The organism is Streptomyces sp. NPDC048424, assembly GCF_040651555.1.
GTDB lineage: Bacteria > Actinomycetota > Actinomycetes > Streptomycetales > Streptomycetaceae > Streptomyces.
Window position 1 is genome coordinate 1 of the sequence record NZ_JBEZKE010000018.1, and the last position, 113,974, is coordinate 113,974.

Annotated in this window: 101 protein-coding genes and 2 pseudogenes; 60 read left to right on the forward strand and 43 right to left on the reverse strand. The window is 72.5% G+C overall.

Going from position 1 to position 113,974, the window contains the following annotated elements; genetic code table 11:
- Positions 1-472: 472 nt before the first annotated feature.
- Both AB0D29_RS24370 and AB0D29_RS24375 read right to left on the reverse strand, forming a co-directional pair.
- Entirely contained in the window at positions 473-916 is a 444-nt protein-coding gene (locus AB0D29_RS24370; RefSeq protein WP_362857024.1) for a VOC family protein, read from the reverse strand.
- 89 nt (positions 917-1,005) lie between these two features.
- Positions 1,006-1,326 carry a hypothetical protein gene (locus AB0D29_RS24375; RefSeq protein WP_362857026.1) on the reverse strand — a complete coding sequence of 107 codons (321 nt, stop codon included), beginning with the start codon at positions 1,324-1,326 and terminating at the stop codon, positions 1,006-1,008.
- A 413-nt stretch (positions 1,327-1,739) separates the two neighbouring features.
- Between AB0D29_RS24375 and AB0D29_RS24380 the strand changes: the two genes are divergently transcribed.
- The 9 genes from AB0D29_RS24380 to AB0D29_RS24420 all read left to right on the forward strand — a co-directional run bounded on the left by AB0D29_RS24380 (position 1,740) and on the right by AB0D29_RS24420 (position 10,016).
- Positions 1,740-3,095: an acyltransferase gene (locus AB0D29_RS24380; protein ID WP_362857027.1), complete on the forward strand. Its 1,356-nt coding sequence runs from the start codon at positions 1,740-1,742 to the stop codon at positions 3,093-3,095.
- Positions 3,096-3,246: 151 nt separating this feature from the next.
- Positions 3,247-4,710 (forward strand): MFS transporter, encoded by a 1,464-nt coding sequence (locus AB0D29_RS24385; RefSeq protein WP_362857029.1) that lies wholly within the window; start codon positions 3,247-3,249, stop codon positions 4,708-4,710.
- Between the two features lie 209 nt (positions 4,711-4,919).
- A complete protein-coding gene (locus tag AB0D29_RS24390) occupies positions 4,920-5,972 on the forward strand; it encodes an MBL fold metallo-hydrolase (protein WP_362857030.1) in 1,053 nt (350 codons plus the stop codon).
- A 571-nt stretch (positions 5,973-6,543) separates the two neighbouring features.
- The gene (locus AB0D29_RS24395) at positions 6,544-6,744 is read left to right on the forward strand and encodes a hypothetical protein (RefSeq protein ID WP_362857032.1); all 201 of its coding nucleotides are present in this window, start codon (positions 6,544-6,546) and stop codon (positions 6,742-6,744) included.
- Positions 6,745-6,822: 78 nt separating this feature from the next.
- A complete protein-coding gene (locus tag AB0D29_RS24400; protein WP_362857034.1) occupies positions 6,823-7,068 on the forward strand; it encodes a hypothetical protein in 246 nt (81 codons plus the stop codon).
- A gap of 46 nt (positions 7,069-7,114) precedes the next feature.
- Positions 7,115-7,531: an actin depolymerization factor/cofilin-like domain-containing protein gene (locus AB0D29_RS24405; protein WP_362857035.1), complete on the forward strand. Its 417-nt coding sequence runs from the start codon at positions 7,115-7,117 to the stop codon at positions 7,529-7,531.
- Between the two features lie 41 nt (positions 7,532-7,572).
- Positions 7,573-8,880 (forward strand): cytochrome P450, encoded by a 1,308-nt coding sequence (locus tag AB0D29_RS24410; RefSeq protein WP_362857036.1) that lies wholly within the window; start codon positions 7,573-7,575, stop codon positions 8,878-8,880.
- A 29-nt stretch (positions 8,881-8,909) separates the two neighbouring features.
- Positions 8,910-9,341, forward strand: a complete 432-nt coding sequence (locus tag AB0D29_RS24415; protein ID WP_362857037.1) for a CBS domain-containing protein — start codon at positions 8,910-8,912, stop codon at positions 9,339-9,341.
- Between the two features lie 93 nt (positions 9,342-9,434).
- Positions 9,435-10,016: a DUF2231 domain-containing protein gene (locus AB0D29_RS24420; protein WP_362857038.1), complete on the forward strand. Its 582-nt coding sequence runs from the start codon at positions 9,435-9,437 to the stop codon at positions 10,014-10,016.
- Positions 10,017-10,065: 49 nt separating this feature from the next.
- Here AB0D29_RS24420 and AB0D29_RS24425 read toward each other — a convergent pair whose 3' ends face one another.
- From AB0D29_RS24425 to AB0D29_RS24440, 4 genes are all read right to left on the reverse strand, one after another.
- The gene (locus tag AB0D29_RS24425) at positions 10,066-10,434 is read right to left on the reverse strand and encodes a PRC-barrel domain-containing protein (protein ID WP_362857039.1); all 369 of its coding nucleotides are present in this window, start codon (positions 10,432-10,434) and stop codon (positions 10,066-10,068) included.
- Between the two features lie 93 nt (positions 10,435-10,527).
- Positions 10,528-12,252: a thiamine pyrophosphate-dependent enzyme gene (locus AB0D29_RS24430; protein WP_362857041.1), complete on the reverse strand. Its 1,725-nt coding sequence runs from the start codon at positions 12,250-12,252 to the stop codon at positions 10,528-10,530.
- A 47-nt stretch (positions 12,253-12,299) separates the two neighbouring features.
- Positions 12,300-13,919: an FMN-binding glutamate synthase family protein gene (locus AB0D29_RS24435; protein ID WP_362857043.1), complete on the reverse strand. Its 1,620-nt coding sequence runs from the start codon at positions 13,917-13,919 to the stop codon at positions 12,300-12,302.
- Between the two features lie 53 nt (positions 13,920-13,972).
- Positions 13,973-15,154 (reverse strand): mechanosensitive ion channel domain-containing protein, encoded by a 1,182-nt coding sequence (locus AB0D29_RS24440; protein ID WP_362857044.1) that lies wholly within the window; start codon positions 15,152-15,154, stop codon positions 13,973-13,975.
- Positions 15,155-15,601: 447 nt separating this feature from the next.
- Between AB0D29_RS24440 and AB0D29_RS24445 the strand changes: the two genes are divergently transcribed.
- On the forward strand, positions 15,602-15,967 hold the full coding sequence (locus AB0D29_RS24445) for a PRC-barrel domain containing protein (RefSeq protein WP_362857046.1): 366 nt from the start codon (positions 15,602-15,604) through the stop codon (positions 15,965-15,967).
- Between the two features lie 100 nt (positions 15,968-16,067).
- The gene (locus AB0D29_RS24450; RefSeq protein WP_362857048.1) at positions 16,068-16,241 is read left to right on the forward strand and encodes a CsbD family protein; all 174 of its coding nucleotides are present in this window, start codon (positions 16,068-16,070) and stop codon (positions 16,239-16,241) included.
- A gap of 100 nt (positions 16,242-16,341) precedes the next feature.
- Here the strand turns inward: AB0D29_RS24450 and AB0D29_RS24455 are convergent, their stop codons facing one another.
- Positions 16,342-16,704: a helix-turn-helix domain-containing protein gene (locus tag AB0D29_RS24455; RefSeq protein WP_362857050.1), complete on the reverse strand. Its 363-nt coding sequence runs from the start codon at positions 16,702-16,704 to the stop codon at positions 16,342-16,344.
- 99 nt (positions 16,705-16,803) lie between these two features.
- On the opposite strand from AB0D29_RS24455, the gene AB0D29_RS24460 reads away from it, so the two are divergent.
- A complete protein-coding gene (locus AB0D29_RS24460) occupies positions 16,804-17,106 on the forward strand; it encodes a putative quinol monooxygenase (RefSeq protein ID WP_362857052.1) in 303 nt (100 codons plus the stop codon).
- A 96-nt stretch (positions 17,107-17,202) separates the two neighbouring features.
- On the forward strand, positions 17,203-18,435 hold the full coding sequence (locus AB0D29_RS24465) for an FAD-dependent oxidoreductase (RefSeq protein ID WP_362857054.1): 1,233 nt from the start codon (positions 17,203-17,205) through the stop codon (positions 18,433-18,435).
- 144 nt (positions 18,436-18,579) lie between these two features.
- On the opposite strand, the gene AB0D29_RS24470 is transcribed toward AB0D29_RS24465, so the two are convergent.
- The 6 genes from AB0D29_RS24470 to AB0D29_RS24495 all read right to left on the reverse strand — a co-directional run bounded on the left by AB0D29_RS24470 (position 18,580) and on the right by AB0D29_RS24495 (position 27,444).
- Positions 18,580-21,204: a DUF6777 domain-containing protein gene (locus tag AB0D29_RS24470; RefSeq protein ID WP_362857056.1), complete on the reverse strand. Its 2,625-nt coding sequence runs from the start codon at positions 21,202-21,204 to the stop codon at positions 18,580-18,582.
- A gap of 1,224 nt (positions 21,205-22,428) precedes the next feature.
- Positions 22,429-22,968, reverse strand: coding sequence for a hypothetical protein (locus AB0D29_RS24475; protein ID WP_362857058.1), 540 nt, complete (start codon positions 22,966-22,968; stop codon positions 22,429-22,431).
- Positions 22,969-23,166: 198 nt separating this feature from the next.
- Positions 23,167-23,955, reverse strand: a complete 789-nt coding sequence (locus AB0D29_RS24480) for a sortase (protein WP_362857060.1) — start codon at positions 23,953-23,955, stop codon at positions 23,167-23,169.
- A 149-nt stretch (positions 23,956-24,104) separates the two neighbouring features.
- Positions 24,105-24,623: a hypothetical protein gene (locus tag AB0D29_RS24485; protein ID WP_362857061.1), complete on the reverse strand. Its 519-nt coding sequence runs from the start codon at positions 24,621-24,623 to the stop codon at positions 24,105-24,107.
- A gap of 208 nt (positions 24,624-24,831) precedes the next feature.
- Entirely contained in the window at positions 24,832-25,998 is a 1,167-nt protein-coding gene (locus tag AB0D29_RS24490) for an alanine--tRNA ligase-related protein (RefSeq protein WP_362857063.1), read from the reverse strand.
- Between the two features lie 264 nt (positions 25,999-26,262).
- Positions 26,263-27,444 (reverse strand): PP2C family protein-serine/threonine phosphatase, encoded by a 1,182-nt coding sequence (locus tag AB0D29_RS24495; RefSeq protein WP_362857065.1) that lies wholly within the window; start codon positions 27,442-27,444, stop codon positions 26,263-26,265.
- Positions 27,445-27,853: 409 nt separating this feature from the next.
- Between AB0D29_RS24495 and AB0D29_RS24500 the strand changes: the two genes are divergently transcribed.
- Positions 27,854-29,767: an ATP-binding cassette domain-containing protein gene (locus tag AB0D29_RS24500; RefSeq protein ID WP_362857066.1), complete on the forward strand. Its 1,914-nt coding sequence runs from the start codon at positions 27,854-27,856 to the stop codon at positions 29,765-29,767.
- Positions 29,768-29,837: 70 nt separating this feature from the next.
- Here AB0D29_RS24500 and AB0D29_RS24505 read toward each other — a convergent pair whose 3' ends face one another.
- Positions 29,838-31,055, reverse strand: coding sequence for an FAD-dependent monooxygenase (locus tag AB0D29_RS24505; RefSeq protein WP_362857068.1), 1,218 nt, complete (start codon positions 31,053-31,055; stop codon positions 29,838-29,840).
- 179 nt (positions 31,056-31,234) lie between these two features.
- On the opposite strand from AB0D29_RS24505, the gene AB0D29_RS24510 reads away from it, so the two are divergent.
- From AB0D29_RS24510 to AB0D29_RS24525, 4 genes are all read left to right on the forward strand, one after another.
- Positions 31,235-32,197, forward strand: a complete 963-nt coding sequence (locus tag AB0D29_RS24510; RefSeq protein ID WP_362857070.1) for a TetR/AcrR family transcriptional regulator C-terminal domain-containing protein — start codon at positions 31,235-31,237, stop codon at positions 32,195-32,197.
- Positions 32,198-32,278: 81 nt separating this feature from the next.
- Positions 32,279-33,235, forward strand: a complete 957-nt coding sequence (locus tag AB0D29_RS24515; protein ID WP_362857071.1) for a helix-turn-helix domain-containing protein — start codon at positions 32,279-32,281, stop codon at positions 33,233-33,235.
- Positions 33,236-33,360: 125 nt separating this feature from the next.
- Entirely contained in the window at positions 33,361-34,359 is a 999-nt protein-coding gene (gene gap, locus AB0D29_RS24520; protein WP_362857072.1) for a type I glyceraldehyde-3-phosphate dehydrogenase, read from the forward strand.
- A 1,004-nt stretch (positions 34,360-35,363) separates the two neighbouring features.
- A complete protein-coding gene (locus AB0D29_RS24525; protein WP_362857073.1) occupies positions 35,364-35,819 on the forward strand; it encodes a hypothetical protein in 456 nt (151 codons plus the stop codon).
- A gap of 70 nt (positions 35,820-35,889) precedes the next feature.
- On the opposite strand, the gene AB0D29_RS24530 is transcribed toward AB0D29_RS24525, so the two are convergent.
- The 3 genes from AB0D29_RS24530 to AB0D29_RS24540 form a co-directional block, all read right to left on the reverse strand.
- Positions 35,890-37,482: a glutamate synthase subunit beta gene (locus AB0D29_RS24530; RefSeq protein ID WP_362857074.1), complete on the reverse strand. Its 1,593-nt coding sequence runs from the start codon at positions 37,480-37,482 to the stop codon at positions 35,890-35,892.
- 221 nt (positions 37,483-37,703) lie between these two features.
- Complete coding sequence (locus tag AB0D29_RS24535) at positions 37,704-39,254, reverse strand: oleate hydratase (RefSeq protein ID WP_362857235.1); 1,551 nt, start codon at positions 39,252-39,254, stop codon at positions 37,704-37,706.
- 200 nt (positions 39,255-39,454) lie between these two features.
- A complete protein-coding gene (locus tag AB0D29_RS24540) occupies positions 39,455-39,835 on the reverse strand; it encodes a hypothetical protein (RefSeq protein WP_362857076.1) in 381 nt (126 codons plus the stop codon).
- Between the two features lie 305 nt (positions 39,836-40,140).
- Between AB0D29_RS24540 and AB0D29_RS24545 the strand changes: the two genes are divergently transcribed.
- Positions 40,141-40,683: a type 1 glutamine amidotransferase domain-containing protein gene (locus tag AB0D29_RS24545; RefSeq protein WP_362857078.1), complete on the forward strand. Its 543-nt coding sequence runs from the start codon at positions 40,141-40,143 to the stop codon at positions 40,681-40,683.
- A gap of 20 nt (positions 40,684-40,703) precedes the next feature.
- On the opposite strand, the pseudogene AB0D29_RS24550 reads toward AB0D29_RS24545, so the two are convergent.
- A pseudogene (locus AB0D29_RS24550) lies at positions 40,704-41,398 on the reverse strand (serine hydrolase domain-containing protein); the annotation flags it as partial.
- A 279-nt stretch (positions 41,399-41,677) separates the two neighbouring features.
- Here AB0D29_RS24550 and AB0D29_RS24555 point away from each other — a divergent pair.
- From AB0D29_RS24555 to AB0D29_RS24565, 3 genes are read left to right on the forward strand one after another with little or no spacing between them, the layout of a single operon-like run.
- Positions 41,678-42,556, forward strand: coding sequence for a MetQ/NlpA family ABC transporter substrate-binding protein (locus AB0D29_RS24555; RefSeq protein ID WP_362857080.1), 879 nt, complete (start codon positions 41,678-41,680; stop codon positions 42,554-42,556).
- Positions 42,553-43,569: an ATP-binding cassette domain-containing protein gene (locus AB0D29_RS24560; RefSeq protein ID WP_362857081.1), complete on the forward strand. Its 1,017-nt coding sequence runs from the start codon at positions 42,553-42,555 to the stop codon at positions 43,567-43,569. The genes AB0D29_RS24555 and AB0D29_RS24560 overlap by 4 nt, the downstream gene beginning before the upstream one ends.
- On the forward strand, positions 43,566-44,228 hold the full coding sequence (locus tag AB0D29_RS24565; RefSeq protein WP_351295185.1) for a methionine ABC transporter permease: 663 nt from the start codon (positions 43,566-43,568) through the stop codon (positions 44,226-44,228). The genes AB0D29_RS24560 and AB0D29_RS24565 overlap by 4 nt, the downstream gene beginning before the upstream one ends.
- A gap of 58 nt (positions 44,229-44,286) precedes the next feature.
- Here the strand turns inward: AB0D29_RS24565 and AB0D29_RS24570 are convergent, their stop codons facing one another.
- Entirely contained in the window at positions 44,287-45,312 is a 1,026-nt protein-coding gene (locus AB0D29_RS24570) for a phytase (protein ID WP_362857084.1), read from the reverse strand.
- A gap of 272 nt (positions 45,313-45,584) precedes the next feature.
- On the opposite strand from AB0D29_RS24570, the gene AB0D29_RS24575 reads away from it, so the two are divergent.
- Complete coding sequence (locus tag AB0D29_RS24575; RefSeq protein ID WP_362857086.1) at positions 45,585-45,899, forward strand: glyoxalase/bleomycin resistance/dioxygenase family protein; 315 nt, start codon at positions 45,585-45,587, stop codon at positions 45,897-45,899.
- Positions 45,900-45,983: 84 nt separating this feature from the next.
- On the opposite strand, the gene AB0D29_RS24580 is transcribed toward AB0D29_RS24575, so the two are convergent.
- Entirely contained in the window at positions 45,984-46,754 is a 771-nt protein-coding gene (locus AB0D29_RS24580) for an ABC transporter ATP-binding protein (protein WP_362857088.1), read from the reverse strand.
- 190 nt (positions 46,755-46,944) lie between these two features.
- Between AB0D29_RS24580 and AB0D29_RS24585 the strand changes: the two genes are divergently transcribed.
- From AB0D29_RS24585 to AB0D29_RS24595, 3 genes are read left to right on the forward strand one after another with little or no spacing between them, the layout of a single operon-like run.
- On the forward strand, positions 46,945-50,271 hold the full coding sequence (locus AB0D29_RS24585; protein WP_362857090.1) for an ABC transporter permease: 3,327 nt from the start codon (positions 46,945-46,947) through the stop codon (positions 50,269-50,271).
- Entirely contained in the window at positions 50,268-53,138 is a 2,871-nt protein-coding gene (locus tag AB0D29_RS24590; protein WP_362857092.1) for a hypothetical protein, read from the forward strand. The genes AB0D29_RS24585 and AB0D29_RS24590 overlap by 4 nt, the downstream gene beginning before the upstream one ends.
- A gap of 26 nt (positions 53,139-53,164) precedes the next feature.
- Positions 53,165-54,091, forward strand: coding sequence for an ABC transporter ATP-binding protein (locus AB0D29_RS24595; protein ID WP_362857237.1), 927 nt, complete (start codon positions 53,165-53,167; stop codon positions 54,089-54,091).
- 14 nt (positions 54,092-54,105) lie between these two features.
- On the opposite strand, the gene AB0D29_RS24600 is transcribed toward AB0D29_RS24595, so the two are convergent.
- The 3 genes from AB0D29_RS24600 to AB0D29_RS24610 all read right to left on the reverse strand — a co-directional run bounded on the left by AB0D29_RS24600 (position 54,106) and on the right by AB0D29_RS24610 (position 57,318).
- Positions 54,106-54,660 (reverse strand): YbaK/EbsC family protein, encoded by a 555-nt coding sequence (locus AB0D29_RS24600; RefSeq protein ID WP_362857094.1) that lies wholly within the window; start codon positions 54,658-54,660, stop codon positions 54,106-54,108.
- A 121-nt stretch (positions 54,661-54,781) separates the two neighbouring features.
- Entirely contained in the window at positions 54,782-55,972 is a 1,191-nt protein-coding gene (locus tag AB0D29_RS24605) for an anhydro-N-acetylmuramic acid kinase (RefSeq protein ID WP_362857096.1), read from the reverse strand.
- Complete coding sequence (locus tag AB0D29_RS24610) at positions 55,969-57,318, reverse strand: MFS transporter (protein WP_362857098.1); 1,350 nt, start codon at positions 57,316-57,318, stop codon at positions 55,969-55,971. The genes AB0D29_RS24605 and AB0D29_RS24610 overlap by 4 nt, the downstream gene beginning before the upstream one ends.
- Positions 57,319-57,732: 414 nt before the next feature.
- Here AB0D29_RS24610 and AB0D29_RS24615 point away from each other — a divergent pair, with 414 nt between their 5' ends.
- On the forward strand, positions 57,733-58,143 hold the full coding sequence (locus tag AB0D29_RS24615; RefSeq protein WP_362857239.1) for a C40 family peptidase: 411 nt from the start codon (positions 57,733-57,735) through the stop codon (positions 58,141-58,143).
- A gap of 54 nt (positions 58,144-58,197) precedes the next feature.
- Here AB0D29_RS24615 and AB0D29_RS24620 read toward each other — a convergent pair whose 3' ends face one another.
- Complete coding sequence (locus tag AB0D29_RS24620; RefSeq protein WP_362857099.1) at positions 58,198-58,434, reverse strand: hypothetical protein; 237 nt, start codon at positions 58,432-58,434, stop codon at positions 58,198-58,200.
- A 185-nt stretch (positions 58,435-58,619) separates the two neighbouring features.
- Between AB0D29_RS24620 and AB0D29_RS24625 the strand changes: the two genes are divergently transcribed.
- The 3 genes from AB0D29_RS24625 (at position 58,620) to AB0D29_RS24635 (ending at position 61,163) form a co-directional block, all read left to right on the forward strand.
- Positions 58,620-58,895 carry a DUF6355 family natural product biosynthesis protein gene (locus tag AB0D29_RS24625; protein WP_362857100.1) on the forward strand — a complete coding sequence of 92 codons (276 nt, stop codon included), beginning with the start codon at positions 58,620-58,622 and terminating at the stop codon, positions 58,893-58,895.
- 491 nt (positions 58,896-59,386) lie between these two features.
- Complete coding sequence (locus AB0D29_RS24630) at positions 59,387-59,626, forward strand: hypothetical protein (protein WP_362857101.1); 240 nt, start codon at positions 59,387-59,389, stop codon at positions 59,624-59,626.
- 292 nt (positions 59,627-59,918) lie between these two features.
- Complete coding sequence (locus tag AB0D29_RS24635; protein ID WP_362857102.1) at positions 59,919-61,163, forward strand: PP2C family protein-serine/threonine phosphatase; 1,245 nt, start codon at positions 59,919-59,921, stop codon at positions 61,161-61,163.
- Between the two features lie 30 nt (positions 61,164-61,193).
- Here the strand turns inward: AB0D29_RS24635 and AB0D29_RS24640 are convergent, their stop codons facing one another.
- The 4 genes from AB0D29_RS24640 to AB0D29_RS24655 form a co-directional block, all read right to left on the reverse strand.
- Positions 61,194-62,255, reverse strand: a complete 1,062-nt coding sequence (locus AB0D29_RS24640) for a PhlD (RefSeq protein WP_362857103.1) — start codon at positions 62,253-62,255, stop codon at positions 61,194-61,196.
- Positions 62,256-62,449: 194 nt separating this feature from the next.
- Positions 62,450-63,142: a DUF6882 domain-containing protein gene (locus AB0D29_RS24645; RefSeq protein ID WP_362857105.1), complete on the reverse strand. Its 693-nt coding sequence runs from the start codon at positions 63,140-63,142 to the stop codon at positions 62,450-62,452.
- Between the two features lie 78 nt (positions 63,143-63,220).
- Complete coding sequence (locus AB0D29_RS24650) at positions 63,221-64,117, reverse strand: hypothetical protein (RefSeq protein ID WP_362857106.1); 897 nt, start codon at positions 64,115-64,117, stop codon at positions 63,221-63,223.
- Between the two features lie 193 nt (positions 64,118-64,310).
- Positions 64,311-64,724, reverse strand: a complete 414-nt coding sequence (locus AB0D29_RS24655) for an SgcJ/EcaC family oxidoreductase (protein ID WP_362857241.1) — start codon at positions 64,722-64,724, stop codon at positions 64,311-64,313.
- A 108-nt stretch (positions 64,725-64,832) separates the two neighbouring features.
- On the opposite strand from AB0D29_RS24655, the gene AB0D29_RS24660 reads away from it, so the two are divergent.
- A complete protein-coding gene (locus AB0D29_RS24660) occupies positions 64,833-65,381 on the forward strand; it encodes a flavoprotein (RefSeq protein WP_362857107.1) in 549 nt (182 codons plus the stop codon).
- Positions 65,382-65,406: 25 nt separating this feature from the next.
- On the opposite strand, the gene AB0D29_RS24665 is transcribed toward AB0D29_RS24660, so the two are convergent.
- The 3 genes from AB0D29_RS24665 to AB0D29_RS24675 all read right to left on the reverse strand — a co-directional run bounded on the left by AB0D29_RS24665 (position 65,407) and on the right by AB0D29_RS24675 (position 68,342).
- Positions 65,407-65,913, reverse strand: a complete 507-nt coding sequence (locus AB0D29_RS24665; RefSeq protein ID WP_362857108.1) for a DinB family protein — start codon at positions 65,911-65,913, stop codon at positions 65,407-65,409.
- 90 nt (positions 65,914-66,003) lie between these two features.
- Positions 66,004-67,185 carry an epoxide hydrolase family protein gene (locus tag AB0D29_RS24670; protein ID WP_362857110.1) on the reverse strand — a complete coding sequence of 394 codons (1,182 nt, stop codon included), beginning with the start codon at positions 67,183-67,185 and terminating at the stop codon, positions 66,004-66,006.
- 35 nt (positions 67,186-67,220) lie between these two features.
- Entirely contained in the window at positions 67,221-68,342 is a 1,122-nt protein-coding gene (locus AB0D29_RS24675) for a DUF6183 family protein (RefSeq protein WP_362857111.1), read from the reverse strand.
- Between the two features lie 252 nt (positions 68,343-68,594).
- Between AB0D29_RS24675 and AB0D29_RS24680 the strand changes: the two genes are divergently transcribed.
- Both AB0D29_RS24680 and AB0D29_RS24685 read left to right on the forward strand, forming a co-directional pair.
- Positions 68,595-69,239: a ScbR family autoregulator-binding transcription factor gene (locus AB0D29_RS24680; RefSeq protein WP_362857112.1), complete on the forward strand. Its 645-nt coding sequence runs from the start codon at positions 68,595-68,597 to the stop codon at positions 69,237-69,239.
- Between the two features lie 256 nt (positions 69,240-69,495).
- The gene (locus AB0D29_RS24685; RefSeq protein ID WP_362857113.1) at positions 69,496-69,927 is read left to right on the forward strand and encodes a VOC family protein; all 432 of its coding nucleotides are present in this window, start codon (positions 69,496-69,498) and stop codon (positions 69,925-69,927) included.
- Positions 69,928-69,946: 19 nt separating this feature from the next.
- Here the strand turns inward: AB0D29_RS24685 and AB0D29_RS24690 are convergent, their stop codons facing one another.
- Both AB0D29_RS24690 and AB0D29_RS24695 read right to left on the reverse strand, forming a co-directional pair.
- A complete protein-coding gene (locus AB0D29_RS24690; RefSeq protein ID WP_362857114.1) occupies positions 69,947-70,945 on the reverse strand; it encodes a hypothetical protein in 999 nt (332 codons plus the stop codon).
- Positions 70,946-71,084: 139 nt separating this feature from the next.
- The gene (locus AB0D29_RS24695; protein WP_362857115.1) at positions 71,085-72,494 is read right to left on the reverse strand and encodes a serine hydrolase; all 1,410 of its coding nucleotides are present in this window, start codon (positions 72,492-72,494) and stop codon (positions 71,085-71,087) included.
- A gap of 401 nt (positions 72,495-72,895) precedes the next feature.
- On the opposite strand from AB0D29_RS24695, the gene AB0D29_RS24700 reads away from it, so the two are divergent.
- From AB0D29_RS24700 to argB, 4 genes are all read left to right on the forward strand, one after another.
- Positions 72,896-74,065: an alpha/beta hydrolase gene (locus AB0D29_RS24700; RefSeq protein ID WP_362857117.1), complete on the forward strand. Its 1,170-nt coding sequence runs from the start codon at positions 72,896-72,898 to the stop codon at positions 74,063-74,065.
- Positions 74,066-74,394: 329 nt separating this feature from the next.
- The gene (locus AB0D29_RS24705; RefSeq protein WP_362857119.1) at positions 74,395-74,895 is read left to right on the forward strand and encodes a hypothetical protein; all 501 of its coding nucleotides are present in this window, start codon (positions 74,395-74,397) and stop codon (positions 74,893-74,895) included.
- Between the two features lie 187 nt (positions 74,896-75,082).
- Entirely contained in the window at positions 75,083-75,718 is a 636-nt protein-coding gene (locus AB0D29_RS24710) for an isochorismatase family protein (RefSeq protein ID WP_362857120.1), read from the forward strand.
- A 22-nt stretch (positions 75,719-75,740) separates the two neighbouring features.
- A complete protein-coding gene (gene argB, locus AB0D29_RS24715) occupies positions 75,741-76,646 on the forward strand; it encodes an acetylglutamate kinase (RefSeq protein WP_362857121.1) in 906 nt (301 codons plus the stop codon).
- 48 nt (positions 76,647-76,694) lie between these two features.
- Here the strand turns inward: argB and AB0D29_RS24720 are convergent, their stop codons facing one another.
- Entirely contained in the window at positions 76,695-77,126 is a 432-nt protein-coding gene (locus AB0D29_RS24720; protein WP_362857122.1) for a GNAT family N-acetyltransferase, read from the reverse strand.
- Between the two features lie 124 nt (positions 77,127-77,250).
- Here AB0D29_RS24720 and AB0D29_RS24725 point away from each other — a divergent pair, with 124 nt between their 5' ends.
- Positions 77,251-77,904 (forward strand): GNAT family N-acetyltransferase, encoded by a 654-nt coding sequence (locus AB0D29_RS24725; RefSeq protein ID WP_362857123.1) that lies wholly within the window; start codon positions 77,251-77,253, stop codon positions 77,902-77,904.
- Between the two features lie 157 nt (positions 77,905-78,061).
- Here AB0D29_RS24725 and AB0D29_RS24730 read toward each other — a convergent pair whose 3' ends face one another.
- The gene (locus AB0D29_RS24730; RefSeq protein ID WP_351582874.1) at positions 78,062-78,337 is read right to left on the reverse strand and encodes an isoamylase early set domain-containing protein; all 276 of its coding nucleotides are present in this window, start codon (positions 78,335-78,337) and stop codon (positions 78,062-78,064) included.
- Positions 78,338-78,588: 251 nt separating this feature from the next.
- Between AB0D29_RS24730 and AB0D29_RS24735 the strand changes: the two genes are divergently transcribed.
- On the forward strand, positions 78,589-79,428 hold the full coding sequence (locus AB0D29_RS24735; protein ID WP_362857125.1) for a class II glutamine amidotransferase: 840 nt from the start codon (positions 78,589-78,591) through the stop codon (positions 79,426-79,428).
- 28 nt (positions 79,429-79,456) lie between these two features.
- The gene (locus AB0D29_RS24740) at positions 79,457-80,299 is read left to right on the forward strand and encodes a ribonuclease BN (protein WP_362857127.1); all 843 of its coding nucleotides are present in this window, start codon (positions 79,457-79,459) and stop codon (positions 80,297-80,299) included.
- Between the two features lie 27 nt (positions 80,300-80,326).
- Here AB0D29_RS24740 and AB0D29_RS24745 read toward each other — a convergent pair whose 3' ends face one another.
- From AB0D29_RS24745 to AB0D29_RS24760, 4 genes are all read right to left on the reverse strand, one after another.
- Positions 80,327-80,695, reverse strand: a complete 369-nt coding sequence (locus tag AB0D29_RS24745; RefSeq protein WP_362857129.1) for a hypothetical protein — start codon at positions 80,693-80,695, stop codon at positions 80,327-80,329.
- Positions 80,696-80,954: 259 nt separating this feature from the next.
- Positions 80,955-81,152 (reverse strand): hypothetical protein, encoded by a 198-nt coding sequence (locus AB0D29_RS24750; protein WP_351300711.1) that lies wholly within the window; start codon positions 81,150-81,152, stop codon positions 80,955-80,957.
- Positions 81,153-81,321: 169 nt separating this feature from the next.
- Positions 81,322-83,946, reverse strand: coding sequence for a LuxR C-terminal-related transcriptional regulator (locus tag AB0D29_RS24755; RefSeq protein WP_362857130.1), 2,625 nt, complete (start codon positions 83,944-83,946; stop codon positions 81,322-81,324).
- A 498-nt stretch (positions 83,947-84,444) separates the two neighbouring features.
- Positions 84,445-84,897, reverse strand: coding sequence for a MarR family winged helix-turn-helix transcriptional regulator (locus tag AB0D29_RS24760; protein WP_362857131.1), 453 nt, complete (start codon positions 84,895-84,897; stop codon positions 84,445-84,447).
- Positions 84,898-85,087: 190 nt separating this feature from the next.
- Here AB0D29_RS24760 and AB0D29_RS24765 point away from each other — a divergent pair, with 190 nt between their 5' ends.
- The 10 genes from AB0D29_RS24765 (at position 85,088) to AB0D29_RS24810 (ending at position 100,737) form a co-directional block, all read left to right on the forward strand.
- The gene (locus AB0D29_RS24765) at positions 85,088-86,041 is read left to right on the forward strand and encodes a hypothetical protein (RefSeq protein WP_362857133.1); all 954 of its coding nucleotides are present in this window, start codon (positions 85,088-85,090) and stop codon (positions 86,039-86,041) included.
- 466 nt (positions 86,042-86,507) lie between these two features.
- Positions 86,508-87,287, forward strand: coding sequence for a hypothetical protein (locus AB0D29_RS24770; protein ID WP_362857135.1), 780 nt, complete (start codon positions 86,508-86,510; stop codon positions 87,285-87,287).
- A gap of 156 nt (positions 87,288-87,443) precedes the next feature.
- Positions 87,444-87,965 carry a putative immunity protein gene (locus tag AB0D29_RS24775; RefSeq protein ID WP_362857137.1) on the forward strand — a complete coding sequence of 174 codons (522 nt, stop codon included), beginning with the start codon at positions 87,444-87,446 and terminating at the stop codon, positions 87,963-87,965.
- Positions 87,966-88,313: 348 nt separating this feature from the next.
- Positions 88,314-89,582 carry a phenylacetate--CoA ligase family protein gene (locus tag AB0D29_RS24780; RefSeq protein ID WP_362857138.1) on the forward strand — a complete coding sequence of 423 codons (1,269 nt, stop codon included), beginning with the start codon at positions 88,314-88,316 and terminating at the stop codon, positions 89,580-89,582.
- Positions 89,579-90,964: an MFS transporter gene (locus AB0D29_RS24785; RefSeq protein WP_362857139.1), complete on the forward strand. Its 1,386-nt coding sequence runs from the start codon at positions 89,579-89,581 to the stop codon at positions 90,962-90,964. Before AB0D29_RS24780 ends, AB0D29_RS24785 begins: the two co-directional genes overlap by 4 nt.
- Positions 90,961-92,106, forward strand: a complete 1,146-nt coding sequence (locus AB0D29_RS24790; RefSeq protein WP_362857140.1) for a GNAT family N-acetyltransferase — start codon at positions 90,961-90,963, stop codon at positions 92,104-92,106. Before AB0D29_RS24785 ends, AB0D29_RS24790 begins: the two co-directional genes overlap by 4 nt.
- 59 nt (positions 92,107-92,165) lie before the next feature.
- Positions 92,166-93,314, forward strand: coding sequence for an acyl-protein synthase (locus AB0D29_RS24795; protein WP_362857242.1), 1,149 nt, complete (start codon positions 92,166-92,168; stop codon positions 93,312-93,314).
- On the forward strand, positions 93,311-95,863 hold the full coding sequence (locus AB0D29_RS24800) for an acyl-CoA reductase (RefSeq protein WP_362857141.1): 2,553 nt from the start codon (positions 93,311-93,313) through the stop codon (positions 95,861-95,863). Before AB0D29_RS24795 ends, AB0D29_RS24800 begins: the two co-directional genes overlap by 4 nt.
- Positions 95,864-96,043: 180 nt before the next feature.
- Positions 96,044-97,729 carry a cellulose synthase catalytic subunit gene (locus AB0D29_RS24805; RefSeq protein ID WP_362857142.1) on the forward strand — a complete coding sequence of 562 codons (1,686 nt, stop codon included), beginning with the start codon at positions 96,044-96,046 and terminating at the stop codon, positions 97,727-97,729.
- 14 nt (positions 97,730-97,743) lie between these two features.
- Positions 97,744-100,737 (forward strand): SGNH hydrolase domain-containing protein, encoded by a 2,994-nt coding sequence (locus AB0D29_RS24810; RefSeq protein ID WP_362857144.1) that lies wholly within the window; start codon positions 97,744-97,746, stop codon positions 100,735-100,737.
- 85 nt (positions 100,738-100,822) lie between these two features.
- Here the strand turns inward: AB0D29_RS24810 and AB0D29_RS24815 are convergent, their stop codons facing one another.
- Positions 100,823-101,245: a subtilase-type protease inhibitor gene (locus tag AB0D29_RS24815; protein ID WP_362857145.1), complete on the reverse strand. Its 423-nt coding sequence runs from the start codon at positions 101,243-101,245 to the stop codon at positions 100,823-100,825.
- Between the two features lie 505 nt (positions 101,246-101,750).
- On the opposite strand from AB0D29_RS24815, the gene AB0D29_RS24820 reads away from it, so the two are divergent.
- Positions 101,751-102,236, forward strand: coding sequence for a lamin tail domain-containing protein (locus AB0D29_RS24820; protein WP_362857147.1), 486 nt, complete (start codon positions 101,751-101,753; stop codon positions 102,234-102,236).
- A gap of 150 nt (positions 102,237-102,386) precedes the next feature.
- Here AB0D29_RS24820 and AB0D29_RS24825 read toward each other — a convergent pair whose 3' ends face one another.
- Positions 102,387-103,451, reverse strand: coding sequence for an alkene reductase (locus AB0D29_RS24825; RefSeq protein ID WP_362857148.1), 1,065 nt, complete (start codon positions 103,449-103,451; stop codon positions 102,387-102,389).
- A gap of 157 nt (positions 103,452-103,608) precedes the next feature.
- Between AB0D29_RS24825 and AB0D29_RS24830 the strand changes: the two genes are divergently transcribed.
- The 3 genes from AB0D29_RS24830 (at position 103,609) to AB0D29_RS24840 (ending at position 106,987) form a co-directional block, all read left to right on the forward strand.
- Complete coding sequence (locus AB0D29_RS24830; RefSeq protein WP_362857149.1) at positions 103,609-104,148, forward strand: MarR family winged helix-turn-helix transcriptional regulator; 540 nt, start codon at positions 103,609-103,611, stop codon at positions 104,146-104,148.
- Positions 104,149-104,178: 30 nt separating this feature from the next.
- Positions 104,179-106,143 carry a cytochrome P450 gene (locus AB0D29_RS24835; RefSeq protein ID WP_362857151.1) on the forward strand — a complete coding sequence of 655 codons (1,965 nt, stop codon included), beginning with the start codon at positions 104,179-104,181 and terminating at the stop codon, positions 106,141-106,143.
- Positions 106,144-106,309: 166 nt separating this feature from the next.
- Entirely contained in the window at positions 106,310-106,987 is a 678-nt protein-coding gene (locus AB0D29_RS24840) for a M15 family metallopeptidase (protein WP_362857153.1), read from the forward strand.
- Between the two features lie 21 nt (positions 106,988-107,008).
- Here the strand turns inward: AB0D29_RS24840 and AB0D29_RS24845 are convergent, their stop codons facing one another.
- Complete coding sequence (locus tag AB0D29_RS24845; RefSeq protein WP_362857154.1) at positions 107,009-107,950, reverse strand: aminoglycoside 3'-phosphotransferase/choline kinase family protein; 942 nt, start codon at positions 107,948-107,950, stop codon at positions 107,009-107,011.
- A gap of 209 nt (positions 107,951-108,159) precedes the next feature.
- Here AB0D29_RS24845 and AB0D29_RS24850 point away from each other — a divergent pair, with 209 nt between their 5' ends.
- From AB0D29_RS24850 to AB0D29_RS24870, 5 genes are all read left to right on the forward strand, one after another.
- The gene (locus AB0D29_RS24850) at positions 108,160-108,315 is read left to right on the forward strand and encodes a DUF6131 family protein (protein ID WP_327412036.1); all 156 of its coding nucleotides are present in this window, start codon (positions 108,160-108,162) and stop codon (positions 108,313-108,315) included.
- Between the two features lie 136 nt (positions 108,316-108,451).
- Positions 108,452-109,807 (forward strand): LCP family protein, encoded by a 1,356-nt coding sequence (locus AB0D29_RS24855; RefSeq protein WP_362857155.1) that lies wholly within the window; start codon positions 108,452-108,454, stop codon positions 109,805-109,807.
- Positions 109,808-110,006: 199 nt separating this feature from the next.
- Positions 110,007-112,094, forward strand: a complete 2,088-nt coding sequence (locus tag AB0D29_RS24860) for a SpoIIE family protein phosphatase (RefSeq protein ID WP_362857156.1) — start codon at positions 110,007-110,009, stop codon at positions 112,092-112,094.
- 33 nt (positions 112,095-112,127) lie between these two features.
- Positions 112,128-113,102: a MerR family transcriptional regulator gene (locus AB0D29_RS24865; protein ID WP_362857157.1), complete on the forward strand. Its 975-nt coding sequence runs from the start codon at positions 112,128-112,130 to the stop codon at positions 113,100-113,102.
- Complete coding sequence (locus AB0D29_RS24870; RefSeq protein WP_362857159.1) at positions 113,099-113,428, forward strand: hypothetical protein; 330 nt, start codon at positions 113,099-113,101, stop codon at positions 113,426-113,428. Before AB0D29_RS24865 ends, AB0D29_RS24870 begins: the two co-directional genes overlap by 4 nt.
- A 25-nt stretch (positions 113,429-113,453) precedes the next feature.
- Here the strand turns inward: AB0D29_RS24870 and AB0D29_RS24875 are convergent, their stop codons facing one another.
- Complete coding sequence (locus AB0D29_RS24875) at positions 113,454-113,630, reverse strand: hypothetical protein (protein ID WP_362857160.1); 177 nt, start codon at positions 113,628-113,630, stop codon at positions 113,454-113,456.
- A gap of 95 nt (positions 113,631-113,725) precedes the next feature.
- Between AB0D29_RS24875 and AB0D29_RS24880 the strand changes: the two are divergent.
- Positions 113,726-113,827, forward strand: a pseudogene (locus AB0D29_RS24880) (DUF1398 domain-containing protein); the annotation flags it as partial.
- Positions 113,828-113,974 lie beyond the last annotated feature (147 nt).

Genomic DNA, 113,974 nt, shown 5'->3' on the forward strand with positions numbered 1-113,974 from the left:
TGGACCTTCCGACGGGGACAAGGGCGGTCGCGGCATGCCGGAGCATGCGTGAGCCACTCACACGGTGGAGAGGGGATCCGTCGGCGGCGGGTGAAGCACCCGTGCCGCCCGGCGACTCATCCAGTTCTACCGATGACGTGGTGGGCTGGCAACGACGCCTCTTACTAGCGGGCCTCGCAGCCGGGGCCGCCCGGCCCCCTGCCCCCGTGATCAACGTCAGTGCAGGTGGGGGTGAGTGTGAGGGGGGTGGCGCGGGCGCTTCGCGGCCCACTATCGGCGTTCGTATGTGACCTGGGTCCTGTGGGGCGCCTCACCGCCCAGGGCCCCGAATGTCACCCTCCGCCACTGTTCGTACCCCTTTCGAGGGCGGGCTCGCGGTCCGAGACGGCCCCCGAATCGAAGGAGACGGGTGCGTCGAAGGCAGCTTCCCGAGTCGCCCCTCGCCCCCTCGACGCGTCCCCTTCGGCGGTCTTCAGCTGAGCTGCTCGGCCAGTCCGACGGTGATGCCCTCGGGGCCGCGGATGTAACAGAGGCGATAGCTGTCCTCATAGCGCACCACCTCGCCGACGAGTGCTGCGCCGTGGGTGCGCCCCAGGCGGGCGACGACGTCCTCGATGTCGTCCACGGCGAACATGATGCGCCGCATGCCCAACGTGTTCGCCGGTGCGTCCCTCGGTTCGGAGCTGATCGCCTTCGGCGTGTGGAACTTCGCGAGTTCGATCCGGCCGTGGCCGTCCGGGGTCCGCAGCATGGCGACGTCCTGCCGGACGCCCTCGAGCCCGATGACACGCTCCGCCCACCGTCCCTCGATGGGAGCCTTGCCCTCCAGCTCCATCCCGAGTTCGACGAAGAACGAAACGGCAACGTCGAGGTCGTCGACGACGATGAGGACGTTGTCCATGCGCTGGATGGTCATACCGGCTCTCCTAGGTGTCCGTACGGCCTCAGTGACCGCATGCACCCCTGGGACGGAGCCGCCAGGCCGTTCTCGACGTGTCCAACCCGTCAGCCGCTGCACTGGGTCAGTTCGCCACCCTGCCGGACGCTGTACTGGCCGGGCGGGACGTTCATGACCTGGAAGCCGCCGTTCTCGGCGATGTCGACCGTCCCGCCGAAGCCTGCCGACCCGTACACGTAGGCCGGGCCCGGGGTGAAGCCGCCGCCGGAGAGGTGCACCTTCCCGTTGTCGAGGACACCGGAGGTGGAACAGGTCGCGGCCGGGACGGCGGCGGACGGGGACTGGGCGACCGCGAGGGCGGTCGGGGCAGCGACGAGGGTGATCGCCGCGAGCGGGCTGAGGACGAGGAGGCGTGTGCGACGGTTCATGAGTCTTCCTTACGGAACGAATCGGGAGCCGCGGCCGCACGCCCAGTGCCCCGGGCATGCGCCACCTCGGGCCCGGTGAGCAGTCGCCGGTACCGTCCGGTACCGCCGTCCTCGGCTGCGTACCACGTACCCACGTACCGCGAGTGGGACGACGTCCCTCGCCGGGAATCCGGGCCGCGCCAAGCGGCCAGGGCCGCCTTTCCATCGTCACCCCGCGCCTACCTCGGTGCTACCGGGGCCGCGGCGCCCGCCGTCCGGCAGGCGATCCTCGTCACAGTCGCTTCGGCCCAGGTTGTCGATGATCTTGGAGTGCGCCCACGAGACGATCCGCGAGGGCCGTGGACCAGATCAAGCCACCGCCGCTGCCTGCCCACGGCCGAGGGGCACGCCGGAGGGTCGGCTATCGTCCCTGCGTGAAGTTCATATCCCCCCACTCCCAGCGGACGGCCACCCCACCGGCCGTCGCACCCGGTGCGCGGCTCGGCTGGCTGGATGCGCTCCGTGGCATCGCCGCTCTGATCGTGGCACTGCACCACTTCGACGTGCTCAGGATGCTGCCCTTCGGGGGCGTGGTCTGGCGCAACTTCGACATGGGCCTGTTCGGCGTCATGCTCTTCTTCATCGTCAGCGGCTACATCATCCCGGCCTCGTTGGAGCGACGGGGCGACGTCCGCGCCTTCTGGATCGGCCGGATCTTCCGGATCTACCCGGCCCTGATCGCCGCCTTCGTCCTCTCGATCATGATGCTGCCGGCCGGGGACGGCTCGGTCGCGCTGCTGCGCACCGGCGACGACCTGGCCTCGCTCGTCGCGAACGGCCTGATGCTCCAAGACCTGCTCGGCGTCATCAACGGCATGAACGTCACCTGGACGCTGTGCTACGAGATGGTCTTCTACTTCTTCGTCACCGCGCTGTTCACCCGTGGCCTGCACCGGCACAGTGCGCCGATCGCGGTGGGCCTGGCCGGTGTCGCGCTGGCGGTCGGCACGGCCGTCGGCACGCAGCTCGTGAGCGCGGAGATCGGCTCGGCCCGGCAGCTCGTGCTGATCGTGACGCCGATCGTGCTCGTGGGCCTCGTCGGCGTGCTCAGCGGCAAGCGCGTGCTGACCGGGGCGGGCGCCCTGGTGCTCGCGGGGGTCGGCCTGGTCCTGGTGACGCTGAATGGCCGGGCCCCCGCCTTCGAGACCTGGATGATCTTCGCGACCATGTTCGCCGGTACCGTCGTGTACCGGGCGCAGCACGGACAGCTCGCCCGGGTCCCGGCGCTGCTCTCCTGCGGTTTCGTCGTCGTCGCGGGCGTCGTGGTCGGGTGGCTGTACAACCACGGCGAGGCGCTGGAGCGGACCTGGTCCGCGGGCTGGAAGGCCTGGTCGATCGCCTACTTCGCCGCATGGGTGCTCTTCGGCATCGGTTTCCTCCTCCGGGAGCGCCGCTTCCCCAAGGTGCTGACCTGGCTCGGTGCGATCAGCTTCTCGGTGTACCTGCTGCACATCCCGCTGCTGCGCACCGTCGAACCGCTGGTGGGCATTCCGCCGCAGCCGTCCTCGACGCTCGGCCGGATCGTCTGGACGGCGATCTTCCTCGGCGTCGTCATGGCCGTCAGCTACCTGATGTACCGCCTGGTCGAGATGCCGATGCAGCGACTCGGCCGACGCGTGCAGAAGGCGGCGGACCGCCGCTGGCCGCGAGCCGTACCCACGGTGGCCCCCACCCCTGCGGCTGCTGCCGGAGCCGGGGCCGAGGCCCTGTCCGGTACGTCCCGGGCCTGAGGGCGCGCATCCTGACGGCGCCGCGGTCCGTGGCGCCTCGAAGGCCGGGGCGGGTGTGACCGCCGTCCGCGTGGGTCGTTGCCGGGATGGACGAGGTGCGGCTGTATAGGGTCGTGGCAGCCGTCCTTCCCGGCGAGTCAGGAGTGCTGCCGTGGGACCCGTAGAGCCTGCTTCTGCGCCCGGCGGCCTCGGTTGGAACCGTGAGACGGCGACGCTGGTGCTCCTGTCGTTCGCCATGCTGATCGTCTCGCTCGACCAGTACATCGTGGTCGTGGCGCTCCCCGACATCGCAGCCGACCTGGGCTATTCCGCGCAGACGCTCCAGTCGGTCATCAGCGTCTACGCGGTGGCCTCGGCCGGTTTCCTCCTGTTCGGCGGGCGTGCCGCGGACCTCCTCGGACGACGCCGCATCCTGGCCACCGGCCTCGCGCTCTACGCCGCGGCGGCCTTGGCGGGAGGACTCGCGACCACCCCCGCGGTACTCCTCGCCGCCCGCGCGGTCCAAGGGCTCGGCGGAGCCCTGGTCTTCCCCACCACCCTGGCGATCATCAACACCACGTTCGACGAAGGACGAGCCCGCAACCGCGCCTTGGGGATCTGGGGAGGGTCGGGCGCGGCCGGACTCGTGGTCGGGGTGCTGCTCGGTGGTCTCCTGACGCAGGTGTTCGGCTGGGAAGCGGTCTTCTTCGTCAACGTCGCCCTGGCCGGCCCGGCGCTGCTGCTCGCGTTCGTGGTGATCCCCCGGGACGGTGAACGCGAGAAGGGCCGCAGGTTCGACCTGCCCGGTGCGCTCAGCATTTCTCTCGGTGTCACACTCATCGTGTTCGCCCTCGTGCAGGGCCCCGGATGGGGCTGGCTCTCGCCGGGCATCCTCGTGAGCGCGGCCGCGGGCCTCCTGCTGATCGCCGTCTTCGTCGTCGTCGAACGGCGCAGCTCCGACCCGCTCATGCCGCCCCGGGTGCTCGCCAACCCGAACCTGATCACCGGTGTCGTCATCGCCTTCATGTTCATGGCGACCTTCGGCTCCGTGCTCTACTTCCTGTCGCTCTACTTCCAGGAGGTCCTGGGCTACGACGCCTTGCAGACCGGCGCCGGGTTCCTCGTCCCCACGGCAGTGGTGGTGGCCGGTTCGGCAACCGCGGGCCGGCTCGTCACGCGGTTCGGTCTCAGGCGCACGCTGGCCGCGGCCCTCACCGTCGGCGCGCTGGGTGCGGTCCTACTCGGCCTCGCGATCTCGCCGAACGGTACGTACGTCGGTCTCCTCCCCGGCCTCGTGGCCCTCAGCATCGGCGACGGGGTGGTCTTCACCGCCATGTTCATCGCCGCCGCCACCGGAATCCCCGACCGACAGCAGGGCATCGCCTCGGGCATCGCCTCCACGGGCTCGGGCGTGGGCGCGGCCGTCGGCCTCGCCGTCCTCGTCCTGGTGGCGACCGCCGGTCTCGACGGGCTCTCCGGTGAGCAGCTGCGCATCGGCGTCGCCGACGGGATCCGCACCACGCTGTTCGTCGTGGCGGGCGGAATCGCGTCGACCCTGCTCTTCGCCTTGCGCCGCTGCCCGACACCGTCCGAACCGGTACCGACGCCGGTGCCGTACCAGACCCGTCGCTGCTGACGGCGCCGCCACGGACCGCGCCGGACCTCGGCGCTGCCGGGAGGGGGAGGGCGGCTCGCGGCGGCGGGACACCAGGCCTGGCGCGGCGTACGCTCGTTCGCAGGGGACGCATGATCGACAGGAGACGCGTGGTCGACGAGACGAGAGGTCGACAGCGTCGAGGCGAGCCGGACCGCGCGCCGGATCCGGACGTGACCGCGGGAGGATCCATGACCGCGCTCGGTGACCTGATCGAAATCGACGCGCGGACCGTGCTGGTCCTCGGGCAGGAACTGTCCGTCGAGCGCGATCAGCCGGACGTCGCCAACGCCCTCGTACACCGGGTCGGCGACACCCTGGTGCTGGTCGACACAGGCGTGACGGCGACCTTCCGTGCGGCGCTGCAGGAGGCCACGAACCGGGTCGGGAGCTGGTCCCGGGCCCTGGTGCTGACCACGCACGGCCACCTGGACCACGTCGGCAACAACGACCTGGCCGACGAGTGGGGTGTGCCGGTGGAGCACTACGTACCCGCCCTCGACCTCGACCAGATGCGGGATCCGGCGGCGTACTGGGTGCGGTCCTTCGACCGCATCGTCGGGCTGGCGCCACTGCCCGCGCCGTCCGCGCTGGCCGGCAAGCTGCTGTCGCTGTTCCAGCCGATGCGGCCCTTCGGCGCGACGACCCGCACCTACGAGGAGCGGCCGCTGGAGCGGATTCGTATCGGCTCGATCCGCTTCACCGGCTGGACCTTCGCCGACGGGGCGGTCCGCGTGCTGCGCAGTCAGGGGCACTGCGCCGGACATGTGATCGTGCACCTGCGGGACTCCCGGGTCCTTCACCTGTCCGACGAGGGCAACGGACCCTGCGGTGCGATGGCCGACGCCGACCAGCTCAAGCTCCAGACCGTCCTCGGCGCCGTCGCGCTCCTCTTCGAGGAGGGGGAAGCCGAGGTCCTCACCGACGGGCACACCTTCGCCCTGCGCCGTGGCGCCGAGGTCGTGTCCTACCTGGACGGGCTGCTGGAGCAGGCCACCGCCCTGCAGGCGGCGTCACTCGGGCTGACCGGGGAGAGCGGGCAGGTCCGGCCGAGCGCGTTCACGAGCGGCTTCGCGGAACGTTCCGCCGAACTGGGGGGCGGCGGCGCCAATCCGAACGCGATGTTCACCGCCATGTCGGCGGTCAACCAGCTGCACGAGCTGGGACTACGGCCGGAGTCCGACGGCGTCGACGCGCTCTGGTCCCGGCCCGCGCTCCAGAACCCGAAGCCGGACGCCCCCTGACACGCTCACACCACGTACCGTCAACCGGGGGCGTTTACGAGGGAGTCGACGGGCAACACGCGCAATGACGAAAGCCCGCACCGTGGGGGTGAGGCGCTTTCGCACCGGGCCGCTGCCGCGCGGCACCTCCCCCGATGCCACGCGGCAGCGGCCGGTCGCACGACGGGCTGCCGCCAGGATCCGCACGGCACCCGGATGCCCCGGCCCCCGGCCCCTCCCCCGGCCGGAACGGGGCAGCCGGCGAACCCCCGGCGACGGCGCTTGAGCTGCCGCCCCCGGGCTGCGGGCCCAGACGGCAGCGTGCGGCGGCCCCACCACACTCGTCGCCCGCCCGATAAGTGGCCCGGATCAGGACGCGTACATGGCCGGCGGTACGGCACCGAACGTCACCGACCCGCCGCGCACCGTAGCGCCGCTCGCCGCTGTCATCGAGCGGTCGCTGCCCCGGCGCCCGTACCGGCCCGGGCCGCCGGCCAGTGGCCGTGCGGCTGCGTCGGGGTTTCGCCGGCCGGGGCCCGGGCAGCCGCTACGAAGGGGCCCGAGAGTCTCAGCGAGGAGCAGGAGGACGGCCATGGACGACCAGGGCGGTGCAGGAGGAGTCCCGCTGCACCACGGGCACGCACAGGACCGACACGCGCCGCGCGCCGACCACCGCGATGATGGGAAGACGGCCGCCGCCGACACGGACGAGGCCAGCCGCCTCGACCGCCCGCAGCAGCCCGAGAAGCCGCGCGGGAAGGGCACACGCTGGGTGAGCCCTCGCGACGACTGAGTCCGCGGGACCACGACCGACGCGAGCGGGCCCGCGTACCGCGAGCAGACCGGCCCGGGTGCATCGAGGAGGTGCGACATGAGCCAGCCCGAGCAGCAGCGTCACCGCGCGCCCACCCCGCCGTCGGAGGCCGTCGGCGAAAGCGGGGACCGCGAGGCCCACCAGGCAGCGGAGGAGGCCGTCACCGGCCGTACGGGAGACACCGGCCGCCGGGACGCCGCAGGCCATTCCGCCAAGCGGCAACGCCCGGGGATCGGCCGCGAGGAACAGGTCCGGCAGCATCCGCAGGGAGACGATCGCACCGAGGAGAGCGGGGACCGCTGACCTGGGGCGCACCTCCACACTGCACCCGGAAAGATCGGAGATCGCCGTGAGCGGCTTGAGCGGCTCGGACATCACCGTGGACGACAGCTGCCTGATCGCCTTGCAGGAGCTGAAGAGCAAACGGGAGATCAACACGGTCGTCTACAGGCTGGACGAGCCTTTGCGGACGGTGGTCGTCGAGAGCCAGGCCAATCTCACGCACGAGGAGATGCTGGGGGCGCTGCCGGCCGACGAGCCCAGGTTCGTCGTGTACGACCTGCACTTCGCCGCATCGGACGGGGCCCGCAGGAGCGACCTCGTGATGATCTTCTGGATTCCCGACGGGGCGCTGCCCGCGCACAAGCTCGCCTACTCCGGCGCCGATCGCGTCCTCCAGGACCTCTTCGACGGCATCCAGGTCACCGTCCGGGCCACGGACCTCTCCCAGCTGGCCTACAACGAACTCGCATCCCAGGCGGTCTGACCGTGGCCGTGAACATGAACGTCACCAGGTAGGTGCAGAACATGTCCGCTCTCCTGACCGACAGCACTCTGTCCCTGATGGCCCACGGCTACGCGTGGGGTCCTGACCTTCGTCGGGCCCATCACGGTGCACCGGTGGTCCGCACCCACCTGTTCGGTCGTCCCGCGGCGCTCGTGCACGGCCCCGGGGCCGTCGCCCTGTTCTACGACACCGACCACGTCCAGCGGCACGGTGCCCTCCCCGCGCAGGTGATCGACCCCGTCTTCGGCGAGGGAGCGGTGCACAGCCTGGACGGGCCGCCACACCGGGTGCGCAAGGAACTGTTCGTCTCCCTCCTCATGTCGCCGAGCGCCGTCCGCGCCCTGACCGAGGGCATCGAGCGCGGCTGGCGCGAAGCCGTGACGGGTTGGGAAGGCCGCCGGGTGGTCCTCTTCGACGAGGTGGCCGCACTGCTCACCCGGGCGGTCTGCGACTGGGTGGGCCTGCCGGTCCCGGACGACGCGGCCCGGGAGATCGCCCAGGACTGCGTCACCATGATCGACGGCTCCGCCGGGGCCGGACCCCGGCGGCTGCGGGCCCGGCACGCCCGGCGCCGCCAGGAGCAGGCCCTCGCCGCCGCCGTCATCGACCTGCGCGGAACCGGACCGCACCCGGACGGCATCTTCTCCGCGTCCCGGCACGCGGCGGTGGCCGGGAGCCCGCTGGAGGCGGTCGCGTGGCACCGCGATCAGGACGGCGCCCTGCTCGATCCGCACACGGCGGCCGTCGAGCTGCTGAACATCATCCGTCCCACCGTCGCCATCGCGTGGTTCGCCGTCTTCGCCGCCCACGCCCTCCACCGCCATCCCGGCAGGCGTGACCAGCTGCGGGCCGGTGGGCCCGCGTACGCCCGGGCGTTCGCCCACGAGGTCCGGCGCTTCTACCCCTTCATCCCCTTCATCGGAGGCGTCGCCGTCGACGACCTCACCCTCGAGGGCCACGGGATCCCCGCAGGGACCCACCTCCTCCTCGACGTGTACGGGCACCACCACGACCCGGATCTGTGGGAACGGCCGTACCACTTCGCCCCCGGGCGCTTCCTCGGCCACGAGCCCGACCGCGACATGTTGATCCCCCAGGGCGCAGGCGACGCGCGTACCGGCCACCGCTGCCCCGGCGAGGACATCACCGTTTCCCTGCTCGCCGCGCTCGCCCCGGCCGTGGCCGATCTGGACTTCGCCGTACCTCCCCAGCAGGATCTGTCCATCCCCCTGGGCCGCATTCCTACCCGGCCCCGGAGCGGATTCGTCATGGAGGTCGCACATCAGCCGAGGAGTCAGCGCGCCCGGCGGTTCCAGCGCCAGTCGTGAGCCACCGGCGCCCAGCAGTGGGAGGACCCATGACCCGACGAGTCCGTCGCGTCCACGAGGTGATGACCAAGAATCCGGTGGCCGTCGAGAAGACGACGTCGCTGGCGGAAGTGGCGCGGGTGATGCGGGACGCCGACATCGGGGATGTTCTCGTCGTCGACGAGGGCCGGCTCCGCGGCATCCTGACCGACCGGGATCTGGTCGTGCGCGCCATGGCCGAGAACAGGGATCCCGCGGAGACGACCGTGCAGGCCGTGTGCAGCAGTACGCCGGTGACCGTACGGCCTGACGACGGTGTCGACCACGCCGTCGATCTCATGCGCCGGAACGCGCTGCGGCGCCTGCCCGTGGAGACCGAGGACGGCGACCTCGTCGGAGTCGTCACCCTGGGCGACCTCGCGGTCGAACAGGACCCCGGATCGGCCCTGGCGGCGATCTCGGCCGCGGAGCCCGGCACCTGATGCCCGCCACGGCTGCGCCGTTGGCAGGCCGTCCGTTCGGGTGCAGTCGGGGCCACGGTGGGATGGCCGCGCGGCTCCGGGTAGGCGTCGGGTATGAACTCACACGTACCCGGTACCTCGAAGACGGCCGGGCAGGCCTCGGCACTCGGTGCGGCATCGGCATGTTGGCTGACGGCCCTGGACCGGATCGAGCGGACGACGCTGGCCGATCCGGCGATCAGGGTGATGCAGCGGGGAATCCGCGCGCTCCCGTTGGGCGGCATGCGTGATCTGCTGCGCGGCAGGCCGCTGGGCCACCCCCTGCATCCCGTACTGGTGCAGGTACCGATCGGCTGCTGGCTGTCGGCCGCCGTGCTGGAGGTCGTACCGGGGGCGCAGCGTGCGGCAACCACGCTCACGGGCGTCGGGCTGGTCGGGGTCGCCCCGGCGGCGATGGCCGGCTGGGCGGACTGGGCCGACCTGCCGCCGGAGCAGGCCCGGGTCGGGCTGGCCCACGCGGCCTCCAACGCAGCCGCGGTGGCCTGCTACGCCATGTCCCTGACGGCTCGGCTCCGCGGCCGTTCGGCGAAGGGCCGGCTGTGGTCGCTGGGCGGGCTGGCCGCCGTGGCCGTCACCGGCGCGCTGGGCGGGCACGTGGCCTACCGGCAGGCCGTCGGAGCGCATCCCGCGACCTGACAGGGAGGGGCCCGGACTCGACGAGTCCGGGCCCCTCCCTGCCGGCGGGTCAGGCGAACGGGCCGCCGAACGGGCCGGCGGGACCGTAGTAGAGGCCCAGCTGCTCGCGGTAGTCGGCGTCGCCGAGGTGCTTGTCCCGGTGGAACTCCGGGGAGTCCTTGATCTGCTCCTTGGTGCGCTCCACGTGGATGGTCCGCTGCTCCGGGTCGACCGAGATCACGGTGCTCGCCGGCAGGAGGACCTCCTTGCCGAAGATCCACACCCCGGTGTCCACGACCAGGTAGGCGTCACCGACCTCGTCGGAGTGCTTGTCGACCTTGCCGATGCTGCCGTCGACCGCCTCGACCTTGTAGCCGGTGAGATCGGTACCGGCCAGGTGGCCCGACGTCGACTTGTAACTCCACACATGCTCGGTCACGTGAGAACAACTCCTCCGGTAGTGAAAGGGATCAACCAACCTCTTGAAGGGCGTATGCCCCGGATCTTCCGTTGTGCACGTACGTCTTCCGCTTCAACCGCGGCCCGGCAGGATCTCCTTGGCCTTGGCCACGGCGAAGCCCCAGCCCTGGGCCACGGTCGGTTTACCGGGCACGGCCACTTCCTCCGGGTTGGTGAGCACGTCCAGCAGGACCGGCCCCGGCGTCTCGAAGGCCCGTCGTACGCCCTCGTGGAGGTCGGCCGGGTCGGTGAGCCGGATCCCCGTCAGGCCGAGGGCCGTGGCGACCGCGGCGAAGTCCGGGTTGTCGAGTTCGGTTCCGAATTCGGGCAGACCCGCCTGCTCCTGTTCCAGCTTGACCATGCCCAGGCGGCGGTTGTCGAAGACGACGAGCTTCACCGGCAGCCGGTACGTCCTGATGGTCATGAGGTCGCCGAGCAGCATGCTCAGCCCGCCGTCCCCGCACAGCGCGACGATCTGCCGCTCGGGCGCCCACAATTGGGCGCCGAGGGCCTGGGGCATGGCGTTGGCCATCGAGCCGAGGTTGTACGAGCCGATCAGGCGGCGGTCGCCGCGCATGGTGACGAAGCGGGAGAGCCAGACGGTGGCCATGCCGGTGTCGGAGGTGAAGACGGCGTCCTCGGCGGCGTACTCGTCCACGGCCGCGGCCAGCGCCTCGGGGCGGATGGCGTGCTCACGGTTGTCCAGGGCGGCCCGCAGCTTCCCGGTCCAGCGGTGCTCGTGGGCGGGGTCGGCCAGCCGCTGCTGTCCCTCCTGCCAGTGCAGGAACCGCTCCCTTGCGTCGTCGAGGTGGGCCCGGTCCGGGGCCGCGTTCAGCAGCGGGAGCAGAGCCCGCAGGGTGGCGCCGACGTCTCCGGCCAGGCCCACGTCCACGGGGGTGCGGCGTCCCAGGTGGTCCTCGCGGGCGTCGACCTGGACGACCTTGGCGTCCTTCGGGTACCACTCCCGGTAGGGGAAGTCGGTCCCCAGCATGAGGAGTACGTCCCCGCTGTCGAGCGCGTGGGCGGCCGCGGGGTTGCCGATGAGGCCGGTCTGGCCCACCTGGAAGGCGTTGTCGTCCTCGAACCCCTCCTTCGCCTTCAGCGTGAGCACCATGGGCGCCGCCAGCAGCTCGGCGGTACGCAGGACTTCGGTTCGGGCCTCCCGGGCGCCCTGGCCGACGAGCAGGGTCACCCGGGAGGCGGCGTTCAGCAGCTCGGCGGCGCGGGCGAGGGCCGGGTCGTCGGGGCGGGTGACCGCGCGGTCGAGGGCGAAGCGCGTGGGCCGGTCGTCGCCCAGTTCCTGGTCGCCCAGATCGCCGGGGACGGTCAGGACGGCCACGCCGCCCCGGGTCACGGCGGCGCGTACGGCCGATTCGAGCAGGCGCGGCATCTGGTCCGGGGAGGTGACGGTGGCCCGGTGGACGGCGACGTCGCGGAAGAGCAGGTCGTTGTCGACCTCCTGGAAGTAGTCGCTGCCGATCTCGGCGAGGGGGACCTGGCCGCAGATCGCCAGGACGGGGGTGTGGCTCTTGGCGGCGTCGTAGAGGCCGTTGAGCAGGTGCACGGAGCCGGGTCCCACCGTTCCCATGCACACGCCGAGGGTCCCGGAGAGCTGGGACTGCGCCGAGGCGGCGAAGGCCGCGGCCTCCTCGTGCCGGCAACCGACCCAGTTCAGGCCTGCGGAGGTGCGGATGGCGTCGGTCAGCGGGTTCAAGGCGTCTCCGACGACGCCGAAGACGTGCTGGACGCCGAGTTCCTCGAGTGCGTCGACGATGACGTGGGCGACGGTGCGTGCCACGGGAGTGCCCTTCGTTTGCCGGTTCAGTGGCCGGAGCGATGGCCGGTTCAACGGGTGAAGCGGCCGGGGTCGGCCGCCTTCCAGTCGGCTGCCCAGCTTTCGGGCGGCGATGCGAGCAGTTCTCCGGGGGCGAGCCAGGTCTGGAGTTCGGCGTACGAGCGGACGGTGTGCGGGTCCACTCGCTGGAGCAGCATGTGGGGGCGCAGCCCGCGCGGGTCGTCGACGCCCATGGCCGCCATGATCTGCAGCGCGCTCTTGACGGTCGCCTCCTGGTAGCGCCGTACGCGCTGTGCCTTGTCGCCGACGTCCAGGGCCCGGGCGCGCCGCTGGTCCTGGGTGGCGACCCCGACGGGGCAGGTGTTGGTGTGGCAGCGCTGGGCCTGGATGCAGCCGAGCGCGAACATCATGGCGCGGGCCGAGTTGGTGTAGTCGGCGCCTTGGAGCAGGCGTTTGACGAGGTCGCTGCCGGTGGCGACCTTGCCGGAGGCTCCGATCCGGATGCGGTCGCGCAGCCCGGAGCCGACGAGGGCGTTGTGGACGGTCATCAGGCCGTCGCCGAGCGGCAGGCCGACGTGGTCGGCGAACTCCAGGGGCGCCGCGCCGGTTCCGCCCTCCGCCCCGTCGACGACGATGAAGTCGGGGGTGACGTCCGCTTCGCGCATGGCCTTGCACACGGCGAGGAATTCGCGGCGCGAGCCGACGCACAGCTTGAACCCGACGGGCTTGCCGCCGGCGAGGTCGCGCATGCGGGCCAGGAAGTGCACGAGCTCGCGCGGGGTGGAGTACACGCGGTGGAACGGCGGCGAGATGACGGTCTCCCCCTGCGGCACGCCGCGGACCCGCGCGATCTCGGCGTTCACCTTGGCACCGGGCAGGACGCCGCCGATGCCCGGCTTGGCGCCCTGACTGATCTTCAGCGACACGCACTTGACCCGCGGGTGTGCGGCCTTCTCGGCGAACTGCCGCTCGTCGAAGCCCCCGTCGTCGGTACGGCACCCGAAGTATCCGGTGCCGATCTCCCAGACGAGGTCCCCGCCGGGGCCCAGGTGGTACTCGGACAGGCCGCCCTCGCCGGTGTCGTGGGCGAAACCGCCCAGCCGCGCCCCGGTGTTGAGGGCGAGGACGGCGTTGGCGGAGAGGGAGCCGAAGCTCATCGCCGAGACGTTGAGCAGGGCCATGTCGTACGGCTCGGTGCAGTCCGGGCCGCCGACGGGGATCCGGGGCGGGTCGGCCCGTACCGGGTGCGGGGCCATGGACGGGGTGAGGTATTCGCTGCCGGGCCGGTGGAGGTCGCGCTCGGTGCCGAACGGCTCCTCGGCGTCGGTGCCCTTGGCCCGTTCGTAGACGATGCTGCGGGTGTCGCGGTCGAAGGGGCTGCCGTCGGTGTTCCGCTCGATGAAGTACTGCTGGATCTCCGGCCGCAGCGCCTCCAGGGCGAACCGCAGGTGCCCGAGCAGGGGGTAGTTCCGCAGGACGGAATGCCGGCGCTGCAGGAGATCGTACGAGGCCACCAGGGCGAGCAGCAGCAACGGGCCGGCCACGGCCCACCACCAGGGCGAGACGAGGACGGCGGCCACCGCGGCGAGGGCGGCCGCGGCGGCGGGCAGGATCAGGGTGAGTGTCTTCAGCACGCCCCGCGTGTGTCCCGACCGCCGCGCGCCAAGCATTCCCGGGGCTACTGGTCTCGCCCGGGCGCAGAGGCGTGGTTCGCCCCGCCGGCCTACTTGCGGGCCCGCGCGGCTCCGTTGGCTGCGGTGGCGTCGGGCGCGGGCGTGCGTCCCGGCGCGGACGACGGTCCGGGTACAGGCGTCTGTCCCGGCGCGGGCGTGTGCCCCGGCGCGGGCGTGTGTCCCGGCGCGGGCGTCTGCCCCGGCGCCGCGTCCAGCACGATGCGCGGCAGGGCGTCCGGGTGCTTCTCCACGAGCCAGGCGACCAGTTGCTCCCGTACGGCGCAGCGCAGCGTCCAGAGGTCGTCGGGATCCTTGGCCGTGACGATGACCCGCACCACGATGGTGGAGGGCGTCGTCTCGGTGACGGCGAGGTCCCAGCCGCGGCCGTCCCACTCCTTGCAGGTGTGCAGGATCTCCTCGGCCTTGTCGCGCATGAGGTCCACCGGTGCGCGGTGGTCGCAGTGGAGGAAGACGGTGCCGGTCATCTGGATGCCGCCGCGCGACCAGTTCTCGAAGGGGCGGGTGGTGAAGTACGAGACGGGCATGGTGATGCGGCGTTCGTCCCAGGTGCGTACGGCGAGGAAGGTGAGGGTGATGTCCTCGACGACCCCCCACTCACCCGCGACGACGACCGTGTCGCCGATGCGCACCATGTCGCCGAAGGCGATCTGGAAGCCCGCGAAGAGGTTCCCGAGGGTGGACTGGGCGGCGACGCCGGCCACGATTCCGATGATTCCGGCGGAAGCGAGCACGGAGGTGCCGAGTGCGCGGAAGCTCGGGAAGGTGACGAGCATCGCGGCGAGCGCGACGACGGCCACGAGGACCGTCACCACCCGCATGATCAGGGTCACCTGCGTGCGGACGCGGCGCAGCCGGGCCGGGTCGCGGGTGGAGGTGGCGTAGCGGGCGTACCCCGACTCGACGACGGCGGAGGCCACGGCCACCAGCAGCCAGGCTCCCGCGCCGATCAGGGTGAGGGAGAGGACCCGGCCCACGGCGGCAGCGTGGTCCTGCAGCGGTGGCCAGGCGATCTGCCGGTAGGCACCCCTGAGCAGCGCCGCGAACAGCACGATCAGCAGGGCGTGGCGGCAGCGGCGCAACAGGTTCCACAGGGGCGTTTCGGGGTGACGTGCGTCGGCACGGCGCAGCAGCAGGTCGACGACCCAACCGGCCGCGAGGGTGAGCAGGATCGAGCCGCCCAGGACGGACAGCACACGAAGAGCGCTGTTCATATCTCCTCAACGGATGTAGGTGACATGGACGTTGACGCCCCTGCCCCCTGGGAGGGAGCTGACACAGCACATTCCGATGCGTTCCGAAGCGGTTCCCTTCGGTCCGGGTCCGCGGGCGCCGAGCCATGGCCGGCAGCGAGGGAGAGGAGATGCGGACCTCGGCACGCAGAAGCCCGGCCGCGTGATGGCGGGGGGATGCCACCACGCGGCCCGGGTCCGCTGGGGAATCCGCGCCGCTCACCGTCACGGACTCCCATGACCACCCTTATGGCCGGTCTCCATCGGCTCAAACGGTCGGAGCGCACTTTTTTCTCGGAGTGCGCCGGCGGGCCCGCAGACCGGGGAGTGGAGGCCTGGATCTCTGGGCAGGCGCGCGGTCGACGGTTCCTCCGCACCCGCGTCCACGGCGGTGGAGGGCCACGGTTCCGATCGAAGGAGTTGTTTCGCATGACGGAGAACGTCTGGGCCTACCGCGTCGGCGTCGACTACCTCGCTGCCGACCTCACCGGCTACGGGGTCGAGGCGCTCGACGGCGGCATCGGCAAGGTCGACAAGCACTCCGACGAGGTCACCGACGCCTATCTGGTCGTCGACACCGGCGTGTGGATCCTCGGCAAGGAGGTCCTGCTGCCGGCCGGTCTGGTGACCCGCATCGACCACACGGCGGAGAAGGTCTACGTGGACCGTACGAAGGACCAGATCAAGGCCGCTCCCGAATTCCACCGGGACGAGCACCTCGGGAACGCGGACCATCGCGAGTCCCTGGGCACGCACTACCTCTCCGGCATGCCGTTCGGCGTCCCGCCGGCCTGACAGAAACCCGGCGTGCTCTCGCGGCTCACGTTTGCGGGGCGCGATCGGGGTCAGACGCGGAGAGCAAGGCATTTCCCGCACCCTCAGGGAGTGATCAGCTGTGTCGAGCAACGAGAAGGGCAAGGCCAAGGCCGAGCAGGCCAAGGGCAAGCTCAAGGAGACGGCCGGCCGCATGGTGGGCAACGAGCGACTGACCGCTGAAGGCCGCGCCGAAGGGGCGAAGGGCGATGCCCGCGAGGCCAAGGAAAAGATGAAGGACATCTTCAAGCGGTGACCTGACCGCACCGCGGCCACCACGGATGCCGCGTACGCGCCTCGGTCCCGAACCCGTAGGGGGTTCGGGACCGAGGCATGTCACCTCTCCTCCCCTGAGCTCACTGCGACGACTTGGCCGACTCCGCCGACTCTGCCGACTCCGCCGACTCTGCCGACTCCGCTGCCACGATGCCCAGCAGTCCGGGGAACCGCCGCTCGATGTCGGCCCGGCGCAGGCTGGCCATCCGGCTGTTGCCCCGGTCGACCTGGCGGATCAACCCGGCCTCGCGCAGCGCCCGGAAGTGGTGCGTGACGGTCGCCTTGGAGACCGGCAGCCCGAAGGAGCTGCACGTCCGCGCCGCGCCGTCCGGTTCGGCCGCCAGCTCGCGCACGACACGGCGGCGCAGGGGATCCGCCAGCGCGGAGAGCACCGGGCCGAGCTCGATCTCCTCGACGTCCGGATGGCCTTCACCGTCGGGCATTCGGGACACCTTCCTTGAGGTATGGATTGCATCGTACCTATGAGTTCGATAGGTTCGGAAGGTACGAGATTGATTGTACCTATCGGGGGGAGACCCTGCATGTCCCAGCCGTTCGCACTCGTCGGCACCGCACGCCCCATACCGGAGCGCGCCGAGGAGTTGAAGGAGCTCCTGCTGTCGTTCGTCGAGCCGACCCGGCAGGAGCCCGGGTGCCTGGAGTACCACTTCCACGAAGATCGCGACGAGCCCGGCACCTTCGTCTTCTACGAGGCCTGGCGCTCCCAGGCCGACCTCGACGCCCACCTCGCCCTCCCCCACATGCAGGCCTTCTGGGAGCGGCGCATGGACTACCTGGAGACGGACCTCGACATCCGTTTCCTCACGATGCACAGCCCCTACTAGGACCGGTCAGGCCGGGGTCGCCGTTACCGGCCCCGCCACCCACGGTGCGGTATACCTCCTCTGGGGCTCACCCGGGCCCGTGAAGGGAGTGTTGCCGTGGAGCGCACGACGTGCTGCGTGGTGGGAGGCGGGCCGGCCGGAATGGTGCTGGCGCTGCTGCTGGCCCGGGCCGGTGTGGAGGTGACGGTGCTGGAGAAACACGGCGACTTCCTGCGCGACTTCCGCGGTGACACCGTGCACCCCAGCACCCTGTCGCTCCTGGACGACATCGGCCTCGCCGAACGGTTCGCCCAGTTGCCGCAGCGCCGCGTGACCACCGTGCAGCTGCCCCTCGGACCGGATCGGTCCCTGGTCACCATCGGGAACATCGGGGCGCTGCACGGGAAGTACAACTACATCGCGATGGTGCCCCAGTGGGACCTCCTCGACCTCCTCGCCGACGAAGCGGGCCGGGAACCCTCCTTCCACCTGCGCATGGACACCGAGGCGACCTCCTTCCTCATCGAGCGCGGCCGCGTCACGGGCGTGCGGTACCGCTCCGCGGACGGCAGCACCGGGGAGCTCCGGGCCACTCTGACCGTTGCCTGCGACGGTCGCGGCTCACTGGCGAGGGCGCTGCCCGAGCTCGGCCTGGAACACTTCGCCTGCCCCATGGACGCCTGGTGGTTCCGCCTGCCGCGCCACGAGGACGACCCCAGCGGACTCGTGGGCGGCCTGGGCGACCGCTTCTTCACCGCGCTCATCGACCGCGGCGACTACTGGCAGTGCGCCGCGCTCATCCCCAAGGGGACCGACGCCGAGCGCCGCGCCGAGGGGCTGGAGCGCTTCATGACCCGCTTCACGGACGCCGCCCCGTGGCTGGCCGACCGAAGCCATGCGCTCACCTCGTGGGACGAGGTGAAACTGCTCGACGTACGGCTCGACCGGCTGCGCCGCTGGCACCGCCCCGGGCTGCTGTGCATCGGCGACGCCGCCCACGCGATGTCACCCGTCGGCGGCATCGGCATCAACCTCGCCGTCCAGGACGCGGTGGCCGCCGCCCGCCACCTCGTACGGCCGCTGCGCGAGGGCACCGTGGGACTGCACGACGTGCGGCGCGTCCAACGCCGCCGCTGGCCCACGACGGTGGCGACCCAAGGCCTCCAACGCCTCGCCCACACCCAGGTCATCGAACCGCTGCTGGCCGGCCGCACCGCGTTCGGCGATGCCCGACGGGCCAAGCGGATGACGGAGCTCATCACCGAATCCCGCTGGCTGAACCGGGTCCCGGCCTACTTCATCGCGTACGGGGCCCTGCGCGAGCGCCCGCCGAAGGAATCGCTGCGCTGAGGGCGCCGCCCCTGACGGAGTGCCACGCCCGGCCCCCGACAGCGCTGAACCCCGCGACGCCATCGGGCCGTTGCGCAGCCACCGCGGCATCGGCCTGCGGTGGCCCGGCCGGAGCCTCATCGCCCGGGTGTCCGAACCACCGGATCACCCGGACTGCTCCTCCCCCGGCTCACCGCCGGGGTCTCCGCCTTGCTGCCGCCCCGACTCGTTGCCAGGATCCTGGCCCCTTTCGCTGCCCGACCCCTGGCTCGGCGCGTTCCCCGGAGTGTTGCCGGAGCCAGTGCCGGAACCTTGACCCCCCGGAACCGGGTCCTTGCCCGGCTCGCTCCCGGGCGCCGTTCCGGGATCGTTGCCGGTGCCCTTGTCCGGGGCGTTGCCTGGCGCCTGGCCGGATTCCGGTGCGCTCCCGGGCTCCTGGCCCGGCGCCTGGCCCGGCGCCCGCCCGGACTCTTGACCAGGGTCCTTACCCGTGTCGTGGCCGGACGTTTTGCCGGGCTCGTGACCGGACTCCGGAACCTTCCCGGGAGCCTTGTCCGGGCCATCGCCCGACCCCTTGCCGGGGTCCTGGCCGGGCACCTTCGCCGGATCGTGGGCGGGCCCCTTGTCGGACTCCCGGCCAGGCGCCTTCCCCGACTCCTTGTCCGGCTCCTGACCGGGCACCTTCGTCGGTTCCTGGCCGGACTCCCGACCCGGAACCTTGCCCGAGTCCTTGCCCGGCACCTTCTCCGAGTCCTTGTCCGGGTCCGGCGCCGACTCCTTGCCGGGGTTCTCGCCCGACTCCTGACCGGGCACCTTCGCCGGATCCTTGCCGGGAGCCTTGCCGGGCTCCTTCCCTGGTGCCTTGCCCGGTTCCTTGCCCGGCACCTTCTCCGAGTCCTCGCCCGGGTTCTCCCCCGACTCCTTGCCGGGCTTCTGCTCCGATTCCTTGCCGGGCGTCTTCCTCTGGCCCTCGCCAGGCTCCTGGCCGGACTCCTTACCCGGGTCCTTCACCGAGTCCTTGCCCGGCGACTTTCCGGGATCCTTGCCCGGCACCTTCTCCGAGTCCTCGCCCGGGTTCTCGCCCGACTCCTTGCCGGGCTTCTGCTCCGATTCCTTGCCGGGCGTCTTCCTCGGGCCCTCGCCAGGCTCCTGGCCGGGCTCCTTACCCGGGTCCTTCACCGAGTCCTTGCCCGACGGCTTTCCAGGATCCTTGCCCGGCTCCTCGCTGGGCGCCTTCCCCGGGTCCTGACCCGGCTCCTTGCCAGGCTGTTCGCCCGATTCCCTGCCCGGCGCCTTCGCCGGGTCCTTGCCGGTCTCCTTGCCGGTCTCCTTGTTGGTCTCCTTGCCAGGCTGTTCGCCCGGCTCCTTGCCCGGCGCCTTCGCCGGGTCGTCGTCCGGCGCCCGGCCGGGCTCCTGAGGCGGCTGCTTCACCGATTCCTTGGCAGGACCCGTCCCTGGGGCCTCGCCGGGGTCCTGGCCCTTGCCCGGCGCCTGGCCGGGGGTCTGGTCCGGGTTCTGACCGCGCTCCTTGTCTGCGTCCTGGCCGGGCGTTTTGCCGGGGTCCTCGCCCGGTGCCTTCACCGATTCCTTGCCCGGCGCCTTCCCGGGAGCGTTGCCCGGGTCCTCGCCGGGCGCCTCACCTGGGGCCTTGCCGGGCTCCTGGCCCGGCACCTTCCCCGAATCCTCGCCCGGCTTCTGGCCCGGGGCCAGGGTCGGCGCCTTTCCCGGGGCCTGGTCCGGGACATCGCCCGGGGCGTTGCCCGGCGCCTGGCCGGGGATGTTGCCCGGGTTCTGGCCGGGGGCGGTCCCGGGCGTCTGGTCCGGCACCTGACCGGGGGCGTTGCCCGGGTTCTCGTTCGGCACCTGACCAGGGGCGTTGCCGGGAATCTGGCCCGGCTCCCGACCAGGGGCGTTGCCCGGGATCTCGTTCGGGCCCGCGTCCTGGGGTGTCTGGACGGAGGCCGGGTGGGCCGCCGGGAGGACCGGGTAGGCGGAGCCGGGGGTCTGACCCTTCGGGGGCGGGACCTCGCGGTCGTGCCGGCCCTGCGCCGCCCCGCTCGGGCGCTCGTACCATCCCTTCCGGTTCTGGTCGAAGACCGTGACGGTCTTCACCGGCTTCACGGCCGGCTTGACCGCGACGAGGCCGGAGGACCGGAACGAGGACCACTTATCGCCGCTGTACGCCTGCCTGCCCCTGACCGCGACGGGCGGGTTCAGGGGGTTGCCGCAGGCGCAGCGGACCCGGGGCACGCCACGGCCGTCGACCAGCACGGACGTACCGGCCTGCAGGACCGCCTGGTAGCTGGTGGGCGCGCCGTTCCGGTACCCGTGATTGGTGACCCGGGTGTCCCAGCCCAGCCGGACGGGCGTCAGCGACCGCAGGTACGAGGGAATCTCGGGCTGCCGGATGCCGAGCGAGCCGGAGAACGCCCTGCCCTTGTCCGGGTGCTGCGTGAGGAACCGGATCTGCTTCTCGACGTCACAGCTGGCGACGTTCCGTGTCCCCCCGTACAGGCCCGGATACCCACCGTCGACCTCGAGCGTGCGCGCACCGCCCGCCTTGGCGCTCGCGGCGCGCGCAGTGCTCGCGCCGTCCTTCGCCTTCTCGCCGGCGGTCATGGGCGTGACCTTGGCGACGCTCTCGGCCTGTGTGGCCGTCGACGGAGTGAACGGGTCAGGCCCGGCCTCCGGAGCGGCCTGGAGGAAGACCTCACCGCCCGCCGCGGTGTTCCCGCCCAGCAGGGTGAAACCAAGGACCACCGCGGACACCACGGCAACCGCCGTACTCATGCTCAGCACGGCCCTGCGCGATCGCCACCTGCGCACCCGCCCACCACCCGACGGCGGCGGCGAAGACCCGGCCGAAGAGACCGGAAGGGGCCCCGACGGGGGTCCCGAGGGAGGCGGAGGCCCTGATGGCTGCCGAGGGGGCGGCGGCGGGGGCGGCGGCTCCACATGCGCGTCCTGGCCCGACAACGGGCCGGGCGGCGGGCCGGTGGGGCGCTCGGAGGAGGGAGGCAGGGAACTCATGACACTCGCCCCCGGACACAGGGCAGCGGGTAGATCACGGTGACTCGCATGCGCTCACTCCTTCTGAACCGTCAACGCCTCCACATCTCGGAGGTGGAACCTGGACGTCTCCAGCGACATCGCCATCGCCGTCGCCGTCGACAAGGACCCACCCGGTACGCGTGCGTCCATCTCCTGAGTAAGCCCCCTCCCCCCGGATCACGTCATGCCGCGAGCTTTCGGGACTTGACAAACGAAGGTCCGCGCCCGGTTACGTCAGCGGCAGCCGACGGGACCGGCACGTGCGCGCCGACGGGTCCCGGGCCTCCTCCAGGAGTACGCGCACTCTCGTGAGGCGCTCGGCCGGCTCGGGGCACCCCTCCTGAAGCAGCTTCAGATCGGTGTGCACGTCGAGCTTCTGGGCCACAGCACCCCTCGGCCCAGCTCCAGCGGTTCCAGCGCGTGCGCCGGGTCCGGCTCCGCCATCGCCAGTTGGGCAGCAGCCGCACGGCAACGCCGGCCGCTCGCGCGGCCTCGGCCGAGGCGGTGTGTGCGGCCGTGATCTGGGAGCTCCACCGGGACGCCGCGAGGAGCCGGCGCCAGGCGGTGAGGGTGCTGAGCTCCTCCTCGGCCGCCCTGCGGGCCGTGGCCAAGGCCGCTCGCGCGTCGGAGATGTGGAAGAGGACCCCGGGAAGCGGCCGCCCCGGTCGAACGGCTCCCGGGCCGCCTGGAGTTCCCACGCCGCCTGCTCCCACGTGCGCAGGGCCACCAGCCAGGCGACCGTGCGGTCCTCGACCCCGTCGGCCGTGACCCCGGGCAGCGGCAGTCCCCGTACGCCCGGTTCCGTGATCAGCAGGGCATCGCAGCGCAGGCGGCTGATGTTGACGGCCACGACGGCGCCTTCGCGGCTCGCGGCCGTGAGCGACGCCGCGCGCGGTGGGCGCAGGGGATGGTTTGCCGACTCTGCGGCGGAGCCCCGGGCCGGGGTCCGCCGCAGGGGCCGGGTCAGCGGAACAGCATGGAAGCGTCCCCGACCGGGGTGTTGACGGAGCCCGGGCACAGGAAGCTGCCCGAGGTCTTGGTGGCGGTGAAGGCGCGGTTGATGTACTTCCGGCTCGTCCCGTCGCGGTCCCACACGATGTTCGTGGCCTTGTAGCGGCAGGAGATGAAGCTCTGCCTGCCGGTGATGTCGATCGTGTCGGTCCGCGCCGTGCCGGCGGTGTCGTCGAAGGTGAAGGCGGGGTTGGTGTTGAGGGAGGCGGCGATGCCTCCGCCGCAGGCCAGGTTGCCTCCCGGCGCGTTGATCGTGGTGCGGTCGACGGTGAGGGCGGCCGGGGCTGCGGCGCTGGTGCTCGCGTTGGTCCAGCTGCAACTGTTGCCGGCGACCACGATCACGCCGTCGACCTTCTGGTCGGCGGCCGAGGCGCCGGGGGTGTGCGCGAGGGCGGTGCCGGTGCCGGTGAAGGCCGCTGCGACGACGAGCGTCGCGATCCCGGCGACGCGTGAGATGCGGGTGCCGTGCTTGATGGGCGTGGTGTGCCTCATGTTCGCTCCTCCATGCCACGTACTGGTGGGGGTGGGCGAGGCGCTGGGCCTCTCAGAGGGTGCGGAGTGCGTGCCGGGAGAGTCCCACAGCGACCTTGAACTGTCAGGAGCATGTCAGCGCGATGCCGGTATTTGGCTGGAAACTACCCGTCGGTACGAGACGGCTGCCGGGCGCGCCGGCGGGGACCTCCGGGTGCGTCAGGAGGCGGGCGTGGCCGCGGAGGTCTTGCGCAGGACGCCTATCTTGTCGATGCGGTGCTCGGGGTTGCCCTGGGCGTCGCTCCAGAAGTTGCCCTCCGCGTGGTCCTCGGGCGTGGCGCAGGTCGAGATCGTGATCATGGCCTGGGTGGGGGCCGCACCGGGCGCCCCGGGGACGGCCGCGCGCTGTTCGCCGAGCGAGCTCTCCGACCGGAAGGACGTCTTGCGGGTCGCGACGATCTCGTAGGTGTACTCCACCTTCCCGAGGGTCACGAGGACCGTGTCGCCCTTGTCCACGGAGGGCAGGTCGCGCAGCGGACCGCCCGCCGAGAGTCGGTGTGCGGTGATCAGGAAGTTGCCCACCTGACCGGGTCCGACGCCGCCCAGCTTCCCGTACGGGCTGGCCGCCACGCCGAGGTCCTGGATGCGGGTCCCCGGTACGTCGTCGGTGGTGCCCTCGTACGGCATCACGCGCAGTCCCGAGATGCCCACCGAGGGGATGGACAGCGTCGAGGCCTGGGTCGGGACGCCGGCGCCCGGGCCCACGGGCTGCGCCGCGGTGGGAACGGCGGCCGCGACGGCCGGGGTGACCGCGGGGGACGCTCCGGACGCGGACGGGTGCGCGGTGGGGGCCGCGGACTGCGCGGCCGGGGCCGAGGCGGGTACCGCGGGCGTCTGCGGGCGAGCCGCGGTACCGGCGGCGACGGAGGGCGCGCACGCCGCCAGCAGGACGGCCACGGCGCCGGTCAGTACGGCGGGGACGGCACGGGAAGGGAACGGCAGGGACATGGGCGCTTCCGTGTCGGTCGGTCGTCCGGGTCGTGCGGGGCGTGCGGCAGGCGGGTGACCCGGTTCAGCGGCCAGAGTGACATACGGAGCAAGAGGTCCATAAGGGTCCCGGTCTGTGACCTCCCTCCCCCTGGCCGACCGGACCGTGATCAACGCGAGCGTCGACGCGGTGGCCGGAGACGGCGGGTCGCCGCGTTGCGGACGCGACGGGTGCGTCCGTGCTCGGCGAGCAGGTCGAGGGCCTCGGTCGAGGTGATGATCTGCGCGGCCGAGGCCGTGCGCTGGAACCAGTCGGACGCGCCCGTGACCTCCTCGGCCGTCCACGGCTCGTCCAGGGCGACGGCCCTGAGGAGGGTCCACTCGCGCAGGCGGCGGGACAGGAAGGCCCGGTCCCCGATGACCGCGGCCGTCGTCCGGGCCCAGTCCGGGAAGTGGGCGTCGGTCAGCAACTGGGCGGCCCGGCGCTCCAGGTGGCGGTTCACCGCGGACTCCGCCATCGTCACGCAGTCGTCGCGCAGGACGGCCGCCAGCAGGTCGGCCTCCTCCGCCTCCGGGACGGTTTCCAGGAGCTCCAGATAGTGGGCGTAGCGCCGGTGCTCGGGGGGTTCGTCGTCGTTCTCGGGGTCGGTCTCGGGTTCGGTCTCGGGCTCGGGCTCGGGCTCGGTCATACCGGCATTCCATCGTTTCGCGCGGTCATCCGGTACCGATATTCCGTGTCGTGCCGTCGGTCGGGCCCAGTGACCTCGCGGCCGTTGAGACCTGGAGGACGAGCTCGTCCGCGCGCCGGGCACGCCGAAGGTCGAGGAGGTCGTCGGGACCGAGGGCGACCTCCTCGCCCGGCAGACCTTCGTGCGTCAGCCCGCGCGCCCCGCGTCGTCACTCCTGCCGCAGGCTGCTCACCAGCTCGCGCGGCAGACCGTGGGTGTCGTGGAGGTAGTGGAAGTCCTCCCCGGTCAGCGGGCCCCGGAACCGGGGCCGGGCGAGCACCTGCCGGCCGCGCTCCAGGAGCCGGCCGAACCGGCGTTCCTCCTCGACCAACATCCGGAGCACGTCCTCCGGTCGCATGTCCAGCCGGAAGTGGTCCAGGGTGTGCCGGACCACTTCCTCCGGCAGGTCTCCGAGACCCCGCGAGGGATCGTCACGCCACAGCACGGTGAGCACCCGTCGCACGAGGCGGCGCAGTACGTAGCCCCGTCCCGTGTTGGCGGGGCGCACCCCGTCGCCGAGTACGACGATGGCCGAGCGCAGGTGGTCGCAGACCACCCGCAGCGATGTTTCGTCCAGGGGCCACAGGGTCGGCACGAGGCGGCGCCAGGGATCGAAGACGTCGCACTCGAACACCGACGACTTGCCCTGGAGCAGCGAGGCCAGCCGCTCCAGGCCCAGTCCGGTGTCGACGTTGCGCTGGGGAAGGGGTACGAGGGAACCGTCGTCGAGCCGGCGGTGGCTCATGGTCACGTGGTTCCACACCTCCACCCAGCGGTCGTCGCGGGTGGGGGTCGACCGGGGCGGGCCGTCACCGCTCCACAGGAAGATCTCCGAGTCGGGGCCGCAGGGGCCGACGGGTCCGTTGGACCACCAGTTGTCCTCCACGGTGAGTTCGACGGGGACGCCCCGGTCCTGCCACAGCTGGAGGGAGGCGATGTCCGGGCCGGTCTGGCCGTCGCCGGCGAAGGCGGTGGCGTGCAGCAGGCGGGGATCGACGCCCAGGCCCTCCGTGAGCAGCCCGTATCCCCAGTCGAGGCTGAGCGGACCGTCGTAGTCGCCCAGTGACCAGGTGCCGAGCATCTCGAAGACCGTCAGGTGGGTGGCGTCGCCGACCTCCTCCAGGTCCGTGGTGCGCAGACAGCGCTGTACGTTGACCAGCCGCCTGCCCAGCGGATGGGGGCGGCCCTCCAGGTACGGCGTGAGGGGGTGCATGCCGGAGGTGGTGAAGAGCACTGGGTCGCCGGGTGGCGGGAGCAGGGTCGATCCGACGATGCGGCGGTGGTCGCGCTCTTCGAAGTACTCGACGAACGTGTTGACCAGCTGTTCGGTGTGCATGGGGTGCGTCCTTCGCGTCAGCGTGGGAGAGGCACCGGAGAACGGGACCGTTCAGTCATCCGGCCGGGCACGGAGGCCACGGCACTGCCGACGGACCGTTTTCCGGTCGCCGGGGAGAGGGGGGAAGGTCAGGCGGCGGCAACCGGCGAGCTGGTCGCTCGCGCGGTCGCGGTGGTGCTGGGGCCGTTGACGTTCATGCGGCCGACCATAACGCGGGCCCGACCGCCGCGCACACGAATTTGCCGCCCCGAGCCGCCGCGGAGCCTAGGTCGGGTGGGCCGGGTCGGTGGCCGGCAGGTGCGCCTCGTCCTCGCGGCGGTCGACGAGGATGATCGCCACGTCGTCCGCCAGGCGGCTCTGGGTGTGGCGGAGCAGTGCCTGGTGCAGGCCCTCCAGGAACGCCGACCGTGTGAAGTCGCGCATGCTCACCGTGGCCTCGGGGAGGTCGAAGAAGACGTTGTCGCGGTCGCGGGCCTCGATGACGCCGTCGGTGCAGAGCAGCAGCCGGTCACCGGGTGCGAACGGATAGCGGTCCGTCCGCCCGGGAGGTCCGCTGATGAACTCCTCGAGACCGAGCGGCGGCAGGGGGAGGCTGGGCATCAAGGAGACGACCGTGCCCTTGCTCAGCAGCAGCGGCGGCGGATGGCCCCGGTTGATCACCTCGACGTGGGGGCCGTCGGGGACCTGGGCCACGATCGCGGTGACGAACGCCTCCAGGAGCACGTCCTCACCTTCGGTGGCGCTCTCGCTCGCGCCCGCAATGGCGGCGTCCCGCCGCAGGGCCGCCCCGCAGTGGTTGACGACCTCCACCAGGTCGTCCTCGTAGTGCACCGACTCCCGGAACGCGCCCAGCACGACCGCGGCGGCCCGCACGGCGGGCAGCCCCTTGCCCCGGACGTCCCCGATGATCATCCGGACCCCGTACCGGGTCTGGACCACGTCGTACAGGTCGCCGCCGATCAGCGCGCCCGTCTCGGCCGCCAGGTACATGCTCGCCGCCCGTACGGGGCCCAGCCGGTCCGGGACGGGCCGCAGCAGGGCCTCCTGCGCCGCGACGGCGATCCGGCGGACCTGGTTGAGCTCGCTCTCCCGGCGCGTGCGCGCGGCGCCGCTCGTCATGACGCTCGCCGCCGCGACCAGGGACAGGGCGAGGAAGTTGGTGTAGACCTGCTGGCCACCCCAGGCGTGGTTGTGGGTGGCGGTGGTCACGCTGACGGCGACGGCCACCGCCGTCGCCGCCAGCGTGCCCTTGGGGCCCATCGTCACCGCGGCCAGAGCGGGTGTCGCCACCAGCATCGGGCCGGTGTACACGACGTGCAGCGGCGTGAGCTCGATGAAGAGCACCAGCAGGGCGATCGCGAAGGGCACGCACTCCGCGATCACGAAAAGGACCTGGTGGTGACCGCCGGCTCCCGGTCCCGGGGGCGAGCGCAAGGGCGCTCTCATGAGTACAGCCTGCCTTGCCGGGACACACGGCCGCCACCCGGACGCCGACGCCCTCGCCGCCGGATCGCCCTCGGGCCGCGGGTACTCCGCGCACGCGTGGGCGTCGTCGGAGCCCGCAAGCGATTTCCGATGACCGACCCCCGCACCGGCCGGTTCCAGCCAACCTGACCTCCCCCACGGTCCGGGAGCCCGGCGGTACCCGGACATGATCAGCGGCCGTGCCAAGGGGGCCGCCGCCGCGAGGTCGGCCAGATCCCGCTGCTCCGGCCGCCGGCCTGCGCTCTACTCACTCCCCCAGTTGCAGCGACCCCGCGACAGCCCTTCCGCACACCGCGGACCCGGGCCTCCTCGCCATGCGCGGGTGCAGCCGAACTGGCCTCCACAGCAACCCGGTTGAAGGAGAAAGAGCATGTCCGAGCAGCAGGCCGAGGAAGACAAGACCGCCGCCCCACCCGCTCCACCCGCACCAACCGCCCCACCCGCGCCTCCGGAGTTCACGTACACCTGGGGCCAGCACAACGAGACCATGGAGGCGCTGTCGCTCGGCCAGATGGCCCGCCGCGTCCCCTCCGCGCTCCGGCAGACCGCGCGGCTCGCCCTCGCCGTCAACCGCACCGCCTTCCACGTGCTGGTCGCCGCCCAGATCCTCGGCGGGATCTGTACGGCGGCGGCGCTCGCCGCGATCTCCCAGGCGATGGTCCCGCTCCTGGCCGGCGACGGCGTCCAGGAGCGCATCTCGGCCGCCGCCTGGCCCCTGGTCGTCGCCGGTGCGATGACCGCCCTCGGCGCCCTGGCCTCCATCGCCTCCGGCAGCTCCGCCCGCCGCCTCAACCCCGGCATGGCCACCCTCGCCGACCTCGCCATGGTCGACGCCCACATGGACGTGGAGCTCGCCGCCTACGACGCCCCCGACTTCACCGAGCGCTCGGAGGCCGCCGAGACCGGCTCCGCCCGCTCCGCCATGCTCCTGCAGGACGCCCTCGGCTTTACCGGCGGCATGATCGACATGGTCGCGGTCGCGTCGGTCCTCGCCGTGGTCCACCCCGTACTGCTGCCGCTGCTCCTGCTGTCGGTGGTCCCCCGCGGCCTGGGCTCCGTATACGCCGCCCGCCTCGACTACCGCCTCCACAACCAGACGATCGCCTCCCGGAACATCAAGCACATGATGCGCTGGCACCTGACCACCCCGAAGCTCGCCGACGAGCTGCGCGGCAACAGCATGCGGCCCTACGCCCACCACTGGTACGCGGCCGTCTGCGAGCGCATCGACTCCAAGATGGTCAGCTCCGCGCCCCGCTACCTCGTCGTCTACCTGATCGCCGCCACCGCGTCCGGGGTCTTCGTCATGGCGACGTACGGGGCGCTCGCCGGGCTCGTCATCGGCGGCTACATGGCCATCGCCGCCGCCGGCACGGCCATCGTCGCCATGCGCACCTCCACCGCCGCCCTGTCGCAGCTCGTCGTCTACGGGGCGGCCATGTTCCAGCACGCGCTCTACCTCGGCGACTACACCACCTTCGTCAAGGAGGCCGCCGAGAAGTCCGGCCCGCGCGGCCCGCAGGTGATGGAGAGCGCGCCGGAGAAGATCCGGCTGGAGGAGGCCTCGTACACCTACCCCGGCAAGGACGCCCCCGCCCTCGGCCCCGTCTCCCTGACGCTGGCCCGCGGTGAGGTCGTCGCCGTCATCGGCGAGAACGGCGCCGGCAAGTCCACTCTCATCCGCCTGCTGACCTCCCTGACCGCCCCGACCTCCGGCACCGTCTCCTGGGACGGCGTGCCCACCTCCGACGCGGACCAGCGTTCCGCCTGGGCGCACGTCGGCCTCGTCACCCAGTCGTACGGGTACTGGCCGTTCTCCGCGCGGGAGAACATCACCCTCGGCCAGCCGGACCCCCGCGGCGAGGAGGCCGTGTGGGAGGCGCTGGACGCCGTGGGCATGCGGACGACCGTCGAGGAGTTCCCCGACGGGCTGGACACGCTGCTGGCGCGCTCGGTCTGGGGCGGCCACGAGCCCTCGGGCGGCCAGTGGCAACGCCTGGCCTGCGGCCGCGCCTTCCACCGCAAGCCGGGCCTGCTGGTCATGGACGAACCGACGAGCGCCATGGATCCCCGCGGGGAGCACATGGTCTTCTCCGGCCTGCGGGACATGAAGGAGGACCGGATCACGGTGATCGTCACGCACCGGATGGAGAACTGCCGCCTCGCCGACCGCATTGTCGTCCTCGACGGCGGCCGCATCGTGGAACAAGGCCCCTTCGACCAGCTCGTGTCCCTGAACGGGGGCCGGTTCCGCGAGCTGTACGAACTCTCCCAAGACCGCTGACGAGATGAGGAGCTGCGGAGCCCACCGGTGGCGGTGCGCTCCGTGGCGCCCTGTTGCAGATCGCTGCCGCTCACTCCTGCGTCATGGCGCTCGCGAGGCCGTACTCGGGCAGTGCGATGTTCCCGGCCTTGGCGAACTGCGCCGCGAACACGTTCCGCATCGGCCAGCGGGTCATCGACCGCATCGAGAGGTCGCGCAGCCGGATGCCGAGCCGGCCCGAAGGCGCGTACCCGGCGGCCCCGCCGGGTGGCAGCTGCTGCGCCTGGCTCACGTACGGGCGCATCACCGTGTCGTAGCGGCGGAAGGCGACGGCGTGGCCGCCCCCGGCCGCGGCGAGTTCCCCGGCGAGGACGTAGGCGCCGACCAGGGCGAGGCTGGTCCCGAGGCCGGTCAGCGGCGTCGCGCAGTATCCGGCGTCGCCGAGCAGCGCCACGCGGCCGCGTGACCAGCTGTCGAGGCGGACCTGGCCCATGGAGTCGAGGAAGAAGTCCGAGGCGGTGCGCATCCCGCGCAGCAGGCGCGGGGTTTCCCAGCCGACGTGGGCGAAGCGCCGGGCCACGAGCTCCTGTTGGGCGGCGATGTCGCGGCGGTCGTGGGCGAGCGGCGGCGAGCGGAAGCTGAAGCCGGCCTTGATCTCGCCGGGGAGGCGTCCGGGCCGGGCGGAGACGACCAGGCCGCCGGGCGCATTGTGCATCACGAACCAGCCGTCGAGGTCCAGGTCGTCGAGGACGGTGAACCAGGTGGTGTAGAGGTCGATCGGGTGGACGAACTCCCGCTCCGGGCCGAAGGACAGGGCGCGCACCACGGAGTGGGGCCCGTCCGCGCCGACGACGAGCGCGAACCGGCGCGGTGCGGCCTTCTCGAAGGTGACGGTGACCGCGTCGGCGTCCTGCTCGATCCCGGTGACGGTGTCGTCGAAGAGGTACTCCGTGTCCGGCAGGGTCGCCTCGTACAGCAGACGGGCGAGGTCGCCTCGGAGGATCTCGATCTCGGAGACGATCCCCTCGCCGCCGAAACTGTCGGCGGGCAGTCGGGCGGTGGTCCGGCCGGCGGTGTCGACGAGGGCGAGGCCGCGCTGGTCCACGCACTCGGCCCTGGCCCGGTCCATCAGGCCCATCCGTTCGATCACGATACGGCCGGCGCCGCGCAGATCCACGGTCTGCCCGCCCGGCCGGGGCGCCGGCGCCCGCTCCACGATCGTGACCGCGAAGCCTGCTTTGCGTAGCCAGTACGCGAGGGCGGGTCCTGCGATGCCTGCACCACAGATGAGTATCTCGTTGTTCGGCATGGCACGACGGTACGCCGTACGCAATCGGACATGCAAGCCTGAAACACGCTGTAAGTACCCATGCTTGGGAAGCACTGCACTAGTGCGCAAGGACGGGAGGGATGCCGGTGGGCGGCGATTGCCCGGGGTCGACGGCTAGGATGACGCGCATCCAGGTGCACTAGTGCGGAGGAGTGTCGATGGGCGGACAGGCGGTATCGCGCTACGGCCAGATCGTCGACGAGCTGCGGCGACGGATCGAGTCGGGTGAACTGGCGCCGGGCGATCGCGTGCCCTCGACCCGCGAGATCACCCGGCGGTGGGGCGTCGCCATGGCGACCGCCACCAAGGTGCTCTCCGAACTCCGCCGCGAGGGCATGGTGCACGCCGTCCCGGGCGTGGGGACGGTCGTGACCGCCCCCAGCCGCCCGGTGCGACCCGCCCGGCCCGCCATCACCGCACGCCCGGGCGGGTCGTCCGACGCGTCCTCGGTCCAGGCGGCCCTCACGCTCGGACGGATCGTCGGCGCAGCCGTCACCGTCGCCGACACGGAGGGGCTGGCCGCGCTCTCGATGCGCCGGGTGGCCGCCGAGCTGCAAGTGGCGACCATGTCGCTGTACCGGCACGTGGCCGACAAGGACGACCTGCTGATGCGGATGATGGACGGCGTCATGGCGGGGCACCCGCTGCCCGCCGACGCTCCGGCGGGCTGGCGGGAGGCGATCGAACTGGCGGCCCGGCAGCTCTGGGACGTGTTCCGCCGCCACCCGTGGCTCGCGCCGGCCCTGTCGGTGACCCGCCCGCAGATGATCACCTCGGCACTGCCGTACAGCGAGTGGATGCTCGCCACCCTGCACGCGCGCGGACTCGACCTGCAGTCCGCCTTCACCGCGCACCTCATGCTCTTCAACTACACCCGTGGCGTCGCCGTCAACCTGGAGACGGAGCGGGAGGCGCAGGCGCACAGCGGCCTCGACAGCGAGGAGTGGATGGACACCCAGGAGCCGGCGCTCCTGGCGGTGCTGGGCACCGGCCGGTTCCCGGCGCTCTCCCGTCTGGCCTCGGCCGGCTACGAACTCGACCTCGACGCCCTCTTCGAGTTCGGCCTCCAGCGCCTCCTCGACGGCCTCGCCCCTCTCCTCGACGGCAGTTCCGCCGGCTGACGGGAGGGCCGAAAGGCGCGACCACCGCGAGGGCGGTGGCGGCGCGGGGGTCGCGACCTGGTGCCGCGTACCCTCGAGCCCGTGTCAGCCTCCCGTCTCCACCGTGTCGCCGTCCTCGTCCTCGAGGGCGCGAAGCCGCTCGACGTCGGCATCCCCGCGCAGGTCTTCACGACCCGCGCGAGCATGCCGTACGAGGTGCGGGTGTGCGGGGCGGCGCCCGGGCTCGTGGCCGGCGGGGACGGCCTGGCGTACCACGTGACCCACGGGCTGGAGGCTCTCGCGTGGGCCGACATCGTGTTCGTCCCCGGCTACCGGTTCCCGGACCGCGACGATCCGCCGCGGGCCGTCATCGACGCGCTGATCGCCGCCCACGAGCGGGGCGCCCGGCTCGCCGCCATCTCGACGGGCGCGTTCGCGCTCGCCGCCACGGGCCTGCTCGACGGCAGACGCGCCACGACCCACTGGCACTACGCCCGGGCGCTCGCGGCGAAACATCCGCTGGTCCGGGTCGACGAGAACGTGCTCTTCGTCGACGAGGGCAGCGTGCTGACCTCGGCCGGCGCCGCCTCCGGCATCGACCTGTGCCTGCACATCCTGCGGGGCGACATCGGTGTGTCCGCCTCCAACCATGCGGCCCGACGCCTGGTCGCCGCCCCCTACCGCAGCGGCGGCCAGGCGCAGTACGTGCCGCGCAGCGTCCCCGAGCCGCTCGGCGAGCGGTTCGCCGCCACGCGCGAGTGGGCACTGCACCGGCTCGGCGAGCCCCTCACGCTCGAGGTACTGGCCCGGCACGCCGGGGTTTCGCCCCGCACGTTCTCGCGACGCTTCGCGGAGGACACCGGGTACACGCCGATGCAGTGGGTGATGCGCGCCCGCGTCGACGTGGCGCGTGAGCTGCTCGAACGCTCGCAGCGCGGCATCGAGCAGATCGCCGCCGACGTGGGTCTCGGCACCGGCGCGAACCTGCGCCTGCACTTCCAGCGCATCCTCGGCACCACCCCGACGGAGTACCGGCGCACCTTCACCCAGGGCGAGTAGCGAGCCGACCGGCACTGGGCCCGCAATGCCGCCGTGGCGGGATCCTTTTGAACCATGGCGATCACGCCGCTGTCGCGGGCGCGCTCCTGGCGCGAACCTGATGGCGAACGAAAGGGACATCGCTCATGACTCGCATTGCCATCAACGGATTCGGCCGCATCGGGCGCAACGTGCTGCGCGCGCTCCTCGAACGCGACAGCGACCTCGAGGTCGTGGCCGTGAACGACCTGACGGAGCCCGCCACCCTCGCACGACTGCTCGCGTACGACACCACCTCCGGCCGCCTCGGCCGCCCGGTGACCGTCGACGGGGACGTCCTCGTCGTCGACGGGCGCCGCATCAAGGTGCTCGCCGAGCGGGAACCGGCGCAGCTGCCGTGGGCCGAGCTCGGTGTCGACATCGTGCTCGAGGCCACGGGCCGCTTCACCTCGGCCGAGGCCGCCCGCGCCCACGTCAAGGCGGGCGCGCGGAAGGTGCTCGTCAGCGCGCCGTCCGACGGCGCCGACGTCACCCTGGCGTTCGGGGTCAACTCCGACACCTACGACCCGGCCCTGCACACCATCGTCTCGAACGCCTCGTGCACGACCAACGCGCTCGCGCCGCTGGCCGCCGTACTGGACGACCTCGCCGGCATCGAGCACGGCTTCATGACCACGGTGCACGCCTACACGCAGGAGCAGAACCTGCAGGACGGCCCGCACCGCGACGCGCGGCGCGCCCGCGCCGCCGCCGTCAACATCGTGCCGACGACGACGGGCGCCGCCAAGGCGATCGGCCTCGTGCTGCCGAACCTCGACGGCAAGCTCTCGGGCGACTCGATCCGCGTACCGGTCCCGGTGGGCTCGATCGTCGAGCTCAACACGACCGTGGCCCGTGACGTGACGCGCGAGGAGATCCTGGAGGCGTACCGCGCCGCCGCGGAGGGTCCGCTGGCCGGCGTGCTCGAGTACTCGGACGACCCGCTGGTGTCCTCCGACATCACGGGCAACCCCGCCTCGTCGATCTTCGACTCGGAGCTGACCCGCGTCGACGGCCGCCACGTCAAGGTGGTCGCCTGGTACGACAACGAGTGGGGCTTCTCGAACCGCGTGATCGACACCCTCACCCTCCTCGCGACCCGCTGAGCCGGCCGCACACACCGGAGGAGCTTCGGCCTGCCGGCTCGACTCCGCTCAGGAGACCGTCACTCCCGGAGCGCAGTAGGCGATCGCCTGGACCGTGGCATTCGCGGACTCGGTGGGGTTGAACGCCTGTACCATCCACGCGTTTCCCAGACCCGCGCCGCCCGAATCGGCTCGCTGGGAGACGTTCACCGTCAGGCCGAAGCTCGAAACGAAGCCCCCTGAGACCGCCTTGTGGCCCTCAGGGCACACGGCGGTGCTACCGCTTGCCGTGCCGGGGGCGACTGTCCGCTCCTGGTCGACGACCCGGACGAGTGCGAGAGATGCCCCGGGCGGTCCGGCGGGGCCGACAGAGCCGACGGGCCCCTGTGCTCCCGCGGGGCCGGCGACCCCTGGCGCTCCTGCGGGCCCGGCCGGTCCCGGCGCCCCTGCCGGCCCCGCCGGGCCGGGTGCTCCGGCCGGCCCTGCCGGTCCCGGTGCTCCGGCCGCCCCCTCCGGACCGGGCGGTCCGCCGTGCCCGCTGCCGCATTCGTCCTGGCTCGTCATGACTCCTCGGCCTTCGCCGCACGGGTCCGGATGCCCGGTGTGCAGGGGCGCCGCGGGCCGGGGCTCCCGGGCCTGTGCCTGGGGCGCTGCCCAGCCTACGAGCGCCACGGACGCCAAGGCGCCGGCAAGCGCGCGGGTTCCGAATCGGCGGTCTGTGCCCTGCTCGTTTCGCATGTGAACCTCCTTGTATGCGCGGGCCCTGGAGGGGCTTCGAGCCCCACAATTCGTATCGTGAGACGGCGCGCTTTATGCAGCGGCGGAGGAGTGTCACTCCGTTGCCGTTCGGTCCTGCTCCCCCCTGTCTCCCCCTCCGGCAAGGGTGCGGCGGTGGTTTGCCCCCGTCGGCCGCAGACCGGATCGGCTGGCGTACGTCAAGCCACGGGTTTCAGGGACGTGACCGTGCGGGGCGGGTCGGGGCCTACTGGATGCTCCCCCTCCACACCTCGAACCCGGGAGCTTCCATGACCCACCTCTTCCGCACCCCGCGCTTCTTCGCCCTGGCCGCTTCGACCGCCGTGGTCGTGGGCGGCGTGCTGGTCCCGACCAGCGCGTTCGCCGCCGCCCCGGCGACCCCGCAGGCCGCCGTGGCCGATGACCGCGTCGTGGCCCCCGATGATCAGGGCGGCAGCGACAACAAGGGCAACCTGCTGCTCGTCGAACCCGGCGGGAAGTCCCTCTTCGGCGACGACGACATCGGCACGGGAGCGGGCGCTGACGGGGGCGTGCACTTCGAACCGTCCAAGGGCCATACCTGGGTCTGTTTCGCCGCGCCCTGCGACGACCCGCTGGCCGAGCCCGTCCCGCACGCCCCCGACGTCCCTGACATCCCCGGATTCCCCGGTGTTCCCGGGTTCCCCGGTATCCCCGACATCCCCGGTCTGCCCCATTCCGGCGACCTGACGGTTCCCAACGCGTGATGCCGGCCCGACGGTTCGCCGCGGCGCGGGGCCGCCACCCCATCCGGTGGCGGCCCCGTCCCGCGTGCCCCTAGTACTCTCCGTAGCGCAGGCGCCCCAGGGCCGTCATCGGGCGGTCATGGGCGGCGACCGGAGCCGGGAGACAGGTGGAGCCGGTCAGGTAGCGGTCCACGGCGGCGGCCACCGCCCGGCCCTCGGCTATGGCCCACACCACCAGCGACTGGCCGCGGCCCGCGTCGCCGGCGACGAACACCCCCGGCGCCCGTCCGCCGCCCGCCGCGAAGCCGGCGTCCCGCGCGAAGTTGCCGCGCTCGTCGAGCTCCAGCCCCAGCTGCTCGCGCAGGCCGCCGGCCCGCTCGGGGCCCGAGAAGCCGAGGGCCAGCAGCACCAGTCCGGTCGGTATGACGTGCTCGGTGCCGGCCAGGGGGCTGCGGGCCACCGGCTCGACGGCGGTCAGGTGCAGTGCCCGAACCCGGCCCGAGGCGTCCCCCTCGAAGCGCAGGGTGGCGGAGGAGAACAGCCGGGGGTCGCGGCCCTCGCACCCGCGGGCCTCCTCGTGGGCGTGGGAGATCCGGTACGTCTTCGGGTACACCGGCCAGGGCTCGTCGTCGGTCCGGCCCGCGCCGGGTTCCGGGTTGATGTCGAGCTGGACCACGGAGATCGCGCCCTGTCGCAGGGCGGTCCCGAGGCAGTCGGAGCCCGTGTCGCCGCCGCCGACGATCACCACGTGCCGGCCCTCGGCGGTGACGGGAGACACGGCGTAGTCGCCCTCCCGCACCCGGTTGGCGCAGGTCAGGTACTCCATGGCCTGGTGGATGCCGTGCAGTGCGCGGCCGGGGACCGGTAGTTCCCGGCGTTCGCCGGCGCCGATCGCGACGACCACGGCGTCGCACCGGCCGCGCAGCTCCGCTGCGCTGGTGCCGGCCGCCGCGCCGGCGCCCTCTGCCGCGCCGGCGCCCTCTGCCGCGCCGGCGCCCGTCGCGGTGCCCGCCGCGGGGCCGGCCGTGCCGCCGATGTCCGTGCCCGTGACGAAGACCGTGCCCTCGGCGCGCATCTGCTCGATGCGGCGGTCCAGGTGGATCTTCTCCATCTTGAACTCGGGGATGCCGTAGCGCAGCAGTCCGCCGATCCGGTCGGCCCGTTCGTGGACCGTGACGGAGTGCCCGGCACGGGTCAGCTGCTGCGCCGCCGCGAGTCCGGCCGGACCGGAGCCTATGACGGCCACCGTCTTGCCGCTCTCTTTCTCCGGCGGCCTGGGGGTGAGGTAGCCGCGGCGCAGGCCCTCGTCCGCGATCGCCTGCTCGACGTTCTTGATGGTCACCGGGTCCGCGTTGATCGTCAGGACGCAGGCGTCCTCGCACGGGGCCGGGCAGAGCCTGCCGGTGACCTCCGGGAAGTTGTTGGTCGCGTGCAGCCGCTCGTACGCAGCGCGCCAGTCGCCGTGGGCGGCGTACGCGTTCCACTCGGGTATGAGGTTTCCCAGGGGACAGCCGGTGTGGCAGAACGGAATGCCGCAGTCCATGCAGCGGTCGGCCTGCCGGGAGACGAGCGGCAGCAACGCCTGGCCCGCGTGGACCTCGTGCCAGTCGCCCAGCCGTTCCTCGACGGGACGGGCCGGGACGGCCTCGCGGGGGATCCTGAGGAAGCCGAACGGATCGGTCACGCGCCGCCTCCCTGGATCGTTCGCGGTGGGGGCACGACGCGGGCGGCGCACCATGCTCCTCGTACGCGCATTCTGTGGCGGTTCGACCAGATTACGCCGCCTTCGCTCCAGCGTCGGGGGTGAAGGGAATCCGGTGAACGGGCGCATGCGGAAGGTGACGGCCGACCCGTGCGAACGCGACCGGCCCGACCCACGGCGCACCCCCGCCGCGGGGTGGCGGGTCAGCGCCGGTGGAGGGTCTGCAACGCCTCGACCAGCACCTTGGGATGGTGCTGCCCCTTGTAGACGGGAGGCGGTTGCCGGTCGAGCCCGAGCAGACCGGCCACCGCGGTCCAGGCGGTGCGTACGGAGTACTCGACGGTGAAGACCACGTCGTCGGGGACTTCCGCGTACTGGCCGATGAAGGCGAGGTTCGTGGACTTCTCGGGAACGACCTGCGGCCGGTCCCCCTGCGAGCGGACGAGGAACTGGCTGGTGATGTAAGGCATCAGGGCCGGGATCACGATGGACTGGTCGAGGATCTGCGGGCGCTGCTCGAAGCGCAGGTGGGAGAGGACTTCGTCCAGGATCTCCCGGCCCGTGCACCGTGACATGGGCTTCTTGACGAAGTCCCCGTCCCGCCCGGGGACGAGCGCGTACCCCCACCAAACGTAGGTGTCCGCCGGCTGGTCACGGAAGTGGGGCTGGTGGTTGAGGACGATCGTCAGCAGCCAACTGGAGTCCTTGAAGGTGACCAGGCCTCCCTTGCCGGCCTCGCTTCCGCTGAATTCCTGCATGAGCTTGAAGAAGGTCGGATCCTTCGTGGTGACGGTGAACGATTCCCAGGTCGAGTCCGCCACGGAAGAGGAGAAGACGCGAGGGTTGCCGAGCCCGGGCCTCTTGGCGGCGAGGGTCTCCCACAAGCGCCAGGAGCCCGCGGAGCGCGAAGTGTCCGGGACGGGGGCCGCGTCGGTGGTGCCCAGGGTGGAGTTGGCGGTCATCGAGCCGTTGGTCACCATCACCAGGTCGTCCGGGCCCACCGGCGTCTCACCGCTCTGCCCGTCGCGCTCCCAGGACATCCGCTCGACGGTCAGTGCGTCGCCCGGGGCCAGGCTCAGGTCGGTGACGCGGGTGCCCAGCCGGACGGTCACGCCCTGGTCGGTGAGCCACTTTCCGAGAGGGCGGACGATGGAGTCGTACTGGTTGAACCGGGTGCGGTAGATCCCCGACATCGTGTCGAAGGTCTTGAAGAGGTGGACGAAGCGGTTGAGGTAGCGCCGGAACTCGATCGCGCTGTGCCACGGTTCGAAGGCGAAGGTCGTGCACCACATCCACCAGAAGTCGGTGGTGAAGAACTCCTCGCCGAAACAGTCGGTGATGCGCTTTCCGTCCAGGAGGTGCTCTGGCGTCGCGACGCACTTGACCAGTTCGAGACGGTCCCGCTCGGAGAACCCCATCGAGTGCGCTCGGACCACCCGCCCCTCGGCGTCGACCAGCCGTGCCTGGTCGTCCCAGGCGAAGTCGTCGTGGAATGCGAACGTGTCATCGGTGACCGACTTCGACGGATCCTCCAGCGATGGGATCGACCCGAGCAGGTCGTACGTGCAGTCGAAGTGGATTTCGAACATGCGCCCGCCGCGCATCGTGTAGCCCGTCTCGGGTGAACCTGCCGCGTCCAGGCTGCCGCCCTCGCGGTCCTGTTCCTCCAGGATGACGATGTCCCGGCCGTCGAAGCCGCCGTCCCGGATCAGGAACGCCGCCGCGGACAACGAGGCGATCCCGCTCCCCACCAGGTCCCTGCCTCCGTCGCACCCCTCGGGCCCGTCCTCAGGCGGTCGACGCGCCGCTTCCGGGAAGGATCCGAAGTCGATGCTTCCCCGCCGGCCGGCCCGAGGCGCGGTGCGCGGCGACAAGTCGCCCGCCTGGCCGCTGCGCCGCCCCGGCCGCGGCACAGACGGGGCCCCGGCCGGGGCACGAGGGGCGCCGCGACGGGTCACCCGGCGCGGATCAGCAGGTCGATCTCCTTCTCCTGATCTCCCGCCACGGTCCCCCGGTCCTCGACCACGAATGCGTCCGTAAGGGCGGCGACGACCCGGTCCACCGCGCGGGGGCCGCCCTGCAGGCCGACTTCGACGGTTCCGTCCAGGCCCATGGGCTCCGTCGTCACGGGCGGGTCCGCCGTGTCCACGGTCGTGCACCACACGGTGGTCCTGCCGTGCGGACCCGGTTCGCGCGCCACGCCTTCCGCCGACGAGGCGGGAAAGGCCCGCTCCAGAACCTCCAGGAGGACGCGGGCGGCCTCTTCCGAGCAATGCGTGGCCGTGACCACCACTTCCGCCGCTGACTGCCGTGACGCGCCGGCGTCGCTGGTCATCGCTTCCCGCCTTCCTCGTACGCCCGGGCGCGAGCGCCCTCCGGGCGACGGCGATCAGTGCTCATGGGCGGTTTCGGCTGCCGCAGGTTCATCGCGGGACCTCGGGGCATCACGCGTCTCCTTCTTCCGGGAGGGTTCACCGTCATGCTGCGAGGCCGTGCGGATTCCCGCATCCCGAATCGCCCGGGCGCGCGCAGGCGCTCTGCCGGATCCGTCGGCCGGACTTTCCTCCCGGCCCGACGGTTCAGGGGCACCGGCCGGGGAAGGCGCGGTAGAGCCCGGCAAGATCGAAGGGAGTGAGCGCCATGCGCGTCGCGTTTCTGACCGCTCCGGAGGGCGTGGAGGAGGTCGAGCTCACCGTGCCCTGGAAGGCCGTCGAGACGGCCGGCTGGATCCCGCAGCTCGTATCGACCGAGCCCGGACGGGTGCAGGCTTTCCATCACCTGGACAAGGCGAACACCTACCCCGTCGACCACCTGCTGGCCGGAGACACCTCCGACGCCTTCGACGCACTCGTGCTGCCGGGCGGTGTCGCCAATCCGGACGCACTGCGCGTGAACGACCGGGCCGTCGGCTTCGTCCGGAGCTTCTTCGAGGCGGGCAAGCCGGTCGCGGCGATCTGCCACGCGCCCTGGACCCTGATCGAGGCCGGCGTCGTACGCGGCAGGACGCTGACGTCGTGGCCCAGCCTGGCGACCGACATCCGCAACGCGGGAGCCACCTGGGTCGACGAGGAGGTACGGGTGTGTCGCGCGGCCCCTGCCACGCTCATCACCAGCCGTAGGCCCGACGACCTCGACGCCTTCTGCGCCACGCTCGTGAAGGAATTCACCCCCGGGCGGTCGTGACGGCCCCGGCGGGGACGGGGTCAGCCGCGCAGCAGGGCGCAGACGGAGTCCTCCTGGACCTCGCGGACCCGTGCGAGCAGGTCGGGGTTGGTGTCGAGGGACGTCTGCGTGCTGATCGTGAAGGTCAGTGAGCGCCGGCCGTCCGCCGTGGCCGCCGCCGGCTGCGTGTAGCCGGCGGTGTTGCCGGTGTGGCCGTAGACGGTTCCGCAGCGCGTGGTGTAGCGGTAGACGGCCAGGCCGGCCGCGGTCGGCCCGGGCCGGGGGGCTGGGACAGTGCGCCGGGGATGAAGGTGAACTGCTGCCGGCGGGTGCGCTCTGATACGAGCGAGCCGCCCGCGTAGCCCCGGATGAACGCGGTCAGGTCCTTCGGCGTCGAGACGATGCCCCCGGCCGCCCAGGCCCCCGAGGCGCTGATGGCCTCGCTGACGTCGACGGGTCCGGTCTGCGGGTCGATCTGGTAGCCGTGGAGGAAGGGCGTGGGCAGCCGGTACCCCTGGGGCAGGCTCGTGTCTTTCAGGCCCAGCGGCTCGTAGACGAGCTCGCGCAGCAGTGCCTCGTACCGGCGTCCGGTGGCGGCCTCGGCCATCAGGGCGATGGCGACGTTGTCGGAGTTGGAGTACTGGTAGCGGCTGCCCGGCCGGAAGGCGAGGTCCTCGCCGGCGACGAACTCGAGCAGGCGCCGGGAGTCGAACCGGTGGCGGAGGTCCTCGGAGATGATGTCGGTCGGCCGCTGTCCACGTCGGCCACGCCCGCCCGGTGGACCTTCGTACGGTCGCCGCCGCCACCGCCGGCGACACGGCCGGGCACGGGCCGGTGGTGGCCCATCCGGCCCTGGCGGGCCCGTGGCGCGGAGGCCCTGAAGAGGCCCCCATCGCCACCCTTCTATTCATTGCAGATTCGTGAATAGAACCTCACATTCGAAGGCCGCAAGGCGAGTTCGATCTACGATCCATTCATCGCTCGTTCGACTCTTCCTCTGCACATGGATCACACAATGATTTCTGCACTCCCGCGCCGACGTACCCTGCTCGCCGCATCCACCGCGATCGCCCTCGCGCTCCTCGTGTCCGGCTGCGGCACCGGAGGCACAGACGCCCACCGCATCCGGGTCGGCGTCTCCGGCGACTCCCCGGAATGGGACGTCCTCGCGAAGGAGGCCAAGAAGGAGGGCCTCACCGTGGAGACGGTCGTGTTCGACGACTACTCGCTGCCCAACAAGGCCCTCAGCGCGGGCGACATCGAGCTCAACGCCTTCCAGCACCTGGTCTTCCTCGCGCAGTCGAACACCGAGAACAAGACCGACATCGCCCCCATCGCCGCGACCACGGTGGTCCCCCTCGGCCTCTACTCCAGCAAGCACAAGCAGCTCGCGGACCTCCCCGACCGGGCCGAGATCGCCTTGGCCAACGACCCCGCCAACCAGGGCCGCGGACTGCGCGTGCTGGAGCAGGCGAAGCTCATCGAGCTGCGGAAGGACGCCGGGCTCTTCGCCACGCCCGACGACATCACCGCCAACCCCAAGCACATCAAGCTCACGCCGGTGAACGCCCAGCAGACCCCCCGGACCCTCAAGGACACGGACGCCGCGATCATCAACGACGGCGTCGCCGAGCTCGCCGGCATATCCGCCGACACCGCGCTGTTCAAGGACGACCCCGCCGCCCCGCAGTCCGTCCCGTACCTGAACGTCATCGCCGCCCGCGCGAACCAGAAGGACAACGCGGACTACCAGAAGATCGTCGAGCTGTACGCCTCCCCGGCCGTGCAGGACGAAGTCCGCCGCACCAGCAACGGCACCGCGCACCACGTCGAGCTGCCCGCCGCCGACCTCCAGGCCGAGGTCGCCCGCATCCAGAAGCAGCTGAAGCGATGACCGCAGCCGTGGAACTGCGCGACGTCCACAAGGAGTTCCCGGGCGGGGCGCGCGCCGTCGACGGAGTCACCCTGTCCGTCGAGGCGGGCACCGTCTTCGGGGTCGTCGGCCACAGCGGTGCGGGCAAGTCCACCCTGCTGCGCCTGGTCAACGGCCTGGAGGAGCCGACCTCGGGCAGTGTCCTGCTCGACGGCCAGGACCTCTCCGTGCTCGGCGAGCGCCGCCTGCGCCCCGTGCGACGCGACATCGGCATGATCTTCCAGCAGTTCAACCTCTTCCGCTCGCGCACCGTCCTGGGCAACGTGCTCTACCCGCTGCGCCTCGCCGGGATGGACCGCGCGGCGGCCCGGGCCCGCGCCGAGGAGACGCTGGACTTCGTCGGCCTCGCCGGCCACGGCAAGCGCTACCCGGAGCAGCTCTCGGGCGGCCAGCGCCAGCGCGTCGGCATCGCCCGCGCGCTCGCCACCCGTCCGAAGGTCCTCCTGTGCGACGAGGCGACCTCCGCCCTCGACCCGCAGACCACGGGCGAGGTGCTGGCCCTGCTGCGCCGCGTCAACCGCGAGCTGGGCGTCACGATCCTGCTCATCACCCACGAGATGGAGGTCGTACGGACCCTGTGCGACCGCGTCGCGGTCATGGAGGACGGCAAGGTCGTCGAGAGCGGCGAGGTGTACGAGGTCTTCGCGCGGCCCCGCCACGCGACCACCGCCGCCTTCGTCCGCTCCGCCCGCCACAGCGAGCCGGACGAAGCACTCCTGGAGCGGCTGCGCGCCCGCCACCCCGGCCGCCTGATCACGCTGCCCGTCGCCGACGGCAGCGCCTCCCTGGACGGCCTCTCGGAGGTCCTGCACGTCCACGGCGTCGAGTTCACCTTCGTCCACGGAGGCATCTCCGAGGTACGGGGACGTCCCCTGGGCAGCGTGACGCTGGAACTGCGCGGCGAAGCCGCCGCGGTCGATGCCGTCGTCGCCGCGCTCTGCGTCCCGGACCTCGCGGAAGCGGGTGCCCGGTGAAGGCCGACTGGAGCACGTTCTGGCCCAAGGTCCTCGACGCCACCGGCGAGACCGTCTACATGGTGCTCATCACCCTGGCGCTGTCGACCGTCAGCGGACTGACGGTGGGGCTCACCCTCTACGCCACCCGCAAGGGCGGCGTCCTGCCCAACCGGATCGTGCACACGGTCCTGGGGCTGCTCATCAACATCATCCGGCCCGTCCCCTTCATCATCGCGATCGTCGCGCTCGCCCCGGTCACGCGCGGGGTGGTCGGCACGATGATCGGGACGAACGCCGCGATCTTCCCGATGACGGTCGTCGCCACGTTCGGGGTCGCCCGCATCGTGGAGTCCAACCTGCTGTCCGTCGAGCCCGGTGTGATCGAGGCGGCCCGCTCCATGGGCGCGAGCCCGCTGCGGATCCTGCTCACGGTGTTGGTCCCCGAGGCTCTCGGGCCCCTGGTGCTCGGCCTGACCTTCATGCTCGTCGCGCTGATCGACTTCTCGGCGGTGGCCGGCACGGTCGGCGGAGGAGGCGTCGGCAACCTGGCGATGACCTACGGCTACCTGCGCTTCGACACCTCGGTGATGGTGGTGACGGTGCTCGTCCTGATCGCACTCGTCCAGTCGGCGCAACTGCTCGGCAACGTGGTGTCCCGCAAGGTGCTCCGCCGCTGACGCCCCGCGTGGGAACGGCCCGGACGGGCGCCGGCGGGACCGCCGGCGCCCGGGGCGATCAGCCGAACTGGGCGGTGATGCGCTGGAGCGGGACGAACTTGAAGTTCTGGTTGCCGCTGGTGCCGGGGGCGCCGTTGGAGCCGTCCTGGCAGATGAAGACGCCCTGGGGGAAGGCGGGGCCGAGGTTGGCCGCAGTGGCGTCGATGCCGTCGGTGTCCTCGCAGTCGTCGGCCGCGGTGCCGTTGGAGACGGAGAAGCGGCCGAGGTAGGCGCGGGTGGTGCGGTCGTACACGGTGAAGTCGTTGCTGCCCTGCGAGGAGACGTAGATCCGGTTCCCGGCGGCGGTGATGCCCTCGGTGTCGGCGGTGATGTGGCCGCCGGAGCCGGTGGAGTCGAGCTTGGTACGGCTGGTGCCGGCGGTCGGCTCGGCTCCGTACACCCAGACGCCGACGTCCTCCTCGCCGAGGTAGAGCTTGCCGGTGGTCTCGTCGGCGTAGCAGCCCTCGACCGCGGAGCCCGCGTCCCACAGGCGGACGGAGGTCGCCGTCACCGCGTCGCCGTTGACGGCCAGCTCCCACTGCTCGACGCGGCCGGAGGTGGAGTTGGGGAAGGCGTAGAGCTTGCCCGAGGCCGGCGAGGTGTAGAGGCAGATGCCGTGCGCCGTGACCTCGGTGGGCACGTCCTTCAGCCGCTTGAGCTGCCGGGTCGCGGGGTCGATGCGGTAGATGTGCATGGCGCCGCTGCCGTCGGCGGCCTCGTCGTCCGCCGAGACCACGATGTTGCCGCGCAAGTCGACGTTGTTGCCGTAGTCGCCGGTGATCCGCTGGATGCGGGCGCCGGTCATGTCGTAGACCTCCAGCGCGCCCTTCTTGTCCGTGGCGACGACCACCGACTTGGCGGGATCGGTCGGGTGGACCCAGATGGCGGGGTCGTCGGCGGCGTCGCCGCTGTGCGAGACCGGGGCGGTCTCCACGGTGGCCGTGACGGATACGGCCGCGGCGTGAGCCGGAGCGGCCGGCAGGGCCAGTGCGGCCAGGACGGCGGCGGGCAGGGCGGCCGTGCGGACGGAAAGGGCGAAGGACACCGGGTTCCCCTCGGTCGGGTGAAGGACAGGAGGACGGTAGAGAGGCCCGGCGAGCGTGGCGTGAACGGCAGTTGAACCGGCCGGGGCAGCGGCGCCGGACCGGGCGGGGCGGGGCGGGGCGGGAGCCGCAGGGCGGACCTCCGACGCCTCCGGTTCGAGCGGTAACTATGCTGGCGAGGCCCTGACTTCCCCGCCGCAAGACCGCCCGGACCGGCAACGACCGCCATCCGTACGGCTCTTGCCGCCCACCGCCCCCACCCGCCAGGAGCCCCATGAGCGACCCGATCGGCATCCGCGCGACGCTGCTCGTCCTGTACTCGCCCCGGCTCGAAGAGTGCCGGTGCTTCTACGAGGACCTGGGTCTGCGCTTCGCGAGCGAGCAGCACGGACGGGGACCCCGCCACTACGCCGCCACGCTGGCGGACGGCGCGGTCTTCGAGCTCTACCCCGCCCGCCCCGACCGCGAGACCGGCGCCCTTCGCCTGGGGCTCACGCTCACCGGCGCCGCCGCGACCCCACCGCTCACGCCCGGCCGCCACCTCCTCACGGACCCCGACGGCCGGACCGTCGACATCCACGCGACCTGACGGCGACCTGCGGGCGAGCCGGCGCGGAGGGCTTCCGCGGGCACGCCGGCGTGGGCCTGCCCTGCGTCACCGTCACCGTCACCGTCACCGGCTGACCACCTCGGCGGCCTCGCCCGCCTCGGTCCCGACGACGCGGCCGTCGCGCAGTTCCACGACCCGGTCCGCGAGTTCGATCAGGTTCGGGTCGTGGGTGGCGACGAGGATGGTGACCGACTCGCTGCGCACGACCGCACGCAACAGTTCCATGATCGAGCGGCCGGTCTCCGAGTCGAGCTGACCCGTGGGTTCGTCCGCGATGATCAGGTCGGGCTCGTTGGCCAGGGCGCGGGCCACCGCGACGCGCTGCTGCTGGCCGCCGGAGAGCTCGCCGGGGCGCTGCTCGGCGTGGTCCGCGAGACCGACCAGGGCGAGCAGGGTCCGGGCGCGTTCCTCGCGCTCCTTGGCGGGCATGCGGCGCAGTCGCATCGGGACGCCGACGTTCTCGGCGGCGGTGAGGACGGGGATCAGGCCGAAGGACTGGAAGACGAAGCCGATGCGGTCGCGGCGCAGGGCGAGCAGGTCCGCCTCGTCGAGGGTCGCCAGGTCGGTGCCGTCGAGGGTGATCCGGCCGCTGGTGGGGGCGTCGAGGCCGCCGACGAGGTTGAGCAGGGTGGTCTTGCCGGAGCCCGACCGGCCCCTGAGGGCGGTGAGTTCGCCTCGGCGGACCTCGAACGACACGCCGCGCAGGGCGTGGACGGCCTGGGGTCCGCTGCCGAAGCTGTGGTGCAGGTCGTCCACCACCACGATCGGAGTGGTGGTGCCCGCCCGGGCCGCCGGGACCGCCGCCGCCACCGGTTCCTGATGGTTGTCACTCATCGCGTGTACTCCCCCGTCGAGTGTGGAGCGCCCGGCCCATCGGTCCGTACTCGCTCCCGTTGCAGCTTTCTGATCGCATTTGCGCATCTGTCGCACCGATCACGCAAGCCCCTTCCCTCTCTGGCTCGAATCTGACAGCATCGTCCGCTATCCGGTACCGAAGGTCCGGACGGGGGAGGGAATTCAACACGTGCTCGGCTTCGTCGTGCGCCGACTGCGCGGGCGATGGCCGCTCGCCGTCGCCGTACTGCTCACCGTACTGATCACCGCGACCGCTCTGACCGCGCTGACGGCATTCACCCGTGGCGTGGAGGAGGAGGGCCTCCGGCAGGCCCTGACCGGCTCGGAACAGGCCCGGACCACCGTCGTGGTCACCAGCGGCCATCCGGCCTCCTCCCGCGCCAAGGACGACGAGTCCCTCCGGGCCTACGCGGACGAGGTGTTCGGCCGGCTTCCGGTCACCGCCGAGAGCGTGGCCCGCAGCCGTTCCTACGGACTCCCCGGCGCGGCGGCTTCGGGCCACGACGCCGACCTGACCCTGCTCGCCGCGCTCGGCCGGGAGCACGTGCAGCTGCTCGCCGGCCAGTGGCCCGCACCGGTCACCGCCACCGGGACCGGCACCCCGGCCTCACCCATGCAGGTGGCCGTGCCGCGCGCGGCGCTGGCCCGGCTCGGCCTGGCCGAGTCCGCGCTGCCCGCACCGGTCCGGCTGGACGACCGCTTCGACGGCGCCGCGCTGACCGTGCTGGTCACCGGCGTGTACCGGGCCTCCGATCCGGACGCCGGGTACTGGCGGCTCGACCCGCTCGGTGGCCGGGAGATCCAGTCCGGCTCCCTCGCCACCTACGGCCCGCTCCTGGTGGACGACAGTGCCTTCACGACCGGCGGTCTCCTGCAGAACTACCGCCTCACGCTGCTGACCCCGGACCTGCGCACGATCCGCACCTCCGAGGCCGAGGCCGTCCGGACCGCCGCGAAGCCCGCCTCGGACGCCCTCGAACGCACCACCTCCCTCCGGGCCGCCACCGAACTGCCGAAACTCCTCACCGAGTTGGACTCCGGCATGCTCGTCGCCCGGTCCACCCTGATGGTGGGAGCGCTCCAGCTCGCCGTCCTCTCCACCGCCGCACTGCTCCTCGTCTCCCATATCCTGACCGTGCGCCAGGAACCGGAGCGCGTCCTGCTCACCGCGCGCGGCGCCTCCCGGCGGCGCCTCGGCGCGCTCGGCGCGGCCGAGTCGCTGCTGCTCGCCCTGCCCGCCGCCGTCCTGGCACCGCTGCTCACACCTCCCCTGCTGCGCCTGTTCGGCCGGTTCGGACCACTCGGGCAGGTCCACCTGGAGATCCCGGACACCTGGCTGGTCTGGCCGGTCGCGGCCGGCTGCGCCCTCGCCTGCGTCCTGCTGACGACCCTGCCCTCCGTGCTGCGCGGCGCCTCGGCCGCCGTCCTGCGCCGCGCCGGCGGCAGGCAGGCCCTGGTGACGGGCGCCGCCCGCTCCGGCCTGGACCTGGCCGTGATCGTGCTCGCGGTCCTCGGCTACCAGCAGCTGTCGCAGTACGGAGGCACGGACGCCCAGGGGCCCGACGCCCCCGCCGACGGCGGGCTCGGCATCGACCCGGTCCTGGTCGCCGCCCCGACCCTGGCCCTGTGCGGGGGCACGCTGTTGGTCCTGCGGCTGCTGCCGTTCGCGGCACGGGCCGGCGGACGGCTGGCCGCGCGCGGCCGTGGCCTCGGCCCGGCCCTGTTCGGCTGGCAGATCGCCCGACGGCCCGGCCGGGCCACGGGGCCCGTGCTGCTGCTCGTCCTCGCCGTCTCCAGCGGGATCCTGGCCCTCGGCCAGCACACCGCCTGGTCCGAGTCCCAGCGCGACCAGGCCGACTTCACGACCGCCGGCGGGCTGCGGATCTCCGGGAGCAGCATGGCCCCGATGGGGCAGGGCGGACGCTACGGGGCACTGCCGGGCGCGGACCGTCTGATTCCGGTGGTCCGCCAGGCGCAGCCGCTGCCCGGCGGGGGCACCACCGACGTCCTCGCGGTGGACGCCGCCAAGGTGGCCGAAGCCGTACCGCTGCGCGCGGACCTGCGCGAAGGCCGCGGGATGCGGGAGCTGTTCGCGCCGCTCACCGCGCAGGGCCCGGACGCCCCGGCCAGCTCCACGGCCACCGGTTCGGCCGCAGCCGCTCCCGGGCAGGCTCCCGGTGTCGCCCTGCCCGGCTCCCCCCGCCGGATCGAGCTCGGCGTGACGGTACGGTCCGCCGGTACGAGTTGGGCGGCCGTGAGCCTGCTGCTGCGCGACCGGTTCGGGGCGACCCACGGAACGCCCTCGGTCACACTGCCCACCGGTGGCGACGCCACTCTCTCCTTCCCCCTGGACTCCCTGACGGGTGCCCCGATCGGTTCGGCCGCGGCCCCGCTGACCCTGGCTGGTATACGCCTCTCGTACGCCGGGGACGAAGGCCCCGCGGGCGACGGCAGCGAACTGACCCTGCGCCGGATCGGCGTCTCCGACACCGCGGACGGAGCAGTGACGGCGGTCGCCGCGCCCGGGCCCGTGGCCACGGGCGGCTGGCGGTCCGCGCCCCCGCAGGGACCCCGCACCCTGCGCGCCCCCGCGCTCTCCCCGGTTCCGGCCGGTTCCACGGACCACCTGCAGGTGCGGTACTGGGGCGGGGTCGGCACCGAGAAGGGTGTCAGCGCCGTGCTGTTCCCGGCGCCCGCCGAGCCCGCCCCCGCCGCGGTTGCGGCCATCGCCACCACCGGCTACCTGCGGTCCATCAGTGCCTCCGTGGGGGCGACGGTCCCCGTCACGCTCGACGGCGCGACCGTCCCGATGCGGATCACCGCCGCCGTCGACTCCCTCCCCGTGGTCGGACGGTCGGGGCTCGCCGTCGACCTGCGCACGCTCGGCCGGTTCCTGGTGGAGTCCGCCGGGCGGCAGCCCGCCCCGCCCACCGAGTGGTGGCTGCCCGCCGCCTCGGCCGCCGATCCGGTCCCGGCCCGCGCGGCGACCGCGCTGCGCGAAGGGTCCCGGACCGAGCGCGTCGAACTGCGTGAGGAGATCACCGCGCGCCTGCTGGAGGACCCGCTGAGTGCCGGCCCGCAGAGTGCGCTGGCCGCCCTCGCCGCCGCGTGCGCGGTCCTGGCGGCGATCGGCTTCGCGACGTCCACCGCCGCCGAACGGCGGGTGCGCGGACGGGAGTTCTCGGTGCTGCTCGCGCTCGGCACCCCGCGCCGCTCACTGGCCCTGGCGGCCGCCGCCGAAGGCGGGGTGCTGATCGTCATCGGGACCGCCGTCGGTGCCGGACTGGGGGTCGCCCTCGTCCATCTGATGGCGCCCCTGGTCGTGCTGACACCCGCCGCCGGGCGGCCGTTCCCGCCCGTACGGGTGGACCTGCCGTTCTGGCAGACCCTGCTGACGGCCGCCGCCATAGCCGCCGTTCCCCTGCTGTCGGCCCTGCTCAGCGGCCCCCGGGGCCGCGACATCGCCGCCCGGCTGCGTCCCGTGGAGGAGATGTGACCACCCCGCCGCCGTCCGCCCCCGCCCCGCGGTCCGGGCCGCGGCCCGCGCCCTGGGTCAGGACCCGGTTGCGGGCGGCTCCCCTGGGCACCCTGCTCGCCGCCGCGCTGGCGTTCGTCGCCGTCCTGCTGGCCGCCGCGCTGCCGCGGGCCCAGGACCGGGGCGCCGACCAGGCCCTGAGGTCCTTCCTGGAGCGCAGCGGGCAGACCAACACCAGCCTGCAGGTGACCGCGCCGGCCCCGGTGGGCGGCCAGAGCGCCGAACTCCTCGACGGGACGCTGAAGAGCCTGCTGTCCCATACCGGCGACACCTTCCACGTCGACCCGGACGCGGTGGTCCACGGCACGCGGACCACCAAGCGGCAGCCGCTGCTGAATCCGGAGCTGTCCCGCCCGTCCGGCTTCCCGCCCGCGATGTCCCTGCTGTACGTCCAAGAGGCCCCGGCCCACGTGAAACTGGTGGAGGGGCGCTGGCCGAGCGACACACGCCCGCCCGCCGGCGCGCCCGAGGGCGCCACCGCGTACGATCCGCCGCTGCAGGTCGCCCTCTCGCAGCGCGCCGCCGAGACCCTGGGTGCGCGCCTCGGATCGGTCCTGAGGAGCACGCCCCTGGTCGACGGCACGCCGTCCGTGGAGGTCGTCGGCCTCTACGCGGTCCCCGACCCGGCCGAGGACTTCTGGGTGGGCCTCGACTGCCTCCCGCGCGCCTGCGAGCACTACAACGGGGAGAACCTCTCCTGGCACGTCGACGCCCTGATCGGAGCCGGGGACCTCGGCCGGATGGACACCTGGGGCGACACCGCCGAGGACTTCTGGCGGCTTCCGGTGGACGTCGGCCGCCTGCGGGCCGACCGCCTCGACGCCACGACGAAGGAGATCGCCTCGTACGTGGCCGGGCCCACCGCCGCCTCCCTCACCCGGGAGACCGCCCGCCCGCGACTGCGCACCACCTCGTGGCTGCCCGAACTGTTCAAGCAGGCCCACGACCGCAGACAGGCCGCGGCGCCGCTCGCCCTGATCGGGCCCGCCGGGGTCGGCGGGGTCGCCTTCGTGGTCCTGTGCCTGGCCGGCGCGCTCGCCGGGGACCGCCGGGACGCCGAGCTGCGCCTGCTGCTGGCGCGCGGCGGCTCGCGCGCCGGCATCGTCGGCCGGCTGCTCGGGGAGGGCGCCGTCACGGTGCTCCCGGCGGCCGCGGCCGCCACCGCGCTCGCCGTGCTGCTGTTGCCCACGCCCCGCCTCGCTCCCGCGCTGCTCTCGGCCGCGGTGGTCGCCCTGCTCGCGCTCCTGGCCTTCCCCGTACGGGCGGCCGTACTACTGGCCCCGGCGCGTCCGGCCGGGCGGTGGCGCAGGCCCGTGGCAGAACTGCTCGTCCTCGTCGCCACGGCCGGCGCCGTACTGGAGGTCCGCCGCCGTGGGGTCGCGCCGGCCGGCAGCGACCCCGACCCGCTGCTGATCGCGGCTCCGCTGCTGCTCGCGCTGTGCGGTGGGCTGCTGCTGGCCCGGCTCCAGCCGGTCGTGACCGGCTGGCTCGCACGGGCGGCCGGCCGCCGCTCCGGGCTCGTCGGATTCCTCGGGCTCGCGCGGGCCGCCCGCGGTTCGGGGGCGGCCGGGAGGCAGGCCCGTGGCCGCGGCGGCCCCTCCGTCCTGCCGATGGTCGCACTGCTCCTCGCCATCACCACCGGCGGATTCGGGGCCGCCGTACTGGACTCGGTGGAGGCGAACCGGCTGGGGGTCGCCCGGCTGGCGGTCGGCGGCGACGCGGCGATCACCGCGTTCGGGAAGGCCTCGCTCCCGGCCGGCCTCGCGAAGGCCGCGGGCGAACTGCCCGGCGTACGGACGTCCGTGCCGCTGTGGATCGACCACGACTCCTCGGTCGTCGGCACCACCCAGCGCTCCACCCAGGTCTCCGTGATCGTCGTCGAGCCGGGTGCGTACGCGGAGCTGTCCCGCGCGCTCGGCTGCGGCTCCTTCGACCCCGCCCTGCTGACCGCGGGCGCCGGGCAGTCCGCGGACGCGCCCGTGCCCGCGCTGTTCAGCACGGGCCTGGCACGGCTGGCCGGTCCGGGCACGTACACGCTGCGGCCCGGCAACGGCGGAGAGCTGCGGGCACGGGTCGCCGGCGTCATCGACTGCACCCCGGCGCGGCCGGCCCGGGACGCCGCGACCGTCGTGCTGCCGGCGGGCCCGGCGGCGGCCCTCATCGGCGCCGACCAGCCGAACCAGTGGCTGGCACTGGGTTCCGTCGACGGCGACCGGCTGCGTGCCCTGGTCCGGGCCGCGCTCCCGGCGTCGTCATCGGCACAGGCCCCGTCGCCGTCCCCGGCTCCGGCCCTCGCCGCGGGTCAGGATCCGGCCGCCCCGGCGCACCCCGCCGACGACGTGTATCCCGTACGCACCAGTGCCGAGGCCATCGCCGAGCTGGGCGCCGATCCGCTGCAACGGTCGGCCGAGCGCCTCTTCTGGGCCTCCGTGGCCGGAGCGGCCGGCTTCGCCCTGCTGGCCGTTCTGCTGACGCTGATGCGGACCGTTCCCGAACGTGCGGCGCTGCTGGCCCGGCTGCGCACCATGGGACTGCGCCGCCGCCAGGGCGTGGCGCTGATCCTCGCCGAGACCCTGCCGCAGACCCTGGCCGCGACGCTGGGCGGGGCCCTGGTGGCGGCGGCCGCGGTGGCGTTGCTGGGCCCGGCGATGGACCTGTCCACGCTGGTCGGCGCGAGCGTGCCGACCGGGGTACGGCTCACCGCGGGGCCCGTACTGACCCAGGCCCTGGGCCTGGCCGCCCTGGTCGCCGCGGCCGTGCTCGTCGAGGCGGCGACATCCGGGCGACGGCAGATCACCACCGAGTTGAGAGCGGGAGACCAGCGTTGAACACCGACCAGCCGACGTACGAGGAGCTGCGCCGCCGGGCGACGGCCGCCGCGGAGCCCCGCACCCCGACGGTGGACGCCGCGATCGCCTGCGACCGTCTGGTCCGGATCTTCAGCACGGACAGCATCGAGGTGCAGGCCCTGCAGGGGCTGGAGCTGACGGTCGCCCAGGGCGACCTGGTGGCCCTCGTGGGCGCCTCGGGCAGCGGCAAGTCCACCCTCCTGAACATCCTGGCGGGCCTGGACGTCCCGACGGCGGGCAGCGCGGCGGTCGCGGGGTACGACCTGCTGGAACTCTCGGCACGGGACCGGCTGCGCTACCGGCGCGAAGCGGTCGGGTTCGTCTTCCAGCAGACGGCCCGCAACCTGTTGCCGTTCCTGACGGCCGCGCAGAACGTCGCACTGCCGATGCAGTTGAAGGGCGGCGGCGGCAGGCGCGGCGCGGCCGCACGCCGTGGCGCCCGGGTCGCGGAGATCCTCGACGCCCTCGGCATCGGCGAACTGGCGCACCGGCGCCCGGCGGAACTGTCCGGCGGCCAGCAGCAGCGCGTCGCGATCGCCGTGGCGATGGCGAACGACCCCAGGGTGCTGCTGGCCGACGAACCCACGGGCGAACTCGACTCGGAGACGGCGGCGGCCGTCTTCGAGACCTTCCGCACGGTGAACAAGGAACTCGGTGTGACGGTGGTCATCGTGACGCACGACCCCATGGTGGCGGGCGAGGTCCGGCGCACCGTGGCGATCCGCGACGGCCGCACCAGCAGCGAGGTCCTGCGCCGCCTGGTCACCGACGAGCACGGCGAAGAGTCGATCAGCGAACGCGAGTACGTCGTCCTGGACCGCTCCGGCCGCGTCCAGCTGCCCCCGAAGTTCCTGGAGGCCCTGGGCATGGAACACCGCGTCGCGGTCGACCTGGCCCCGGACCACATCGAGCTCCGCCCGGACCGCAGCTAGCGATCACGGGAGCGTCAGGGTGCGAGGCCCTCGACGAGTTCGGCACCGGGGAGTTCCGCGAACAGCTTCCCGGGCGCGATGAGCTTGCCGCGACGGCGTCCGCTGCCGACGAGTACGTACGGCATGTCGGCGACCGCGGGGTCCACCAGGAGCGGCCAGCCGTCCGGCAGACCCAGCGGCGTGATGCCGCCGTACTCCATGCCCGTCAGCTCGACGGCCGTCTCCATCGGCGCGAACGACACCTTGCGCGCGCCCAGGTGGCGCCGGACGGCGCCGTTCACGTCGGCCCGGCCGGCGGAGGGCACGAGGCAGGCCGCGAGGGTGGTCGCGCCGCCGCGCTTGGCGGCGACCACCACGCAGTTCGCGGACTGGCCGAGCAGCTCCTGCCCGTAGTGCGCGACGAAGGCGCCGGTGTCGGCGATGGCGGGGTCGGTGTCCACGTACAGGATCTGCTCGGCGGGGACGTGCCCGGCCCAGCCCCGGACCGCTTCGGCCACGGGCGGGACGAGGTCCTCGAGGCATTCGGGAGCCGGCACCGCGTTGTCGAAGGGCCCGATGGGAGCGCGCATGACCGCACGCTAACAGAAGCCGACCTGGCCGACGGGGCAGTCCCGCGGGCACCGGATGCACGCGCGCGGCGTCGAGTGCGCTCGTGCTGCCCCGTCGGGTACGGCGGGTCCGGCCGTGGGGTCAGCGCGGCACCGGGGCGGCCCGTACGGTCAGGGAACGCGGGGCAGTGGCCGGCCCTGCGGGCAGCCGGAGCGGGCGGCGGCCCGGGGTGATCGAACCGAGCACGCGGGAGCCGTCGGCTCCCGTGCATCCGGGAGCGTTGCCCGGGAGGCCGTGCAGGGTGAGGTACCCGAGCACGGCGAACGCGTACGCCTCCTTCGCCGCGGCCGGCAGCCCGAGCTCCTCCGACGTGCGCAGCGCCGTGCCGCCCAGCTCGGCGCGGAGCATGCCCGTCAGCGTCGGGTTGCGCACGCCGCCGCCCGACGCGTACACCTCGGTGGCGCCCAGCGGCCGCAGCGCGTCGGCGACGGTCCGGGCGGTGAGGCGCGTGAGCGTGGCGACCAGGTCCTGCGGCGGAAGCTGGCCGAAGCCGGTCAGTCGGGAGCGCAGGTAGCCCTCGTGGAACAGTTCCTTGCCCGTGGTGCGCGGTGCGGACAACCCGTAGTACGGCTCCGCGAGCAGCCGTTCCAGCAGGGCCTCGTGGACCTGTCCGGCGGCGGCGAGCGCCCCGTCCTCGTCGTAGGCGAGCCGCCCGCCGGTCAGCTCGCGCACCGCCGCGTCGATCAGCGCGTTGCCCGGGCCGGTGTCGAAGGCGACGGGGTCGCCGTACCGCGGTGCCACGGTGACGTTGGAGATGCCCCCGATGTTCAGGGCGGCCGGCACACCGGGCCGGCCGCGCAGCAGCATCAGGTCGATCAGGCTCACCAGCGGCGCGCCCTGGCCGCCGGCGGCGACGTCCCGCGGCCGGAAGCCGGAGACCACCGGGCAGCCGGTGGCTTCGGCGATCCAGGCCGGTTCGCCGAGCTGGAGGGTGCCGTGGACGCGTCCGTCCGCCGCCCAGTGGTACACGGTCTGGCCGTGCGAGGCCAGCAACTCGGCCCGTCCGTCGCAGAGTTCGCGGTCGGCCCGGACGGCGAGCCGTCCGAAGGCCTGCCCGATGTGCGTGTCGAGGCGGCACACGTCGGCGAGCGTGGTGGCGGAGGGCGGCAGGGCCGCCGCGAGCGCGTTCCGCAGCCCGGCCGGGTAGGGCTCGCTCACCATGCCCAGCGGGGTCAGGTGCAGCGTGTCGTCCCCGGCCGGGACCTCCAGGTCGCAGGCCGCGGCGTCGACGGCGTCGTAGGAGGTCCCCGACATCAGGCCGACCACCCTCATCGCAGTGGCTCCCGGTGGTCGTTCCCGCGCAGGGTCAGCAGTGCGAGTGAGCTGATGGCGCAGGCTCCGGCGGCGTAGTAGGCAGGGATGTCGGTGTCTCCCGTCCGGGCGGTCAAGGCGGTGATGACGAGCCCCGCGCAGCCGGAGAACACCGCGTTGGCGAGGGCGTAGGCCAGCCCGAGGCCGGTGCAGCGCACACGTCGCGGGAACATCTCGGCCAGCATGGCCGGTCCCGGTCCGGCCAGCAGTCCGACGAGGGCGCCCGCCGTCAGCACGGCCGCGGCCCGGACCGGCGGCGAGGCCCCCGGTGACTGGAGCAAGTGCAGCAGGGGGAAGGCGAGTACGGCGATGCCGAGCGCGCCGCCGAGCATGACCGGGCGCCGCCCGTACCGGTCGCTGAGCAGCCCGGCGGGCAGGATCGAGGCGGCGAACCCCAGGTTGACGAGGGTGGTGGCCAGGAGGGCGTTCCGGAAGGAGGCTCCGAGCGTGGTCTGGAGGTAGGACGGCAGGACGACGAGGAAGGTGTACCCGGCCGCCGACCAGCCCATGATCCGCCCGATGCCGAGGAAGACGGCACGGGCCTGCACCCCACCGCCGGGCGGCACTTGGTGATCGCGGGCCCCGTACGCGGTCTTGGCCGGGGGCGCCCCGGGCGGTTCCTCCAGTGCCGTGCGCAGCCAGAGCGCGACCAACCCGAGGGGCAGGGCCAGCAGGAAGGGGATCCGCCACCCCCACGCGTACAGCGCCGGGGCGGGCAGGACCGTCGCCAGGGCGGCGGCCGAACCGGCGCCGGCGAGCAGGCCGAGGGCGACGGTGAAGGACTGCCACGCACCGTAGAGGCCCCGCCGGCCCGGTGGCGCGTACTCCGCCATCAGGGACACCGCGCCGCCGAACTCCCCGCCCGCGGACAGTCCTTGCAGTACGCGCAGGAACGTGAGGAGCCAGGGGGCGGCCGGGCCGATGGCGTCCCGGGTGGGGAGGAGCCCGATCAGGGTGGTGGCGAGCGTCATGAGGCCGACGACGAGGACGAGGGTGGGACGGCGGCCGAGACGGTCGCCGAGACGGCCGAAGAGCAGCGCGCCGACGGGGCGGAAGAAGAAGGCGAGTGCGAAGGAGGCGTACGTGGCGACCAGTGCCTCGACACCGCTCGCGGATCCGGCCCCTGTACCTGTAGCCGTTCCCGCGGCCGTGGGCGGGGTGAAGAAGTGGGCCGCGATGACGGTGGCGAAGCAGCCGTAGACGCCGAACTCGTACCACTCGACGAGATTGCCGGCCGAACCGGCGAGCAGGGCCCGGCGGGCGGCGGCGCGGGGCGGTGGCGCCGGAAGCAGTTCGGTCGAGGTCACCCGTGCTGAGTGCCCGCTTCGCGGCGGCGCGATGCCTGGCGGCGGCACGGTTCAGCCGTATGCGCCGGGGAGTTGGCGGGCCGGTTCCGAAAGTCCTGGATATCGGCGGGGTTTGGAACCGCATCCGGAAGTCATGCATAACTATTATCTCGAATCGAATGGAAATTCGGGACAATTCACGCCGTGTCCGACGCCATCGAGCGCAGCGCCTCGGAGAAAACTGGTCCGCCGTCAGAGCCGAACCACGAAGCATTCCACCGAGAACAGGACCGGACCACTGATCTGAACCGAAATACCGACTCCCAACCGATTGCGGAGGTATCACGATTGTCCTGCTTCAGGACCGACTTCCGAAAGGCCCCCAAGGGCTCTCTCCTCACGGGCTGTTGCCCCAGAGCACGCGCCGCCTTCTCCATACTGCTGCTCGCCGCCGTCGCACTGACCGGCTACGCGGAACCGGCCTACGCGGCCGCCCCCTACGGCGTCAGAGCCGTGGAGGTGGCCGCCTCCAAACAGGGCTCGCCGTACGCCTACGGCGCTACCGGCCCCAAACGCTTCGACTGCTCGGGGCTCACCCTCTACGCCTTCAAGAAGGCCGGCAAACGCCTTCCACGCACCGCGGAGCAGCAGTACGAGCACACCCGCCACATCCCCAAGTCCGACCGCGTGACCGGCGACCTGGTCTTCTTCCCCCGCGGCTCGACCATGGGCCACGTAGGCATCTACGCGGGCGAGGACAGGATCTGGCACGCTCCACGCCCTGGCACCTTCGTGCGTCTGGAGCGGATCTGGAGCACAGAGGTCCGCTACGGCCGGGCCACCTGAACCGGCCCCCGGCCCCGAAGCCCCGAGAGCCCGTCCACAGCGGCGGCCCGGGTACTAGTGGAGCCGCCAGGTGAGTTTCCCGCCGCCCACCCAATGGACCACGTCCGGATCGTCGAGGTCGTGGATGGTGATTCCCGCGGCCGCGGCAGCCAGGATCACGTCGGTCATGGACTCCGCCATACGGACCATCTCCCCGTCGATCTCCACGATCCGGAAAGGCGGATCTCCGGGCTGCACTGCCAGCACTGTGACCCTCGGCGAGGCGAGGTACGGGCTCGAGCTTTCTGTCATGCGGAGATCGTTCCATGCCGACGCCCGCCTGATGCGATTCGTCGGCGCGTCTACCGCCGAGTGGACGCAGCCGGTTCCGGCTTCACACGATCGGCGTGTCGGGTCACCGCTGAATCGATTCGGCCAAGTGGGTGGCACCTAGGGTGATCGCATTGTTGTCAGTAACCGAATTTCGAGGAGTTTCCGTGCACGCTCGTCGCCTCGTCACCGCCCTGCTGTCCGTCGGCCTGATGATCGCGGGAGGGCTGGTCACCGCCACGCCCGCGACCGCCGATCCGTGCGGATATTTCGCCACCGGCTCAGATTCCTTCTACAACCACTGCACGAACGACGGCTCCCGGGTCATCATCGAGGTCGAGGTCTTCGGGCCCAACTACGAGAAGTGCGTGGCCCCCGGCAGGACGTGGCTCGGGTCGCGCAGCAAGGTGAGCAACGCCCACTACGTCGGGCGCACCTGCTGAGCCGTACGGGTGATGCGCCGGCTGACACGGGTGCGAGCGGGTCCGGCAGGACCGTGCCCGGTGCCGGCGCAGGTCCGAACCTCCCTGGAAACACCCCGATACTCCTCTCTCGTGGGGCAGTTGGCAGCGTGAAGTCCACGCCCTCGGGGTACTTGTCCCTCACGGTGAGCACCACACGGCCCGACTCGTTTCCCCCTTCCGCTGCCGTGTGACGCTTCCCGGGGCATGGCGTCCGCAGCCACAACGGCTGCGCCGCTCACGATCGTTGCCCGAAGGCGGTTCATGGTGGCTCTCGTCGCAGATGTATCGGTGTTCCTCGGCGCGTGTGCGCACTTCAGCACCAGCGGTTTGAGCAACACGCCATGCGGTGCGGCGAGTTCACCCCTCCGTCCGGCGGCCGTGGTCACAGCCGGTGCCCCCGGCCCTCATGCCTCCGCCGGCGGCCGTCTCCACTGCCGCCGCCCCCGCCGACTCCCACCCGAGGAGTACCCGTGGCCGTCCTCACCACGATCGCCGTGATCCTCGGCGCCTGGTGCGCCGCCGGCGTCGCCACCGCCGCGCTGTACGCCGTACTGCGCGCCCGCCACGTCCGGCGGCAGCGGGCGCTGGCGGCCGCGCCCGACGGCGCCGCCTACCGGTGCGCCCCCACGGCCGGGTCCGGCGACCGGAGCCCGTCGCCGGCGCGGACCGCTCCGATCGTCGCGCGTACGACCGCGCCGGACGGGGCGTGATCGCGCCGCAGGTCCCAGGAGCACCCGGTCCACGTACCCCCGCTGCTCGGCGATGGGGACGCTGACCACGCGCCGTCACCCTCCTTGCCCGAGGCCAGGCAATACGCTGGGCTGGTGAAAGGCACTGACCGGGCACCTTCCGCGCACGGTGCGCGCCGGCACCCCCAGACAGGTTGGAGTGGCCTCGATCGGGGCAAGGCCACGCCCGACGTTCGTCACCGGAACGGATGGGGCTGATGGAATGCCTTCCTCATCGGGTTCCCTGGGGCGGACCAGTGGTTATGGAGGTGTCGTGCCGCATTCGGATGGTCTGGAGGCACGCCTGCGCGCGATGGAAGAGGCTCTCGCGGAGGTCGGCACGTCCTTCGACGAGCGGGAGACCTGGCGCGAGCTCGCCCGCTTCGTGTTCCGGACCCTGTGCGACGCCGCTGCCGTGGACCTGACCGCCCGCGGCGGCAGGAACGAACGGGTGGCCACGGCCGGCGCGACGGATCTCCTGGACGGCCCCGCCACCGAGATCGCCCCTGCCGTCCGGGCGCTGGACGAGGGGCATCCCGTGCACGCGTACACCGGCCGTGGCGCGGAGGGGTCCGTGCACGTCCTGTCGGTGCCGCTGCTCGGCCGGGGCGAGCTCTACGGAAGGCTCCTCGCGGCCCGGGCACACGGCGGCTTCAGCGACCACGAGACGGCGACGCTGCACTTCGCGGCCCGGCTCGCCTGCATGCACATCGGGCACGCGCGGCGCCTGGCGGCGACCGAGAAGGTCGCACTCGACCTCCAGCGCGCCCTGGTGGCCGAACCGGGTCGGCCCCACCCGAACCTGGAGGTCGCCAGCCGTTACCTGCCGGTCGGGGCCCGCGCGCTCGTCGGCGGCGACTGGTTCGAGACCGTGCGGCTGCACTTCGGCCGGACCCTGCTGGTGGTCGGAGACGTCATGGGCCACGGCCTCGAAGCCGCCGTCGACATGAACGCGTACCGCTCCCTCCTGCGCGACGTCGCCTCCACCGATCTCGCCCCGCACCGCGTGCTCCGCCAGCTGGACGCGCTGTCCGCGGCGGACGACAGCCGCCGCCCCGCGACCTGCCTGATCGTCCGCGTGGATCCCGCCCGCGGTACGGCCGCCTACGCGAGCGCCGGACATCTGCCGCCGGCCGTCTTCAGCGGCGACGGCCCGGGCAGGCTGCTGGAGGTTCCCGTCGGCCCTCCGCTGGGCACGGGCGTCGGCGGGTACGAGGCCGTCGCCCTGCCGCTCACTCCCGATCAGACGATCCTCCTCTACACGGACGGCCTGGTGGAACGGCGGGGCGAGGACATCGACACCTCACTGGCCCGGCTCGCGGCGCTCCGCATGAGCGCCGGGGCCGGAGTCGCGGACGTGGTGGACGCCGTCTGCACCGGACTCGACGCTCAACACGCCGAAGACGACGTCGCCGTACTCGCCGCCCGCCTCCGTCCCCGTACGCCCCACGTCGACGCCGGGGCCGCCGGGGAGGCCGGGGACTCCGCTCACGCCGGCACCGGCGGGCCCATCGGCTGAGGGGCGGCTCGGCCGGCACGGGAGGGGTGCTCAGGCGACGGCCGCGTGCGGGTGGACGTGCCCGTCCCGCGGCGGCGGCGCGCTCGCGGCCGGCCGCCGCAAGCGCGCCGCCTCGACGGTGACACCCGGCCCGATCGCCAGCATGAGCCCCTCCTGGCCGGGGCGTGGGCCGTCCGGGTCGTCGAGGGTCCGCGCCAGGACGTCGAGGACGGAGACGGACGTCATGTTGCCCCGGCTGCGCAGGGAGTCCCATGAGTGGCGCAGTTGTCGTCGGTCGCAGCCGAGCACGCTCGCGGTGCGTTCGAGGATCGCGGGGCCTCCGTGGTGGGCCACGATGAACGCGGGGTCGGGGATCGTCTGCTCGCGCCAGGCGCCGAGGTGGGGGTCCGCCTTCAGGATCGCGTACGGCGCCTCGGCGGTGGAGGTGAAGCCGAGGTGCCCGGTGGTGGGATCGACCGTCAGCCGGTAGTTGTCCTCGGTGTCGGGGACGAGGAGTTCCAGGGGGTCGTGGAGCTCGACGGCAGGGCCGGGCCGTACGTCTGCGGTACCGGTCACGACGGTGGCCGCGGCGCCGTCACCGCCCAGTGCCTTGTAGATCATTGCGGGAGTGGTCGTGTTGCGGGGCTGGAAACCGGCGCTGAACGCCTCGGCGGCCACGACCAGGATCCGGGCATCGGGTTGCGCGGCCAGCTGTTCACGCGCCCGGATCAGGCCGTACAGTCCGCCGGCGCAGCCGATCGTCGAGATCGGCAGCCGCCGCACGGTGGGGCGCAGTCCCAGCGAGCGGATGAGGTGGACGTCCAGGTTCGGCATGCTCCAGCCCGTCACGCTCGTCACGATCAGGGCGTCGATCTGTTCCGCGGTCAGACCGGCGGCGTCGAGCGCGGCGGTGGCCGCGGTCCGCGCGAGGTCGGCGAGCAGTTCGAGGGTCTCGTCCCAGTACGCGGGCCCCGAGCCCCGCGTGAACAGGGTCGGCGCCGGACGTATGAAGGCTCTCGTCCCGACTCCGGTGGCACGCATCATGTGTGCGACCTTCGCGGGGACGACACCCTCCTCGAACGCGCTGCCGGCCAGCTCGATCACCTCGTCCATCGTGGTGAGGTGTTCGGGGGCACGAAAGACCGGCCGATGCACGCGCGCGGCAGACTCCCGGAGAACAACGCCCATGACAGGTGCCTTTCTGACGACTCGGAAGACGACACCTGATTGTCGGCCGGAACCCTCCCTTCCCCGCCCGGACGGCCGCTCGAACCCGGGCTGAGGCCCCTGAGCTGCGGCAACCGGGGTCAGACGGCGGTCAGGCGCACGGCGGCGATGCGGCCCGCATGGTCGAACTCGATCTCCGCCGCGCTGCCACCGGGGAGATCGGTGAGGATCCGGTCCCCGTCCTCGGTCAGGGGCAGGCCGTGGTACTCCAGGTAGCCGGTGACCACCCGCCGGGCCGAACGGCCGATCAGGCCCGCCCCGGTCAGCAGTTGCCGCGGCAGCGCGACCGCGTCGACGCCGGCCCTCGGAACCTGCGGGTCGTCCGGCAGGAAGTAGACCAGGCTGTCCGGTCCCGCCGGGAGGCCCAGGTAGCCGGGCGCCTCGGCCACCCCCATGCCCGCGAAGGCCAAGGTCTCCGCCGCCCGCCGGGGATCCTCGAAACCGGACAGGTCCAGGGTCCCCTCGGTGAACTCGGCGATCCCGTGGTTCCTTCCGTAGCGCTCGATCGCACCGGTCAGCGCCACCACTTCGCTGCCGCGCAGTCCCGGGTTGGCCCAGCCCCACATCCAGGAGTGCTCCCGCAGGTCGTACGTGCCCAGCACGGCGATCCGCAGCTCAAGACCGCCCTGCCGGTAGAGACAGGCCGCGAGGTCCGCCGTCCAGGGGCCCTCCGGCACGTACGCGGTCAGGGCTTCGAGTTGCGCGGCGCCCCAGGCCGCGTGCCGTTCGGCCTCCAGGAGGAACGCGTCACTGAACTGATTCATCACGATCATGGCCATGACCCTAAAACGCCGGCCCGATCACTCGGCCTGCGGGTACCGGCATCACCGACACCAGTTGGCAGGCGCTGATCAGTGCCGCGCCCGTGGCGTCCCTCCGGCGGCGGCGTCGAGGGCATTCCGGGCCTTCCCGGCGGCCGCTCGGGCCGTCTTCGCCTCCCGGGCGGCCTGCCGGTGTCGGCGATCGGCTTCCTTCGCGGCGGCGCCGAGGCGGTCGCGTTCCTGCCGGGTCCGGTCCAGCTGCGCCCGGAGGTCCCTGATCTGCTCGTCGAGCGCGCCGAGCGCGGCGCGGGCCCGTGCCCGCTCCGACTCCGCCGTGGCGAGCGCTTCCTCGGCCAGCTCCGCCTCCCGGTCCGTGCGGTCCGCCTCGGCGCGGGCCCGCGCTTGCGCCTGCGCGGCCCGATTGTCGGCTTTCGCTGCGGCCTCGGCCTCGGGTTCGGCTTTTCGTCGCTTCGGTGGCGGTGCCGTGCCGGGTACGTCTACGGGTGCCAGTTCGGCGAAGCCCACGACCTGGGGCGGGGCCTTCGCCAGCACGCCCCGCGCCCATGTCTCCGCGGCGTCGGGGTCGGCGAGGACGGTGCGGAGGATCTGTTCGACCTCGCGCTGAACGCCCTCGGAGACCTCCTGCCCCGCGCCCCCGGCCAGCCGGCGGGCTTCGGTGGCCATCGCCGCGATCACCACGTGCTGCTGGTGCGACAGCTTCCGCAGGTCCTCCCCCGCCAGGGTCCGGTGCGCCTCGCGCAGCTCCCGGCCGAGCACCAGCAGGCGCCGGGCCTGGTCCGCATCCGCGCGGGCGAGCAGGTTCGCGGCCCAGACGGCGAGCGTGGGCTTGCGCAGGGCAGCGATGCGCTTCGCCACGTCCCGCTCCCCCGCCCTGCGCGCCTCGGCGACGTGCGCGTCCCGGGCGGCCGTGAACTCCTCCGGCCTGAGTCCGTACAGCTCGGTTGCCACCGCGTCGAGGTCGACCACGGCACCACTCTCCCCCACCGGCGGCGTTTCGGCGCGCAGCGCCCGGCGGGACGCGCGCGCCGGCCCGTCACGGGTGACAGTCTGGGTGGTGCCGGCCGACGATCACTGGACGATCGACACCGAGGTGCATCCGCCGAAGATCCAGCGGGAGGAGCGCAAGGACGCCTGAGGCTCGGCGCCCGGGCCGGAGGGCTCAGGCAGGATCCGCCGCCACCTGCGTGTTCTGGCAGGCGGTCAGCAGCCAGGGGCCGTCCGCCTCGCGGGTCATCACGTACAGGGGGGCGCCCTCGCTGCCGCCGCCGTCGGCCTCGTGGTAGACCTGACGCACCTTCACCGCCGCGACGTCCGGCCGCAGGAACTGGATGTGGACCACCTCGTAGGTGACCTCCCCGTCCCAACTCGCCGCCGGCAACACGGCCCGCGTGAACGCGGCGATTTCCTCGAACCCGATGAGGACCTTCCCGTGCGCCGTCGTCCACAGCGCGTCCTGATGGAACAGGGCCAGGAACCCCTCGGCGTCCTTGGCCCGCTGCGTGCGCTCGACCGTGGCGACGACCTCTTCGATCGCCTTGACGGCAGCGGCCTCTGCCGCCCGCTCGATGCCCATGTCCATGCCCATATCGATGTCCGCTTCGGTGTTCGTTTCGATGTCCATGGGCTTCATCGTGGTGCCTCAACCTTACTTGAGGTCAAGCAATATGATCATATTGGCCCCATGACCACGAAGACCCTGTACCTGCTCTGCTCAGCCGCCCCGCCCGTCTTCGACGTCGCCCACGTCGTCGAAGACGCCCAGACCCGCGGCTGGGACGTCTGCCTGGGGCTGACCCCCACCGCCGCACACTGGGTCTCGGAAAGCCTGGACGGACTCGCCGCGCTCACCGGCCACCCGGTGCGCTGGCAGTACAAATTCCCGGGCGAGGCCGACGTATGGCCGGCGGCCGACGCCCTCCTCTTCGCCCCGGCGACCTTCAACACCATCAACGCCTGGGCCCTGGGCCTCACCGACCGCTTCGCCGTCGGCGTCGCGGCCGAAGCCCTCGGCAAGAACACCCCCACGGTCGCCGTGCCCTGCACCAACGCCGCGCTCGCCGCCCACCCCCAGTTCGACACCTCCCTGGCCACCCTGCGCGGTGCCGGTGTCGAACTCCTCTACGGCGAGAACGGGTTCGTCCCCGGTCCGGCCGGCCCCGACTCCCCGTCCCACTTCCCCTGGCCGGCCGCCCTGGACGCCGTGGACCGCATCACCGCCACCCGCCTCTAGGCGGTGTCGTGCCGAGGCGGCGGGGCTACTCCCCCGTCGTCCCGTCGATCACCTCGCGCAGCAGGTCCGCGTGCCCGTTGTGGCGGGCGTACTCCTCGATCATGTGGGTGAGTATGTAGTGCAGCGAGTAGGACTCGTCGCCGAAGTGCCCCGTCATGTCCAGGGAGTCGGCGGCGTCCACGATCTCCCGCGACCGCCGGCAGGTCTCTTCCCAGATCCTGAACGATCCGGCCACGTCCGCGTCGTCCACGTGGAACTCCGTCCGCTCCCCGGCCTCGTTCTTCGGGAAGTAGCCGCCTACGCCCTCGCCACCCAGGACGTTGCGGAACCAGCCGCGCTCGACCTCCGCGAGGTGACGTACCAACCCGAGCAGACTCAGCCCCGACGGGGCCACCGCCTTCCTCCGCAGTTGCTCCTCGCTCAGGCCGGCGCACTTCATCATCAGGGTGTCCCGCTGCCACTGCAGGATGCTGGTCAAGGTGGCGCGTTCATCGCCCACCAGGACGGGTCGTGTCCTCTGCTCATCGATCACCGGGTGATCATCACAGCCGGACCGGCCCGGCCCTCCTCCATTTCACATGCCGGACACCCGCACCGGACATCCGGCCGCCCGCGGCGACACTCAGCCGGGCTGCCGGAGTTGCCGGAAGAAGGCTCGTACGTCACCCACCAGCAGGTCGGGGACCTCCATCGCGGGGAAGTGGCCGCCCCTGTCGTACGAGGTCCAGCGGACGATGGTGTCGGTGCGCGCGGCGACGTGCCGCAAGGGGATGAAGTTGTCCCGGGGGAAGTCGGCCAGTGCGGTCGGGGTGTGCGACGCCTCGGGCGGCTGCCCGGCGTAGTCGGCGTGCGCCCGCTCGTAGTAGATCCGGGCCGCGCTGCCGGCCGTTCCGGTGAGCCAGTACAGCATGACATTGGTCAGCAGCTGGTCCCTGTCGACCGGACACGCGGGATCGCTCCACTCGTCGAACTTCTCGGCGATCCAGGCGAGCAGCCCGACCGGTGAATCGTTCAGCCCGTACGCGAGGGTCTGCGGCCGGGTCGACTGGATGTCGGCGTAGCCCTGTCGATCACGCGCCCAGATCCGGTACCGCTCCCAGGAGGCCAGCGTCCGCTCCCGCTCGGCGGCAGGCAGCGCGGCCAGTTCCTCGGGCCGGGGCTCGGCGGTGGCTCCGCCGCCGGGCAGCAGGTTCAGGTGCACGCCGATCACACGGTCCGGCAGGATCCGCCCGAGCTCCCGCGAGATCGCGGCTCCCCAGTCACCGCCCTGCACACCGTAGGACCCGTACCCCAGCCGCTCCATCAGCACGCCGAAGGCCCGTGCGACCCGCTTGAACTCCCAGCCCGCCTCGGTCGTGGGCCCGGAGAGCCCGAAGCCGGGGATGCTCGGCAGCACCAGGTGGAAGGCGTCGGACGGATCCCCGCCGTGCGCCCGCGGATCGGTCAACGGGCCTGCCACCCGCTGGAATTCGACGAACGATCCCGGCCAGCCGTGCGTCATCAGCAAGGGCGTCGCGTCCGGCTCGGGCGAGCGCAGGTGCGCGAAGTGCACCCGCGCTCCGTCGACGACCGTGGTGAACTGCGGCCACTCGTTCAGCCGCGCCTGCGCCGCGCGCCAGTCGTAGCCGTCGCGCCAGTGGGCGACGAGTTCCCGCACCCGCTCGCCCGGCATCCCGTACGCCCGCCCCACGCCGGGCAGCTCGTCCGGCCAGCGCACCCGGCGCAACCGTTCACCGAGGTCGTCCAGCTCGCCCTGCTCCACGGCGAGCCGGAACCCGCGCAGCCCCTCGTCAAGATCAGTCATGACCCGCATGCTAGACAGCGGCGCGCCCCCGCACGTCAGTCGGTGTCCGTCGCGGCCAGCACGGCCAGGCTCCGGCGGTCCGGGGCCAGGGCGGCCAGGCCGATGTACCAGGCCACTTGCTCGAACCACTTCGTGCCGGCGTCGAAGCCGTGCCAGACGCAGTCCCGTACGCGTGCTTCGACCTCACCGGTGGTGGCGTCTTCCGGGCAGCCGGCCAGCGCGGCCAGGGACTGCCAGGCCGCGAGGCGGCCGTAGGCGCCGAAGGAACCGGAGTTGTACGCCCCTCCCGTCGATGCCGCGGCGAAGAGCACGGCCCACGCCCGGTCCGGCCGAAGGACGGAGACCGACAGGGCCGCCTTCCGGCCCACTCCGCTCAGGCACTCCAGCCCCAGCGTCAGGAGCGCGTTCGGGAGGGATTCGTGGTCCAGCGGGGCCGTGAGAGCGAAGACCCGTGCCTCGATGCGCCCGTTGGACTCTTCGGCCCAGTTCGCCACGGCCCGGGCCATGGCGGTGGCTGCGGCTTCCGTCGTCGTCTCCTCCACCGAGGGGACACGCGCTCCGACGACCTTCACCAGGGCGCGGCTCTCCGACGGCCCGAACGGCATCGAGTGACTGCTGCCGCGCGGGCCGTAGCGGGGCAGATCGGGAACGCCTTCCACGTCGGACAGTGTCAGGGGCAGCCGGCCCAGCGGGTGATGCCTCCAGTGCGGGGACGTGGCCCAACCCGCCACACCGGGTGTCCCTTCCACGGCGACACCCCTGAGTACCAGTTCGTGGACCAAGCAGGCCCGGAGCTCCTCCGAAGCGGGTCCGGTGAACGCGGCGGCCAGAGCGTCGGCCTCCTGGCCGGATGCGAGCAACGAGGCCGTGAAACGGTCCAGCTTCCTGCTGGTGACCGCCTCCGAGGAGACCAGCCGCAGCGCCTGGGCGGCGTTCTCGCGGCCCGGGGTGGTGGCGAGCAGGCGAAGAAGGTGGTCGAAGACGCTTCTGTACTGCCACACCTGTCCGGCGCCGTACGCGTCGGCGAGAGCAATGCCGAGGTCGGCGCAGAAGGCGGGGTCGCCCTGAGCGACACGTCCGTCGGCCACCGCCCACACGTCGGTGACCTTCGTCAGGTCGGGCAATTCGGTCACGATCCTCTGAATCTGATCAGCCACGGCACCGAGCCTACGCGTCCGGCTGCCTCCCCTTCCCGGACCCCGCACCCGGACGGCCGCGCCCCGGCGGACACGGGCTTCAACTCACCGTCCAGATAAAGCCGTTACGCAAAAACCCCACACCTCCCCGAACCGCTCGTCCGCCCCGCGAAACACGTACCTGTCGACTGGTTTTCTTTCGGGCGGCCGGACTACATTGACGACACACCACAGCGAACACCGCTCGACGACAGCGACCCTGGGGGCGAGGACGTGACGAGGGCCAGACAGGAGCGGGCCGAGATCACCCGCCGAGCCATCCTCGACGGCGCGGCCACGGCCTTCGACCTCTGCGGGTACGACGGCACCAGCCTCAGCGACGTCGTCAAGTACGCCGGAGTGACCAAGGGCGCCCTGTACTTCCACTTCCCGTCCAAGGAAGCCCTCGCGCGCGCCCTGATGGACGAACACTTCCAGGTCTCCGAACACGTCCCCGCCATCGAGAACCCCGGCCTGCAGACCGTCATCGACCTCAGCCACCAGATGGCGCACGGACTGCGCACCAACGTCCGCATCCGCGCCGGGATCCGCCTGGTCATCGAGTTCGGCGCTTTCACCACCCCCGACCCCACCCCGTACGACGCCTGGATCGCCACCTGCCGCAACTGCCTGGCACCGGCTCAGGACCAGGGCGACATAGACCCCACGCTCGACGTCCGGGCCCTCGCCACCCTCCTCGTCGGAGCCTTCACCGGCATCCAGGTCACCTCACACGTCCGCACCCGCCGCGAAGACCTGCACACGCGCGTCACCGACCTGTGGAACTTCCTCCTCCCCACCATCGTCCCCCCGCACCGCATCACCCGCTTCCACCCCACCGGCACCCCCAGACCCGTCTCACCGCCCCCCACCGACTGACCCACTCAGGACGGCCTCGCACACGCCGTGGCGAACCACGGGGGTGCTCGCCACGGCGTGGCCGAGGCCGCCCTGCAGGCGTTCGAGTTCGGCGTCCTGATCGCAGTGCCGGCAGGTACGGGACCGGTGAGGGCTTGTCCTCCGGGCCCGGGCGACTCTGGGGCTTTCGGGCGTTTCGACGTGCCCGACGAGGCCCGTGTGGGCGACCGTGGAACCAGCTCGGCACTCACGACAGGACACCCCCAAGGAGGCACCCGTGGACTGGACGCTCGAAGTGGTCCCCGTCCCCGTCACCGACATGGATCGCGCGAAGGCCTTCTATGCCGAAAAGGTCGGCTTCAAGGTCGACCTCGACGACGAAGTCGCGCCCGGAGTGCGCATCATCCAGATGACGCCGCCCGGCTCCCGCTGCTCCATCGCGATGCTCCAGGGAATGCCGGCAGCGCCCGGCACCCACACCATGGCGCCCGGCACGCTCCACGGCCTTCAGCTGTGCGTCGTCGACATCGAAGAGGCCCACAGGAACCTGGCGGACCGGGGAGTGGACGTATCGCCCGTCCGGCACCTCGGCGCGAAGGGCTGGGAGGAAGGCAAGGGCGGGACCTGGAACTCCTTCCTCACCTTCAGCGACCCGGACGGGAACGGCTGGGTCGTCCAGGAAGCGCCCTCGGAACTCGCCGAACGCTGAGACCCAGCGGCTTCGGGGATCACTTCGGCGCGACGGCGCCCGAGTCCGGCGACTGCTGGAGTCCGGAGGTGTCGACCGCCTCGAAGTCCGATCCCTTGAAGCCCTTCAGCGCGTCGAGCTGGGCGTTGTCCCAACCGGCGTTCTCCTCACCGGTGATGTACCAGGGCGAGCCGTTGTCCGCGACGATGGCCCCGTACTTTTTGAGCGCCTCGGCCACGGCCTGGGCCTGCGGGGCCAGTTGCGAGGTGTCCACCGAACTCTTGAGCCGCAGCCGCAACCCCATGGGAGGCAGCGACTTGTCCGCCGCGGCGCCCGCCTGGTGCCGTGCGGGCCAGATGTAGCTCTGGTCCGAGCGCGGCACGGTGATGCGGATCGCGTGGTCGATCCGCCCGGCTGCCGCCTCGTCGTAGCGCACGAGCCCGGGGAGGATGGCGAGGCCGGCGGCATCGGCCGAGGTCCACCCGGCGGGCCGCAGCTCGTGGGACCGCAGGTCGAAGACCGCGCCCGATCCGGCGTGCCAGGCGTTGTCCCCTTCCTGCTGTGCGTTCCAGAGCTCGTAGGACTTGCACAGGGCGCGGTCCCAGACGACCACGTGGCGGTCCCCCGTGCTCGCCGGACCGTTCTCGATCTTGGCGTTCGACGGGATCCGGTACCCGGACGTATCGCTTTCCTCGGCGATGTCCAGGGTCACCTTCGTTTCCGGCAGGTTCGTGTCCGAGACGGTGATGGGGATGCCGAAGGGCTCGCCTTCCGTGAGCCCGGACCCGAAGTCCGGGTGCAGGGACTCGGCGAAGCCGATCGAGGAGACGTACTGGGCGGAGCTCGGATGCACGGGCAGCTGGTCCACGGGGGCGCGCCAGAAACTGTCCGTCGGCGAGGTCGCGCAGGAACCGTCGTCCTCGGCGGCGGCAGTGGCGGTGGCGGTGTACCCGGGCACCAGGCAGGCGACGGTCATCGCGGCCACGGCGGCGAATGCGGGGACTCCGCTGACTGAGCGCAACTCTGCCAGGCGCTTCATGGGCATCGATCGTCCTAGGTAGGCGTGCGGACGCACGGACCGAGGCGGCCTGCTCCCAGCGTAGGCACGTTCCCGCCCCGGCGCAGTTCTCCATGGGGCGCACTTCCTGCGCCACACAGAGAACCGCGGCCGCGTCGGCTCAGCGGCCGGGGCTCGCCGGCAGTCGGGGCGGCATCGCGTCGACCTGGGGCAGTGGTGCGCGGGGTACGGCCGGGACCGGGCTGTCCGCCGCCGGGCCCTCGGTCGGACGGTTCTCACCGGCCGGGTCCGATGCGCGCGGCGCGGTGGCGCCGCAAAGGGACCGGTCCTTGTAGGCGTTCAAAGCGGCGTCGGCCGGGTGCGGGACGACGGCCGTGCCGTCCTCGGTGAGGCGCTGGTACTTCGTCAGGTTGTACCCGATGGCGAACTGCCGTGCGCCGTCCGGACTCGACAGTGCCCACGTGCCGGCGCCCCAGACGGCTCCGTCATGACCCCAGGCGGGCCCGCAGGGCGTGTCCAGGGAGTAGATGCCGAGGCCGTAGCGCACGGTGACGGCTCCCGTTTCGTCCTTGATGTCGACCGTGGTGCGCATCTCGTCCAGCTGGCGGCGCGGCAGCAGGTTGCCGCTCAGCAGGGCGCGGTAGAACGTGTTGAGGTCCTGCGGGGTGGAGACGAGGGCTCCCGCGGTGCCGGCCCAGGTCATGTTGTAGACGCTGTAGTCGCGCGGCGGGTCGATGAGCCCGAGGAAGTTCTCGTACATGCGCGCATGGGGGCCGCGGATGTGCGGGTCGGTGCCGGGGAAGTAGGTGTCCCGCAGGCCCACCCGCCGGATGACGTCCTGGGTGATCAGCCGCTCCGGGTCCTGTCCCGTCACCTTGCGGAGCACCTCGCCCAACAGCAGGTAGTTGGTGTTGGAGTAGGTCCAGGCGGTGCCGGGTTCGAACAGCTGTGGCCGGGCCACCCCGTACCCGATCAGCTCGGCGGGTCGCACCGTGCGGAACCGGAGGTCGTCCAGGCTGTCGGTGGTGCCCTTCTGGAGGGAGGGGAAGGCGTCCGCGATGTAGTCGTCGATACCGCTGGTGTGGTTGAGGAGCATGCGGACGGTCACCTTGCGGCCGCGCTCGCCGGGCAGGAGTTCGGGCACGTAGTCGCCCACCGGCCTGTCCAGGCCCACCCGGCCCTTCGCCGACTGCTGGAGTACGGCGACGGCGGTGAAGGTCTTGGTGACGCTACCGACGCGGTGCCGGAGGTCGGGGCGGGCCGGTGTCCCCGCGGCGACGTCGGCGAGGCCGGCGGCGCCGTCGAAGCGGGCGCGGCCGTCGCGGACCGCGGAGTAGGCGCCGTAGATGCCCGCCTCGTGGATCGCGTTCAGCCTCCGCTGCAGCTCGGCGCGGTCGGGATGCCGGCCCGCCGCCTCGGCAGGAGCGGCCAGGGGGCCCTCGCCCGCGGCGTGGGCGGCCGGCGCGAGGCCCGCCAGCAGGGCCATGGCGACGGCGGTGACGGAGGCAATGCGGCGCAGTCGCGGCACGGGGGCCGCGGCGGGGCGGTGGGCAGGACTGGTGTGGGACACGGCAGCTCCTCGTCGGTGGCCCGGTGGGGCCCGGCGGCCCGATGACGCCCGGCGATCCGGGACACCTCGATTCTTCGCCCCGCACCCGCGACGCGGCCTCCTCCGCCAGGACGAACCAGGCATCAACCTTCAGATGCAGAGGCACCTTGACAACCCATTACATTTGTCACTGGCCGCCGACACCCCACCGTCAGCCGGGCGGCCCCTCGCCGCTCGAGCGCCCGGTACGGCTCGACGATGCGGCGGGTGACCGCGCCGGCCGAAGTCGCGCGGCGGCAACTTCCTACCCCTGGAGCAGCCGGAGGCTTTCGTCCTCGACGTCCACACCTTCTGCGGCTCACTGGGCAGTTGACGCCGATTAAGTTAGGTAAGCCTTTCCTGAAACACCGTAGGATGCGGGCATGAAGAAGATCATCCGCGTGCTGACGGCGGTGGCGGCCGGTCTGGCCCTCGCCGCGCCCGGCACGCTCACGACGCCCGCCGCGGCCGCGACCGCCCCGGCCGGCGCCTCCAGACTCGAACTCCCGCGACCCACCGGCGCCTTACCGGTGGGCCGCGACACCCTCCACCTGGTGGACCGGGAGCGCAAGGACCCCTGGGTGCCCGCGGCCGACCGTGAGTTGCTGCTGTCGCTGTACTACCCGGCGCTCGCACGCACCGGAACTCCCGCTCCCTACATGGCGGTTCCCGAGGCCAAGTCGCTGCTGACCGACCGGGGAGAGCTGGGCCGGTACGTCACGCCCGAGCAGGTCGCGGCGACCCGGACGCACTCCCGGTCGGACGCACTGCCCCGGCCCTCGGTGCACCGCTACCCGCTGATCGTGCTCTCCCCCGGTTTCACCATGCCGCGCGCCTCACTCAGCACCCTGGCCGAGGAACTCGCCAGCCGAGGTTACGTCGTGGCCGCGGTGGACCACGCGTACGAGTCGGACGGCACCGTCTTCCCCGGAGGGCGGCTCCTCTCGTGCACGGCGTGCGAGCAGGTGTTCCCCGACCACTCCCTGCAGCGGGTCTCCGACGGTCGCGCCAAGGACGTCTCCTTCGTCCTGGACGGGCTCACCGGCCCGCGCCCCGCGTGGCGGTACTCCTGGCTGATCGACTCCCGGCACATCGGCATGGCCGGTCACTCCATCGGCGGCGCGGCCGCCTCGGCCACGATGGCGGCCGATCCGCGCGTGGACGCCGGGGTCAACATGGACGGCACCTTCTTCACTCCGATACCCCAAGCCGGCCTCGGCGGACGCCCGTTCCTGATGCTCGCCGGCGATCCCGCCCTGCTGCCGCCCGACTTCCCCGACACCTCCTGGGAGGACAACTGGCCCCGGCTGGAGGGCTGGAAGCGCTGGCTGACCGTCACGGGAGCGGGACATCCCGCCTTCACCGACTGGCCGGTGCTCGGCGACCAGGCCGGGTACCCGCACCCGGAGACGCCCCTCTCGGGCACCCGCTCCCAGCAGATCACGCGGGCGTACGTCGGCGACTTCTTCGACCTGCACCTGCGCGGGATGCCGGCACCGCGCCTGGACGGTCCGACGGCGAGCGACCCGGAAGTCGTGTTCCACCGCCGCTGAGGCCCCGTACGGGGGCGCTCGCCACGGCGGGCGCCCCCGTACGCACTGCACGCACCGTGCGCCTGGCCTCGACCGGGACGCCGCACCCGAATGCCTGCCCACAGGAATACCCCGATTGTGTTCACATCCCTCCCTTCCCCCATATTCTTAGGTTAGGCTTCCCTAATATTGGGGGTGTGGGGATGCAGGAGAAGGCGCAAGACCAAGCGCAGCAGGACGAGTGGGCCGATGAGGTACTGGCCTGGATGAGTTCCCAAGAGGATATGGACCGAGCACTGCGCGAGGCATTGCGGCGCACACCCAGCCAGCGCGAGGAAACGATCGCCCGGATGGCCGATGCCCTCCGCGGGGCCGCTCAGGGACTGACCATCCCCGGGTGCGCCGCCGCGGCCGGCCTCCCCGAGCGCACCCTGCGCGAGTGGCTGGACATCGATGTCAGCTTCGCCGAGGCGCTCCGCGCCGCGCACGCACTGGCCGAGGCGCACGGACTGAGACCGGGGGCGGCGCCCACGCCCGCCGCTCTCCAGCTGATGCTCAACGCGATCCGCAAGGGTGCGGCCTGGCCGGCCGCGGCGACCCTCGTCGGGATCTCGGTCCGCAGGTTCAACCGCCTGCGGGCCGAAGCCCCACCGGTCGGGGCGCTGATCGCGGCGGCCCAGCGGGCCCGGTCGGCGAAAGGGAGCGCGGGCCAACGGCGCAGACCCCCCAAGGGCACGGGCCACCGCGGCGGGTACCGGATCATGCAGCTCGACGACCCCCTCCTTTCCCCCGGAAGCCAACCGGGCGGCCTCACAGGCGGGTTGGGCGGACACATCACGCACCAGGACTGAGCGCGCCGGCGCACGCCGACGGGGCGGGAGGCGCCTCCCGCCCCCTCGAGCGATCTAGTTAGGTTAGGCTAAGTTAGGTGACGGATGAGGGCGGGCATCCTCCGGCCCTCGTCGAGCTCCGCGCGCCATTGACCACCGGCGCCCCGCGAAGCGCCGGTAACGACGCCGGTAACGAGGAGATCCAACCGTGGGCCCTGCGACCATCGACCCCTACCCCATGCCCACCCGGGACGTCGTGCCCCACTCCGCGGCACCCTGGTCCATCGACCCCGACCGGGCCGCCCTGCTCATACACAACATGCAGAACCACCTGCTCCACCCCTTTCCCCGCGACCACTCGCCCCTGGTCGACCTGATCGGCAACATCACCGCTCTGCGCCGCTCCGCGCGGCAGCTCGGCCTCCCCGTCGTCTTCAGCGCACAGCCGCCGGACCAACGCCCCGAACAGCGCGGCCTCGTGGCCGAAATGGAGACCGGGCCGGCCGCACCGGACCGCGATGTGTCGATCACCGGCGAACTGACCCCGCTCCGGGGCGAGCACGTGATCACCAATGCGCGGCACAACGCCTTCCTGCGCAGCCACTTGGAGCGCATCCTGCGCACCACGGACCGCGACCAGCTGATCCTGTGCGGCGTGTTCGCCCACTCCGGCGTGCTGCTCACCGCGGCGGACGCCTTCATGAACGACATCCAGCCGTTCGTCGTCGCCGACGCGGTGGCGGACACCTCCGCGGAGGAGCACGCGCTCGCCCTCCGCTGGACGGCCGCCCGAGGCGCCGTCGTACGTACCACCGCGACCCTCATCGACGAACTGGAAGCCTGATGACGACACCACCCCCGGCCCGGTGAGCGGGCCCGCGGCGCCACCGGCGCGCACGCTCGTCGAGGCCCTGCCCCGACTGGAGCAATACCAAGGCCGCACGGTCGTGGTGAAGTTCGGCGGCAACGCCATGGTGAACGAAGAGCTCAAGGCGTCCTTCGCCCAGGACGTGGTCACCCTGCGCGACGCGGGGATCCGGCCGGTCGTCGTGCACGGCGGCGGCCCGCAGATCAGCGCGATGCTCGAACGGCTGGCCCTGGAGGTCCGGTTCGCCGCCGGACTGCGGGTGACGACCCCCGAAGTGATGCAGGTCGTACGGATGGTGCTGGCCGGCCAGGTCCAGCGGGACATCGTCGGCCTCATCAACCGCCACGGAGCCCTCGCCATCGGGATGACCGGCGAGGACGCGCGCACACTGTCCGCCGTCCGGCGGCCGGCCCTGGTGGACGGCACGGAGGTGGACATCGGACTGGTGGGCGACATCGTGCACGTCGACCCCGACACGGTGCGGGGCCTCCTGGAGCGGGGGCGCATCCCGGTGCTCTCGCCCATCGCCCGGGGAGCGGACGACGGCAACGTCTACAACATCAACGCGGACCTCGCGGCCGCCGCCCTCGCCCAGGCACTGGACGCGGAGAAACTGGTGATGCTCACGGACGTCGCGGGCCTCTACGCGGACTGGCCGCACAGCACGCGGATCATCGAACGGCTCACCACCGGCGAGTTGGAGGAACTGCTGCCCTCGATGGCCGGCGGCATGCTGCCGAAGATGGAGGGCTGCCTGCGAGCGGTGCGCTCCGGGGTCCGGATGGCGCACGTACTGGACGGCAGGGTGCCGCACGCCCTGGTACGGGAGGCCTTCGCCGACGAGCGCGCCGGCACCACGGTGGTGCCCGACGGCCCGCCGCCTCAGGACCGCCTCCCCCAGTGACAAGGGGAGGGCCGGCCCCGTGCCGGGTTCGCGCGACGGGGCGCGGGCTCACTGCTCGCCGAGCACCATCCACTTGTCCGGCTCGCCCAGCGGTTCGAATCCCACCTCGGCGTAGACCCCGTGTGCGTCCGCGGTGGCCAGCAGGATGCGGCGCAGTCCGTGCGGGGCGAGGTGGTCCCTGACGGCACCGACCAGGGCGGTGCCCAAGCCCTTGCCGCGTACCGTGGGCGCGATGTAGACGTCGCAGAGCCAGGCGAAGGTGGCATGGTCGGTGACCACGCGGGCGTAGCCGACCTGCGCACCGGACGCGCTGTCGTAGAGGCCGAAGTTCAGGGACTCGGCGATGGCCAGGTCCTGCTTCTCGCGGGGCCGGCCGAGGGCCCAGTACGCGTCCTGCGACAGCCACTGGTGGATCAGCGCGTGGTCGAGGCGCTCGGGGGCGGTGGATATCTCATAACCGGGCGGAAGGTCGCTGTTCATGCCCGCATCCAAGCAGTCGGGCCGTACGCAGGCCAACGAATACCCGCACGTCGGGGGGTGATCCGGCGGCGTGTCCGACCGTGGACGGCAGGGGCGGCCCGGTCCCGCTGCCTACCGTGGCCCCATGAACGCACGCACAGCTCCGCCATCCTCCGGTTACGGGATCCGGTGTGCGCGGCCGGCCGAGGCGCGCGCCGTCGCCGCGCTCCTGGCCCGCGCCTTCGCCGACGACCCGGTCATGACGTGGATGGTCCCCGGCCCCGTCGGCCGGGAGCGCAGGATCGCCGCCTACTTCAAGCTGGCCCAGCGGCAGCAGCGGCCGCGGGCCGGCGGGGTCCGGCTCGCCGCCACCGGCGGTGGCCGGCTCCTGGCCGCCGCGCTCTGGTCGGGGCCCGGCCGCTGGAAGACCTCCGCGGCGCAGGAGCTGACGTCCCTGCCGCACTACGCGCGCGTGTTCGGCGCCCGGGGGCTGTCGAAGGCCGCGGACGTGCAGAACGCCCTGCACGAGGCCCACCCGGACGCCCCGCACTGGTACCTGTCGACCCTGGGGACCGACCCCGCGATGCAGGGAGCGGGTGTCGGTTCGACCCTGGTGCGGGAACAGCTGGCCCACTGCGACAGGCTGGGGCAGTGCGCCTACCTGGAGTCCAGCAAGGCCTCGAACGTCCCCTTCTACGAGCGGTTCGGCTTCCGCGTCACGCACGAGCTCCGGCTGCCGGACGGCGGGCCGACTCTGTGGACGATGTGGCGCGAGCCGGCCCCCGAACCGGTCCCGTGACCGCCGGGCCCACCCGCCGCCCACGGCGGTGAGGGATCAGGCGGTGGGCGCCGGGACCGCGACCTTCAGGATCGTCCCGTCCGGGGCCCCTCCTGGGCACGCAGGCGCACCTGCGTGCCCAGACCGAAGGCGGTGTAGAGGCGGTCGGCGGCGCCGGTCAGGTGTGCAGGCGGCTGTTGCAGCCCTCCTGGTCTCCGGCGCTCTCGTCGTTGAACCAGTAGTCACCGGCCGCCAGGTACCGGAAGCAGTGCGTGCTCTCGTTGGGCAGCTCGACGGTGACGGCGCGCTTGCCGTCCTTGCGCGGCCGCAGGGTGTGGACCCCGGGCTGCCAATCGTTGAAGTCGCCCACCACACTCACCGTCCCGGCCGGACTGTCCGCGGGGAGGACGAACGTCACCTGGGTACGGTCCTTGCGCAGCTTGCGCTCCAGCATCGGGGGGCTCCTAACGGCACGCGGGTCGGATCCCACCATCCTGGGCACTGGAACCGCCGCGCGCATGCCGACGCCGCCGCCGGCCCCCCGGCATCACTCTTACGCCACCATCCGTAGCCGGAAGCACGCGGAACGCTCCTCCCGTGTCCATGCCCGCGCCTGTCGTCTTCGCGGCCCCCCGGGCGGTTCGTCGGCGCGAACCGCGACACCTGCGGGATTAGGCTCGGAGGAAGCCGAGAAGGAGATGTGGCATGTGTCGCTGGCTCGCGTACCTGGGTTCGCCGATGCTGCTCGATGCCGTGCTCTACCGGCCGGAGCACTCGCTGATCAACCAGAGCCTCCGCTCGCGGGAGGGCGTCGAATCGACCAACGGGGACGGTTTCGGCATCGGCTGGTACAGCGGGAACGACGACGGCACGCCGGCGGTGTTCCGCGACATCGGACCCGCGTGGAACAACCGCAACCTGCGCGAGCTCGCCGCCCACGTGCGGTCCAGCCTGTTCTTCGCGCATGTCCGTGCCTCGACGGGCTCGGCGATCCAGCAGACGAACTGCCACCCGTTCCGTCACGGTCGCTGGCTGTGGATGCACAACGGGGCGGTCACGGACTTCCACCGGCTGCAGCGCGACCTCTGCATGGCGGTCGACCCCGCGCTGTTCCCCTCCATCGAGGGCTCCACGGACTCCGAGGTGATGTTCTACCTCGCGGTCACCTTCGGCCTCGACCAGGACGTTCCGAGCGCCGTGGCCCGAATGGCGGGTCTCGTCGAGGATCTCGGACGGCAGCACGGGGTGCCGAATCCGCTGCAGATGACGATCGCGGTGAGTGACGGCGAGCGGGTCTGGGCGTTCAGGTACTCGAGCCAGGGCTGCTCCCGGTCGCTGTACTACAGCAGCCGGGCCGACACCGTACGACACCTCTACCCGGAACTGGACTACCTCCGCGAGGTCTCCGACGAGACGCGGATCGTGGTCTCGGAACCCCTGGGCGACCTGCCCGGCATCTGGAACGAGTTGCCCGAGGCCAGCTATTCGGTGCTCCCCTCCGACCGGCACACGGACTACTTCCCGTTCCAGCCGAAATCCCCCTGACCTTGGGGAAGCAGCAGCTGGAGCGGCCATGCCCACGAACGGACCCGAGGGACCCGAGGGACCCGGGCGGCCGTCGCCGGCCCGCCGAATAGGCAGCACCATCCGCCGGGTGCGGGCCGGACGTCGCTGGGGGAACGTTCGGGACCTGCAACTGTGGCAACGCGCGCTCGGGTTCGCCGCGCTCGGGTTCCTGACCCTGGTCCCGCTGCTGATCGTCGTGTCCGCCGCGGACGCCACCGGCGGACAGGGGTTCGCGCAATGGCTCGGTGACGGGCTCGGGGTGTCCGCACCCGCCATGGTGGAGATCAAACAGCTCTTCGCCCTGCCCGGCCAGGTGTGGCGGACCACGACGGCGTTCGGCCTCGCCCTGCTCGCCGTGTTCGGCCTCTCCTTCGGCACGTCGCTGCAGAGCGGCTACGAGAAGGTCTGGGACCTGCCCCCGGCCCGCTGGTGGGCGAGGTGGCGGCACGTGCTGTGGCTCGCCGTGCTGATCGGCGTCCTGTACCTGTCCGCGATCTCCCCGCCGTGGCACGACTCCCCCGCCCGCGGCTTCGTCACCGTCGCGATCGGCACCCTGTTCTTCTGGTGGTCCCAGCGGCTGTTGCTCGCCGGCCGCATCCCGTGGACCGCCCTGCTCCCCGGAGCGGTGGCCACCATGCTCGGGCTTTTCGGGCTCCGGGTCTTCTCCCGCCTGGTCTTCTCACCTCTGATCGCGTCCAGCGCCGTCTCGTACGGGCCCTTCGGCACCGTCCTCGTCGTCCAGTCCTGGCTCGTCGGCGTCGGTGTCGTCGTGTTCGGCGGTGCGCTCCTCGGCCGGCTGTTCCACGACGCACTGGCGCGCCCCGCGAACCCTGTGGATCAGGGTCGCTGAGGCGCGCCGAGGCGGGGTGTCCGTGCGTCACTCGGTGGCGGGCGCGTGCGTCCAACTCGTGCACAGGGCCCAGATGATGAACACGTCGATCGCGATGATGATGATGGACCACCAGGGCTGGTACGGCAGCCACATGAAGTTGGCGAGCACGCTGAGGCTGGCGAGTGCGATGCCCGCGCCCCTGGCCACGTTCGAACCGGCGATCAGGCCCACTCCGGTGAGCACGGCGATGATGCCGATGACGAGATGGATCCAGCCCCATGCCGTCAGGTCGAACTCGAAGACGTAGTTGCCGATGCGCGTGTAGACGTCGTCGTTGGCGATGGCGGCGATGCCCTGGAAGATCGCGAGGCACCCGGTCACGATGAGGAGCACCGCGGCGAACAGCGTGCCCATGCTCCCCGCACCGTCGTGTTGGCTGCCGGGGGACAGTGATGCGTTGCCCGGCGCGGGGCCGGTGTTCCAGTTCCCCCCGGTCGGTGTCGGCTGACCCATGGAATTCACCTCACAGATGGCGGTACGGCGCCGGACCGTCCTGCTCCGGCTCGGCCGGGTCACAGGCATCGGCACCCACATCGCAGTGTCGACCGGCGCGGAGTGCCTGTGATCACCCGAAGCGGGTGGTCTTGGCGCTCCGCCGGGAGCGCCCGCGGTGTCAGGCGGGCAGCTGGCGCATTTCGAGCACCCGCAGGCCCAGGGACTGGAAGCGCGTGAGCAGCCCGTACAGGTGGGCCTCGTCGGTCACGCTGCCGTGCAGGAGCGTCTGCTCCCGGACGGGGATCCTGTCGAGCTCGGGGAAGTTCGCGGCGAGGGTGTCCGGCACGACGCCCGAGATGCGGAATTCGTAGCGCATGAGAGCACTCACTCCTCTGGGGACGGGACAGGACGCGGGCGGGGAACGGAAGCGGCGCTCTGCCCGCTCCCGGCCCACGTCCCTCCTCATCGTCGGCCCTCGCCCGGTGGCTCGGCATCGCCCGGTACGGGCGAGAAGGCCGGGCGCACCTGCGAGGGCCGGGCCCGGCTCACAGCATCCCGAGGTCCTGCGCCCGGTGGACGGCGTCGCTGCGCCGGGTGACGGAGAGCTTGCGGTAGATGCTCTTCAGATGGGTCTTCACCGTGTTGGGCGACAGGAAGAGCTCGGCCGCGATCTCCTCGGTGGACAGCATCTCGGCGGCCTTGCGCAGCACCTCGGTCTCCCGCTCGCTCAGCGGCTCCACGACGGGGGGCTGCTGCCCACCGCCCGTCGTGGACGCCGGCGTACGGACCGGGGTGCGGGAGGGCAGCCAGCCGTGCAGCCGTGCCAGTTGCGGGTCCCGGCTCAGGATCCGGCGCACCCAGGGGCCGCTCTCCGTGAACATCCGGCGCAGTTCCTCCGGCCGGGCGAGGCCCAGCGCCTCCCCCAGCCGCCGGCGGGCCTCCTCGGGGTCGCCGTCCGCGGCTGCGATCTGCGCCTGGAGCAGGCGCGCCCCTGCCCGTACGGGCGTCGTGGCACCGTCGTCGTCCGGCAGGCCCACCAGCGCCCGCGCCGCGTCCTCGCCGCGGCCGGCCGCCAGCAGGGCTCGGGCCCGGGCCACCAGGTGCGCCGGGCGCTCTCCGCCCCCGGTATCCACCTCGTCCAGGACCCGCAGGGCCGCGGCGGCGTCACCGCGCACCAGGTGTGCGGCCGACTCGGCCACGGCCAGTTCGGCCACCGCCCAGGCGTGCGGCCGTACGCGAGCCCCGGTGGTCCACAGCGCGCGGAGGGCGGCGAGCGCGGCCTCCCCGTCGCCCTCCGCCGCCGCGATCCCGGAGCGGATGACGGCGGCCGCCACCGCGGCCACGGGCTCCGGCCGGGTCCCCGCCTCCGAGGTCGCGAGGTCGAGGTGGCACCGGGCGGCCGCCAGGTCGTCCTGCTCCACGGCGACGCCCGCGAGGGCGAGGTGGCCGGCACCGGTCCGGCGCCCGGTCGGCAGTGCGTACTGCTCGGCCACGGCGAGCGAGGCGCGGGCCCGTGCGGCGGCCTGCCGGAGCCGCCCGCGCATCAGCTCGGTCAGGGCCAGCGAGCCGAGCGCGTCACAGAGCGGGTACTCCGTACCGGGCTCCCCGCACGCCTCGACGGCGGACGCGAGGGTTGAAGCGGCGCGGTCGAGGTGTCCGGCGCCGAGCTCGGCCGCGCCGAGTGCCGCCTGCACCAGGGCGCGGATCTCGGGTCGCTCGGCGAGCAGGTGCGGCGCCGGCTCGGAGAGCCGCCTGCCGAAACCGGCCGCCGCCCGTTCGGTGGCCGTCAGGTCGTCCGCCAGCCGCCCGACGAGTACGCCGAGGAAGGCGCGGCCCAGCCTCGCCGCGGAACCGGAGTCGGGGCCCAGGTGCGTGTCCGCCCGCCGCAGCCCCGCCTCGCATTCCGGGAGGTCCCGTTCGGCCAGCCGGCAGGCCGCGCCGACCAGTGCGGGAGCCGCACCCGGCTGGTCGGCCGGCATGCCGGCGAACGCCCGGCCCAGCCGATCGGCCTCCAGGCCGGTGAAGAGCCGGCCGATCGCCAGGTTGTCGACCAGTTGCCCCGCCGCGAACGCCCAGTCACCGGCCGCCGCGCCCTGCAGGACCGCTTCCGTGAGCCGGCCCGTGCGGGCCAGCCAGCGCGCCGCCCGCCCGTGCAACCGGGGTTCGAGCCCGGGACAGCGCTGGCGCAGGTGTGCGCGCAGGACCTCGGCGAACAGCGGGTGCAGCCGGTACCAGGCCGATGCGTCGATCCGTTCGAGGAAGGCGTTGTCGCGGGCCAGTCCGGCGAGGGTGCGGGCGGCGTCGTCGCGGCCGGTCAGCTCGTCCGCGAGGTCCGGGTGGACGCGGTCCGTGACGCAGACCCGCAGCAGCAGGTCCTGCGTGGGCGGCGGCTGGGCGTCGAGCACTTCCTTGAGCAGGTAGTCGGCGATGATCGTGCGGTCGGCGGCGAACTGTCGGAGGAACGTTTCGGGGTCGGCGCTGTGCTGCATCGCCAGGGCGCACAGGCGTACCCCGGCCGCCCACCCCTCGGTCCGCTCCACCAGCAGCCGGATCCCCTCCTGCGAGACCTGCAGCCGGTGCTCGGCCAGCAGCGCCTCGGCATCCTCGTGCGTGAACCTCAGGTCCGCCTGGCGGATCTCGGTGATCTCACCGGCCGCCCGGTAGCGGTGCAGCGGCAGGAGCGAGTCCGTGCGGCCGGTGAGCACGATGCGCAGGCCACCGGACGCGTGCCGGAGCACGAAGTCCAGTCCCTCCGTCATCGCCGCGGTCGGCCGGGCCGTGTCGAACTGGTCCAGCACGAGCACCGCGGGCTGCGCCGACGCGGCGAGCCCGTCCGCCAGACGGACCAGGAACGACCGGGTCACTCCTTCGGCCCGCGTGGGCCTCCCCACCCCGGCCGGCAGGGCCACCCCGCCCCGGCGGAGGGCCTCCAGGACGTACGCCCAGAGGGCGCCGGGGGCGTCGCCCGGCTCGACGGTCAGCCATGCGGGGGGACGCGGCGCGAGCGCGCCGGCCGCCCAGTGGGCGGCGAGCACCGTCTTGCCCGAACCGGCCGGACCGTTGACGAGGGTGAGCGGACCCTGTACCCCGGCCGTCATGCGCTTCAGCAGCTCGGGCCGGTGCACGAGGAGCCGCGGTACGGCCGGAACGGCGAAGCGCGCCGTGAGCATCGGGTCCCCCGACGGTGCCGGGCTCCCGTACGGCGGACGCGCGGGTGCACCGGGCCCTGGCGGGTTCTCTGCCGGGTTCTCTGCGGCCTTCTCCATGCGGTCACCGGTGTCAGGTCGGCTCGGGTCAGCTCGGTCGGGGTCTGCGGGGTGCGGGCTGCGGCCCGCCCGCGCTCCCCACTCAAACCGTGATCACTGGTGATCACCAGTCGTGTCACCTGATCCGGGTGAGTGCCGTTCGGCGCAGGCTGCGGCCGTGTTCACGCCACCTCGGCCGGGGACAGGGCAGCCTGGGGAGCGAGGTCCGCCCGGGAGCCCTTCGCACGTCGACCGGGCGGCCCTCCTCCGACGCCCGTCAGCGGTACGGCGGCCCTATGTCCGCCCGGCGTCACGGGTCCGGTGAACGCCGACGCACACGGCGTGGGCGCCTACCTGCAGGTCGGCCCCGGCTTCGTCGCAGTCGAAGATCGCCGAGCGGGAGCTGCGTCGCACCCAGCCCGGCTACTCGGACCAGGGATCAAAGCCGGTATCGAGGACCGCATCCAGGGTCGTACGCAGCCGGGCAGCCTCCGCGGCGCCGAAACTCTGCTCGAACTGCTCCTGTATGGCTTTCCATAGCGGCAGCGCCGCCTGCAACCGGGCGAGACCGTCGGGTGTGATCGCGACGATCCGCGCACGGCGGTCGGTCGCCGACGCTTCGACGGTCACCAGTCCCTCGCGAGCGAGGGGCTTGAGGTTCGAGGCCAAAGTGGTGCGGTCCATGGCGATCATGTCCGCGAGACCGGTGATCGTCGCGTCCCCGTGGGCCTTCAGCTTCTGCAGGATGCTGAACTGCGTGGCGCGCAGGCCGACCGGCACCAAGGCTTTGTCATAGGTCGCCCCCAGATATCGGGCCGCTTTGCGCAGAGCCAGGTTGTTGCAGGGCTCACCGCGGCGGGCCGGCTCAGCCGTCATGGTCTCCTCCTGCCATCTGACAATGATCAGAGTATATGCGCATAAGTGATCCGCGTGACGTTGTCACCCCACAGATAGGAGCATATGCTCGTATCTGTTTCGGTCGTGCGGCGCCCTCACACGCCCCCCGGCCTCCCCCGCCACTTCGCGCGGACACGCACTCCCACAGGAAGACCCTGGAATCCACCACATGAAAACGCGGCTCTGGCTCCAGCCAGCACTGATCGCCCTGATCGTCGTGGCGGCCTTCACCACCTGCTACATCGGCCTCCAGCGTGACCCTCAGCCCCACCAGATCCCCATCGCCGTCACCGGAAGCGACCTGCCGGTCCGGATACACCAGGCACTCGGCGACGCCGTCGAGGTCCGGCCGGCCGCCGACGCCGAGGCGGCGCGGCAGGCGCTGGAGGGCCACGACGTGGTGGCCGCGCTGAGCACCGACGGCTCGGGCGGGTTGCGCCTGGAGACAGCGGGAGCGGTGGGCAACTCCACGACTTCGGCGGTGAGCTCGCTGGTCGGCGCCTACGCGCACGGTGCCGGTCAACAGCTCACCACGGTGGACATGGTCCCCCTGGCCCACTTCGACAGCCGGGGACTGGCGGGCTTCTATCTGGCTTTCGGCGTGACCCTGGCCGGTTTCGTCCTCGGATCGAACGCCATCGGTCTGGCCGGGGTGCTGAACCTTCGCCACAGGTTCCGGCTCCTGTGCGGAGCGTCCCTGGCCATCGGCGCGGTCGCGGCGATCATCGCCGGCCCCGCGTTGGGGGCGGTCCCGGCCCCAGTCCTGCCGCTGGTCTTCACACTCGCCCTACTGGCGGCCGCGGCGGCCTTCACCACCAAGCTGCTCGGCACCTACCTCGGCCCTGTCGGCGTGCCGGTGGCCACCCTTGTGCTCCTCACCGTCGGCAACGCCACCAGCGGGGCCGCGGTCGGCGCCGACCTGCTGCCGGCCGCCGCACGCGCCGTGTCCGCACTGCTGCCGCCCGGCGCGGCCGTCCGCGCCATCACCGATTTGAGCTACTTCGACGGCGCACATCTGGCCATCCCGGCGATCACACTCGCCCTGTGGGCTGCCGTCTCCGGACTGCTACTCGCCCTACGTCCACGTCTGACACGCACACGCACCGCGGCCACGGCCTCATGAGGACCCAGTTCCAGGCGCTGCGCGGCTTCCGCTCGGCGGCGGGCTCGGGCCGGCGGCCTGCCCCCTTCGCCGCGATGGCTTCTTCTCGTCGGCCGGCGTTCCCGTGCTTGAACGCGGCGCGCACCTAGGCGCGTCGCGGGACTCCGCAGCCCCGCGGATCCGGTCGATCTCGTCGAAGCACGAGTTCGGGCCACGGGCTTGAGTGATCCGCCGCTTCCCCTATCCGCGCGGTGTGGTGAGCTGCCGTACGGCATGGACGACGGCGGCGCGGTGCTGGATCAGCTGCTCGGCGTGTGCGTCCGCCGCGACGGCATCCGGGCCGGCAGGCGCCGGTGGCCGGATCGGCGGCCTTTCGTCGCCGGCGTGTGGCCGGATCGGCGGCCTTTCGTCGGCGGCGTGTGGCCGGATACGACTGGGTACCCGTGCCCCGCCCCACTCCCGCCGATCGCCATGGAGGCGCACCCCGATGACCCCAGTCGGCATGACCAGCTTCGACGACGTCTACGCTCTCCCCGACCCCCGCGGGTACTTCGCCGCCCTGGGGCCGTACGAGTACCAGACCCCGGGCCACGCCCAGCCGATCTTCCGCGCGCTCGCCGCCGAACTCGGGCCGGGGCGGCGTACGGTCCTCGACGTGTGCTGCTCCTACGGGATCAACGCCGCGCTCCTCAACCACGACGTCACCCTCGACGAACTCTTCGCGCACTACACCTCGGCCCGTGCGGCCGAACTCACCACCGCCGAACTCGTCGACCGCGACCGTGACTTCTACGCGGTCCGCCGCCGCCCCGACGCCGTGCGGGCCATCGGCATCGACGTCTCACGCCCCGCCCTGGACTACGCCGTGGCCGTCGGGCTGCTCGACGAGGGGCACTGCGTGGACCTGGAGCGCACCGAGCCGGGGGAACGGCTGCGCGACTCGCTCACCGGGACGAGCCTGATCACCGTCACCGGCGGCACCAGCTTCCTCACCGAGCGCACCTTCGCCCGGCTGTTCACCGCTCTCGGCCACCCCGTGCCGGTGGCTGCCTTCGTCCTGCGCACCCACGACTACGGGGCGATCTCCGGCTGCCTGGAGTCGTACGGCCTCACCGTCGAGCCGGCCGCCACCACCCAGCCGCAGCGGCGCTTCACCGACCCCCGGGAGCAGGAGCGCGCGGTGGCCACCGTCACCGCGTTCGGAGAAGACCCGGCCGGGAAGGAGTCGGCGGGGTACTTCCACACCCGGCTGCACCTGGCCCGCTGAACGCGCCCCGGGAACCGAGGAGGCGGCCCGTACCAGGCAGGACTTGAGCGCAAGGCCGCCACCCGACGCGCCGGCCGCTCTACTGTTTTCGGCCGGGGCCGGCGGTGTGGTGCGGTGAGGCGCGACGCGGAGCGGCGGGACCGGCAGGATGTGCGGGTGAACCAGGTGACGATCAGCGAAGAAGACCGCCGACTGCTCGGGCTCTGGGCCGCGGACTGCGCCGAGCGGGTGCTGCCGCTGTTCGAGGCGAGGGCTCCCGATGACACCCGCCCCCGCGAGGCCATCGAGGTCCTCCGGGTGTTTACGCACACAGGGAAGCGGACGGCACAACTGCGCGCCGCTTCCTGGGCCGGGCACAAGGCCGCGGGCGAGGTCGACGATCCGGCCGCGGCGGCCGCCGCTCGCGCCGCGTGCTACGCGGCAGCGGCCCCGTACATCCACACGCTGGCCACGCCGCACCAGGCGAAGCACATTCACGGGCCGGCCATTTACGCCGCGCTCGCTCGCGAGCTGTCGGCGGGCCGTGACACGGCCGTCGGTGACGAGGAGCTCCAGTGGGCGATCGGGCACGCGTCGCCGGAGGTGCGCGGGCTGCTGCGCCTGATGCCGGCCTGCGAACCCGGCCGCAGCCGTCTGGCCGTGCTGCGCCACCACTTGGACTCGGCACTGCGCGACTGACCGGCCCGGGCGCGCCCACCGGCGGCCCCCGTTGCACGGCACCTGGTCGGCATGCGTCCTGCCGTGCACGGGAGTTGCCGACGTGCGCCTCTGCCTCCTGACGAACAGGAGGCAGAGGCGAAGATATTGGCGGATGCGGCCACGCTGGCCGGAAATCCTCGGCCAATTTGGTGACAGGCGCACTGATGTTTCATCATTGTGACAGCACGTCAGCTCTTGGCGTGTGTCGAGGAGCCGGGGGCGCCGGGGGGTCCCCCGTTCACACCGGTCGCAGCCGCAGGCGAGTTCTCGTTGTCGCCGTGCGCCGCCGGGGCTCCCGTCCCATTTCCGTCACCAAGGCAAAGGCCCATGTCCGCCCAGCAACTCTCGGACCTCATACGTTTCGCCCGTCACAACTCGCCCTTCTACCGGGACCTTTACGCGTCCCTGCCGTCGCACATCGACCGCCTCACCGACCTGCCGGTGGTCGACCAGCAGGAATTCTGGGCGGCCAACGCCCTGCACGACAGTCGCGTGTTGACCGGCCCGCTCAGCGAGGCCACGGTCTACAAGACCGGCGGCACCACCGGTTCCCCCAAGTTCTCCGTCTACACCCGCGACGAGTGGCGCACCTTCGTCACCTCCTTCGGCCAGGGACTGGTGGACACGGGCCTGCGCCCGGGACACCGCGTCGCCGACCTCTTCTACGCCGGGGAGCTGTACGCCAGTTTCCTCTTCGTCCTCGACTCGCTCGCCCACGCGCCCGTGGACAACGTCCGCCTGCCCATCGGCGGCGGCGCTCCGCTGGAGACGACGATCCCCACGCTGCGCGATCTCGCCGCCCAGGTGGTGACCGGCACGCCCACCACCCTGTGCCGGCTCGCCGAGCAGGTCGTCTCGTCCGGTGTCCGACTCGACTCCGTCGAGCTGCTGCTCTTCGGCGGCGAGGCGCTCTTCGACGACCAGCGGCGCCTGCTGGCCACCGCGTTCCCCCGCGCCGAGGCCCGTTCCGTCGGATACGCGAGCGTCGACGCCGGCCTCCTCGGCCGCCCCGTACCCGGTGCCGATGCCCGGGTGCACCGGGCCTTCACCCCGTACTCGCTCGTCGAGATCCTCGACGACTCCACCGACGAGCCCATCACCGCACCGGGGCGGCCCGGCCGCGTCGTCGTGACCAGCCTCTTCCGCCGCCTGATGCCGATCATCCGGTACCCCGCCGGTGACCGGGCCGAGTGGACCGGTACCGGCCCCGGGCACTTCCGGATCCTCGGCCGCGCCGAGGAGGGCGTACGGGTCGGCCCCGTCTCCCTCTACACCCAGGACGCCCAGGACGCCGTGAGCGCGGCCGACACCGCGGGGCGGGTGGTCGGCACGCAGCTCGTCGTCCGCCGCTGGGACGGCCGCGACGGGCTCGTGCTGCGCCTGGCGACGGCCCCCGGTGACCCCGACCACGGCCGGGAGGAGCTGGCCGGGGCGGTCGTCACGGAGCTGGAGACCGTACGGCCGCTGTATCCGGACAGTGTGCGCGCCGGGTTCGTGCACCCGCTCTCCGTGGAATGGGCGCGCCACCGCGACCTCGCCGTCAACCCGCGCTCGGGCAAGCTCGTCCGGGTCCTCGACGAGAGGCCGACCGCATGACCGCCACACCCGTGACCGCCGCACCCGTGACCGAGGAGGCCACGCCCGAGGTGGTGGCCGGCGGCCGGCGCGCGCCGCTGATCCTGCGCAACCGTGCCTTCGGCGCCGTCTGGCTCGGCCAGGTCCTCACCCAGGCCGCCGTCCGCATGTTCCAGGTCGGCGTGTCCTGGTGGATCGTCGCCCACGCCGTGCAGGACGCCCGCGGTCTGGCCTCCGGGCTGTTCATGGCGGCCTGCACGCTGCCCGCCGTGGCGCTGGCGCCCGTCGTGGCCGCGGCGGTCGCCCGGTTCGCCCACCGTTCGATCCTGCGGACCGCCGCGGCCCTGGCCGGGGCCGCCTCGGGCGTCCTCGCGCTGTGGGCGTACGGCGGCGGGCTGCCGCTCACCGCCGTGTACGCCGCCGCGCTCGCCCTGGCCACCTGCCAGGCCTTCTTCGACCCCTGCCTGACCACGTCCGTGCCCGAACTCGTCGACGACGCCGACATCGAGACGGCCACCGGCTTCGAGCTGTCCACCCAGTCCCTGGCCGGCCTCGGCGGAGCCCTGCTCGGCGCCCTGACCGTCGACCGGGCCGGCGTGGCCGGGCTGGCCGTGGGCTGCGCGGTCGCCTACGCCGGGGCGGCGCTGCTCATCACGAGCGCCCGCTTCCGTCGCACCGAAACCGCCGTGGCCGACACGACCGACGCGGCTGACGCAGACGTGCCCCAGCGGCGCGCGCTCCGCCGGATCCTGGGCGAACTGCCCTACGTACGGCGGATCCTGATCTGCTTCACCGCGGCGAACCTCTTCACCACCGCCGTGTTCGTCGTCATCCCCCTCTACACCCGCTCGGTCCTCCAGGGCGGTGGCGGCACCGTGGCGCTGCTGGAGGCCTCCCTCGGTGCCGGCGCGCTCATCGGCGCCTTCACCGGGACCCGCGTGCCGGGGCGTCCCACGGTCGCCGGCGCATACTGCCTGGGCCTGATGGCCCTCGCGCTGGCGGTGCCCGGGCTGGTCGCGCACCGCCTGGTCATCGCGGGCTGCCTGGCCGTGGCCGGCTGGTGTGCCGGGGCGGTCAGCGTCCGCTTCGTGGCGCTCTTCCAGCGGCTGGTGCCGACGGCGGACAAGCCCGGCTTCTTCGCCGTGATGCAGGCCGTGCTGGGCGCCTCCCTGCCGGTGGCATCGCTGGTGTTCGGCTCCGCCGGGGACTTCCTCTCGCCCCAGACGCTGTGCCTCGTGCAGGGAGCCGGCCTTCTTCCGGCCGCCTTCGCGCTGGCCCTGCTCGGGTCCCGTACGCCCGAACCGCCCTCGGCGGAGGCGGAGGCGGACGCGGATACGGATACGGATACGGATACGGATACGGACGCAAGCCGCGGCACGGAACCCGTGGGAGGCGCCCGGTGAACCCCGTGATCACGCCGGCCACCTGCGCGGACATCGCCGAACTGCGCCAGCTCTACTACGCCGTCTACGGGCCGCACTACCCCGTGGCCCTCGGCACCGACCCGGCCGAGATGGCCCGGCTCATCGAAGACCCGTACTCCCTCTGGCTCGTCGGCCGCTGCGCCGACTCCGGGGCCCTGACCGCGTCCGCCGCCATCCACGGCGAGCCGGGCAGCCGCATCGGCCGCCTGGAGGGCATCGCCGTCCACCCCGAGCACCGCTCGGCGGGCCTGGCCGCTGCTCTGACCGAGGCGCTGTGCGCCGGGATGCTGGACACGGGGCGGCTGGACTCGGTGTACGCCACCGTACGCACCGTCAGTTCCGGTCCGCAGCGCGTCGTCGCCCGCAACGGCTTCCGCCCGCTGGGCATCCTCCCCAACGCGGTGGATCTCCGCAGCCGCGAAAGCCTCGCACTCTACGCGCGTCACTCCGCGGGCGTGCTGGACCGCCGGAACCCCGTCACCGAAGTGCCCGCCCCGCTGTTGCCGTTGCTGCGCACCGCCGAGGCCGCCCTCGGCATCCGCTACCCCGGGGTCCGCGCGGGCACCGGCCCGCTCCCGGCGCCGGCGCCGCAAGGGGCCGCCGAACGGCTGGAGATGATCGAGGCACCGGCCTTCGTACGCCGCCGCTTCCGCGAGCGGTTCCCCTGCGCCGAGGGCTGGTTCTACCCGCTGCACACCCCGAACGTGCTGCTCACCCCGGAAGACGGCCGCTTCGAGGTGTACGCCTACCTCAACCGCGCCGGCGGGTACGCCTCCCTGCTGAGCGCCCACCCCGACCCGGCCGCCGCGGCCGCGTACCTCGAACCCGTCACCCGGGCCCTCGCCCGTGCGGGTGCCGGCTACGTCGAGGCCCTGGTGCCGCTCGCACACCAGGAGGCCCTCTCCGCCTTCCTCGCCCAGGGATTCGTCGCCGGGGCCCTCTACCCGGCGATGCGCGCGGACGGCGACGGCTTCCACGACTACGCCGTCCTGTCCCGCTCCAGCGAGCGGATCGACTTCCGCGGCGTCGCCGTCGAACCGCCCCTCCAGCCCTATCTGGACTGCTACACGTCGGCCTGGGCGTCGACCCATCTGCCCACATCACCCGAGGTCGCCTCATGAAGCCCATGAACCCTGTGAATCCCGTGAATCCCGTAACTCCCGTGGACGCCACGCACCCCGTGAACCCCCATCTCGCGCCGGTCTCCGTACCCGACCCGGCCCTGCTGCCCCACGTACAGCAGCTGTGCGACCTGACCGATCCGTACGCCTTCGGTCCCGCGGAGGACGCGCTGTTCGCCGCCGCCATGGCGGAGACCAACGCCTGGCACACCGAGCGCTCCCCGTTCTTCCGCTCCCTGTACGAGGCCACGCCCCCGGCCGAGCCGTACCGCACGCCGCTCGTCCACGCGAACTTCTTCAAGCGCCACGAGGTGCTCTCCATCCCGCGCGAGGACGTCGAGCTGCACCTGACCTCCTCCGGCACCACGGGCCAGAAGTCGCAGATGTTCTTCGACCAGTGGACCATCCGTTCCGCCCAGCGCATGGTCGCCCGGATCTTCGAGCGCAACGGCTGGATCACCCCCGAGCAGGAGGTCAACTACCTCCTCTACAGCTACGAGCCGGCGCCGTCCCTGAACCTGGGGACCGCCTTCACCGACAACTACCTGTGCGACTTCGCCCCGGCGCGCAGCGTCTCGTACGCACTGCGCAACACCGGCGGCGACCACGAGTTCGACCCGTTCGGCTGCATCGCCGCGCTGCGCCGCTTCGAGCGCGAGGACGCCCCGGTCCGCATCCTCGGCTTCCCCGCCTTCCTCTTCTTCACGCTGGAGCGGATGCGGGCCATGGGGCTGCCTCCGCTGCGCCTGCCCGAGGGCTCCCTCGTCGTCCTCGGTGGCGGCTGGAAGGGGCACGCCGACCGGCGCATCGAGAAGGAGGAGCTGTACGACCGCGTCACCGAGCAGCTGGGCATCCCGGGTGAGCGGATCCGGGACACCTTCGGGTCGGTGGAGCACTGCATCCCGTACATCGAGTGCGACCACCACCGGCTGCACGCCCCCGTCTGGTCCCGGGTGACGATCCGCTCCACGCGCACGCTCGAACCGCTGCCGTACGGGGAGCCGGGCTACCTGCACCTCGTGTCGCCGTACATCACCTCGGTACCGGCGCAGAGCGTGCTCATGGGCGACCTCGCCTCCCTCCAGCCGGGCGACGCCTGCGGGTGCGAGCTGGAGACCCCCTGGTTCACCGTCCACGGCCGTGCCGGGGTGAGCCGCAACCGCAGCTGCGCGGTGGCCGCAGCAGAACTGATGAAGGGCATGGCGTGACCGTGACGCAGACCAAGGCCGCGTACGAGCAGCACGGCGACGGCGCCGCGCACCACTACTGGCAGGGCGCCTTCGTCGGAGACGAGGAGGCCGGGCGCCGCCTCGCCGGTCTGCCGGCCGCCGTGGAGGCCGCGCTGGCCGAGGGGCTGGAGACCGAGACGGTGCTGGCCGCCTGTGACTCCCTCGCCGGCGCCCTGTGCGACCCCGCCCACCCGGTCCACGCGCGGCTCGCCCCGCACCTGCCCGAAGGTGAGGACCCGGCCGTCCTGGCCGAGCTCGGTGTCCTCCTCGGCAGGCGGGAGCTGACCCGCAAGCTGCGCCGGGAACTCGGCAGTGCGGCTCCGGGCCGGCTGAACCGGGCCGATCCGCGCGAGACGGTATACGAGGCCTGGGCGCCCGTCGGCCTGGTCGCGCACATCGCCCCGGGCAACGCCTCTACGGTCGCGCCGCTGAGCATCGTCGAGGGCCTGCTCGCCGGGAACGTCAACGTCCTGAAGACCAGCAGCGCCGACACCCTCCTCACCCAGCACCTGATGGCCGAGCTCGCGGCCCTGGACCCGAGCGGTGCGCTGGCCGCGCGGATCGTCGTGCTGCGCTTCCCGTCCTCCCGGCAGGAGTGGCTGCGCCTGATGTGCGCGCCCGCGGACGCGGTCGCCGTGTGGGGCGGGGAGGGCGCGGTCGAAGGTGTGGCCGCCCATGTGCCGGCCGGCTGCCGGCTGGTGGAGTGGGGGCACCGGATCTCCTTCGCGTACCTGACGGGCGACGCCTGGTCGGACGCGGGGACGCTCGACGCCCTCGCGGACGACGTGTGCCTGCACGAGCAGCAGGCGTGTTCCAGCCCCCAGGTGGTCTACCTCGACACCGAGGACGAGGGTGAGGTGTTCGCGTTCGCCGAGCGCTTCGCCGCGGTGCTCGCGGCGCGGCCGCCGGCCGTGACGGCGGCCGCGGCGGGCGGGCCGGATCCGGCCGAGGAGGCCGAGCTGACCACCACCGAGCTGATGGCTCGGCTGGAGGAACACCTGGGCCTGACGCGGGTGTTCGCCGCGCCCGACGGTTCGTGGCGGGTCATGGCCGACACCCGTTCCCCGCTCACCGCCTCGCCGCTGCACCGCAGCGTGTGGGTCAAGCCGCTGCCCCGCAAGCGGCTGATCGCCACCCTGCGCCCGATGCGCCGCTACCTGCAGACGGCGGGCCTGGCGGGCAGCCCGGCCGACATCGCCGAGCTCTCCCGCACCGCCCTGGCGGCGGGCGTCACCCGGGTCACGCCGGTCGGCGCCATGCTGGACAGCTACGCGGGCGAGCCGCACGACGGCGTCTACGCCCTGCAGCGCTACAGCCGCCGCGTCGCCGTCCAGGCCGACCCGGTGCGCTTCGCCACCACCGCCTGCCTGGACGATCTGGCCCGGCCCGTCGTCCTGCCGCGGCCTGCGGGCCCGCTGCTGGGCAAGGAGGACGTGCAGGAGCCGGCCCGCCGGGTGGCGCGGGCCGATGCCGAGCTGTACTTCCGCAGCGGCGGCAGCACCGGTGAGCCCGCACTGTCGATCTTCAGTTACGACGACTACGACACCCAGATGCACGCCGCCGCCCGGGGTCTGCTCGCCGCCGGCTACGACCCGGTCGGGGACCGCACCGCCAACCTCTTCTACTGCGGCGCCATGTACGGCAGTTTCATCAGCTTCTTCTCCGTCCTCGAGCGGCTCGGCGGGGTGCAACTGCCCTTGTCCGCGGGGCCGGACCACCGGGCGACGGCGCGGGCGCTGATCGACCTCGGGGCCGACACCCTCTTCGGGATGCCCTCCTACCTCTGGCAGCTGCTGCACGCGGAGGGGGACGCGCTGCGCGCGTACGGCGGCCTGCGCAAGGTCTTCTACGGCGGCGAGCACTTCACCGAGGAGCAACAGCGCACGCTGAAGGAGACGTTCGGGATCGAAACCGTGCGCTCCATCACCTACGGCAGCACCGACCTCGGCCCGCTGGGCTACCAGTGCACCGAGAGCTCCGGCGGTGTCCACCACCTGCACGCCGACCTGCACACGATGGAGATCCTGGACCTGGCCGAAGACCGACCGGTGGTCCCGGGCGAGACGGGCCGGCTGGTCTTCACCACGCACGCCCGGCGCGGCCAGCAGCTGGGCCGGTACGTGATCGGCGACCTCGGCCGGGAGGTGCCGGGCCGCTGCCCGTGCGGCCGGCACGCACCCCGCTTCGAGCTGCGGGGGCGCACCGGTGACGTGATGCGGGTGGCGACGTACTTCCTCAACCACCGCCGGTTCCTGGACCTGGCGGAGGAGCAGGGCGGACACCGCGGCGAGTTGCAGATCCGGCTCGACGGTACGGACGCGCGCGAGCTGCTGACGGTACGGGTGGAACGGTCCGGGGCGACGGATCCGGACCGGCTGCGGGAGGTGTTCCTGGCCGGCTACCCGGAGCTCCGCTCGGCGGTGACGGAGCGGCTGCTGGACCTGGTGGTCGAGGCGGTGGACGGCGCGTCGCTGGACCGGAGCCCGACCAGCGGCAAGCTCCTCGCGGTGGTGGACGCGCGCCGCTAGGCCGTGTCCGCGAAGTCCCGCCTGCGCCGTCGGCCCCGGTCCCCGCGACCGGGTCCGACGGCGCAGGTCGGCAAGAGCCTTGAGTTTCAGGACTGTTCATCCCCACGTGACAGTGGTCTATACCTTTAACCCTAGGCTGGGTCACCTGAAACATGCACATGCACAGCCGTGGGGGGCTTTATGACCTTTCATCATCTTCCGCAACCACCTTCCGACGAAGAGCTCTACTGGTACTTCGGACCGCAACGCCGCTGGGTCCTGGTCGCCACCTCGCTCGCCTTCGTGTTCACGGCGGCGACCATGTTCACCTTCGCCCTGCGCACACCCGCCCTGTGGGCCTTCCTCGCCGTCCTCGGTCTCAACGTCGTCGCCCTGGCGCTCTCTTCCGTCAACAGCCTGCGCCAGCGCCGGCTCACCCGGCAGTCGCACGAGGTGCTCGTCCACGCCTGGCGGCCCGCCGCCCTGCCCGGCGTCGATCTGTACCTGCCGACCTGCGGGGAGCCGCTCCCCGTCCTGGACAACGCCTACCGCGCGGTGGCGGCCGTCGACTGGGCGGCCGACGCGCTGACCGTGTGGATCCTGGACGACGCCGACCGGCCCGAAGTCGCCGCGCTGGCCGCCTCGTACGGCTACGAGTACGTCGTACGCCCCGACCGGGGGCACCTGAAGAAGGCCGGCAACCTCAACCACGCGCTCACCCTGAGCAGCGCCGAGTTCATCGCGATCCTCGACGCGGACTTCGCGCCGCGGCCGGACTTCCTGCGCCACCTCGTCCCGTACCTGGCCGACCCCGCCGTCGGCATCGTGCAGAGCCCGCAGTGCTTCGACACCGACGAGACCATGGGCTGGATCCAGCGCGCCGCCGGCTCCGCCCAGGAGTGGTTCTTCCGGTGGATCCAGCCGTCGCGGGACGCGAGCGACGCCGCCATCTGCTGCGGCAGCAACGCCGTCTACCGGCGCGGCGCGATCGACCTGGCCGGCGGTTTCGCCCGGCTCGACCACAGCGAGGACCTCTACACCGGACTCGCCCTCCACGAGCAGGGGTTCCGGACCCTGTACGTACCGGTGCTGGTCGCCAAGGGCACCTCGCCCGACCACGTCACCTCCTTCGTCAATCAGCAGTACCGGTGGGCGATGGGCAACCTCCACCTGCTCGGCACGCCCGTGCTGGGGCGGATGCGCGCCCCCTGGCGGATGCGGCTGTGCTTCTACGAGGGGATCGTCGGGTACCTCACCACGGCGGTGAACACCTTCGCGGCGCCGCTGCCGCCGCTGGTGATGATGTTCTGGTACCCGGACCACATCCGGCCCTGGCACGTGCTGCCGCTGCTCGCCCCGCTGTGGCTCTGGCACGTGCTGCTGCCGCGGATCAGCCGGACCCGCTGGCGGGTCGAGGTGATCCGGGCGAACGTCCTGACGAGCGTGGCCGCCACGACGGCGTTCCTGCACACGCTGCGGGGCCGCAGCGCCGCCTGGGTGCCCACCGGCACGCGGAGTGCGCCGGCTCCGGGCGGGATGGCCCGGCGGGTGGTGGCCGTCTCGCTGGTCTGGCTCCTCCTCTCCAACGGCGCGGCCGCCGCGGGGCTCGCGCTGGCCGTGGCCCACAACGGCTGGGAGCCCAACTGGGGGCTGTTCCTCTACCTCCTGGTGCAGTGCCAGATCAACGTCCCGCTGATCCGGGACCTGCTGGCCGAGCTGTACCCGGCCGCCGGACCGCTGCGCGCCCGCGTACGGGCCGCCCTGCGCCCCCGTACCGGCGTGCTGCCCCGCCGTTGGCCCGAGACCGTCGCCGCCTCCGCGGTCCTCCTGCTCACCGGGCTGCTGGCCTCGGGGTGGGTCGACCCGATGCTTCCCTGGCTGAGCTGAAAGGCGCCGTCACCATGTCCTTCCTCCTCACACCCGGCCGGCGGAGCCCCGCCGCGCCGCCGTCCGGATCCCGTTCCGGCGCCGAGTCCGGGCCCAGCCCGCACCGGTCCGCCTTCCGGCCCGACATCGAGGGGCTGCGCGCGGTCGCCGTCCTCGCGGTCCTCGCCTTCCACGCCGGGATCCCGTGGGCGACCGGCGGTTTCGTCGGCGTGGACGTCTTCTTCGTCATCTCCGGCTACCTGATCACCGGCCTGCTGGTCCGCGAGGCGATCACCACCGGCCGGATCGGGCTCGGGGACTTCTTCTCCCGGCGGGCCCGGCGGCTGCTGCCCTCGGCCGCCGTGGTGCTCGGCGCGGTGGCGGTGGCCGGCGCCTGGCTGACCGTGCCGCTGCGCCGCACCGACGTGGAGCACGACGTCGTCGCGGCGGCGCTGTCCGTCGCCAACTGGCGGTTCGTGTCCCAGCGGACCGACTACCTCGCCGCCGGGCACGGCCAGAGCCCGCTGCTCCACTTCTGGTCCCTCGCCGTCGAGGAGCAGTTCTACCTGTTCTGGGCCCCGCTGCTGGCGGTCCTCGTGCTCTGCGCGGCCCGGGCGGTCCGCCGCGGCCGGGCCGTACGCTCCGTCGTGGTGCTGGTCGCCGCGCCGCTGACCCTGGCGTCCTTCGCCCTGGCCCTGTACTGGACACGGCACTCCGTGTCGCTCGCATACCTCGGAACGCCCTCGCGCGTCTGGCAGTTCGGGGTCGGTGCGCTGCTCGCCCTGCTGCCCTGGCACCTGATGCGCGGGCCGCGACCGTTGCGGCTGCTGGGCGGCTGGGCCGGGGCCGCGGCGATCGGCTGGTGCGTGGTGTCGTACGACGCCGCGACCCGGTACCCCGGCTACGCGGCGCTCGTGCCGACCCTGGCCACAGCCGCCGTGATCCTCGCCGCGATCCCCGGCCGGGGCGAGCGGAACGACCCGGGCACCTACGAGGTCGGACGGCTGCTGGCGGGGCGGGGACCGAGGGCCGTCGGGCGGCTCTCCTACAACCTGTACCTGTGGCACTGGCCGGTGCTCGTGCTCGCCGAGGCCCGGACCGGCCCGCTCGGCTGGCCCGCGAAGACCGCGCTGACGCTGGCGGCCGTACTGCCCGCGCTCGCCACCCTGCGCTGGGTCGAGCAGCCGCTGCGCCGCAGCCGTACGGTCTCCGAACTCCCCCGCCGCGGGCTGTCGGTGGGTGTCACGGCCATCGTGCTGCCGCTCGTCCTCGCCCTGGTGGTGGGGACCACGAGCCTGCACCTGCTGGGCCCGGCCGTCCCGGTGGACCCGAAGGGGCTGCCGCCGGGCGCGGCCTCGGGCCCCACCCTGCTCGCCCGGACCTCCGGTACTCCGCTCGCGGACGGTCCGGTGGTGCCGAGCCCCGTGCAGGCGCGCGCGGACTTCCCGCCGGACGGGGCCTGCGAGGTCGCCCCGGCCGAAACGCGCAGCCCGGACTGCCTGTTCGGCGCGGTGGACAGCCCGGACCGGATCGTGCTGCTCGGCGACTCGCACGCCGGGCAGTGGTTCTCCCCGGTGCTGGCGCTGGCCGCCGGGCGGGGCTGGGCGTTGCAGGAGCTGGTGAAGCAGGGCTGCCCGCTGCCGGAGCTGGCGGTGGACAGCCCCCAGCTCGGCCGCGCCTACCGGGAGTGCGACACCTGGCGGGCCGACACCCTGGACCGGCTGAAGCGGCAGCCGAAGCCCCGGCTCATCGTGATCGCCTCCCTCAACCGCTACACCGCCGACGCGGAGCTCCTGGCCGAGGGCTGGGAGAAGACGCTGCGGCAGCTCAGGGCGCTGGGGGCGCCGATCGTCTACGTCGAGGACACCCCCGTGCCCGGTACGGACGTCCCGGCGTGCGTCTCGGGCCGTTCCGAGCCGGCGGACGCCTGCGCGTTCCGGCGGACCGACGCCCTGCGACCCGATCCGCTGGCGGCACGGATCGCGTCCGGTGCGCTGCCCGGCGTACGGAGCGTCAGCGTGAACCCGGTCCTGTGCCCGGGGGACGGGCCGACCTGCCCGGCCGTGCTCGACCGGATCCTGCTCTACCGGGACGACGCCCACCTGACCAATGTGGCGGCCGTCGTCCTGACCAACCGGCTGGAGCGGCTGTTCACGGAGGCCGGGGCGCTGCCCGCTCCGGCATCGGCCTCGGGGCCGGCCGGTACGGACGGGTGGCGGCAGCTGCTGCGGGACGACTTCGACGGACCGGCGGGCAGTCCCCCGTCGGCCGCCCACTGGATCCACGACCTCGGCACCTGCTATCCGGGCTGCCCCGCGCCGCAGTGGGGCACGGGCGAGATCGAGACCATGACGGACTCGACCGAGAACGTGCGTCTCGACGGGAAGGGCGCGCTGGAGATCGTCCCCACCCGGAAGGACGGGGAGTGGAGTTCGGGGCGCATCGAGACGCGCCGCTCCGACTTCGCGCCCCCTCCCGGCGGGACCCTGCGGATCGAGGCGTCGATCGCCCTGCCTGAGGTGACCGGCGCGAAGGCGGCGGGGTACTGGCCGGCGTTCTGGACGCTGGGGGCACCACTGCGCGACGGCTACACGGGCTGGCCGGGGGTCGGTGAGCTCGATGTCATGGAGTCCGTGAACGGGCGGGACACCGTGTTCGCGACGATGCACTGCGGGGTCCTCGAAGGCGGCCCGTGCGAGGAGCCGGTGGGGCTGGGCTCCGGGCCGCAGCCGTGCTCCGGCTGCCGGACGGACTTCCACGCGTACGCCGTCGAGGTCGATCTCGCTCCCGGCGCGGAGGAGGTGCGCTGGTATCTGGACGGCCGCGTGTACCACCGGGTGACGGCCGCCCGGATGGACGCCGGGACGTGGCAGCGGGCCGTGGACCACGGCCTGTTCCTGATCCTCAACGTGGCCGTCGGGGGCAACCTCCCGCTCGCCGACGGCGCGACCGTCGGCCCCGCCACCGAACCGGGCCACGCGATGCGGGTCGACCACGTCACCGTCTCGGCCCGGGAGAGGGCCGCGTAGGCGACCCGGCACGCGTACCGGTGCCCCGCCCGCGGTCGGCGGGCGGGGCACCGTGCTCGGGCGGCGGGGCCGCTCCGGCGGAGGGTCAGAACGCGAAGACGGCGTTGCCGTTGAGGGTCGCGTTCATGACGCAGCTGTTGGAGAAGGTGTGCTTCCAGGTGACGCGGCTGCCCTGCCACACGCCGTCCGCCGTGACGGTGACCGGGGCGTAGTGCATCGGGCACGCGCGGTCCGGGTCCGGGGAGGCCAGCAGGTGGTCGAGCGACCCGCCGGTGGAGTTGAGGGCCGCGCAGGCGGAGCCGGGGTCGGGGTGGGTCCCCAGGGCGGTCGGCGCACAGCTGAGGGTGGATGCCCGGACGACGGTGGACGCGTCGTCGTCGCCCTGCGCGATGGTGAACACCATGGCGGACGGGGCGTACAGGCTGGCGGGCTGAGCCGCCGCGATACCGGTGGCTCCGATCAGGCTGAGGACTGCAGCGGCGGAGGCAGCTGCGATGCGGTGACGCACGACGAGACTCACTTTCGATTCAAAGGTTGAACGCGATATTTTCTTTCGATCGCGTCCTTGTGAGCTCAGACTGTCCGACATGCGGGCGCACCGCATGTCCATGACCGATTTACGGACAGAGCATGCGCATACGCGCGACCGAATGGTCGTTCGGGCAGCTCAGAGGGGGCGCGTCGACGCCTCGGCCGGCCACGAACACGAGCGGCGCCGGACACGACGTGCATCCTTGCGCCCGCTGACCTGCTGTCGGCCGCGCGCGGTTCACCGAACGGCCACGCAGCTTGTCCGGATACACACCCTCACCGCGCCGACATGGATCCCACCCCCGCCGATTACACGGGAGAGTTACAGATATATCCGAATTGAGCAACACGAGCCTTAATTGCGGTGATTCGTGGTGCGCGGGGGCCAAAGTGTGGCTCCTCGGCAGGACGCCGGGAACCGCACGGAGCCCGACCGGCTCGAACGACGCCGGTCCGGGCTGACTGTTGAAGGGGTCATCTTCATGTCTGCTTCTCTCGCCACCCGCCGCGCCCTCTCCGCGGCGCTGGCCGCCGTCGCCCTGGTCGGCGCCGCCGCCCTGCCGGCCGCGGCCGACGACCACCGACGCGACCGGAACACGCGTTCCTCGATCGTCATCGGCGACGTCCAGTACGACAGCCCCGCCCGCAACGACCGCTCCAACCGCGCGCTGAACCGGGAATGGGTCGAGGTGAAGAACACCGGCCGCGGCGCCGTCAACCTGCGCGGCTTCACCCTCACCGACCAGCAGGGCAACCGCTACCGCTTCGCCGGCAACTTCCGCCTGGACGGCCGCTCCAGCGTCAAGGTCCACACCGGGCAGGGCCACGACACCAGGCGCGACGTCTACCAGGACCGCCGCCACCAGATCTGGAACGAGCGCGACACCGCCACCCTGCGCGACAACCGCGGCAACGTCCTCGACACCGAGTCCTGGGGCGGCCGCGGGCACCACCAGCCCCGCCGCTGACCCCCACCGGCAGCCACACCGCGGGAAACGGTGAACTGCCGGCACACGTGAACGGCGTGCCACGGCGAACCCGCCGCGGCACGCCGCATCCATGTCCCGCCGCATGACGAACTCGACGGGCCCGGCGCACACATGGGCGCGCCCGGGCTCCTAGCGGGTCGGGTAGTCCGTGTACCCGCGCGCGTCGCCCCCGAAGAAGGTGGTCGGGTCCGGGGTGTTGTACGGGCCTTCGGTGCGCAGGCGGTCCGGCAGGTCGGGGTTGGCCAGGAAGAGGGCGCCGAAGGCGAGGACGTCGGCGGTGCCGTCGTCGATCAGGGTGAGGGCCCGGTGGTCGGTGGGCCCTTCGGTCGCCGGGTTCAGCACGAGCAGCCCGGAGAACTGCTTGCGCAGCGCGAGGGTGGTCGCGCGAGCCTCGGGGGCGTGCTCCAGGACGTGCAGGTAGGCCAGGCCGAGGCCGTCGATCTCCTTGACCAGCGCCTCGTAGGCGGGCTGCGGGTCGGGCTCGGAGATGTCGTTGTACGTGTTCCCGGGCGAGATGCGCAGCGCCGTCCGCTCGGCGCCGATCGCGGCGGCGACCGCCTTGACCACCTCCACCGCGAAGCGGATCCGGTTCTCGGCCGGGCCGCCCCATTCGTCGGTGCGCAGGTTCGTGGCGGGGGCCAGGAACTGGTGGATCAGGTAGCCGTTGGCCCCGTGGAGCTCCACCCCGTCGAATCCGGCCTCCACCGCGTTGCGGGCGGCCTCGGCGAAGGCGGCGACGGTCGCGCGCACCTCGGCTCCGGTCAGCTCGTGCGGGGTCACGAAGTCCTTCATGCCCTCGCCGGTGAACAGCTGCCCCTGGGCGGCGACCGCCGACGGGGCCACCGGGACGAGACCGTCGGGCAGCAGCGACGGGTGGCCGATCCGGCCGGAGTGCATCAGCTGGGCGAAGATCCGGCCGCCGGCCGCGTGCACGGAGTCGGTGACCTCGCGCCAGGCCGCGACCTGCTCCGCGCTGTGCAGGCCGGGGGTGAAGGGGTAGCCCTGGCCGACGACGGAGGGCTGGATCCCCTCGCTGATGATCAGACCGGCCGAGGCGCGCTGGGTGTAGTACTCGGCGACGAGGGCGGTCGCGAGGCCGCCCTCGGCGGCGCGGCTGCGGGTCATCGGCGCCAGGGCGATCCGGTTGGAGAGGGTGGAGCCGGCGATGCGAACCGGTTCGAAAGCGCTGGTCATATTCGCCTCACAGAGATAATTGGTCGGCCAAGCATTGGCTTCGGGATGCAGCGTACCCCATTACTTGGTCGGCCAAGGTAAAATCTGGAGGGAGGTAAGATCCACCATCAGGACCACCGGCAGGACCTGCCGCACCCGACCGAGGAGGAGCGCCGCCATGGCCGCGGAAACCGCTCAGGAACCGCGCACCGACCCACAGTGCCCGGCGGTGCCCAGTGCCGTGCTGGACGGGCCGGTGAGCCATGCGATCAGCCGGGTCGCCCGCCTCCACCGGATCGCGGCCGGCCGCGCCCTGCGGGACCTGGGGCTCCACCCGGGGCAGGAGTTCCTGATGATGCACCTGTGGGACAGCGGGGCCGTGCGCCAGTCCGAGCTGATCAAAGCGGTGGGCCTCGACCCGTCCACGGTGACCAAGATGCTCCAGCGCCTCGAACAGTCCGGCCACGTACGGCGCCGGCCGGACCCGGCGGACCGGCGCGCCTCCCTGGTCGAGGCGACGGACGCCAGTTGCGGGCTGCTGGTCGAGGTCCGCAGGGCGTGGGGCGAGCTGGAACACCAGACCCTGGACGGCCTGGAGGACTCCGAACGCACCGAACTGGCCCGCCTGCTGGGCAAGGTGGAGGCCTCCTTGTGCACGGAGCTCACCCGGAGCTCCGCCGAGTGCGAGGCAATGGTCAAGGAGCCGGGCGCCTGCTAGCCCCATTCCGGGCGGTGGCAGACTCGGGTCATGGCCGAGGAACACACCGGAACAGAGCCGGAGGAACCGCTGCGCGCGTACGCGGAGTTCTACCCCGATATCGCCCGCGCCGGATCCCTGCGGGACGCACTGCAGGCGGCAGCGGACCGTGCGGGGCACGCACTCACGATCGGCCTGATGCCACCGCCGCGCTGGCGGCACGTCGTCGCCCGTGCCCGAAGCGGCGACCGGTCCGTGATCGTCTCGATGACCCTCGGCCGACGCGGTTTCTCCGTCAACTGCCGCACAGCCGGGGCCCGCATGGCCGCCGGCAGCACCACGGACCTGTCCGAGGCCGCCGGCGCGACGCATGCCTGGCTGCTGGGGCCGCGAGTGCCCGACCTCGTCGAGCGCTGGCCCTTCCTCGGATCCGGGGAGCCGTCCGAGGCCGACGGGCCCGTCGACGCGGTGTCCGTCAGGTGGCGAGAGCTGCGCACGTCGGCTGCCTCCCCGCCGTACGCCTCGCTGTACGAGCTCGTCGAGGCCGCCTTCACCGAGCCGCGCCTGCGGGCCCTGTACCCGCGCACCAGCCACGACTGGCTCCGCTTCAGCCGCCGCGCCACCGCTCCCCTGTGCACCGACCTGCCGATGGTCCGGGCGATCGGAAACGGCCGCTATCGCGTACGGACGCACGAGGGGCTGGTGCACGACACCACCGGCACGGCGGAAACCATCGCTCTCGTCCTCGATCACCTGCCCGACGACGACCAACCACTCAGCCTTGAGGGAATGCGCATGACCCTGACCCTGACCGCACAAGACGACACCCTGCCCCAGCCGTTCGGAGAGTCGTTCTCGCGCGACCCCCACGCCGTCTACGCGGGCCTGCGCGCCGAAGGGTCGGTGCACCGGGTGGCGCTGCCCGACGGTTCGCCGGTGTGGCTGGTGACCCACGAGGCGGACGTGCGCGCGGGATTGTCCGACCAGCGCCTGTCGGTCAACAAGCGGCATGCGGCGACGGGTTTCAGCGGCTTCTCGCTCCCGCCCGCGCTCGACCGCAATCTGCTGAACATCGACCCGGACGACCACCTGCGCCTTCGCCGACTGGTCGCGCAGGGCTTCACCCCCCGGCACGTCGAATCACTTCGCGCCGGCGTCGGGGCAGCCGTCGACGACCTGGTCGCGCAGCTCACGGCGGAGACCGCGAGCAGCGGGGAGGCCGATCTGGTGGCCGGGTTCGCCAAGCCGCTGCCGGTACGGGTCATCGCCGCCCTGCTCGACATCCCGGCCGCCGACCAGGAGCGCTTCTCCGGCTGGGTCGCGACCATGCTCAGCCCGCGCTCCCGCGAGGGCCTCGTCCAGGCCATCGGCGACATCCACCGGTTCCTCGTCGACCTCGTGGCCCTGCGGCGCGCCGCCCCGGGCGACGACATGCTGTCGAGCCTGATCGCCGCGCGCGACGAGGAGGACCGGCTCACCGAAGACGAGCTCGTCTCGCTCGCCTTCCTGATCCTCGGGGCCGCCGGCGAGAACGTCCAGCACGTCATCAGCGCCGGCGTGCTCACGCTCATCGAGCACCCGGAGCAGCTGGCCGAGCTGCGGGCACGGCCCGCGCGCGTGGCGGACGCGGTCGAGGAACTCCTGCGGCACACCAGCCCCAACCAGACCGCGATCCGCCGCTTCCCCACCGAGGCCGTCGAGATCGGCGGCGTACGGATACCGGCCGGGGACACCGTCCTGTTCTGCCTGGCCTCCGCGCACCGGGACCCGGCCCGCTACCCGGACCCCGACCGGTTCGACATCGACCGTGCCGACAAGGCCCACCTCGCCCTCGGCCACGGGATGCACTACTGCCTCGGAGCCCCTCTGGCCCGGCTCCAGCTCACTCTGGCCCTCGGCGCGCTCGTCGAGCGGCTCCCCGGCCTCAGACTCGCCCGCCCTGCGGACCCGCTCCGCTGGAGCAGCACCTTCCGATTCCGCGCCCTGCACGACCTGCCGGTCACCACCCTCCCCTGACCACGGCCCGGGCGGCCGGGGGACGGCCGGAGGAGCTGGGGGTGGCCGGCGGAACCGGGGGGTGGCCGGAGAGCCTGGGTGGCGGCCGGACGGGCCGGGATCCGGCGCCGCCCGACCGGCCACGCCCGGCATGCCCGCCTGCGGCGATCGCCGTAACGTGTGTCCCGTGCGCCACACCACCGCGGCCGCGGCCGTGACGGCCACCCTGTGCGTGGCCGCGCTGGCCTGCTCCACCCAGGCCGGTCCGCCGCGCGTCCAGGCCCGGCCGGCCGAGCCGCCGGCCCGGCTCTCGGCGCGGGTCACGCCCGTACCGGTGGAGAAGCTGGGCGCCTCCTACCGGAAGGGCTGCCCGGTCCCGCCCGAGCAGCTGAGACTGATCCGGATGAACCACTGGGGTTTCGACGGCCGGACCCACGCGGGCGAGATGGTCGTCCACGAGGACGCCGTCCGCCCGCTCCTCCACGTGTTCCAGCGGGCCTTCCATGCACACTTCCCGATCCGCCGGATGCGGGTGATGGCCGAGTACCGCGACGACTCCGAGGCCATGGCCGACGACAACACCTCCGCCTTCAACTGCCGCCCGGTCACCGGCGATCCCCGGCGCCTGTCGCAGCACGCCTGGGGCGACGCGGTGGACATCAACCCCGTCGAGAACCCGTACGTCGACATCCACGGCGTCGTCCACCCGCCGCAGGCACGCCCCCATCTGCGACGGTCCCTGACCCGCCCGGGCGAGATCCACCCGGGCGATGCCGTCACGGCGGCGTTCCGCGAGGTCGGCTGGCGCTGGGGCGGCCGCTGGGCCAACCGGGACTACCAGCACTTCTCCGCCAACGGCGAGTGAGCGGGGTGCGCCGGTGCGCCGTCAGTCCCGGCCGAACCAGAAGTCGGCGAGCGAGGTCAGCTTCGCGTCCGACGGCGCGCCCAGCTCCCGCATGTACCAGGACAGGTTGCTGTACACGTGCAGCAGTGTGCAGGCGAGCAGTTCGGCCGGCTCGAACCCGGCGCCGATGCCCGTACCGGTGCCGTACGACGCCAGGAGCGTGCGCAGCAGGTGGCGGTCGGCGCGGGTGACGAACAGTCCGACGCCGACGAAGTCGTACGCCCGGTGACCGATCATGGCCGGCTCGAAGTCGAAGATTCCGGTCAGCCGCCAGCCGTCGGGGTCCACCAGGAGGTGCTGCCGCATCACCTCGGTGTGCAGCAGGGCGCGCCGGGGTTCACGCGGGAGCGGGACGGAGGCGAGGAAGTCGGGGATCTGTTCCAACCACGCGTCGGCCAGCCCGTGGCCGCGCTGCTGTTCCACGGCCCCGTCCCGCTGACGGTCGAGGAAGGCGCCCCAGTCTCCGGGGCCGAGGACGTCCGCGAGCGGTTCGGGGTCCAGTGCGTGCAGGACCGCCAGCGCCTCGCCGACCTCGGCCACCAGCCGTTCCCTGTCGGCCTGCGGTATCCGCGGCCAGGCGTGCGCCAGGCTCTCGCCGCCGAGCCTGGACATCAGGACGTAGCGCCAGCCGTTCTCGTAGGTGCCGGACTCCCGGAGGTGCGGTGTCGCCACCGGCAGCCGTCCCTGCACGTGGGCGAGCACCCGCCCTTCGGCGACGCCGTCCCGGGCCGCGGCGGCCGGGAAGAGCTTCAGGACGTGCTCGTCACCGACCGCGTAGACCGGTTGGGAACCGTCCGGGAAGCGGACGAGGGGCGCTCCGCCCAGCCCCAGGCGGGTGCAGAGGTCCTCCGCGCCCGGCCGCATGATCTTTTCGTCGGGGACGACCGCGTCCCAGTCCTCGTCCGTTTCCACCAAAGGCAGCATGACCGGGAACATAGGCGGCGCGGGCCGCCGTCACAACCGGATTCGCGGGCCGCCGGAACCCGGCACCGGGACCCGTGGCCGTTCGGGTGTTTGCGCTGATGGAAAACGGTGAGACGCCCTGTGCGCCGCGTTCCGTGGGACCCGCCGTCGAGCACGCACCGTGCGTCCGGCATCGGGCTAGAGGCGGCCAGGGAGAATGGGAGACCCTCATGATCGTGCTCGGAATCATCCTACTGATTGTCGGGTGGCTGCTCGGCATCTCGATCCTCTGGACGCTGGGCATCATCCTGCTCGTCATCGGAGCCGTGCTGTGGATCCTCGGGGCCGTCGGACACGAGGTCGGCGGACGGCGCCACTACTACTAGGGCTTCGCCCGTCCCGGGCCGTCGGCTACCGCCGACGGCCCGTTGCACGGGTGAAACCGGCGCGTACAGCCCCGTCTCGCGCACAGGCCACGTAGAGTCGCGAATTGAGCCGGTTCGTCCTACTTCGGGGATGTGCATGCGTCGTCTCACTGTTGCCCTCGCGCTCCTGACCGCCCTTTCCTGCGGCTCCCTGCTGGGCCCGCAGGCCGTCTCGGCGGCGGTGTCGGCCGAGAGCGGTGCGGCGGGCGGTGGGAGCCGGGGCACGAACATCCTGATCGTCGGCATCGACAGCCGCGCCGGTCTGTCCGCCGCCGAGAAGAACCGGCTCCACGTGGGCGGCGAGGGGTGCAACTGCACGGACGTCATGATGCTCGTGCACCTCTCCGGGAACCGGCAGCGGGCGAGCGTGGTCTCCATCCCGCGCGACTCCTACGTCGAGTACGCCGGCGACACCACCACCGCACGCAGCGGCAAGATCAACGGCGCGTACAAGCTCGGCGGCGGCGCCCTCACGGTGGCCACCGTGGAGAAGGCCACCGGTCTGCACGTCGACCACTACCTGGAGACCGATTTCCGGGGCTTCGAGCGGACGATCGACAACCTCGGCGGCGCGACCGTCTGCACGGACCGGCCGATCAAGGACGAGAACTCCGGGCTCGACATCGGCGCGGGCCGCCACCACACCACCGGAAACGAAACCCTGCGCTACGTACGGGCCCGGCACGTCAACCTCCGGCCCGGCGACCTCGGACGCGTCCGACGCCAGCAGCGCGTGGTCAACGACCTGCTGGCCCGCCTCACGTTCGAGGGCGCCCTGTCCAGTCCCCTGCGCACGGCGCGGACCGTGCACACCCTGCTGAAGACCGTACGCACCGACGCGCGGACCGGGCCGGGCGACCTCGTCCGCATCGGCTGGGCGCTCGGCCGCCTCCGTGCGGACCGGACCGAGTTCGCGACCGTCCCCATCCGGCTGTTCGACCACCGCGTACCCGGAGTGGGTTCCAGCCTGGTGTGGGACGAGGCCCGCTCCGCCGCGCTGTGGGCGGCCCTGGGCGCCGACCGCCCCATCACGGGCGACACCCGCATCCAGCCCGTCGCGGAGACCCCGGCGCCGACCGATCCCGCCGGGATCGCGGTCCGCGTGGACGACGCCGTCGTCGCCGCGGCCCTGCGCCGCAACGGGTTCGTCGTCCTCGACACCTCGCAGTCCGCACCGCCCGAACGGCCCGCCGGCCCTCCGGTCATCCGGTTCGCCGCCGGCCAGGAGGAGAAGGCGGCCACCCTGGCTGCCGCGCTGCCCGGCTCCCGCCTGGAGCCCGGGCCGGATCACGGCCCGTTCTTCGACGTCGCCGTCGGCACACGGCCGGTCCTGGTCAAGACCGTCACCTACGACCGCAACATCGCCGATGGCGCCCCCGTGACCGCCGATCGCATCCGCTGCGCCGAAGGACCCGCGCCCGCGGCGGCCGGCGCGACGTCCGGTCGGCCGTAGGACGGGGCGGCCGGGGGGCGGCGGCGAGCTGCCAGGGCGACGATGAGAAGTGTGGACGAAGCGCAGCCGCGGCACGCACCGGGCGAGTGGCCGCGGGAGCTGATCGTGGCGCCCTTCGCGTCCGTGGGCAGCGGTGGCGCCCGCCGCTGTCCGAGGCACCCCTTGGGGGCCGGGGCCTCGCAGGAGGAACGAGTACGCGATGCATGAGGAGATGCCGTTCGAGGACCTGATCAGCGGCGCCGCCCAGGACGCCGGCGGATGGCTGGGCGCGCTGCCGGTGGCGCTGGTGGCCACCAGCAGCGACGGGGTCGTCGTGCGCTGGAACCACGGGGCGCAGGAGCTCCTCGGCTACACCCCGCCCCAGGTGCTCGGGCGGCACATCGCCGATCTGCTCCATCCGGGGGCCGACCGCAGCCTGGGCCGCTCCCTGTGGGAGACGGCCGCCACCGGGCGCGGGGTGATGGGTACGGTCACCGCCTGGCACCGCAGTGGGCACCCGCTGGAGCTGGAGATCTGGGCCTGCCCCGTCCCCGACCGGCGGCACGGCGCCTCGGCCGTTCTGGTCTTCGCCGCGGACGCCCACGCCGCCCGCCGCATCCGGGGTTCCTCGGCGGTGTGGGACGGGTTGTTCGCCCGCTCCCCCGTCGGCATCGCCATACTCGACACACAGCTGCGGTTCCTGCAGGTCAACCCGGCGCTCGAGGAGATGAACGGTCTCGCGGAATCCGCCCACGTGGGCCGGCGCCTGGCCGAGATCCTGCCCGAGGTGAACGCCGACGAGATGGAACAGGCGATGCGCCAGGTCCTGGACACGGGCGAACCGGTCCTCGACCGGCGCCGCACCGGCCGGACCCCGGCCGACCCGGAGCACGACCGCGTGTGGTCGTGCTCGTACGTGCGCGTGGAGGACCCGGGCGGCCGGCCGATCGGTGTCATCGCCTCCCTGCTCGACATCACCCGGCAGCAGCGCGATCAGACCGAGGTCGAGGCGGGCCGCCGCAGGCTCGCGCTGCTGAGCGAGGCCAGCGCCCGTATCGGTGCCAGCCTCGACCTGGAGCGCACGGCGCAGGAACTGGCCGACCTCGCCGTCCCGCACCTCGCCAACGCCGTCACCGTCGACGTCCTCGACTCCCTCGCGAGCGGCAACGAGCCGGGCCCGGGGCTGGCGGCGGGCGTCGCCCTGCGACGCCTGGGCAAGGCGCCGCTGACCGGCTCCGCCGTCACCCAGATCCTGGCGCCGCTCGGCCGCACCCTCACCTTCCCCGCGGCCGCCCCGTACACCCAGGCCCTCGCGGCCCGGCAGCCCTTCCTGATCTCCCACCTCGACGAACGGGCCGTCGCCTCGGCCGCCCGCCACACCACCAAGCCGGCCCAACTGCTCGAGACGGGCGTGCACTCGTTCATGATGATCCCGCTCGTCGCGCGGGACGTGGTCCTGGGCGTCGCGACCTTCTACCGCGCCCGGCCCGGCGGGGCCTCCTTCGGCTCCGACGACGTCACGCTCGCCGCCGAACTCGCCGCCCGGGCCGCCATCAGCATCGACAACGCGCGCCTGTACCACCACGAGCACGAGACCGCCGTCGTCCTCCAGCGCAGCATGCTCCCCCAGCACGTCACGCCTCCCCCGGGCATCGAGATCGCCCACCGCTACCTGGCGGCCAGCGACGTCAACGAGGTCGGCGGCGACTGGTACGACGTCCTCCCCCTCACCGGAGGCCGGGCCGCCCTGCTCATCGGGGACGTGATGGGCCACGGCATCGCGGCCGCCGCGGTCATGGGGCGCCTCTCCGCGACCGTACGCGCCCTCGCGCGCCTGGACATGTCCCCGACGGCGCTGCTGCACCAGTTGGAGGCCACCCTCGCCGACCTCGCCGAACCGATGCTCGCCACCTTCCTCTACGTGGTCTGCGACCCCGCCACCGGCCACTGCACCGTCACCCGCGCCGGACACCCGCCACCGGCCGTGGCCGAACCCGACGGCACCGTGTACCTCGTCAAGACCCCGCCCGGCGTCCCGTTGGGCGTCGGCGGCATCACCTTCACCACCACCGACATCACCCTGCCCCCGGGCAGCCTGCTCGTCCTCTACACCGACGGCCTGATCGAGGCCCGCACCCGCGACATCGACGAACGCCTGGGCGAACTCACCAGTCTGCTCACCGAACCGGACCAGCCCCTGGACCACCTCTGCGACACCCTGATCGCTCACCTGGTACCGGCATCCGCGGACGACGACATCGCCCTCCTGGCCGCCCGCATCGGCACGAACCCCCACCGCCCCGGTTGAGTCTCCCGCGGGGGGAGACCCCAAGCTGGGGGCATGGACAGCGACACGCTCTATTCCATCGGAGAGCTCTCCCGTCGGACCGGCCTGACGGTGAAGACCATCCGGTTCTATTCCGACAAGGGCATCGTCCCGCCCACCGGCCGGAGCGCGGCCGGCTACCGGCTCTACGGCCTCGACGCACTCGCCCGCCTGGACCTGGCCCGCACGCTGCGCGATCTCGGGCTCGATCTGGCGACCGTACGCAAGGTGCTGGACCGGGAGGCGTCCGTGCCGGAAGTCGCGGAAGCCCACGCCAACGCCCTGGACGTGCAGATCCGAACTCTGCGCCTGCGGCGGGCCGTTCTCCGCTCCGTCGCCCGGCGCGGCCCCACCACCATGGAGATGGACCTGATGCACCGACTCGCCACGCTCTCCCAGGCCGAACTGCGCCGACTGGTATCCGGCTTCATCGACGACACCTTCGAAGGACTGCACGGCAACCCCGAGTTCGTGGCCCTGATGCGGTCCGCCCTGCCCGAGCTCCCCGACGATCCCACGCCCGAACAGGTCGAGGCCTGGGTGGAACTCGCCGGGCTCTGCCAGAACCCGGACTTCCGTGCCGCGATACGCCACGCGGCCGAGGACCAGGCGCAGGCGCCCGCGCAGCAGGACGTCGGCGCTCTGCACGACGCGCTCGACCAGGCGATGCGCGAACGCGTCGACGAAGCCGTGTCCGCCGGGCTCCTGCCCTCCTCGGCCGCCTCGAGCGCATCCCCTGCGGATCCGCTGGGCAGCCTCTACGCCCACGCGTTCGAGCGCGCCGGCGACAGCGACCTGCGCCGCTGGCTCCTCGCCCGCCTGCGGATGACCGCCGACCCACACGCCGAGCGCTACTGGCAGCTCCTGGCGACGGTCAACGGATGGCCCGCATCGCCTACGCTCGCTCCCGTCCACTCCTGGTTCACAACCGCCTTCGCCACCGCCTTCGCCACGAGCGAGGACGACGATCACAAGGGCCTTATGCAATGAGGACGCGCACACTGACGTTCGGCCTGTACGCGGACGAACAGGGGCTGGCTTGGGTCAGGACACTCGTCGAGGACGCTGCGGGCTCACGGAGCGCCCGGATCGTCAGCGAGACCGTCACCACCGCGGACGGGTACGACTTCCTGGCCGAACAGTGGGCCGTGGAACATCCCGCGCAGTCCAGCGGTGCACGGCAACCGATGGAGCTGCGCGTCCACTTGGCGTGTTCCCTGCGGGCCTGGCGGGCGACCCGCAAGACGGTGATCGAGACCTTGTGCCCGGAGGGGCCGGCCCCCCACACCTGCCGCGTCCCCTGGTCGGCCGCCTGAAGCCCCGCCCCGGGGCGCGCCCTCGTCAGTCGCCGTCCTCGTGGCGGCGGACCTCGTCGATCAGACGGTGCAGCAGGCTGCGGGCGACGGCGATGTCGGGCGTGGCGATGTCCGCGGTCAGGGCCTGATGGATCGCGAGGTCGTTGGCGACCCGCTGCACCCCCTGGCGGGCGACCCCGAGGCGGCGGGCGGCCCGTGCCACGGTCAGCGGCTCCTCGGAGACCACGCTGAGCAACTGCCGACGACCAGGCCGGGGAGACCTCGTTCCCGGAGTCCGTCGGGGGCTGCTGGAAGGCGGGCGTCGACTGGTACGACGTGGATCTCCACGCGCGGACCTGCACCTACTACGGAACCGACGGCAACGACTACAGCGAGTCCTACCCCGGCGTCGACATCTGAACGAAGAGCGCCCGGACCGGGCCCCGTGACCGCCCGCCCCTGCCCGCATGGCGATCACCAGGGCAGGACACGAGAATGAGACGTCCCCGGACGAGCGTCCCGTGGTCCCGTGAGGGCCCGACGCATCGGCCGATCGTCGTCGGCCGC

What these genes read in the sequence shown, in the direction of transcription:
- AB0D29_RS24370 (WP_362857024.1), bottom strand. Translation starts at nt 916, where the DNA reads ATGACCATCCAGCGCATGGACAACGTCCTCATCGTCGTCGACGACCTC.
- AB0D29_RS24375 (WP_362857026.1), bottom strand. Translation starts at nt 1,326, where the DNA reads ATGAACCGTCGCACACGCCTCCTCGTCCTCAGCCCGCTCGCGGCGATC.
- AB0D29_RS24390 (WP_362857030.1), top strand. Translation starts at nt 4,920, where the DNA reads ATGACCGCGCTCGGTGACCTGATCGAAATCGACGCGCGGACCGTGCTG.
- AB0D29_RS24395 (WP_362857032.1), top strand. Translation starts at nt 6,544, where the DNA reads ATGGACGACCAGGGCGGTGCAGGAGGAGTCCCGCTGCACCACGGGCAC.
- AB0D29_RS24400 (WP_362857034.1), top strand. Translation starts at nt 6,823, where the DNA reads ATGAGCCAGCCCGAGCAGCAGCGTCACCGCGCGCCCACCCCGCCGTCG.
- AB0D29_RS24410 (WP_362857036.1), top strand. Translation starts at nt 7,573, where the DNA reads ATGTCCGCTCTCCTGACCGACAGCACTCTGTCCCTGATGGCCCACGGC.
- AB0D29_RS24415 (WP_362857037.1), top strand. Translation starts at nt 8,910, where the DNA reads ATGACCCGACGAGTCCGTCGCGTCCACGAGGTGATGACCAAGAATCCG.
- AB0D29_RS24420 (WP_362857038.1), top strand. Translation starts at nt 9,435, where the DNA reads ATGAACTCACACGTACCCGGTACCTCGAAGACGGCCGGGCAGGCCTCG.
- AB0D29_RS24435 (WP_362857043.1), bottom strand. Translation starts at nt 13,919, where the DNA reads ATGCTTGGCGCGCGGCGGTCGGGACACACGCGGGGCGTGCTGAAGACA.
- AB0D29_RS24440 (WP_362857044.1), bottom strand. Translation starts at nt 15,154, where the DNA reads ATGAACAGCGCTCTTCGTGTGCTGTCCGTCCTGGGCGGCTCGATCCTG.
- AB0D29_RS24445 (WP_362857046.1), top strand. Translation starts at nt 15,602, where the DNA reads ATGACGGAGAACGTCTGGGCCTACCGCGTCGGCGTCGACTACCTCGCT.
- AB0D29_RS24455 (WP_362857050.1), bottom strand. Translation starts at nt 16,704, where the DNA reads ATGCCCGACGGTGAAGGCCATCCGGACGTCGAGGAGATCGAGCTCGGC.
- AB0D29_RS24460 (WP_362857052.1), top strand. Translation starts at nt 16,804, where the DNA reads ATGTCCCAGCCGTTCGCACTCGTCGGCACCGCACGCCCCATACCGGAG.
- AB0D29_RS24470 (WP_362857056.1), bottom strand. Translation starts at nt 21,204, where the DNA reads ATGAGTACGGCGGTTGCCGTGGTGTCCGCGGTGGTCCTTGGTTTCACC.
- AB0D29_RS24475 (WP_362857058.1), bottom strand. Translation starts at nt 22,968, where the DNA reads ATGAGGCACACCACGCCCATCAAGCACGGCACCCGCATCTCACGCGTC.
- AB0D29_RS24480 (WP_362857060.1), bottom strand. Translation starts at nt 23,955, where the DNA reads ATGTCCCTGCCGTTCCCTTCCCGTGCCGTCCCCGCCGTACTGACCGGC.
- AB0D29_RS24485 (WP_362857061.1), bottom strand. Translation starts at nt 24,623, where the DNA reads ATGACCGAGCCCGAGCCCGAGCCCGAGACCGAACCCGAGACCGACCCC.
- AB0D29_RS24490 (WP_362857063.1), bottom strand. Translation starts at nt 25,998, where the DNA reads ATGCACACCGAACAGCTGGTCAACACGTTCGTCGAGTACTTCGAAGAG.
- AB0D29_RS24495 (WP_362857065.1), bottom strand. Translation starts at nt 27,444, where the DNA reads ATGAGAGCGCCCTTGCGCTCGCCCCCGGGACCGGGAGCCGGCGGTCAC.
- AB0D29_RS24500 (WP_362857066.1), top strand. Translation starts at nt 27,854, where the DNA reads ATGTCCGAGCAGCAGGCCGAGGAAGACAAGACCGCCGCCCCACCCGCT.
- AB0D29_RS24505 (WP_362857068.1), bottom strand. Translation starts at nt 31,055, where the DNA reads ATGCCGAACAACGAGATACTCATCTGTGGTGCAGGCATCGCAGGACCC.
- AB0D29_RS24510 (WP_362857070.1), top strand. Translation starts at nt 31,235, where the DNA reads ATGGGCGGACAGGCGGTATCGCGCTACGGCCAGATCGTCGACGAGCTG.
- gap (WP_362857072.1), top strand. Translation starts at nt 33,361, where the DNA reads ATGACTCGCATTGCCATCAACGGATTCGGCCGCATCGGGCGCAACGTG.
- AB0D29_RS24525 (WP_362857073.1), top strand. Translation starts at nt 35,364, where the DNA reads ATGACCCACCTCTTCCGCACCCCGCGCTTCTTCGCCCTGGCCGCTTCG.
- AB0D29_RS24540 (WP_362857076.1), bottom strand. Translation starts at nt 39,835, where the DNA reads ATGACCAGCGACGCCGGCGCGTCACGGCAGTCAGCGGCGGAAGTGGTG.
- AB0D29_RS24545 (WP_362857078.1), top strand. Translation starts at nt 40,141, where the DNA reads ATGCGCGTCGCGTTTCTGACCGCTCCGGAGGGCGTGGAGGAGGTCGAG.
- AB0D29_RS24555 (WP_362857080.1), top strand. Translation starts at nt 41,678, where the DNA reads ATGATTTCTGCACTCCCGCGCCGACGTACCCTGCTCGCCGCATCCACC.
- AB0D29_RS24560 (WP_362857081.1), top strand. Translation starts at nt 42,553, where the DNA reads ATGACCGCAGCCGTGGAACTGCGCGACGTCCACAAGGAGTTCCCGGGC.
- AB0D29_RS24575 (WP_362857086.1), top strand. Translation starts at nt 45,585, where the DNA reads ATGAGCGACCCGATCGGCATCCGCGCGACGCTGCTCGTCCTGTACTCG.
- AB0D29_RS24580 (WP_362857088.1), bottom strand. Translation starts at nt 46,754, where the DNA reads ATGAGTGACAACCATCAGGAACCGGTGGCGGCGGCGGTCCCGGCGGCC.
- AB0D29_RS24600 (WP_362857094.1), bottom strand. Translation starts at nt 54,660, where the DNA reads ATGCGCGCTCCCATCGGGCCCTTCGACAACGCGGTGCCGGCTCCCGAA.
- AB0D29_RS24605 (WP_362857096.1), bottom strand. Translation starts at nt 55,972, where the DNA reads ATGAGGGTGGTCGGCCTGATGTCGGGGACCTCCTACGACGCCGTCGAC.
- AB0D29_RS24620 (WP_362857099.1), bottom strand. Translation starts at nt 58,434, where the DNA reads ATGACAGAAAGCTCGAGCCCGTACCTCGCCTCGCCGAGGGTCACAGTG.
- AB0D29_RS24640 (WP_362857103.1), bottom strand. Translation starts at nt 62,255, where the DNA reads ATGGACGAGGTGATCGAGCTGGCCGGCAGCGCGTTCGAGGAGGGTGTC.
- AB0D29_RS24645 (WP_362857105.1), bottom strand. Translation starts at nt 63,142, where the DNA reads ATGATCGTGATGAATCAGTTCAGTGACGCGTTCCTCCTGGAGGCCGAA.
- AB0D29_RS24655 (WP_362857241.1), bottom strand. Translation starts at nt 64,724, where the DNA reads ATGGGCATCGAGCGGGCGGCAGAGGCCGCTGCCGTCAAGGCGATCGAA.
- AB0D29_RS24660 (WP_362857107.1), top strand. Translation starts at nt 64,833, where the DNA reads ATGACCACGAAGACCCTGTACCTGCTCTGCTCAGCCGCCCCGCCCGTC.
- AB0D29_RS24670 (WP_362857110.1), bottom strand. Translation starts at nt 67,185, where the DNA reads ATGACTGATCTTGACGAGGGGCTGCGCGGGTTCCGGCTCGCCGTGGAG.
- AB0D29_RS24690 (WP_362857114.1), bottom strand. Translation starts at nt 70,945, where the DNA reads ATGAAGCGCCTGGCAGAGTTGCGCTCAGTCAGCGGAGTCCCCGCATTC.
- AB0D29_RS24700 (WP_362857117.1), top strand. Translation starts at nt 72,896, where the DNA reads ATGAAGAAGATCATCCGCGTGCTGACGGCGGTGGCGGCCGGTCTGGCC.
- AB0D29_RS24705 (WP_362857119.1), top strand. Translation starts at nt 74,395, where the DNA reads ATGGCCGATGCCCTCCGCGGGGCCGCTCAGGGACTGACCATCCCCGGG.
- AB0D29_RS24720 (WP_362857122.1), bottom strand. Translation starts at nt 77,126, where the DNA reads ATGAACAGCGACCTTCCGCCCGGTTATGAGATATCCACCGCCCCCGAG.
- AB0D29_RS24725 (WP_362857123.1), top strand. Translation starts at nt 77,251, where the DNA reads ATGAACGCACGCACAGCTCCGCCATCCTCCGGTTACGGGATCCGGTGT.
- AB0D29_RS24730 (WP_351582874.1), bottom strand. Translation starts at nt 78,337, where the DNA reads ATGCTGGAGCGCAAGCTGCGCAAGGACCGTACCCAGGTGACGTTCGTC.
- AB0D29_RS24735 (WP_362857125.1), top strand. Translation starts at nt 78,589, where the DNA reads ATGTGTCGCTGGCTCGCGTACCTGGGTTCGCCGATGCTGCTCGATGCC.
- AB0D29_RS24740 (WP_362857127.1), top strand. Translation starts at nt 79,457, where the DNA reads ATGCCCACGAACGGACCCGAGGGACCCGAGGGACCCGGGCGGCCGTCG.
- AB0D29_RS24745 (WP_362857129.1), bottom strand. Translation starts at nt 80,695, where the DNA reads ATGGGCACGCTGTTCGCCGCGGTGCTCCTCATCGTGACCGGGTGCCTC.
- AB0D29_RS24750 (WP_351300711.1), bottom strand. Translation starts at nt 81,152, where the DNA reads ATGCGCTACGAATTCCGCATCTCGGGCGTCGTGCCGGACACCCTCGCC.
- AB0D29_RS24755 (WP_362857130.1), bottom strand. Translation starts at nt 83,946, where the DNA reads ATGCTCACGGCGCGCTTCGCCGTTCCGGCCGTACCGCGGCTCCTCGTG.
- AB0D29_RS24760 (WP_362857131.1), bottom strand. Translation starts at nt 84,897, where the DNA reads ATGACGGCTGAGCCGGCCCGCCGCGGTGAGCCCTGCAACAACCTGGCT.
- AB0D29_RS24765 (WP_362857133.1), top strand. Translation starts at nt 85,088, where the DNA reads ATGAAAACGCGGCTCTGGCTCCAGCCAGCACTGATCGCCCTGATCGTC.
- AB0D29_RS24770 (WP_362857135.1), top strand. Translation starts at nt 86,508, where the DNA reads ATGACCCCAGTCGGCATGACCAGCTTCGACGACGTCTACGCTCTCCCC.
- AB0D29_RS24780 (WP_362857138.1), top strand. Translation starts at nt 88,314, where the DNA reads ATGTCCGCCCAGCAACTCTCGGACCTCATACGTTTCGCCCGTCACAAC.
- AB0D29_RS24785 (WP_362857139.1), top strand. Translation starts at nt 89,579, where the DNA reads ATGACCGCCACACCCGTGACCGCCGCACCCGTGACCGAGGAGGCCACG.
- AB0D29_RS24805 (WP_362857142.1), top strand. Translation starts at nt 96,044, where the DNA reads ATGACCTTTCATCATCTTCCGCAACCACCTTCCGACGAAGAGCTCTAC.
- AB0D29_RS24810 (WP_362857144.1), top strand. Translation starts at nt 97,744, where the DNA reads ATGTCCTTCCTCCTCACACCCGGCCGGCGGAGCCCCGCCGCGCCGCCG.
- AB0D29_RS24820 (WP_362857147.1), top strand. Translation starts at nt 101,751, where the DNA reads ATGTCTGCTTCTCTCGCCACCCGCCGCGCCCTCTCCGCGGCGCTGGCC.
- AB0D29_RS24825 (WP_362857148.1), bottom strand. Translation starts at nt 103,451, where the DNA reads ATGACCAGCGCTTTCGAACCGGTTCGCATCGCCGGCTCCACCCTCTCC.
- AB0D29_RS24830 (WP_362857149.1), top strand. Translation starts at nt 103,609, where the DNA reads ATGGCCGCGGAAACCGCTCAGGAACCGCGCACCGACCCACAGTGCCCG.
- AB0D29_RS24835 (WP_362857151.1), top strand. Translation starts at nt 104,179, where the DNA reads ATGGCCGAGGAACACACCGGAACAGAGCCGGAGGAACCGCTGCGCGCG.
- AB0D29_RS24845 (WP_362857154.1), bottom strand. Translation starts at nt 107,950, where the DNA reads ATGCTGCCTTTGGTGGAAACGGACGAGGACTGGGACGCGGTCGTCCCC.
- AB0D29_RS24850 (WP_327412036.1), top strand. Translation starts at nt 108,160, where the DNA reads ATGATCGTGCTCGGAATCATCCTACTGATTGTCGGGTGGCTGCTCGGC.
- AB0D29_RS24855 (WP_362857155.1), top strand. Translation starts at nt 108,452, where the DNA reads ATGCGTCGTCTCACTGTTGCCCTCGCGCTCCTGACCGCCCTTTCCTGC.
- AB0D29_RS24860 (WP_362857156.1), top strand. Translation starts at nt 110,007, where the DNA reads ATGCATGAGGAGATGCCGTTCGAGGACCTGATCAGCGGCGCCGCCCAG.
- AB0D29_RS24865 (WP_362857157.1), top strand. Translation starts at nt 112,128, where the DNA reads ATGGACAGCGACACGCTCTATTCCATCGGAGAGCTCTCCCGTCGGACC.
- AB0D29_RS24870 (WP_362857159.1), top strand. Translation starts at nt 113,099, where the DNA reads ATGAGGACGCGCACACTGACGTTCGGCCTGTACGCGGACGAACAGGGG.